This is a genomic window from Nonomuraea sp. NPDC049684 (assembly GCF_044465345.1).
Classification (GTDB): domain Bacteria; phylum Actinomycetota; class Actinomycetes; order Streptosporangiales; family Streptosporangiaceae; genus Nonomuraea.
In genome coordinates this window covers 167,676-279,026 of sequence record NZ_JBITLO010000015.1, presented here as the reverse complement: position 1 = coordinate 279,026, position 111,351 = coordinate 167,676, and the positions used below count along the sequence as shown (strand labels likewise).

General features: G+C 71.9%; 111 protein-coding genes and 3 pseudogenes (2 of these 114 running past the window's edge). 67 read left to right on the top strand and 47 right to left on the bottom strand.

Annotated features, from left to right (window positions below; genetic code table 11):
• The 4 genes from ACIBST_RS38215 to ACIBST_RS38200 all read left to right on the top strand — a co-directional run.
• Positions 1–9, top strand: the end of a protein-coding gene (locus ACIBST_RS38215; protein WP_397178445.1) for a hypothetical protein. It extends 120 nt beyond the left edge of the window; 9 of the gene's 129 nt are visible here — the last part of the coding sequence; its start codon lies off the left edge, out of view; its stop codon occupies positions 7–9.
• A gap of 56 nt (positions 10–65) precedes the next feature.
• Positions 66–1,061, top strand: a complete 996-nt coding sequence (locus ACIBST_RS38210) for a polysaccharide deacetylase family protein (protein WP_397178444.1) — start codon at positions 66–68, stop codon at positions 1,059–1,061.
• Between the two features lie 171 nt (positions 1,062–1,232).
• Entirely contained in the window at positions 1,233–2,000 is a 768-nt protein-coding gene (locus tag ACIBST_RS38205; protein ID WP_397178443.1) for a hypothetical protein, read from the top strand.
• Positions 2,001–2,144: 144 nt separating this feature from the next.
• A complete protein-coding gene (locus ACIBST_RS38200; RefSeq protein ID WP_397178442.1) occupies positions 2,145–2,306 on the top strand; it encodes a hypothetical protein in 162 nt (53 codons plus the stop codon).
• A gap of 156 nt (positions 2,307–2,462) precedes the next feature.
• Here the strand turns inward: ACIBST_RS38200 and ACIBST_RS38195 are convergent, their stop codons facing one another.
• Both ACIBST_RS38195 and ACIBST_RS38190 read right to left on the bottom strand, forming a co-directional pair.
• On the bottom strand, positions 2,463–3,122 hold the full coding sequence (locus tag ACIBST_RS38195; RefSeq protein WP_397178441.1) for a maleylpyruvate isomerase family mycothiol-dependent enzyme: 660 nt from the start codon (positions 3,120–3,122) through the stop codon (positions 2,463–2,465).
• A 2-nt stretch (positions 3,123–3,124) separates the two neighbouring features.
• On the bottom strand, positions 3,125–3,484 hold the full coding sequence (locus ACIBST_RS38190) for a VOC family protein (RefSeq protein WP_397178440.1): 360 nt from the start codon (positions 3,482–3,484) through the stop codon (positions 3,125–3,127).
• 79 nt (positions 3,485–3,563) lie between these two features.
• On the opposite strand from ACIBST_RS38190, the gene ACIBST_RS38185 reads away from it, so the two are divergent.
• Positions 3,564–4,616 carry a sigma-70 family RNA polymerase sigma factor gene (locus tag ACIBST_RS38185; protein ID WP_397178439.1) on the top strand — a complete coding sequence of 351 codons (1,053 nt, stop codon included), beginning with the start codon at positions 3,564–3,566 and terminating at the stop codon, positions 4,614–4,616.
• 263 nt (positions 4,617–4,879) lie between these two features.
• Entirely contained in the window at positions 4,880–5,029 is a 150-nt protein-coding gene (locus ACIBST_RS38180; RefSeq protein ID WP_397178438.1) for a hypothetical protein, read from the top strand.
• Here the strand turns inward: ACIBST_RS38180 and ACIBST_RS38175 are convergent.
• Entirely contained in the window at positions 4,992–5,618 is a 627-nt protein-coding gene (locus ACIBST_RS38175) for a hypothetical protein (protein ID WP_397178437.1), read from the bottom strand. The genes ACIBST_RS38180 and ACIBST_RS38175 overlap by 38 nt on opposite strands.
• Positions 5,608–6,177 carry a TetR/AcrR family transcriptional regulator gene (locus ACIBST_RS38170; RefSeq protein ID WP_397178436.1) on the bottom strand — a complete coding sequence of 190 codons (570 nt, stop codon included), beginning with the start codon at positions 6,175–6,177 and terminating at the stop codon, positions 5,608–5,610. The genes ACIBST_RS38175 and ACIBST_RS38170 overlap by 11 nt, the downstream gene beginning before the upstream one ends.
• Before the next feature lie 143 nt (positions 6,178–6,320).
• On the opposite strand from ACIBST_RS38170, the gene ACIBST_RS38165 reads away from it, so the two are divergent.
• Positions 6,321–6,848: a hypothetical protein gene (locus tag ACIBST_RS38165; RefSeq protein ID WP_397178435.1), complete on the top strand. Its 528-nt coding sequence runs from the start codon at positions 6,321–6,323 to the stop codon at positions 6,846–6,848.
• Between the two features lie 5 nt (positions 6,849–6,853).
• Here the strand turns inward: ACIBST_RS38165 and ACIBST_RS38160 are convergent, their stop codons facing one another.
• Positions 6,854–7,444 (bottom strand): TetR/AcrR family transcriptional regulator, encoded by a 591-nt coding sequence (locus ACIBST_RS38160; protein WP_397178434.1) that lies wholly within the window; start codon positions 7,442–7,444, stop codon positions 6,854–6,856.
• A gap of 139 nt (positions 7,445–7,583) precedes the next feature.
• Between ACIBST_RS38160 and ACIBST_RS38155 the strand changes: the two genes are divergently transcribed.
• The 5 genes and pseudogenes from ACIBST_RS38155 (at position 7,584) to ACIBST_RS38135 (ending at position 16,568) form a co-directional block, all read left to right on the top strand.
• The gene (locus tag ACIBST_RS38155) at positions 7,584–8,126 is read left to right on the top strand and encodes a dihydrofolate reductase family protein (protein WP_397178433.1); all 543 of its coding nucleotides are present in this window, start codon (positions 7,584–7,586) and stop codon (positions 8,124–8,126) included.
• Between the two features lie 145 nt (positions 8,127–8,271).
• Positions 8,272–9,132 (top strand): annotated as a pseudogene (locus ACIBST_RS38150) (IS5 family transposase).
• A 229-nt stretch (positions 9,133–9,361) separates the two neighbouring features.
• Positions 9,362–12,265, top strand: coding sequence for an AAA family ATPase (locus ACIBST_RS38145; protein ID WP_397178432.1), 2,904 nt, complete (start codon positions 9,362–9,364; stop codon positions 12,263–12,265).
• A 59-nt stretch (positions 12,266–12,324) separates the two neighbouring features.
• Positions 12,325–12,447, top strand: a complete 123-nt coding sequence (locus ACIBST_RS38140; RefSeq protein WP_364337215.1) for a hypothetical protein — start codon at positions 12,325–12,327, stop codon at positions 12,445–12,447.
• 101 nt (positions 12,448–12,548) lie between these two features.
• The gene (locus tag ACIBST_RS38135) at positions 12,549–16,568 is read left to right on the top strand and encodes a S8 family serine peptidase (protein WP_397178431.1); all 4,020 of its coding nucleotides are present in this window, start codon (positions 12,549–12,551) and stop codon (positions 16,566–16,568) included.
• A gap of 51 nt (positions 16,569–16,619) precedes the next feature.
• On the opposite strand, the gene ACIBST_RS38130 is transcribed toward ACIBST_RS38135, so the two are convergent.
• Positions 16,620–16,958, bottom strand: coding sequence for an ATP-binding cassette domain-containing protein (locus ACIBST_RS38130; protein WP_397178471.1), 339 nt, complete (start codon positions 16,956–16,958; stop codon positions 16,620–16,622).
• A 292-nt stretch (positions 16,959–17,250) separates the two neighbouring features.
• On the opposite strand from ACIBST_RS38130, the gene ACIBST_RS38125 reads away from it, so the two are divergent.
• Positions 17,251–17,529: a Tn3 family transposase gene (locus tag ACIBST_RS38125; RefSeq protein WP_397178430.1), complete on the top strand. Its 279-nt coding sequence runs from the start codon at positions 17,251–17,253 to the stop codon at positions 17,527–17,529.
• Positions 17,530–17,619: 90 nt separating this feature from the next.
• On the opposite strand, the gene ACIBST_RS38120 is transcribed toward ACIBST_RS38125, so the two are convergent.
• The gene (locus ACIBST_RS38120; protein WP_397178429.1) at positions 17,620–18,846 is read right to left on the bottom strand and encodes a TetR/AcrR family transcriptional regulator; all 1,227 of its coding nucleotides are present in this window, start codon (positions 18,844–18,846) and stop codon (positions 17,620–17,622) included.
• Positions 18,847–19,197: 351 nt separating this feature from the next.
• On the opposite strand from ACIBST_RS38120, the gene ACIBST_RS38115 reads away from it, so the two are divergent.
• From ACIBST_RS38115 to ACIBST_RS38090, 6 genes and pseudogenes are all read left to right on the top strand, one after another.
• Entirely contained in the window at positions 19,198–20,340 is a 1,143-nt protein-coding gene (locus tag ACIBST_RS38115; protein ID WP_397178428.1) for an FAD-dependent oxidoreductase, read from the top strand.
• 66 nt (positions 20,341–20,406) lie between these two features.
• Positions 20,407–20,970, top strand: a complete 564-nt coding sequence (locus ACIBST_RS38110) for an NADPH-dependent FMN reductase (protein ID WP_397178427.1) — start codon at positions 20,407–20,409, stop codon at positions 20,968–20,970.
• Positions 20,971–21,208: 238 nt separating this feature from the next.
• Positions 21,209–21,997, top strand: a complete 789-nt coding sequence (locus ACIBST_RS38105) for a hypothetical protein (protein WP_397178426.1) — start codon at positions 21,209–21,211, stop codon at positions 21,995–21,997.
• Positions 21,998–22,751: 754 nt separating this feature from the next.
• Complete coding sequence (locus ACIBST_RS38100; protein WP_397178425.1) at positions 22,752–23,246, top strand: hypothetical protein; 495 nt, start codon at positions 22,752–22,754, stop codon at positions 23,244–23,246.
• Between the two features lie 123 nt (positions 23,247–23,369).
• Positions 23,370–23,600 (top strand): annotated as a pseudogene (locus ACIBST_RS38095) (alpha/beta hydrolase); the annotation flags it as partial.
• A 204-nt stretch (positions 23,601–23,804) separates the two neighbouring features.
• Complete coding sequence (locus tag ACIBST_RS38090; protein ID WP_397178424.1) at positions 23,805–24,587, top strand: endonuclease/exonuclease/phosphatase family protein; 783 nt, start codon at positions 23,805–23,807, stop codon at positions 24,585–24,587.
• A 298-nt stretch (positions 24,588–24,885) separates the two neighbouring features.
• Here the strand turns inward: ACIBST_RS38090 and ACIBST_RS38085 are convergent, their stop codons facing one another.
• Positions 24,886–25,494, bottom strand: a complete 609-nt coding sequence (locus ACIBST_RS38085) for a CatB-related O-acetyltransferase (RefSeq protein ID WP_397178423.1) — start codon at positions 25,492–25,494, stop codon at positions 24,886–24,888.
• A 93-nt stretch (positions 25,495–25,587) separates the two neighbouring features.
• Between ACIBST_RS38085 and ACIBST_RS38080 the strand changes: the two genes are divergently transcribed.
• On the top strand, positions 25,588–26,169 hold the full coding sequence (locus tag ACIBST_RS38080; protein ID WP_397178422.1) for a TetR/AcrR family transcriptional regulator: 582 nt from the start codon (positions 25,588–25,590) through the stop codon (positions 26,167–26,169).
• Between the two features lie 590 nt (positions 26,170–26,759).
• Positions 26,760–27,557, top strand: coding sequence for an MBL fold metallo-hydrolase (locus ACIBST_RS38075; protein WP_397178470.1), 798 nt, complete (start codon positions 26,760–26,762; stop codon positions 27,555–27,557).
• Positions 27,558–27,773: 216 nt separating this feature from the next.
• Here the strand turns inward: ACIBST_RS38075 and ACIBST_RS38070 are convergent, their stop codons facing one another.
• Together ACIBST_RS38070 and ACIBST_RS38065 are read right to left on the bottom strand one after the other, a co-directional pair.
• Complete coding sequence (locus tag ACIBST_RS38070) at positions 27,774–28,817, bottom strand: alpha/beta hydrolase family esterase (RefSeq protein WP_397178421.1); 1,044 nt, start codon at positions 28,815–28,817, stop codon at positions 27,774–27,776.
• A gap of 29 nt (positions 28,818–28,846) precedes the next feature.
• On the bottom strand, positions 28,847–29,182 hold the full coding sequence (locus ACIBST_RS38065; RefSeq protein WP_397178420.1) for a hypothetical protein: 336 nt from the start codon (positions 29,180–29,182) through the stop codon (positions 28,847–28,849).
• A gap of 118 nt (positions 29,183–29,300) precedes the next feature.
• On the opposite strand from ACIBST_RS38065, the gene ACIBST_RS38060 reads away from it, so the two are divergent.
• On the top strand, positions 29,301–29,783 hold the full coding sequence (locus ACIBST_RS38060) for a GNAT family N-acetyltransferase (protein ID WP_397178419.1): 483 nt from the start codon (positions 29,301–29,303) through the stop codon (positions 29,781–29,783).
• A 114-nt stretch (positions 29,784–29,897) separates the two neighbouring features.
• On the opposite strand, the gene ACIBST_RS38055 is transcribed toward ACIBST_RS38060, so the two are convergent.
• The gene (locus tag ACIBST_RS38055; protein ID WP_397178418.1) at positions 29,898–30,317 is read right to left on the bottom strand and encodes a hypothetical protein; all 420 of its coding nucleotides are present in this window, start codon (positions 30,315–30,317) and stop codon (positions 29,898–29,900) included.
• Between the two features lie 714 nt (positions 30,318–31,031).
• Here ACIBST_RS38055 and ACIBST_RS38050 point away from each other — a divergent pair.
• Positions 31,032–31,892 (top strand): hypothetical protein, encoded by an 861-nt coding sequence (locus ACIBST_RS38050; protein ID WP_397178417.1) that lies wholly within the window; start codon positions 31,032–31,034, stop codon positions 31,890–31,892.
• A 339-nt stretch (positions 31,893–32,231) separates the two neighbouring features.
• Here the strand turns inward: ACIBST_RS38050 and ACIBST_RS38045 are convergent, their stop codons facing one another.
• Positions 32,232–33,188, bottom strand: a complete 957-nt coding sequence (locus ACIBST_RS38045; protein ID WP_397178416.1) for an Lrp/AsnC family transcriptional regulator — start codon at positions 33,186–33,188, stop codon at positions 32,232–32,234.
• 81 nt (positions 33,189–33,269) lie between these two features.
• Here ACIBST_RS38045 and ACIBST_RS38040 point away from each other — a divergent pair, with 81 nt between their 5' ends.
• From ACIBST_RS38040 to ACIBST_RS38025, 4 genes are all read left to right on the top strand, one after another.
• Positions 33,270–34,133, top strand: a complete 864-nt coding sequence (locus ACIBST_RS38040; protein ID WP_397178415.1) for an SDR family oxidoreductase — start codon at positions 33,270–33,272, stop codon at positions 34,131–34,133.
• On the top strand, positions 34,130–35,218 hold the full coding sequence (locus ACIBST_RS38035) for an FAD-dependent oxidoreductase (protein ID WP_397178414.1): 1,089 nt from the start codon (positions 34,130–34,132) through the stop codon (positions 35,216–35,218). The genes ACIBST_RS38040 and ACIBST_RS38035 overlap by 4 nt, the downstream gene beginning before the upstream one ends.
• A gap of 317 nt (positions 35,219–35,535) precedes the next feature.
• Entirely contained in the window at positions 35,536–35,688 is a 153-nt protein-coding gene (locus ACIBST_RS38030; protein ID WP_397178413.1) for a hypothetical protein, read from the top strand.
• Between the two features lie 14 nt (positions 35,689–35,702).
• On the top strand, positions 35,703–35,942 hold the full coding sequence (locus ACIBST_RS38025) for a hypothetical protein (protein WP_397178412.1): 240 nt from the start codon (positions 35,703–35,705) through the stop codon (positions 35,940–35,942).
• A gap of 72 nt (positions 35,943–36,014) precedes the next feature.
• On the opposite strand, the gene ACIBST_RS38020 is transcribed toward ACIBST_RS38025, so the two are convergent.
• The 5 genes from ACIBST_RS38020 to ACIBST_RS38000 form a co-directional block, all read right to left on the bottom strand.
• Positions 36,015–36,563: a hypothetical protein gene (locus tag ACIBST_RS38020; protein WP_397178411.1), complete on the bottom strand. Its 549-nt coding sequence runs from the start codon at positions 36,561–36,563 to the stop codon at positions 36,015–36,017.
• A gap of 153 nt (positions 36,564–36,716) precedes the next feature.
• The gene (locus ACIBST_RS38015) at positions 36,717–36,959 is read right to left on the bottom strand and encodes a hypothetical protein (protein ID WP_397178410.1); all 243 of its coding nucleotides are present in this window, start codon (positions 36,957–36,959) and stop codon (positions 36,717–36,719) included.
• Between the two features lie 394 nt (positions 36,960–37,353).
• Positions 37,354–38,487 carry a hypothetical protein gene (locus ACIBST_RS38010; protein WP_397178409.1) on the bottom strand — a complete coding sequence of 378 codons (1,134 nt, stop codon included), beginning with the start codon at positions 38,485–38,487 and terminating at the stop codon, positions 37,354–37,356.
• A 402-nt stretch (positions 38,488–38,889) separates the two neighbouring features.
• Positions 38,890–41,406, bottom strand: coding sequence for an ATP-binding protein (locus ACIBST_RS38005; RefSeq protein ID WP_397178408.1), 2,517 nt, complete (start codon positions 41,404–41,406; stop codon positions 38,890–38,892).
• Between the two features lie 636 nt (positions 41,407–42,042).
• Complete coding sequence (locus ACIBST_RS38000) at positions 42,043–42,423, bottom strand: hypothetical protein (RefSeq protein ID WP_397178407.1); 381 nt, start codon at positions 42,421–42,423, stop codon at positions 42,043–42,045.
• 371 nt (positions 42,424–42,794) lie between these two features.
• Between ACIBST_RS38000 and ACIBST_RS37995 the strand changes: the two genes are divergently transcribed.
• From ACIBST_RS37995 to ACIBST_RS37985, 3 genes are read left to right on the top strand one after another with little or no spacing between them, the layout of a single operon-like run.
• Positions 42,795–43,712 carry an ATP-binding cassette domain-containing protein gene (locus ACIBST_RS37995; RefSeq protein WP_397178406.1) on the top strand — a complete coding sequence of 306 codons (918 nt, stop codon included), beginning with the start codon at positions 42,795–42,797 and terminating at the stop codon, positions 43,710–43,712.
• Positions 43,709–45,286, top strand: coding sequence for a hypothetical protein (locus ACIBST_RS37990; protein ID WP_397178405.1), 1,578 nt, complete (start codon positions 43,709–43,711; stop codon positions 45,284–45,286). The genes ACIBST_RS37995 and ACIBST_RS37990 overlap by 4 nt, the downstream gene beginning before the upstream one ends.
• A complete protein-coding gene (locus ACIBST_RS37985; RefSeq protein WP_397178404.1) occupies positions 45,283–46,047 on the top strand; it encodes an ABC transporter permease in 765 nt (254 codons plus the stop codon). Before ACIBST_RS37990 ends, ACIBST_RS37985 begins: the two co-directional genes overlap by 4 nt.
• Before the next feature lie 139 nt (positions 46,048–46,186).
• Here ACIBST_RS37985 and ACIBST_RS37980 read toward each other — a convergent pair whose 3' ends face one another.
• Positions 46,187–47,464, bottom strand: coding sequence for a SigE family RNA polymerase sigma factor (locus ACIBST_RS37980; RefSeq protein WP_397178403.1), 1,278 nt, complete (start codon positions 47,462–47,464; stop codon positions 46,187–46,189).
• A 688-nt stretch (positions 47,465–48,152) separates the two neighbouring features.
• Here ACIBST_RS37980 and ACIBST_RS37975 point away from each other — a divergent pair.
• From ACIBST_RS37975 to ACIBST_RS37945, 7 genes are all read left to right on the top strand, one after another.
• Positions 48,153–48,995 (top strand): helix-turn-helix domain-containing protein, encoded by an 843-nt coding sequence (locus ACIBST_RS37975; RefSeq protein ID WP_397178402.1) that lies wholly within the window; start codon positions 48,153–48,155, stop codon positions 48,993–48,995.
• 653 nt (positions 48,996–49,648) lie between these two features.
• Positions 49,649–50,143 (top strand): TlpA family protein disulfide reductase, encoded by a 495-nt coding sequence (locus ACIBST_RS37970; RefSeq protein ID WP_397178401.1) that lies wholly within the window; start codon positions 49,649–49,651, stop codon positions 50,141–50,143.
• 4 nt (positions 50,144–50,147) lie between these two features.
• On the top strand, positions 50,148–51,962 hold the full coding sequence (locus ACIBST_RS37965) for an ABC transporter ATP-binding protein (RefSeq protein ID WP_397178400.1): 1,815 nt from the start codon (positions 50,148–50,150) through the stop codon (positions 51,960–51,962).
• Positions 51,959–52,405 carry a S26 family signal peptidase gene (locus ACIBST_RS37960; protein WP_397178399.1) on the top strand — a complete coding sequence of 149 codons (447 nt, stop codon included), beginning with the start codon at positions 51,959–51,961 and terminating at the stop codon, positions 52,403–52,405. Before ACIBST_RS37965 ends, ACIBST_RS37960 begins: the two co-directional genes overlap by 4 nt.
• A gap of 725 nt (positions 52,406–53,130) precedes the next feature.
• Positions 53,131–54,222 (top strand): hypothetical protein, encoded by a 1,092-nt coding sequence (locus tag ACIBST_RS37955; RefSeq protein ID WP_397178398.1) that lies wholly within the window; start codon positions 53,131–53,133, stop codon positions 54,220–54,222.
• Positions 54,223–54,268: 46 nt separating this feature from the next.
• The gene (locus tag ACIBST_RS37950) at positions 54,269–55,528 is read left to right on the top strand and encodes an MFS transporter (RefSeq protein ID WP_397178397.1); all 1,260 of its coding nucleotides are present in this window, start codon (positions 54,269–54,271) and stop codon (positions 55,526–55,528) included.
• A gap of 116 nt (positions 55,529–55,644) precedes the next feature.
• Complete coding sequence (locus ACIBST_RS37945; RefSeq protein ID WP_397178396.1) at positions 55,645–55,842, top strand: hypothetical protein; 198 nt, start codon at positions 55,645–55,647, stop codon at positions 55,840–55,842.
• 564 nt (positions 55,843–56,406) lie between these two features.
• Here ACIBST_RS37945 and ACIBST_RS37940 read toward each other — a convergent pair.
• The 8 genes and pseudogenes from ACIBST_RS37940 to ACIBST_RS37905 all read right to left on the bottom strand — a co-directional run bounded on the left by ACIBST_RS37940 (position 56,407) and on the right by ACIBST_RS37905 (position 61,449).
• The gene (locus ACIBST_RS37940) at positions 56,407–57,228 is read right to left on the bottom strand and encodes a hypothetical protein (RefSeq protein WP_397178395.1); all 822 of its coding nucleotides are present in this window, start codon (positions 57,226–57,228) and stop codon (positions 56,407–56,409) included.
• Positions 57,229–57,337: 109 nt separating this feature from the next.
• Complete coding sequence (locus ACIBST_RS37935) at positions 57,338–57,589, bottom strand: NUDIX domain-containing protein (protein WP_397178394.1); 252 nt, start codon at positions 57,587–57,589, stop codon at positions 57,338–57,340.
• A 218-nt stretch (positions 57,590–57,807) separates the two neighbouring features.
• Positions 57,808–59,655 carry an ABC transporter ATP-binding protein gene (locus tag ACIBST_RS37930; RefSeq protein WP_397178393.1) on the bottom strand — a complete coding sequence of 616 codons (1,848 nt, stop codon included), beginning with the start codon at positions 59,653–59,655 and terminating at the stop codon, positions 57,808–57,810.
• 339 nt (positions 59,656–59,994) lie between these two features.
• Positions 59,995–60,360 (bottom strand): hypothetical protein, encoded by a 366-nt coding sequence (locus ACIBST_RS37925; RefSeq protein ID WP_397178392.1) that lies wholly within the window; start codon positions 60,358–60,360, stop codon positions 59,995–59,997.
• 228 nt (positions 60,361–60,588) lie between these two features.
• Positions 60,589–60,849, bottom strand: coding sequence for a hypothetical protein (locus tag ACIBST_RS37920; protein WP_397178391.1), 261 nt, complete (start codon positions 60,847–60,849; stop codon positions 60,589–60,591).
• A 12-nt stretch (positions 60,850–60,861) separates the two neighbouring features.
• Positions 60,862–61,068 (bottom strand): TetR-like C-terminal domain-containing protein, encoded by a 207-nt coding sequence (locus ACIBST_RS37915; protein ID WP_397178390.1) that lies wholly within the window; start codon positions 61,066–61,068, stop codon positions 60,862–60,864.
• 37 nt (positions 61,069–61,105) lie between these two features.
• A pseudogene (locus ACIBST_RS37910) lies at positions 61,106–61,204 on the bottom strand (hypothetical protein); the annotation flags it as partial.
• 38 nt (positions 61,205–61,242) lie between these two features.
• Entirely contained in the window at positions 61,243–61,449 is a 207-nt protein-coding gene (locus tag ACIBST_RS37905; RefSeq protein WP_397178389.1) for a TetR family transcriptional regulator, read from the bottom strand.
• 518 nt (positions 61,450–61,967) lie between these two features.
• Between ACIBST_RS37905 and ACIBST_RS37900 the strand changes: the two genes are divergently transcribed.
• From ACIBST_RS37900 to ACIBST_RS37890, 3 genes are all read left to right on the top strand, one after another.
• Positions 61,968–62,411: an SRPBCC family protein gene (locus ACIBST_RS37900; RefSeq protein WP_397178388.1), complete on the top strand. Its 444-nt coding sequence runs from the start codon at positions 61,968–61,970 to the stop codon at positions 62,409–62,411.
• A gap of 258 nt (positions 62,412–62,669) precedes the next feature.
• Positions 62,670–63,794 carry a hypothetical protein gene (locus ACIBST_RS37895; RefSeq protein WP_397178387.1) on the top strand — a complete coding sequence of 375 codons (1,125 nt, stop codon included), beginning with the start codon at positions 62,670–62,672 and terminating at the stop codon, positions 63,792–63,794.
• Positions 63,795–63,889: 95 nt separating this feature from the next.
• A complete protein-coding gene (locus ACIBST_RS37890) occupies positions 63,890–64,222 on the top strand; it encodes a transposase (protein ID WP_397178386.1) in 333 nt (110 codons plus the stop codon).
• Positions 64,223–64,413: 191 nt separating this feature from the next.
• Here ACIBST_RS37890 and ACIBST_RS37885 read toward each other — a convergent pair whose 3' ends face one another.
• Complete coding sequence (locus tag ACIBST_RS37885) at positions 64,414–65,043, bottom strand: hypothetical protein (RefSeq protein ID WP_397178385.1); 630 nt, start codon at positions 65,041–65,043, stop codon at positions 64,414–64,416.
• 184 nt (positions 65,044–65,227) lie between these two features.
• Here ACIBST_RS37885 and ACIBST_RS37880 point away from each other — a divergent pair, with 184 nt between their 5' ends.
• Positions 65,228–65,701, top strand: a complete 474-nt coding sequence (locus ACIBST_RS37880; RefSeq protein WP_397178384.1) for a hypothetical protein — start codon at positions 65,228–65,230, stop codon at positions 65,699–65,701.
• A 75-nt stretch (positions 65,702–65,776) separates the two neighbouring features.
• Here the strand turns inward: ACIBST_RS37880 and ACIBST_RS37875 are convergent, their stop codons facing one another.
• From ACIBST_RS37875 to ACIBST_RS37865, 3 genes are all read right to left on the bottom strand, one after another.
• On the bottom strand, positions 65,777–67,003 hold the full coding sequence (locus tag ACIBST_RS37875) for a cytochrome P450 (RefSeq protein WP_364421274.1): 1,227 nt from the start codon (positions 67,001–67,003) through the stop codon (positions 65,777–65,779).
• A 229-nt stretch (positions 67,004–67,232) separates the two neighbouring features.
• Positions 67,233–67,958, bottom strand: coding sequence for a class I SAM-dependent methyltransferase (locus ACIBST_RS37870; RefSeq protein WP_397178383.1), 726 nt, complete (start codon positions 67,956–67,958; stop codon positions 67,233–67,235).
• A 65-nt stretch (positions 67,959–68,023) separates the two neighbouring features.
• Positions 68,024–68,602 carry a TetR/AcrR family transcriptional regulator gene (locus tag ACIBST_RS37865; RefSeq protein ID WP_364421278.1) on the bottom strand — a complete coding sequence of 193 codons (579 nt, stop codon included), beginning with the start codon at positions 68,600–68,602 and terminating at the stop codon, positions 68,024–68,026.
• A gap of 82 nt (positions 68,603–68,684) precedes the next feature.
• Here ACIBST_RS37865 and ACIBST_RS37860 point away from each other — a divergent pair, with 82 nt between their 5' ends.
• Positions 68,685–69,740, top strand: coding sequence for a DUF2867 domain-containing protein (locus tag ACIBST_RS37860; protein WP_397178382.1), 1,056 nt, complete (start codon positions 68,685–68,687; stop codon positions 69,738–69,740).
• 48 nt (positions 69,741–69,788) lie between these two features.
• Here ACIBST_RS37860 and ACIBST_RS37855 read toward each other — a convergent pair whose 3' ends face one another.
• Complete coding sequence (locus ACIBST_RS37855) at positions 69,789–70,214, bottom strand: nuclear transport factor 2 family protein (RefSeq protein ID WP_397178381.1); 426 nt, start codon at positions 70,212–70,214, stop codon at positions 69,789–69,791.
• Between the two features lie 131 nt (positions 70,215–70,345).
• On the opposite strand from ACIBST_RS37855, the gene ACIBST_RS37850 reads away from it, so the two are divergent.
• Positions 70,346–70,648 (top strand): hypothetical protein, encoded by a 303-nt coding sequence (locus tag ACIBST_RS37850; protein ID WP_397178380.1) that lies wholly within the window; start codon positions 70,346–70,348, stop codon positions 70,646–70,648.
• Between the two features lie 309 nt (positions 70,649–70,957).
• Here the strand turns inward: ACIBST_RS37850 and ACIBST_RS37845 are convergent, their stop codons facing one another.
• Positions 70,958–71,275 (bottom strand): hypothetical protein, encoded by a 318-nt coding sequence (locus ACIBST_RS37845; RefSeq protein ID WP_352330818.1) that lies wholly within the window; start codon positions 71,273–71,275, stop codon positions 70,958–70,960.
• Between the two features lie 199 nt (positions 71,276–71,474).
• On the opposite strand from ACIBST_RS37845, the gene ACIBST_RS37840 reads away from it, so the two are divergent.
• Both ACIBST_RS37840 and ACIBST_RS37835 read left to right on the top strand, forming a co-directional pair.
• A complete protein-coding gene (locus ACIBST_RS37840) occupies positions 71,475–72,284 on the top strand; it encodes an alpha/beta fold hydrolase (protein ID WP_397178379.1) in 810 nt (269 codons plus the stop codon).
• A gap of 22 nt (positions 72,285–72,306) precedes the next feature.
• A complete protein-coding gene (locus tag ACIBST_RS37835; RefSeq protein WP_397178378.1) occupies positions 72,307–73,206 on the top strand; it encodes a MerR family transcriptional regulator in 900 nt (299 codons plus the stop codon).
• Here ACIBST_RS37835 and ACIBST_RS37830 read toward each other — a convergent pair.
• A complete protein-coding gene (locus tag ACIBST_RS37830) occupies positions 73,090–74,124 on the bottom strand; it encodes an alpha/beta fold hydrolase (protein WP_397178377.1) in 1,035 nt (344 codons plus the stop codon). The two genes, ACIBST_RS37835 and ACIBST_RS37830, sit on opposite strands and share 117 nt — an antisense overlap.
• Positions 74,125–74,153: 29 nt before the next feature.
• A complete protein-coding gene (locus tag ACIBST_RS37825) occupies positions 74,154–74,633 on the bottom strand; it encodes a DinB family protein (RefSeq protein ID WP_397178376.1) in 480 nt (159 codons plus the stop codon).
• A gap of 80 nt (positions 74,634–74,713) precedes the next feature.
• Here ACIBST_RS37825 and ACIBST_RS37820 point away from each other — a divergent pair, with 80 nt between their 5' ends.
• The 5 genes from ACIBST_RS37820 to ACIBST_RS37800 all read left to right on the top strand — a co-directional run bounded on the left by ACIBST_RS37820 (position 74,714) and on the right by ACIBST_RS37800 (position 81,453).
• Entirely contained in the window at positions 74,714–75,313 is a 600-nt protein-coding gene (locus ACIBST_RS37820; RefSeq protein WP_397178375.1) for a helix-turn-helix domain-containing protein, read from the top strand.
• A gap of 103 nt (positions 75,314–75,416) precedes the next feature.
• Positions 75,417–76,583 (top strand): glutamate--cysteine ligase, encoded by a 1,167-nt coding sequence (locus ACIBST_RS37815; RefSeq protein ID WP_397178374.1) that lies wholly within the window; start codon positions 75,417–75,419, stop codon positions 76,581–76,583.
• A 31-nt stretch (positions 76,584–76,614) separates the two neighbouring features.
• Positions 76,615–78,402, top strand: a complete 1,788-nt coding sequence (locus ACIBST_RS37810) for an N-acetylglutaminylglutamine amidotransferase (RefSeq protein WP_397178373.1) — start codon at positions 76,615–76,617, stop codon at positions 78,400–78,402.
• Positions 78,402–80,213: a S9 family peptidase gene (locus ACIBST_RS37805; protein ID WP_397178372.1), complete on the top strand. Its 1,812-nt coding sequence runs from the start codon at positions 78,402–78,404 to the stop codon at positions 80,211–80,213. The genes ACIBST_RS37810 and ACIBST_RS37805 overlap by 1 nt, the downstream gene beginning before the upstream one ends.
• A gap of 58 nt (positions 80,214–80,271) precedes the next feature.
• Positions 80,272–81,453, top strand: coding sequence for an amidohydrolase (locus ACIBST_RS37800; RefSeq protein WP_397178371.1), 1,182 nt, complete (start codon positions 80,272–80,274; stop codon positions 81,451–81,453).
• A 34-nt stretch (positions 81,454–81,487) separates the two neighbouring features.
• Here the strand turns inward: ACIBST_RS37800 and ACIBST_RS37795 are convergent, their stop codons facing one another.
• The 5 genes from ACIBST_RS37795 to ACIBST_RS37775 form a co-directional block, all read right to left on the bottom strand.
• Positions 81,488–81,769, bottom strand: a complete 282-nt coding sequence (locus tag ACIBST_RS37795) for a hypothetical protein (RefSeq protein WP_397178370.1) — start codon at positions 81,767–81,769, stop codon at positions 81,488–81,490.
• A gap of 125 nt (positions 81,770–81,894) precedes the next feature.
• A complete protein-coding gene (locus tag ACIBST_RS37790) occupies positions 81,895–82,383 on the bottom strand; it encodes a hypothetical protein (RefSeq protein WP_397178369.1) in 489 nt (162 codons plus the stop codon).
• 36 nt (positions 82,384–82,419) lie between these two features.
• Positions 82,420–83,307, bottom strand: coding sequence for an alpha/beta hydrolase (locus ACIBST_RS37785; protein ID WP_397178368.1), 888 nt, complete (start codon positions 83,305–83,307; stop codon positions 82,420–82,422).
• 3 nt (positions 83,308–83,310) lie between these two features.
• Positions 83,311–86,046 (bottom strand): LuxR C-terminal-related transcriptional regulator, encoded by a 2,736-nt coding sequence (locus tag ACIBST_RS37780; protein ID WP_397178367.1) that lies wholly within the window; start codon positions 86,044–86,046, stop codon positions 83,311–83,313.
• Positions 86,047–86,100: 54 nt separating this feature from the next.
• Complete coding sequence (locus ACIBST_RS37775) at positions 86,101–86,538, bottom strand: hypothetical protein (RefSeq protein WP_397178366.1); 438 nt, start codon at positions 86,536–86,538, stop codon at positions 86,101–86,103.
• A 91-nt stretch (positions 86,539–86,629) separates the two neighbouring features.
• Between ACIBST_RS37775 and ACIBST_RS37770 the strand changes: the two genes are divergently transcribed.
• The 8 genes from ACIBST_RS37770 to ACIBST_RS37735 all read left to right on the top strand — a co-directional run bounded on the left by ACIBST_RS37770 (position 86,630) and on the right by ACIBST_RS37735 (position 94,783).
• Positions 86,630–87,463, top strand: a complete 834-nt coding sequence (locus ACIBST_RS37770) for a helix-turn-helix domain-containing protein (protein ID WP_397178365.1) — start codon at positions 86,630–86,632, stop codon at positions 87,461–87,463.
• Positions 87,464–87,537: 74 nt separating this feature from the next.
• Positions 87,538–88,149, top strand: coding sequence for a dihydrofolate reductase family protein (locus ACIBST_RS37765; protein ID WP_397178364.1), 612 nt, complete (start codon positions 87,538–87,540; stop codon positions 88,147–88,149).
• 88 nt (positions 88,150–88,237) lie between these two features.
• On the top strand, positions 88,238–90,253 hold the full coding sequence (locus ACIBST_RS37760; protein ID WP_397178363.1) for a sensor histidine kinase: 2,016 nt from the start codon (positions 88,238–88,240) through the stop codon (positions 90,251–90,253).
• Positions 90,250–90,903, top strand: coding sequence for a response regulator (locus ACIBST_RS37755; RefSeq protein WP_397178362.1), 654 nt, complete (start codon positions 90,250–90,252; stop codon positions 90,901–90,903). Before ACIBST_RS37760 ends, ACIBST_RS37755 begins: the two co-directional genes overlap by 4 nt.
• A 78-nt stretch (positions 90,904–90,981) precedes the next feature.
• Positions 90,982–92,241, top strand: coding sequence for an alpha/beta fold hydrolase (locus ACIBST_RS37750; RefSeq protein WP_397178361.1), 1,260 nt, complete (start codon positions 90,982–90,984; stop codon positions 92,239–92,241).
• 323 nt (positions 92,242–92,564) lie between these two features.
• Positions 92,565–93,296, top strand: coding sequence for a class I SAM-dependent methyltransferase (locus ACIBST_RS37745; protein ID WP_397178360.1), 732 nt, complete (start codon positions 92,565–92,567; stop codon positions 93,294–93,296).
• Between the two features lie 59 nt (positions 93,297–93,355).
• The gene (locus ACIBST_RS37740) at positions 93,356–94,240 is read left to right on the top strand and encodes a LysR family transcriptional regulator (protein ID WP_397178359.1); all 885 of its coding nucleotides are present in this window, start codon (positions 93,356–93,358) and stop codon (positions 94,238–94,240) included.
• Between the two features lie 57 nt (positions 94,241–94,297).
• Complete coding sequence (locus ACIBST_RS37735; RefSeq protein ID WP_397178358.1) at positions 94,298–94,783, top strand: nuclear transport factor 2 family protein; 486 nt, start codon at positions 94,298–94,300, stop codon at positions 94,781–94,783.
• A 72-nt stretch (positions 94,784–94,855) separates the two neighbouring features.
• Here the strand turns inward: ACIBST_RS37735 and ACIBST_RS37730 are convergent, their stop codons facing one another.
• The 3 genes from ACIBST_RS37730 to ACIBST_RS37720 are packed head-to-tail and all read right to left on the bottom strand — an operon-like array spanning position 94,856 to position 96,584.
• On the bottom strand, positions 94,856–95,530 hold the full coding sequence (locus ACIBST_RS37730; protein WP_397178357.1) for a DUF3618 domain-containing protein: 675 nt from the start codon (positions 95,528–95,530) through the stop codon (positions 94,856–94,858).
• A complete protein-coding gene (locus ACIBST_RS37725) occupies positions 95,506–95,898 on the bottom strand; it encodes a phage holin family protein (RefSeq protein WP_397178356.1) in 393 nt (130 codons plus the stop codon). Before ACIBST_RS37725 ends, ACIBST_RS37730 begins: the two co-directional genes overlap by 25 nt.
• On the bottom strand, positions 95,895–96,584 hold the full coding sequence (locus ACIBST_RS37720) for a hypothetical protein (RefSeq protein WP_397178355.1): 690 nt from the start codon (positions 96,582–96,584) through the stop codon (positions 95,895–95,897). The genes ACIBST_RS37725 and ACIBST_RS37720 overlap by 4 nt, the downstream gene beginning before the upstream one ends.
• 254 nt (positions 96,585–96,838) lie before the next feature.
• On the opposite strand from ACIBST_RS37720, the gene ACIBST_RS37715 reads away from it, so the two are divergent.
• From ACIBST_RS37715 to ACIBST_RS37695, 5 genes are all read left to right on the top strand, one after another.
• Positions 96,839–99,106, top strand: a complete 2,268-nt coding sequence (locus tag ACIBST_RS37715; RefSeq protein WP_397178354.1) for a catalase — start codon at positions 96,839–96,841, stop codon at positions 99,104–99,106.
• 135 nt (positions 99,107–99,241) lie between these two features.
• Positions 99,242–99,871 carry an RNA polymerase sigma factor gene (locus ACIBST_RS37710; RefSeq protein WP_397178353.1) on the top strand — a complete coding sequence of 210 codons (630 nt, stop codon included), beginning with the start codon at positions 99,242–99,244 and terminating at the stop codon, positions 99,869–99,871.
• On the top strand, positions 99,864–100,904 hold the full coding sequence (locus ACIBST_RS37705) for a hypothetical protein (RefSeq protein ID WP_397178352.1): 1,041 nt from the start codon (positions 99,864–99,866) through the stop codon (positions 100,902–100,904). Before ACIBST_RS37710 ends, ACIBST_RS37705 begins: the two co-directional genes overlap by 8 nt.
• Positions 100,901–101,809 (top strand): hypothetical protein, encoded by a 909-nt coding sequence (locus tag ACIBST_RS37700; protein WP_397178351.1) that lies wholly within the window; start codon positions 100,901–100,903, stop codon positions 101,807–101,809. Before ACIBST_RS37705 ends, ACIBST_RS37700 begins: the two co-directional genes overlap by 4 nt.
• A gap of 64 nt (positions 101,810–101,873) precedes the next feature.
• The gene (locus ACIBST_RS37695) at positions 101,874–102,743 is read left to right on the top strand and encodes a GNAT family N-acetyltransferase (protein WP_397178350.1); all 870 of its coding nucleotides are present in this window, start codon (positions 101,874–101,876) and stop codon (positions 102,741–102,743) included.
• A gap of 24 nt (positions 102,744–102,767) precedes the next feature.
• Here ACIBST_RS37695 and ACIBST_RS37690 read toward each other — a convergent pair whose 3' ends face one another.
• The gene (locus ACIBST_RS37690) at positions 102,768–103,880 is read right to left on the bottom strand and encodes an ABC transporter substrate-binding protein (RefSeq protein WP_397178349.1); all 1,113 of its coding nucleotides are present in this window, start codon (positions 103,878–103,880) and stop codon (positions 102,768–102,770) included.
• A 212-nt stretch (positions 103,881–104,092) separates the two neighbouring features.
• Here ACIBST_RS37690 and ACIBST_RS37685 point away from each other — a divergent pair, with 212 nt between their 5' ends.
• A complete protein-coding gene (locus ACIBST_RS37685; RefSeq protein ID WP_397178348.1) occupies positions 104,093–105,550 on the top strand; it encodes a multicopper oxidase family protein in 1,458 nt (485 codons plus the stop codon).
• Here the strand turns inward: ACIBST_RS37685 and ACIBST_RS37680 are convergent.
• On the bottom strand, positions 105,537–106,298 hold the full coding sequence (locus ACIBST_RS37680; protein WP_397178347.1) for a hypothetical protein: 762 nt from the start codon (positions 106,296–106,298) through the stop codon (positions 105,537–105,539). The two genes, ACIBST_RS37685 and ACIBST_RS37680, sit on opposite strands and share 14 nt — an antisense overlap.
• A gap of 87 nt (positions 106,299–106,385) precedes the next feature.
• Entirely contained in the window at positions 106,386–106,607 is a 222-nt protein-coding gene (locus tag ACIBST_RS37675; protein ID WP_397178346.1) for a DUF3072 domain-containing protein, read from the bottom strand.
• A gap of 177 nt (positions 106,608–106,784) precedes the next feature.
• Here ACIBST_RS37675 and ACIBST_RS37670 point away from each other — a divergent pair, with 177 nt between their 5' ends.
• Positions 106,785–107,738 carry a helix-turn-helix domain-containing protein gene (locus ACIBST_RS37670; protein ID WP_397178469.1) on the top strand — a complete coding sequence of 318 codons (954 nt, stop codon included), beginning with the start codon at positions 106,785–106,787 and terminating at the stop codon, positions 107,736–107,738.
• Positions 107,739–107,803: 65 nt separating this feature from the next.
• On the opposite strand, the gene ACIBST_RS37665 is transcribed toward ACIBST_RS37670, so the two are convergent.
• Positions 107,804–108,493, bottom strand: a complete 690-nt coding sequence (locus ACIBST_RS37665) for an NUDIX domain-containing protein (protein WP_397178345.1) — start codon at positions 108,491–108,493, stop codon at positions 107,804–107,806.
• Between the two features lie 234 nt (positions 108,494–108,727).
• Between ACIBST_RS37665 and ACIBST_RS37660 the strand changes: the two genes are divergently transcribed.
• Together ACIBST_RS37660 and ACIBST_RS37655 are read left to right on the top strand one after the other, a co-directional pair.
• Complete coding sequence (locus tag ACIBST_RS37660; protein ID WP_397178344.1) at positions 108,728–109,639, top strand: hypothetical protein; 912 nt, start codon at positions 108,728–108,730, stop codon at positions 109,637–109,639.
• Between the two features lie 82 nt (positions 109,640–109,721).
• The gene (locus ACIBST_RS37655) at positions 109,722–110,693 is read left to right on the top strand and encodes a helix-turn-helix domain-containing protein (protein ID WP_397178343.1); all 972 of its coding nucleotides are present in this window, start codon (positions 109,722–109,724) and stop codon (positions 110,691–110,693) included.
• Between the two features lie 4 nt (positions 110,694–110,697).
• Here ACIBST_RS37655 and ACIBST_RS37650 read toward each other — a convergent pair whose 3' ends face one another.
• On the bottom strand, positions 110,698–111,351 hold the end of the coding sequence (locus tag ACIBST_RS37650) for a S8 family peptidase (protein WP_397178342.1). The gene runs 2,832 nt beyond the window's last position; the window shows 654 of its 3,486 coding nt (coding positions 2,833–3,486); the start codon falls outside the window, past its right edge; its stop codon occupies positions 110,698–110,700.

Genomic DNA, 111,351 nt, shown 5'->3' with positions numbered 1-111,351 from the left:
GCCGCCTGAGACCACCGAGTCGAGGGTGAGGCACCCTTTTTATCTGAGATGTACGGGGCGCCGCGTTGCCGAAAGAGCAGGCACCGGCGTTGCCCTCGACCCTGGTGTTGACTGGCGGGCGTGAAATCCGCATGCGCGAGATGATCCCCAACAGCCACCCTGTCCGTATGCACGAACATGCCGCAGCATCGATTTCGCCCTCGATGCTCTCAACCGAACTGCTCGGCTTTCCGCCAGAGGCACGGGTGCTCATCGTCAACTGCGACGACCTGGGCATGCACCACGACATCAACATCGCCGTGATCGACTCCATCGCAGCGGGAATCGCCACGTCCTGCAGCCTGATGACGCCCTGCCCGGCCGCGCACCACGCCCTGCAACTGCTCCGCCAGCAGCCCGAGATCCCCTTCGGCATCCACCTCACCTTGGTCTGCGACACTCCTCACTACCGGTGGGGACCGCTGACCCCGAAAGAGAAGGTCGCCTCGCTGCTCGACGAGCAGGGACTGATGTTCGCCGCCACACCCGCTGGCCGTGCCGCCTTGCTCGCCGGCGCGCGCCTCGACGAGGTCGAACTCGAGTTCCGAGCACAAATCCACGCAGCCCTCGATGGCGGGCTCACCCCGACGCACCTGGACTTCCACTGTCTGGCCGACGGCGGCCGCGACGACATCCTTGACCTGACCCTGGCACTGGCCGCAGAACATGGCCTGGCCGTACGGGTCTGGCTGCAACCCAAGCGGCAGGAGATCCGCGCACAAGGCATGCCGGTCATCGACCACCCCTTCCTGGATAGCTTCTCCCTGCCCACCGACCACAAAGGGGCCCAATACTCCCGCCTGTTGCGCGATCTACCGGCAGGACTCAGCGAATGGGCAGTACATCCAAGCGTGGGCACCCGCCAAACCCGCACGATCGACAGCGGCTGGCTCGTACGGCAAACCGACTACGAATTTCTCACCTCGGCAGCCGCCCGCGACCTTCTCCGCCAAGAGAACATCACCGTGATCGACTACCGCGTCATTCAGCAGGCATGGCCTCAACCGAGCCGCTCCGCCTGAAAGGCGTCCTCCTCCCGAGTGTGGCCCCAGCCGCCAAGTAGCCCGTTGACCACTCAGAACCTCCGCCATGGCGGCGTGATCACCGCGACAATGTGATATCAGCACGTACAGAAGAGCCTCACAATCTGCACAGACCGCCCTTCAGCGCGTCACGAGATGCAGAATGTCAACGTGACCAGCTCTAAGGGGCCTCGATTCCGGCCTGGCGTCGCCAGAGGCGACAAGGCCTCACGACGGAAGACCGCACATTTCAGGCGTCGAATACAGGGCGATAGAGCCAACCCGAATACCTCAACCAGCGGGAAGTCGAGGATCGGCATTGCTGCCATCCTTGCTACTGCTGCGGCACTGATCAGCTCGGGTGCTGCGGTTGCCTCCGTGCTCTATGCCCAGGAGCAGGAACGCACGGCTCAGTTGCAGTTGGAGCACGAACGCAGAATCTGGCGAGAGGAACAATCGAGCGCAGCCGCCGCCGACCAGAAACAGCAGCGCGAATACGAGGACAAATTTGCGGCGCGAGTTGACTTCGTCGAGAAAGCCTCGTCGGAGTCCTCCAACTTGGGAGGCTCCTTCCGCTACCTTATCCGCAACAGGAACGTCTCGGCGCTTCAGTTCGTGATGCTGGAGACGGCCGAGCTGGATAGCGACACGTTCAAGTATGCGTATAGCGTGTCTATTGGCCCATGTCGCGAGGAGCTGCTTGAGTTCGCTTCGCCCATCGCGAAGGAGCTGTCGAAACGCGGTAGTCAGAACGGTGGCTATCATCTCGCCGAGCGGGTAGGCATGTACATCGGCGACGGGCAGCGCTTCTGGAAGTACGAGAGCTATATACAGCCCCGGAGAATTCAGGGGTCACCTCCTTGGGACAGCACATATCGGCAAATAACCGAAACTCCCATCCGTGAGGGTAAACGGATAAGGGATTGCGATACCACGTAAGTTCGTGTGGCTCAGTCGGCTTCCGCGCCCCCTGCTCCACCGGCCTCAACCGTTCGACCGTGACCACGTCGCCTCCCCTGTGTCACCGGACCCCGCACCACCTCAGCGACGACGACGCCATCACGCCCGCGGTCACGATGCAGGGTGATCGAGCCGGTGGCCATCCTCCTACAGGACCCGTCCGAGCAGGACCGGCAAGCCCGCGCCGACCTGATCAACCAGTTCGCGCAGCAGGAATCCGCCCCTGAGCGGCAGCTGGCGGCCTGGGAGGCGCCCGGAACCCTGGGCCTCCTGGTCCGACAGTGAGCCGCCGGGCGCGACCACGATCGCCTGCACGGCTTCCTTGTCGAGACAGATGACCGCCGCGTGCTGTCGGCGTACAGGCAAAGGCACACAGGCAAGTACAGGCAGACATGCAACCGAACTGCTCAGAGCCCGAACGGTGAAGGCCTGAGGTGGGGATCACGTGACCGTACCGCGGGCGCGGAGCACCGCAACACCGTCGCCTTCGAGCTCGTTCCAGTAGCCGGCGCGTCCGGTCATCGCCATCGTCAGCGCCACTGTCGGGCCGGCCACGAGAGCGCCGGAACCGGTCTCGAAGGGGCCGTCGTTCGCGACGAGACGCAGGCCGCGGATTCGGCCCTTGGCCAGGACCACCATGTCCGTGCGCCGGTAGTAGTGGGCTATCCGCGTGAGCAGGTCGATCGGGTAGTCGCGTCGGATGCCCAAAGGTCGCCGGATGTCCTCTCCGTGCACGATCGTCTCGCCCAGCATCGCCATGACCGGCAAGGGTGGCTTGGTCGTGCTGGTGATGATGCGGCGGAACCTGGCAAGCGTCTCGGCCGGGGTCGCGCCCAGTTGTTCGGCCAGCCGCATGGCCACCTGTTGGTCGAAGTCGAATCGGCAGCGGATGACGCCGGTCAGCCACCGTACCGGAGTGAGGCTCGCCCCAGAGGTCATGTGCGCCAGCACCTCGCGGACCGTCAGCCCGGCGCACAGGGACGGCGTGGCCCATCGCTCATCGGTCAGATCCGCGAGGTCGGCCGCCAGTGCCGCCCGTTCGGCGTGGACCAGCGACCAGAGGTGGACCTTGTCGATGGGTTCGGGTGTGAACTCGGTCATGGTCAGCGGCTCACCAGACCGACGCGATTGCCGTCGAGGTCGGCGAATACCGCGATGCGCCCCAGGGGCGTCTGAGTCGGCTCCAGGACCCGGCTGCCGCCCAGCCGTTGCGCACGAGCGAGCGCGGCCTCGACGTCGTCAACCGGGAAGTAGACCACGATCCCCGTATACGGGCTGTTCGGACCGGCCTGGCCGATCCCTCCCGCAGGACGGCCGCCGTCGTCGCCGATGAGTGCGTAGGTCTCGTCGATGGCGTTCACCTCCCAGCCGAACATTTCCTGATAGAAGCCTCGCGCTTGCCGAGCGTCGAGTGTGGAGATGTCGAACCATTCGGCTGCGGGGCGGGATCCGGTCGACGTCATGGCAGTCCTCTCTGGCGGGGCCGGGCCGGTGTGGCCCGTCACCTGGTAGGACTGCCGCTGTAGGGCACAATCGTCGCTCATGGGGGAAAAATCTTTCGGGCTCCCGGCGGACCCGGTGCGAAGCGGTCAGGAGGCTGACCTGGCCCGAGCTCGTACGGGGGACGATGCCGCCTTCGCGCGCCTGGTCGGGCCGCTGTACCAGGAATTGCATGCCCATTGCTATCGCATGCTGGGCTCGACTCACGACGCCGACGACGCCCTGCAGGATGCCCTGCTGCGCGCCTGGCGAGGGCTCGCGCGGTTCGAGGGCCGCGGCTCGTTGCGCTCGTGGCTCTACACCGTGGCCACCCGCACCTGCCTGGACCTGGTCGCCTCCCGCGCCAAGCGGGCGCTGCCCGCCGACCTTGGCTCATCCAGCGACCGGGCCGTGCTGGACGCTGCCCCCTTGACCGACGTCGCCTGGTTGGCGCCCTACCCCGATCAGGGCCTCGCCGACGGCCGCGCCGCCCCCGAAGCGCGTTACGAGCGGCGCGAGTCCGTCGAACTCGCTTTCGTCGCTGCCCTGCAGCACCTGTCGGGCAACCAGCGGGCCGCCCTGCTGCTGTTCGACGTTCTCGGGTTCTCCGCCGCCGAGATCGCCACCATGATAGGCACCTCGACCACGTCTGTGAACTCCGCCCTGGCGCGGGCCCGCAGGCTCATTGCCGAGAAGACCCCCTCGATGAGCCAGCAGCAGGCGCTGCGGACGATCGGCGACGCCAAGGTGCACAAACTCGTGGCGGCGTTCGCGACGGCGTTGGAACGCGGCGACATCGACGCCCTGGTGCCCCTGCTGACCGAGGACGTCACCTGGTCCATGCCGCCTCTGGCGCACTGGTACAAGGGGTTGGCGGCCGTCACCGACTTCGCCCTGCAAGTCCCCATCACCCGATGTCCAAGCTGGCGCACCCTCCCAACCAGCGCCAACGCCCAGCCCGCCGTGGCCTTCTACCTCGGCGGCGACGTCGCCGGGCCGCACACCGCCTGGTCGATCACCGTGTTCGCGCTCCGCGGCCCGCGCATCTGCGAGATCGTCTCGTTCCTCGGTCCCGACCACTTCCCACCCTTCGCGCTGCCCGCCTCGCTTCCCTGACCGCGAAACCGCAGGCGTTGGCTGAGGATCGCATCGGCCACTTCTCTGCCCGTAGAAGTGAAGGGTCGATGCGTCAGACGGTGGGGCGAGATACCTGCTCGGGGTGTGCTCGCCGGCTGCGGCCGGGGTGTTGGCCGGCAAGAGGGCCACCTCGCACTGGGGGCGGGTGCGGCACCTGGAGGCTCGGCAGCACGGCAGTCGAGGAGCGGGTCGTCTTCGATGGAAAGATCGTCACCGCGGCAGGGGTGTCGTCGGGGATCGACATGGCGTTGACGTTGCTGGCCAGGGAAGCCGGGGAGCGGATGGCGCAGACGGTTCAGCTCGCCATCGAGTACGACTTGGCTCCGCCGCATGACATGAAGACGCCGGGCGAGCTCAAGGAGGAGGCGCTGCGGGTGATCCCGATGCAGTGACCGGCGCGGATCGCATGGGCGCCTCCGGCACCAGATAACACACCAGGAGCTTGAGGAAGAAGAAGACGGTGAACCAGTCCAGGGTCTCCGGAACCGGCAGGGCCGTCAGGTTGACCAGCACCGCGGCCATATAGGCGGCCATGGCAGCGGGCCGCTTGGCCTCCAGTCGGACCATCTCGATGAGCAGAGCGCCCGCCAGCAGAAGGGCGGAATTGGTCAGAAACCACCCCCATGCGGCGTCCAGCACCACGAACGCCATGGCCGCCAGGTAGACGAGGTGTGCGGCGACGAACCGGAGCCGCGCGCGCGAGGGTTTGTGGTGGTACCACCTCTTGGCCGCGTTGGTCGCGTTGGTCATCACGCCGCCCACGAGATCGAGGCCGATGACCACCGTGACGAGCCATTGCGGCCAGCCCCCCTGGATCGGCGCCAGGAGCAGGTGCCAGCCGAGCAGCGCCATGCACGCGAGCGAGCCGGCGATCTCCATCCGCTGCTCCGCCCGGCTCTTGCCCGGCCCCATGAACCGCTCGAACGCACCCCTCCATCCCGGCGGCGTGGCGGGGATGGTCCAGTCGATCTCAGCTCTCATCGGGCTTGCTCCACATCCCTCGCACCAGGCTCCAGATCACATCCGGTACGGCGGAGCCCTGGCGTAGCCTTGCGGCAGCCCAGACGTCGGCGGCGCGCAGGACGGCGGCGGTGGCGACGAGCATGAGCTCGCGATCCACGTCGGACCTGATCACGCCGAGGGCTCGCCCGTTGTCGAGCACGGGGGCCAGCCAGGGGGCGGGGTCCTGGGCCGTGCTCGCGTCGAGCAGCGCCAGGTCATCGGGATGGGCCAGCCCGTGCGCGGTCAGCCGGCCGGAGGCCGCCTGCAACTGCTCCCAGAACTCTTCGGCCGAGCCGGCGTCCGGCCAGTCCCCGAGTGCCTGGGATATCCGCGCGTGCACGTCCTCGATCACCCCGGCGAACAGGTCTTCCTTGCCGTCGAAGTACTGGTAGGCCGACGTTTTGGAGATCCCGAGCGCTGCGATGATCTTGTTGTAGGAGGCGCGGTCGGCGCCGTCCCGGGCGAAGTGTTCCCTGGCGACCTGCAGGATCGACTCCCGCCGGTCGGCGGGCAGGCGGTAGAAGCGTGGCAACGGCATGTACCGATGGTACACCCCAGTGGTAACCCTGTGATCAACACAGCGCCACCGTGCTGACGGCGGCGACCGCGAGGACGTCGAAGGCGATCCGGAGGGGTACCGCTCGAACCGTGAAACCGGGTTCCTCGCCCTCTTCGCGGACGATGGAGCAGTTCCGCGATGTGGTGCTGGCCGGGGAGGTCGACCGGGTGAACTGCCGGGCCGCCGACTCCGGCGAACTGGTGTCCCTGCGGTGGTCGGAATCCCCGCTGGTCTGGCGCCAGGCGGAGGGCGGGATGGCCGACCTCGAAGGGCCGTACACGACCGCGCGCCTCATGGCCGACATGAGCCGCGTGCTTGTTCCGTCGTTCTTGGTGCGGGAGCAGGTGGAGTCCTCCCGGCGCGGCGTCTTTCCTGGCTGGCCCTTCGACATTCCCGGCGGCTGGTGGATCGCCGCCTCCTGGGCGCTCGTCTTCTTCGCCATGCTCTGTTCCACACCTCGACTTGCCAGCCGGTGGGCTTGGTTCTGGCTATTCACCGTCGGCCATCGAACATCCCCCGCACGCGAGTGGGCACGTGCGGCCGACCTGTGCACCGGTGATCTTGGCGCGCCCGCCCATCGTGTCCACCGCGGCGAACGCCAGATCCTTCGGCAGCAGCCTGAGGCTGGGCACTGCCCCGAACGCGGATGATCACGTCAGGGAGTTGCGAAGCGCGCGGCGATCGTCCGGGCTGCTTCGTCGACCGCTCGCAACTGCTCTTCCTTGGTGATCGACCACGTACCGTGCGTGAGGCGCGGCCAGAAGATCGCGGACGCGATCATGCCGAGGAACTGTGCGGATGCCAGATCCGGATCATCGATGTCGGCGCTTCCCGCGGAGTGTGCCTCCCGCAGATAGCGCCCCAGCGCCTGCAGCACGGGCAGCGTGCCGAAGTCGAAGGTCCGCTCGCGCAGTTCGGGGAAGTGGTGCGATTCGGCGATCACGGTTCGCATCAGGGCGACCATGCGAGGGCGAGTCAACAGTTCCGCATACGCGCGACCCAGCACCACCAAGCCCGCGTAGAGGTCCCCGGTTGGGATCTCGACCGGCTCCGGAGCCGGCGATCCGCCTGCCGCGAGCACCGTTGCCTCGAAGAGCTCGGCCTTGGTCGGGAACTGCTTGAAGAGCGTTGCCTTGGACACCCCTGCGCGCTCGGCGACACGTGCCAGTGGCGTGCGGTCGTACCCGAACTCCAGGAAGAGCTGCGCGGCGGCGCCGAGGATCGCCTCGCGATTGGTCGCGGCCACCGCACGGTGGTACGAGGAGCGTCCCTGTGTCATCCGTTCAGCATCTCATTGAGGCGAGTTCCTTGACTCACCATTACGAACACGATTAGGTTAATAGAGGTGAGTCGATCGACTCACCTCTCGGAGATAGGGGCGGCTTATGGCTACCGTGATCGTCCACGCGACCATCACTCTTGACGGGTTCCTGGCAAAGGAGGACGGCGGGGTCGACTGGATGTTCGGCCGGCCCTCCGCTCCCGAGGATGACGCCGTCGTCGAGACGGTGATGAGCCGGATCGGCGCGGTGGTCGGCGGCGCGAACAAGACCCAGACCATCGAGGACGGCGAGATCCCGTATGGCGGCATGCTGAAGGTCCCGGTCTACCTGATGACCCACAGCGCCCATGAGCCGATCGAGCGCGACGGCATCACGTACAACTTCGTCGTCGACGACATCAAGGAGGCCGTCAGGCTGGCCACGCAAGCGGCCGGGGACCGCTGGGTCAGCCTGCTCGGAGGAAGCATCGCACGACAGTGCCTGCGGCTGGGTCTCGTCGACGAGCTCCACCTGGACGTTGCGCCGGTCCTGCTCGGCGACGGCATCTCGCTGTTCGCCGGCCTCGGGCGGCACATCGAGCTTGAGCGCCTCGATACATCAGCCTTCGCGAGTGAGGCTCATCTTCGCTACCGAGTCCTCCGTTAGCCAGAGTTGCAGGTCCTGCGAGCTATCGGGAGCCGCGGTGCCAGGCGGCAACGGTCAGCAGCGCCACCGGCCCCATCGCATCAGTTCAGAGCGTTGCACGGCGTGGCAGCATGACGGCCGGCTCGTGGGCGGCCAAGGTGGCCGAATGCCCCCGCAGCGCTACCCCTCGGACCTGACCGACGCCCAATGGGACCTCATCGCGCCTCTGCTTCCCGAGCCCGACAGCGGCGGCCGCCCGGAGACGCGCCCGCGCCGGGAGATCGTCAACGCCGTCCTGTACGTGGTCCGTTCCGCCTGCCCGTGGCGGTACCTGCCCACTGACCTGCCTCCCTGGCAGACCGTGTACCGGTACTTCCGGCAGTGGGAGCAGGCCGGCGTGACCGAGGCCCCGCTGCGCGAGCTGCGCATCAAGGCCCGCCGCCAGGACGGCCGCGACGACGAGCCGTCCGCGGGCATCATCGACTCCCAGAGCGTCAAGGGCGCCGACACCGTCGGGCGTGACAGCCGCGGCTATGACGCCGGTAAGAAGGTCGACGGCCGCAAGCGGTTCATCATCACCGACACCACCGGCCTGCTGGTCACCGTCGCGGTGAGGGCGGCGAGCCGGCCAGGACCGTGACGGCGCCAAGACCGCCTTGCTGTCGGCGTATCTGACGACCCCGATCCGGCACGTCTTCGCCGACCAGGGGTTCGCCGGCCGGCTGGTGGACTGGGCCCGCGACACCCTGCGTACAACGTTGGAGATCGTCCGCAAGCCCGCTGATCAGTGGTGGAGAGGACGCTGGCTTGGCTGACCGCCTGTCGCCGTCTGGCCCGCGACTACGAACGAGACCCGAAGATCTCCGAGGCCGTCATCCGCTGGGCTGCCTGCCACCTGGCCGGCTCGCGCGCGCCGCGTCAAATGCCCGAGGTGCGAGCTCTGGTCCGCCGGGTGCTGGAAGTGACGACCACCGTGCCCGCGCTCGTCAGCGACCATCGCTTCGACCTCCCGGCTTCCAACCCTTGATCTGCAGCATGGCCTCGAAACCGGCCACCTGCGCGGCGAGCCGGCGAAGCCGCGGGTGCACATCGATCGGCTGCCGGCTGCGCAGGTGCGGGACAAGGTGGGAGAGAACCAGGACGCAGGGACGTTCGCCTGGGGCACATGAGCCTTCATGGGCGCTTGCTGTATGAATGATCGCAACTGCGGTGATTCATCACGCAAGGCACGGACCAGGTGAGCGGAGGCGGTCTCGATGGCGGACGGCGACACGGCCGCGGGACGGGTGATCTCCCCGATCCTCATCGGACGCGAGGAGGAGCTTCGCCGTCTGGTCGCCGCAGTGAGCCGGCCGCCCGCGGTGGTCGTGCTCGAAGGCGAGGCCGGTATCGGCAAGAGCAGGCTGTTGGCCGAGCTGGCGGCGCTGCCCGTGATGGCCGGCAGACTGCTGCTGCGCGGGGGTGCCCGGCGCATCCGGGAACCGTTCCCCCTGGGCCCCCTGATCGAGGCGCTGCGCGGCACCGGCGACGCGCTGGCGCGCGCCGAACTGTCGCCGGTCGCGGGCGCGCTGCGCGCTCTGCTGCCCGAACTGGAATCCGTGCTGCCGCCTGCGCTGAAGCCCCTGGACGACCGGGCCGCCGAACGTCACCAGCTGTTCCGCGGCCTGGCCGAGGTGCTGCGGGCGCTCGGCCCCGTCGTCCTGGTGGTGGAGGATCTGCACTGGGCCGACGAGCAGACGATCGAATTCCTCGCCTACGCGCTGGCGGTCCCGCTGCCGGAGATGTCGCTCGTGCTCGCCTACCGGGGGGAGGAGGCGGGCGGCTCGGTCCGGGAGGTGACCGGGCGTCCCGCGGACCCGGTCTTCCACGATCACATCCTGTTGAAGGCCCTGGACGCCGCGCAGACCGGCGCGATGGCCGCGGCGATACTGGGCGAGGCGGGCGTCACCGCGGACTTCGGCGCGCACCTGCATGAGCTTTCGTCGGGGTTACCGCTGGCCGTCCAGGAGTTGATGGCGCTGCTGCGGGCGCGCGGCGCGCTGATCAGGCTGCGCAGCGGGCGGTGGGCGCGCAAGGCGGTGGCCGAGCTCGACGTGCCGCCGGGCGTACGCGACTCGGTGCGTGAACGGGTGGCACGGCTGCCCGAGGTCGCGCGGGTCGTCGCGGAGGCGGCGGCGGTGCTGCATGTGCCGGTGCGGCTGGAGGAACTGGCCGCGGTAAGCAGGCTGACCAGGGCCGACACCGTGGCGGGGGCGGACGAGCTGCTGGTCTCCGGCCTGCTGGTCGAGCAGGCCGGAACGGTGGCGTTCCGGCACGTACTCACCGCCCAGGCGGTGTACGGGGCGATCCCGCTCGGCCGGCGACAGGAGCTGCACGCGCGGGCCGCCGCGGCCGTGCGGGCCCTGAAGCCGGTGCCGCTCGGTCAGGAGGCCCACCACCTGCGCCGGGCCGGACGGCTGGCCGACTGGGTGGAGGCCGCCGAACAGGCAGCGGAACAGGCCTCGCACCTCGGCGACGACGCCGAGGCAGTCCGCATTCTGGAGGACGTCCTGCGCCACGCGCCCCTCGCCCCGGAACGCCGAAGCCGCCTGGCGGTACGGCTGGGATGGGCCGCCCCCCAGGTGCTGCGCCCGCCGAAGGTCATCGACCTGCTGTCGCAGGCGCTGGAGTCGGAGCAACCGGGCCCGCTACGCGGACAGCTGCACTTTCTCATCGGATTGCTCCAGGAAAGACTCGGCGAGGACCCCGGCGCGCAGCGCCGCGCCTTCACCGCCGCCGTCGACGACCTCGCCGGCCAGCCCGAGCTCGCGGCATGGGTCATGGCGGCGCTCGGCCGGCCGATGGACGCGCGGGTGCCGCTGGCCGAGCACATCGTGTGGCTGGAGCGGGCGCTGGCGGTGGTGCCGACGATCGGCAACCCGGTCGAGGAGGTGTTCATCCTCGGCAAGATCGCGACCTCGCTGGGCGGGTACGGCGACCCCCGCTGGCTGGAACTGACCAGGGAGGTGCGCCGCAGGACCGGCGGCCGGCCACGGCACCGGCAGGAGGTGGGCGCCTACCGATCCATCGCGGAGAACGCCTGTCTCGCAGGGAACTACGAAGTCGCCGCCACCCTGCTGACCGCGGCGATGCGGGAGGCGGCCGGCGAGGAGTCCTCGCGCGAGCCGCTGGCGCGCTGCCGCCTGGTCGCGCTCTTGCTGGCCTGCTGCCAAGGCCGGTGGGACGGCCTGGAGGAGGAGACCGCGCTCCTGCTCGAGGAGTACGGCGGCCGCCCGTTCGACCGTCTCGGCGCCGAGACCGTCGCGGCCTGCCTGGCGCTGGCGCGCGGCGCGCTCGACACCGCCCGGCGTGAGCTCCCCGACGTCGCCGGCAACGCCCTGGTCATGGGCGCCTATGAGCTGCTTCCGCTGTCGGTGGCCGGGTTCCTGCGGCTGTCCACGGCGAACGGCGAGGCCGGGGCCGCGCTCGCGGCGACCGAGGCGGCGGTCGCCGTGTGGGAGATCAAGGGGCTCTGGCCGCTGGCGGTTCGCGCGCTGCCCGCGCTCGCCGAGGCGATGGCGGCCGCCGACCGGCAGGATGAGGCGCTCGCGCTGGTGGCCCGGCTGTCGGCACGGCTCGGCGACCTCGACGCGCCGATGGCCGCCCCGGCGCTGGCCCACGCACGCGCTCATCTCACGACCGGGGACGAGGCCGCGGCGGCGGACTTCCGCGCGGCGGCGGCCGGTTACGACCTGCTGGGCGCGCCGTACGAGGCGGCCCAGGCGCGCGAGCTGGCGGCCGGGCGCCTGTTCGCCGCCGGGTGCGCCGGAGGGGGAGAGCCGCTGCAGGAGGCGATGGCGACGTTCCGGGGCCTGTCGGCCCGATGGGATCTCGACCGTGCCGCGCAGCTCGCCCGCAGGCACGGGGTGACGGTCAAGGGCCGCTTTCCCGGCGGCCCGCAGGGTTACGGTGCGGACCTGTCTCCCCGGGAACGCGAAATAGCCGACATGGCCGCCGCGGGCCTGACCAACCGGGAGATCGGCCAGCAGCTGTTCGTCTCCCCCCGGACGGTGGAGAAGCACCTCGGCGCCGCGTTGCGCAAGCTCGGACTGCGCTCCCGCGCCGCCCTCGGCGCGCACCTCGGCCTGGAGCACCCCCGTAGTGACCCACCCCGTCCGTGAGCCGCGAATGGGGTGCCCTACCCATAGTCCTCACCGGCGGTGCGCACGAGGCTTATGGCATGTCCGAAACCGACTCCACCGACGGCGAACAGGGCGACGCCGTCCCAGCGCGGGAAGGACCGCCGGAGAAGCCGGTCATCGAACCCCTTGACGACGCCCCCGAAGGGTTCGAGCCCGTCTGATCTTCCCCCCTCTGCACCCGAAAGGGCAGTTCCGCATGTTCCCACGCAGATCACCGCATGATCCCCCCTCCCTCAGGCCGCGCCGCACGAGCGCACTGCTCGTGGTCTCGGCTCTGGCGCTCGGCGCCCTCACGGTGCCCGGCACCCCCGCCCTCGCCGAGGAACCCGCTCCCACGCCGGGTCACACGCCGGGTCAGGTCACCGGCCCGGTCGCGCTGACCGGGCTGGGCCCGGGCGACCATACGATCACCCTGATCACCGGCGACCGGGTACGGCTCGGCGACGCGGGCGGCGGCAAGTACACCGTGCGCCCAGAGGCGCACGCCCGCCCCGACGGCACCACCGCCCGGCTGTCCGCGCTCGCCACCCCCAAGGGCGTGTACGTCACCCCGGGCGACGCCGTGCCCGCCATCAACTCCGGCCGCCTGGACCGGGAGCTGTTCAACGTCACCTATCTGGCCGAGAACGGCTACGCCGACGACAAGTCCAAGCAGCTGCCCGTCATCGTGCAGTACCCAGAACGGCACACCGACCAGGCCGTCGCCACGGCGGCCGCGGCCATCCCGGCCGGCGAGCCCGTGCTCACGCTGGAAAGCGTGAACGCCTCGGCGATCCAGGTCACCAAGGCCGAGGCGGGCGCGTTCTGGAACGCGGTGCGAGCCGTGCCGGAGACCAAGGGCGCCAACGGGATCGTCGGCCTGGCCAACGTGCCGGACACTCTGCGCGGCGGCATCGCCAAGGTGTGGCTGGACGGCAAGGTCAAGGCCGACCTCGCCGAGAGCGTCCCGATGATCGGCGCTCCGCAGGCGTGGGCCGGCGGCCACGACGGCGCCGGTGTGAAGGTCGCCGTCCTCGACACCGGCGTCGATGCGGCACACCCCGACCTGGCCGGCCGGATCACCGACAGCAAGTCCTTCATCCCCGGCCAGCAGGTGCGGGACGGCCACGGCCACGGCACCCACGTCGCCTCCACCATTGCCGGCTCCGGTGCGGCGGACGGCGGCAAGCACAAGGGCGTCGCCCCCGGCGTCCGGCTGATCGTCGGCAAGGTGCTGACCGATGAGGGGACAGGCAGCGACTCCCAGATCATCGAGGGCATGGAGTGGGCCGCGGCCTCCGGCGCCAAGGTGATCAGCATGAGCCTCGGCGGCGGGGCCACCGACGGCACCGACCCGATGAGCCAGGCGGTCGACACGCTCAGCGCGTCCTCAGGCGCCCTGTTCGTGATCGCCGCGGGCAACACGGGCGCGGCGGGCGCCGAGACGGTCGCCACCCCCGGCACGGCCGACGCCGCGCTGACCGTGGCCGCCGTGGACAAGAGCGACGCGTGGGCGGCCTTCTCCAGCCAGGGACCGCGCGTCGGCGGCGGCCTCAAGCCGGACATCGCCGCCCCGGGCGTGGCCATCACCGCGGCGCGCGCCGCCGGCACCAGCATGGGGAACCCGATCGACGAGCACTACACGGCCGCGAACGGCACCTCCATGGCCACCCCGCACGTCGCCGGAGCCGCCGCGATCATGGCGCAGCTGCACCCGGACTGGACGGGCCCGCAGATCAAGGCCGCGCTCATGTCGACCGCGAAGGACGACGCGCTCAGCGTCTACAAGCAGGGCGCCGGCCGCATCGACGTGGCCAGGGCGTACGCCCAGCGGGTCTTCGCCACCACCGGAGGGATCGACTTCGGCGCGGTCGAGAGCGGCGCCGAGCCCATCACCAGGGAGCTGACCTACACCAACGGCGGCAGCGAGCCGATCACCCTGAAGCTCACCGCCGAACTGCGCAGGTCGGACGGCCGGGCGGTGGAGAGCGGGCTGAGCATCGCCGCGACAACCCTCACCCTCCCCGCCGGAGGCGCCGCCGCCACTGCCGCCACCATCGATCCCAAGGCCCTGCCCGACCTGGACAACTACACCGGCGTCGTCACCGCGACCGCCGAGGGCGTCCAGTTGCGCACCGCCGTGGGCGTCGTCCGCGAGGTGCCCAAGGCCACCCTGACGATCCACACCCTGGGCCGCGACGGCAAGCCGCGCAGCCCGTGGGCCCAGGACACCATCGACATCACCGGCGGCAAGGGCTTCATCGGCGGGGTCGGCTTGATCGCCGAGGGCACCACGGTCGTCCGCGTGCCGCAGAGCGTCATCAGCGTGACGCAGCTCATCGAGTGGGTCGGCGACGACGACCGGGGCAACCTGGCGGTGCTGTCCGTGCCGGAGTTCACCGTCACCGGGGACACCGAGATCACGCTCGACGCCAGGAAGCTGGCGGAGATCCGCTTCACCACCCCGCAGCCGGCCGAGCCGTTGAGCAACTTCCCCTACCTGGCCTACCAGCGGACAACGGTCAGCGGAACCCCGTTCATGGGGTTCGTGTGGCCCAAGGACTCATGGACCCGGGTGTGGGCGCTGCCCACGGAGAAGGTCACCAAGGGCTCCTTCCGCTTCCACACCCGCTTCACCCTCGGCAAGGCCGAGGTCGCCATGAGCGTGCGCGGGCGGGACCGGCTCCCCTTGAGCCCGGCCTCGGCGCTGCACGGCTACAACACCTTCGGGGTGCACGAGCAGAGCGACGGCTTCCCCGACTTCCGGCCCTTCACCGGCACCCATGACCTGGAGCTCGTGGACGTCGGGGAGGGCAGGTCCGAGGAGCTCGCCGGCCGCGACCTGCGCGGCAAGCTCGTCCTGCTGGAGGCGCCGATGTCGCAGAACACGTTCGGCGACGCGTGCGGAGTCCAGATCGAGCGGATCGGCCCGATCCGCGACGCCGGCGCTGCCGCCATCGCGCACTTCCCCAAGCCCGGGACGGGATGCGCGATCCCGCTGAGCTTCACGCAGACCCCGTTCACCGGACAGGCCAAGCCGATCGGCATCCCGACGGTGTCCCTGCCCTCCCGCGAGGCCCTCGGCCTGCGCGACCGGCTCGCGGGCGGCAGGCAGGTCACTGTCCGGGTGACCGGCACCGAGGAGACGCCCTACAGCTACACCTTCGCCCCCTACGAAGAGGGCCGGGTGTCCCGCTCCCTGCACTACACCTTCCGCGAGCGCGACCTGGCCAGGATCGACCTGGACACCCACGTCGTCGCCCCCAACCGCTACAACGACTGGCGTTACGCGCAGAAGGCCGACGACGTCATCCCGCTGTCGACCGGGCTCAGCGGGTGGGGCGGCCCCCGGCTCACCCTGCAGGAACGCCAGGACTGGGTCGGGCCGCTCGACTCCGGCCTCCTGTGGTCGCACGGCATGGAAGAGCAGCGCGGCGGGCCCACGGACGCCCGGATCCCGCAGTGGGCCCTGGAGGTGTTCGACGAACCGGTCCGCGTCCGGCAGTCGTGGATGACCACGCCGTTCACGCCAGGCGTCGCGACCGGCTCGGACAAGGTCTACGAGCTCGCCAAGCCGGGCGCCAACCTCGGCGCGCACCTGCGCTGCCTGATGTGCGTGCAGGGCGACAAGCTCTGGGCGGAGTTCGAGCCCAGCTACGGCTCGCCCGGCAGCAGGAAGCACAACGGCGACTACTGGCCGACGCCCGACCTGTCCAAGCCGGGCTTCGACGTCCGCCTCTACCGGGACGGCAAGGAGATCCCGCGCGCCTCGGTCAGCGGCTCCACCATCCTGCCGGTCTTCGCCCTGCCGAAGGACTCCGGCAGCTACCGCCTGACCGCCAAGAACGACCGGCACGACGTCGAGTGGGTCTTCAACACCCCGGTGACGGCTCAGCGCCTGCCCGGCTCCTTCTGCTCGCTCGATGTGCTGTACGGCACGGCGAAGCCTTGCAAGCCGGCCCCGGTCGTGTTCGTCAGCTACGACCTGGGCGACACCCTGGACGTCACCAACAGCGTGCGCGCCGGGCGGTCACACACCTTCACCGTCGCCCCCTACCACGCACCGTCCCCGTCGAAGATGCCGGACATCGCCGGCCTGAGATTGTGGGCCAGCACCGACGACGGCGCCACCTACACCCCCGTCCCCGTCAAGCGCGACGGGGACGGCACCTACACCGCCACGGCCCGCTACCCCGCCCTCGGTGCCACCAAGGGCGCAGTGACTCTCAAGGTCGAAGCCTGGGACAAGGCGGGCAACACCCTCAAGCAGACCACCATCCGCGCCTTCAACCTACGCAAGTGACCACCTGACCATCGCCCGGCCGGACTCCCACCGTCCGGCCGGGCTCTTGGATCAGGGGCGGGATCGCCGGCGCCGGGATCGCGCTGGTCGTGGCTGCCTTCCTCCACGATCCGGCCGCCGTCGAGGAAGACGATGCGGTCGGCGCGCCGGACGGTCCGCATCCGATGCGCCACCATCACCACCGTCCGCCCCGCCGTCAGGCGCTCGATTGCCCTCGTGGACGGCCGCCTCGTTGACCGGGTCCAGCGCCGAGGTCACCTCGTCCAGCAGCACGACGGGCGCGTCCTTCAGCAGGGCCCGCGCGATCGAGACACGCTGGCGCTCACCACCGGACAGCAGCGCGCCGCCCGCACCTCCGCGAGGCTTGCGCCGGGACGGCCCCAGGAGCACGTTCTCCTCGATCGTGCCGTCGAAGAGATAGACGTCCTGGAAGACGATGGCGATCCGCGCCAGCAGCTGGAGCCGCCGCTGACCTGCTGAAGGCGGTGGAGATCTTGCGGGAGCTGAACGCCACGGGCGCCCGCAAGGTCCCGCGGTCGCGCCGGTCACCTTCGTACCGGCCCGCTGGCGCGGCTACCTGGATACCGCGGCCAAGAGCGGCGATGCCAGCGCCTACCGGCACTACTGGGAGTTGTGCACGCTGCTGGTGCTACGGGACGTCCTGCGGGCGGGAGAAGGGTGGGTGCCCGGATCGCGTCGGTATGCCAACCCGGCCGCCTACCTGCTCACCCCGGCCAAATGGGCGAATCACTTCGGGCTGACCCGCATGGCCGATGCCGGCGGGATCTCCTGCGACATCCTGGCCTGGACCGCCGAATGGTACGTGCGGGAGGAGACGCTGCGCGCGGCGAACCTGGCGCGCTGGATCAGCCTTCACCTGGCCCGCCACGTAGTCCACGGCCAACTTCGGGACGTCCTCGAGAAGGAATCCCTGCCGATGCGCGTGACCACTACGTACTGAACCAGAGACATTACGCAGAGTTACTGTTGGGCTGGTGGTGCGAACCCGAGTGGGGAGCCTTGGACGGGTGTGGTGGATTCCGGCGATGGCCTACCGGCGCGGGCGTGCAGGCGTGAGGACGTCGGGCCATCCCCGTTCGAGCAGGCCGACGACGACGTCCAGCGTGTGGCGGGGTTCGGCGTCGATGGTGTTGGCCAGGTCGGGGATCTGCAGGACGTAGCGGGCCAGGAGCCGGGCGAGCAGGTCGTCGGCCGGCAGCGCGGCCTCGCGGGCGATGGCGGCGGTGAGCGCCTCCTGGGCCAGGGTCCAGGAGTGCAGCGCGTATTCACGCAGCTCCGGGGTGGCCCGGATGAGGTCGAGCGCGCGTCGCTGGTCGGGGGGAGGGGCGGGGTCGAACGGGCCGCGCCCGGCCATGTGGTCGTGCAGCGCCTCCAGCACGCTCTGGCCGGGCGTCCGCAGGTGCACGGCCTGGACCACGGCGGCGACGTGCTCGCTCCGGTTGCCGGGAAAGACCAGGCTGGCCTTGCCGTCGGGAAAGTAGGCGAACAGGGTGGCGATCGAGGTGCCGGCCACCTCGGCGATCTCGCGAACCCCGACGTCGTCGTAGCCGCGAGCGGTGAACAGCTCCAGAGCGGTCGCGGTGATGGCCTGCCGGGTGGCGGCCTTCTTGCGTTCGCGCAGCCCTGGCGGTGGGGACGGGGTCGCGGGCGCAGCCTGCGGGGGATGGTGCGGCGGCACGCGCCGCTCGGGTGCGGGCCAGCCGTGGGCGAGCAGGGTGAAGGCGGCGTCGATCTCGGCGCGCGGGTCGTCGCGGCGCCAGGGCTGAGTGCGGTCCAGGACGAACCGGGCCAGCGCGCGGGCGGCGACGGCGGCGCCGGGGGCCTCGGGCCCTGCCCGGCGGATGGCCTTGGCCAGCTCTTCTTCATGCCGTAGCCACATGCGGCGGGCGTAGTCGCTCAGAGCCGGTGTGCGGGCGACGAGGTCGAGGAACGCGACAGCATCGGGGGCGGCCCTCGCCCCGCAGGCGTGGCTCAGCAGCCAGTCACGCAGGGCCTCCAAGACCGAAACGCCCTCGGGACGGACGCGAACCGCGGCGACCAGGCTTGCCTGCACGTCGTCCTCTTCGTCGAAGACGAGGGATTCCTTGGTCGGGAAGTGCTTGAACAACCCGCTCATCGACACGTCCGCGGCCTCGGCCACGTCTTTGATCGCGACCTGCTCGTAGCCGCGGTCGAGGAACAGCTTCAGCGCGGCGTCGGCGATCGCCTGCCTGGTGCGGGCTTTCTTGCGCTCCCTGCGCCCCGTGGCCTCGGTCATGCAGCCAGTCTACGGCATTGACTGGAACAACTCCCTGAGTAGAGTCGTTATAGTTTCAGAGCGAATGCACAAATGTGTTCGTTCTTTGTTCTGCTCATCGAGGAGTGATGACCATGGCCGCACGGCCGTCCCGCACGCCCCGGCCGGGCGTTCGATGCGGATGGTCCTGTCCTGGCTGATCAAGGAAGTCCCGCTGCGCAGCGGGCCCGGCAAGCCGCCGGCCGCGCCGCGAGCGGCCGGCCCACCGTGACCACCTCGTGCCCGGCCGCCGGCCGGCCCTGCCGGCCCGGGAGACCGGCGCGGCACGTCCCCGCTCCCTCTTTCCGCCCTCTGCACCAAGGAAGTACCACCATGACCACCGCGCACCACCCCATCGCGATCATCGGCGCCGGACTCAGCGGCCTGACCCTGGCACGCGTCCTGCACACCCACGGCATCCCCGCCACCGTGTTCGACCTGGAGAGCGATCGGCACGTCCGCACCCAGGGCGGCATGTTCGACATCCATGAGGACTCCGGGCAGGTCGCGCTGCGCGCGGCAGGCCTGTACGAGCCGTTCCGAGCGATCGTCCACCCCGGCGGGCAAGCCATGCGCCTGCTCGACCGCGACGCCGCCGTCGCCCTTCAGGAGGAGGACGACGGCACCGGCGACCGTCCCGAGGCCGACCGCGGCCAGCTGCGCGACCTACTGCTCGACTCCCTGCCGGACGGCACGATCCGCTGGAGCGCCAAGGCCACCGGCGCCCGCGCGTTCGGCGACGGCCGCCACGAGGTGAGCTTCGCCGACGGCAGCACCATCACCACCGACCTGCTGGTCGGCGCCGACGGCGCCTGGTCCCGCATCCGGCCCCTGCTCTCACCCGCCCGGCCCGCCTACACCGGCATCTCCTTCGTCGAGCTCGACCTGCTGGAGGCCGACATCCGCCATCCCGGCAGCGCCGCACTGATCGGCGGCGGCTTCTTCATCGCCCTGGACGGCGAGCGCGGCTTCCTCGCCCACCAGGAGAGCGACGGCAGCCTGCACGTCTACAGTGCCCTGCGGACCGGGCACGACTGGCTGGACGGCATCGACTTCACCGACCCCGCCGCCGCCAAGGCCGCGCTGCTGGCGCACTTCACCGACTGGGACACCGCCTTCAAGACGCTGATCACCGAGGCCGACGGCCCGCTCGTACCGCGCCACATCCATGCTCTGCCCGTCGGCCACTCCTGGCCACGCGTACCCGGCGTCACCCTGCTCGGAGACGCCGCGCATCTGATGTCCCCGTTCGCCGGTGAAGGCGCCAACCTCGCCATGCTCGACGGCGCCGAGCTCGGCCAGGCCATCGCCGACCACCGCGGCAACATGGAGGCCGCGCTGGCCGCCTACGAAAAGGCGCTCTTCCCGCGCAGCGAAGCCTCCGCCGCCGAGTCGGCCGCCTCGCTGGAGCTGATGTTCGGCCCCGACCCCGTCACCCGGCTGGCGCGCATGTTCGCCGACCAGCCACAGACCTGACTCCTCCTCCCGCGGCCCCGACCCGGGCGCCCGTGTTCCCCCGCACCTGATCTGAAAGGACCCATCATGATCACCATCGCCGTCGTTCTGGCCAGCACCCGTCCCGGCCGACGCGGTGCGACTGTGGCCGAGTGGGTGATGAAGCACGCCGCCGAGCGCGCTGACGCCCGCTTCGAGCTGGTCGATCTCGCCGAGTTCCACCTGCCCGACCTGGACGAGCCGGCGCCGCCCGCCTCCGGCCGCTACACCCACGAGCACACCCGCTCCTGGGCCGAGACCGTCGCCCGTTACGACGGGTTCCTGTTCGTCACCCCCGAGTACAACCACTCCGCCCCTGGCAAGCTGAAGAACGCCCTCGACCGCGTACACGCCGAATGGCACAACAAAGCGGCCGCCTTCGTCTCCTACGGCATCGACGGCGGCGTCCGAGCCGTCGAGGCGCTGCGACCCGTGCTGGGCGCCCTGCAGGTCGCCGACGTCTCCGCCCAGGTCGCGCTCAGCATGCACCACGACTTCACCGGCTTCACCGACTTCACCCCGGGCGAGCACCAGACCGCCCAGCTGACCGCCACCCTCGACCAGCTCATCGCCTGGTCCACCGCCCTGGCCCCGCTCCGCACCCCCGCCTGACCCAGCCCTTCCCACCGCCCCGGGCATCGGCTCCCGCGGGCGGCGGGAACAACCGCCACATCGTGCCTCACACCACGGCGTGAAGCGCCTCGCATCACTGCCGAAAGGGAATGGCGCAGCCCGGGACGCCTGGCGCTGATTATGGTCGGCCGATACCTTCCGGACCTCGATGCTGGGCATTGCAGGGCGGCGAAACGAGGTTCATGTTAGGTGGGTCACCCCAGAGAAAGGACACGTCATGGGCTGGCTCGACGCCGCGCTGACTGTCGCGACCACCATCGGAAAGATCGCCGGATCTCTCGTCGGCGGTAAGGAACTCGTGCACTTCGGGCCGGTCGGCACGGGAACCAACGTCACGATCGGCCAGGTGGTCTTCTGGGTGAGCACGCGCGACAACCATATCTGGGTGCTCAACCAGTCGACCGACTCCGGCGCCCAGGTCTACTTCCCCGGTGGACGCGACCCCAGGGTCGAACCGTCCGCGATCCAGATACCAGAGGGGACCAAGTTCGACCTCACCAAGGCCTTCAACATCTACTCGCTGGGCGATGTCGACGATCTCGTCATCACGCCTTGGGACCAGAAACCGCCCAGATCGGGCGCGAACGGTGAGGACGAGGTCAACCTGCAGGCGCAGGGCAACAACGTCCAGCCCAATGTCGAGGTGTCGCTCGGCCCGTACTTCAAGATCAAGGTCAACGCCTCCGACCGCACCATCCTGATCACCGTGCTGGGCGGGCTGGCGCTGACGGGGATCGTCCTGCTCAACGTGCACGGCGCGGGCTCCACCTTCGCGCGGATCGCCAACGTCGTCCGCCCCAAGGACGTGCTGCCGGGCGACGACAGCATGGTGGTCGAGGTGCCCGCGGGCGTGGACGTGGCCGCCGGCCTGCAGTCGATCGAGATCATCGCCACGGTCACAGGCATCAAAATGATCATGGACAGGTTCACCCAGGACCACCCAGGGCTCCTGCAGCCGCTGTCGCCGGAGGACCTGGAACGGCTCGCGGCGTACCGGGAGGGGTGACGCGCCTCCCCGCTTGCTCCGGCGTCTCCGCCCGGCCCTGTTCCGGCGCTCCCGTCCGGCCCGACTCACCATGCCTTCAACGCCGTTTCGCCTGCCTTACGCGCCTGACAAGATCATCGCACTCTGGCCTGCAAGAACACGCTAGGAACCCAAGGTAATACCGTCCGCGGGTGTCGATGCCGGGCTCGAGCGGCGCTCGTGGGTTTGCGGCCGGTAGTCGACCCTATGACCGGCCCGTCCTGCGGGACCGGGAAGTGTAGGTGGCGCCGCCGGACGGGGTGCGGACCATGAGCGTGTCGGGCCGGGCCGCGCCGTGCTGCACGCGAAGTGCGCGTACCCGTCCTGGCGCACGTCCAAGGCGCGCTCCTGGTCATGCTGGCAGTGCGGCCTCACCAACTGCGGCTGCTCCTCCGGCATGGCCGGCGTGTACGGCTCGGATGTCACATACCGGCCGAGCATCGCGAGCGTGACGCTGACGTGCTCGCGGGCCCGCTTCGGCGTGGTGGGGATGCCGGCGGTCTTCTTGTCGGCCAGGACCGTGCGGACGAGTTCGTCGAGGGCGCGAAGGCACCCTCGACGGCCGGGCAGGGGCCTGGTTCACGGGCCCGGACTGTAGGGATGAACGCCTTGACGTCCTAAAGCTCCAGGGTGGCTGCTGCAGGATCTGGGCACGCTGCCCGGTCCCGAGCGGATCTCCGCCCAGATCGAGGCCGTCCGGATCGCGCCGGCGGCCGGCGCCGGCGTCGGCGCCGCGGTGACACTCCTGCTGGCCGTACGCCGCCACCGGCACCAGGAGTTGGCCACCGCGCACACCGCGCACACCGCGCACACCACGCACACCACGCACGACGCCGCCGAGCGTCGCGTGACGGAGCTCTACACCAAGGCCGCCGACCACCTCGGCAGCGACAAGGCACACCGGTCCGGCTCGCTGGCCTTTACGCCCTGGAGCGCCTGGCCCAGGACACCCCCGCTGCGCCAGACGATCGTGAACGTCATCTGCTCCTACCTGCGCATGCCCTGCACGCCGCCGCCGGAGGGGGCAGATCCGGCCGGGCCCGCCGTGCCGCGCGCCGCCGTCGGCGGCATCTCCGCTCCGGCGACGGGCCGCGATCCGCAGGAGGAACGGCAGGTCCGCCTGACCGCTCAGCGCATCCTGGCCGCTCACCTGCGTCACGACGGGTTCGCCGACTACCTGCGGCAGTCGTCGGGCAGCCCAAGGTGCCCTCGCTCGCCGGGCAGAACATGACGCGATGCCTGGACGGCGCGGGATACGGCAGCCACGCCGCCTACCGCGAGGCGCTCGGGAGGGCGGCGGTGCTGTCGCCGGACTTCGCCGGACAGCGGGCCTGGTGGCCGCTGGCCAGCGCCCGTCACCAACCCGCCGGCGCCGCTGCCCGCCCGCGGCCTGCCGCCGTTCCTGGGGGTCGGCAGCTGGACGGACCACGACGAGGTGGCGGAGGTCGTCCGGCCGGTGCCGGGCTCGTCCAGCGTTCGGTACGAGGGGCACGGCCACATGCTCTACCTCTACGGCGACACCGGCTGCGTCACCGCCCACGTCAACCGCTACCTGACGAGCCTGAGACTCCCGCCCCCCGGGTGACCACGGGCACCGGTCTGTCGGCCGGGGACGAGCACCACGGCGCCGCCCGCAGATCTGGCCTCCGGGTCGCGCCGCCAGGACAATGACGAATGCGGTTTTTCCAGCCGGATCGGACTGATCGGGCAGGCATCGGACTTCGGTTGACCGCTGTCCTGCCGGTTGAGCGGTCCTTGATGGCTCCGATCATGTGTGGAGGGATCTCGGATGATCAGGCAGCTCTTGATCGCCGCGCTGTTGTTCCCGTACCTGTCCGTACAGGCGCAGCCCCCTCTCGTTCACGTGATGACGTGGAACGTCTGCGCGGGCACCAATCCCGGGTGCGCGCTCTTCCGCCGCTCGAACGCCGAGCTGGCGTGGCACGTGGCGGTGCTGGCGACCGAGGCGGATGTGGTCTTCCTCCAGGAGTTCTGCACGGGCGCGGACGCCGACCTGGAACACGAGCTCGAACGCCGTACCGGCCGGGAGTGGAGCGTCGGGTCGGCGGGGCTGGTGTACCCGGACGGCTCCCCGTACCAGTGCCTTCCCGACACCAGCGGTAGGCCGCGCGGGGTGCTGAGCGTCACCCTGGCCGTGGCCGGAGCGGACACCCGCCTCGTCGCGCACGCGCTGACCTCGCCGCCGTGGGGAGCCCGCAGGTACGCCGTCTGCACGGCCGACCGGGCGTTCTGCACCGCGCACTTCTCGTCCGGATCGAGCTACGACGACAGGCAGAAGGGCAGGCCCTACCGGCACATCCAGTTGCGCGAGCTGTTCAGGCTCGGCCGGGGCGTGATCGGCGGCGATCTCAACCTGGTGCCGCGCGACGCCGCCGCGGCCTACAAGGGGCGCGACGAGTGCGACCCGCGCCGGCGCTGGACCTACGTGACCCGCAAGCGGAAGATCGATTACGTGTTCGCCGGCGAGGGTCGCGTACGGAGGTGCTTCGTCGATCACGCCAGGCGCACGTGGTCCGATCACGTCCCGCTGCACGCCTGGGTGACGCGGTAGCGGGAGCCCGGTCAGGCCCGCGCGGTGCCGGAGGGCATCCCGTCCTCAGCGCGAGCCTGACCAGCGCGTGCCCAGCGGGCCGCGAACCTGCCACGCGCCTACCTGGTGGCAGGTTCTCGATCATCGCCGGGGACGACCGTCCACTACCCCGGCTGTGCGCGTCACCGCCAAGGTGGGTGAGCGGGACGGCCTGGCCGCCCAGCCAGCCGGTGAACGGGTCGGGGTGGGACGAAGCGGAGATGCTGCTGGCTCGATTCCGGTGCTGGAAGATCAGGTGCTGGAAGGTGGACGGGCGGTCTCACGCCTGCGTGGCCGCCACCTTCTCCAAGTCGCCGACGCTGCCCGACATGATCGTGCGGACGTGTTCGGTGATGAGCGGGAGCGGCCAGTCCCACCAGGCCACGGCCAGCAGGCGGTCGACGTCGGCGTCGCTGTGGCGGCGGCGGATGAGCCGGGCGGGGTTGCCGCCGGCGATGCCGTAGTCGGGCACGTCGTCCACGGCGACGGAGCCGGAGGCGATGATCGCGCCGTGGCCGATGCGGACGCCGGGCATCACCATGGCCCGGTACCCGAGCCAGACGTCGTGGCCCACCACCGTGTCGCCCCGGCCGGGCAGGCCGGTGACGAGGGCGAAGTGCTCGGCCCAGGAGCCGCCCATGATCGGGAAGGGGAACGTCGAGGGGCCGTCCATGCGGGGGTTGGCGCCGTTCATGATGAACCGCACCCCCTCGCCGAGCGCGCAGAACTTGCCGATGACCAGCTTCTCGGGCCCGTAGTGGTAGAGCACGTTGCGGGTCTCGAAGGCGGTCGGGTCGTCCGGGTCGTCGTAGTAGGAGAAGTCGCCGATCTCGATCAGCGGTGAGGAGACCAGGGGTTTCAGCAGCACCACCCGCGGCTGGCCGGGCATCGGGCGCACCACTGTGGGGCCGACGGGAACAGGTAGCACAATCCGCTCTTTTCGTTATCAGTACGGAACGTTTCGTACCGATAAGGTGGCCTCATGACCCGCACCCCCCACCGCCGCGGCGCCGACCGGACCGAGGCCATCATGCGGACGACGCTGGAGCTCGGCCAGGAGATCGGCTACGCCAACCTCAGCATGGAGGCGGTCGCGGCGAGCGCCGGCGCGAGCAAGCAGACCCTCTACCGCCGATGGTCGTCCAAGGGCGCCCTGCTGCTCGACTCCCTGCTGTCGCTGAACGAGAGCGAACTGGACTACCCCGACACCGGTGACCTGGCCGCCGACTTGCGCGCGCAGATCTACGCGGCCGTGGACCTGCTGACCGGGCCGTCGTACGGCGCCCTGTTCCAGGCCCTGGTCGGCGAGGCGCAGCACGACCGCCGGGTCGCCGCCGCGCTCAACGAGCGCTTCATCGCCCCGCAGGCGGACAGGACCGTCGCCCGGCTGCGGGCGGCCCGCGACCAGGGGCAGCTGTCGCCCGGCTTCGATCTCGATCTGGCGATGGCGATCCTGTCCGGCCCGCTGTACTTCCGGCTTCTGATCACCCAGGAGCCGCTGACCCACGCCTACGTCGACCGGATCCTCGATGCGCTCTTCGCCGGGATGAGGCCCCGCCCGTGACGCGGGCGCGACCAGGCTGCGGCGAGTGCGGCGTGACCGGCCGGCGCGTGGTGCCCGCCGTTTGCGACCGAACTCCCCGACCTCCATCAACGGGTACGTGACCGGCGGCCGGAGCAGGGCCAGCCGCGGCTGCCCGAACCTGGGGCGCGCCACGTTCGGGTCGGCCGGGTCAGGCTGTGCTTCCCCTGAGCGGCGCATCGCCGCCGCCACCGGCACCGTCGCCGAGGACTACCGCCGGTTCGGGGTCGAGCTCCTGCAGCTCCTGGCCACGCGTCAGCAGGCGGGCCAGCGCTGCCCACCGCCGTTCAGACGGCCGGGCCGCCGCCTGTGGCCCCTCCAGGCCACGGAGGCGGACACGGACGTCATCAACGACCTGGTCGCCGCCGCAGGTGAACGTCGCGCCGTCCGTTGTGGAAGCAGGCCTGCGGCGGAAGGGCAGCAAAGCCCCCCGCGGTGTCCAGCGTCCTGGCTTCTACCTGCTACCGGCCTGTTCAGGGGGTGGTCCGGGGTGCTCCCGGCAGCGGGGAAGGGCGCTGCCGGAAGTCGCGCACGTGGGTGCGGATGCACGCGTGTAGACCGGGCCGGAAAGTCTGGGGGAGCGCCGTATCTGTGCTGATTTTCGGGGGTATGAGCGCCGGTTCGCGGGGTTCACGATCCTGACCGACCCTGCGTTTCTGCACAAGGGTGACCATATCCACCTCGGGCACGGCATCTATGCCCGGCGCGAGATGGAGCCGGACTGCCAGGTCGCCGATCTGCCCCCGCTGGACCTGATCGTCCTGTCGCACTATCACGCCGACCACTTCGACCATGTCGCGGCTCGGGATCTTGACAAGGACATCCCGGTCGTCAGCACCAAGCACGCCATCGAGGAACTGCACCCGCTGGGCTTCACCAACGGCCACGCGCTCGACACCTGGGAGAGTCAGACGGTTCAACGAGGTGACGCCCGGCTCGTGGTGACGGCCATGCCGGCCGAGCACACCAGCGACTTCGAGATGGCGGACATGCTCATGCCGGTCAACGGCCACCTGCTGGACTTCTACGACGGCGACCAGCGGCTGTTCCGGCTCTACATCAGCGGCGACACCATGCTGCACAACCGGCTGTACGACATCCCCCGCCACTACCCCGACATCGACCTGGGCATGTTCCACAGCGGTGGGACCACGCTGTTCCTGACCACGGTGACCATGACCGGGGCCCAGGCGGTCCACTGTGCGGAGATCGTCAGGCCGCAAACCGCGATCCCGATCCACTACAACGACTTCTCGGTGTTCCACTCCGGGCTCGACGACTTCAAGGAGGCCGCCGCCGCCTCCTCGACGTCCGTCAAGTTCCACTATCTGGCACACGGCGACCGCTACAAGTTCCAGGCGACGCGGTAGCCCCTCGGACCCGCGGGAAGCGGATGGCTCAGCCGGAGGATCCTCCGCCTGGAACCAGCCCGCCTCCCGCTCTGCTGTGCCTCGGCCGGCCGTCCGGGTCTGCGGGGGGCACGGCTGTGTGCGGGGCTCCGCTCCGGCAGGTCGTCGCCGACGCCATGCGGGCTGGGGTGCTCCGGTGGGCGGGGGCCAGGTGGGAGTGGCCAGGTCGATGATCGGTCAGCCGCTGTTCTTCATGAAGAAGTCCCAGATGACCGGGGGTGCGTCGAGGTCATGCGTGGTCGGGCCGAGTTGGCTTGGGGCTTCGAAGACCTGGTTCGGGACGACGTGGCCGCCGTTGTTGACGGTGTACTGGGTGACGGGGGGCCTGCCGGGCTGTGCGTAGCTTCTGACGGAGACCGAGGTGGATCCGGAACCGGCCTGGTGAGGGAGCTTGCTTTCCTGCGGTGTCGCGGTGTTGTCGTTGAGCTCGGCGAAGTGGGCCGCGGTGTCAGGGGAGGACAGCACCTTGCCGTAGGAGGTGCCGGCCACGACGGCGTCGCCACCGTTGTACGGGTCGAGCGGATCCTTGGTGCCAGTGATCATGAGCATGGGCATCGGGCTCTTGATCGCCGGGCAGACGTTGTTGTCCGGCGCGGGGAAGTTCGCCGCGACCGCTGAGATCGCCTTGATCTGGCCGGGCATCGCCGAGGCCAGGCGGTAGGTCATGTGGCCGCCGTTGGAGTAGCCCATGGCGAAGATCCGGTTCGGGTCGATGTCGTTGGACTCGCGGTACCTGTCGATGATCGCGCGGACGAATCCCACGTCGTCGACGTTCTCGGTGCGGGCGGGGTACTTGGCCTGCTTGCGGCAGTCGTTCCAGTGCCGTCCGTATCCGCTGGGGTAGACGACGACGAACTTGTTGGAGTCGGCGAGCTTGTCGAACTCGTATCCGGTGTAGGCCCGCATGAGCTCGCCGTTCATGCCTGTGCCGTGGAAGGCCAGCAGCAGCGGGGCGTTCTTCGGCAGATCCTTGGGGACGAAGGCGACGTAGGAGCGGGTCATGCCGCCGACCTTCACCGTGAGGTTCTGCACCGGCGCGCTCAACCGAGGAGCCCGGGGCGGGTTCGGGCCCAGCAGTTCCTTGTCGAGTCCGGCGTCGTCGGCGGAGGTGCCCGTGGGGCTGGGCTGAGCCGGGAACATCGCCGCCGGGGCACCGCTGGAGCAAGCCGCCGCACCGATCGCCAGCCCCACGACGGCGACTGTCAGCTTGGATGCGCTCATTTCCTCGCCTCTCCTGCCGGACATGTTGCTCATGGCGATCCCCGCCTTGCGGTCACCCCAAATCGGACGTTCCGCAAACGGTCCTCCAGGAGATGGCCGCAAACCCAGATCAACGATCGGGTGCGAGGACCGCGGTCGCCGCCCCGGCCGCGGCGAAGGGCCGCCTCCAGGCTGTTCTCGGTCTTGTGGACGATGTCGCGGCGCCGGTCCTCCGACAGCGCCAGGGACAGGTCGAGGATCAGCAAGCGCTCGGTGTGCTCGCCGGCCGCGATGCCCTCCAGCACCTTGACCGCGATGCCGCGCTGGAACAGGACGATGAGCCCTCCCAAGAGCCGAGCCGGTCGACCGGCCCTGACGGTCAGCATGTCCCCGTCGCGCAGATAGGCGTCCTGCTCCCGAAGCTGCCCTCAACCGTCAAGCAGCGCTGTTACGAAGGGCTTACGGCGGCAGCCGATCGTGGTGCCGGCTTGCGACACTCGAGACATGACAGAGCTGTACACCGGCGCCCGCGAAGCGCTACGTCCCCTGTTCGCGCTGGCCGAGGACTCCCCGGTGCAGCTGGACTCCTATCTTGACCTGGGCCGCGTGCTGGTGGCGCGGTCCGGGGAGGAGATCGTCGGGCACCTGCAGTTGATCGACACCGGACGGCCGTGTGAGGTGGAGATCAAGAACATGGCGATCCGCGAGGACCTTCAGGGCCAGGGGATCGGCACGCGCCTCGTCCGCGCCGCGACCGACCTCGTCGCGGGGGAGGGCGGCACGACGCTGGTGGTCGCCACTGCCGCGGCCGACATCGGAAATCTGCGGTTCTACCAGCGGCAGGGATTCCGCATGCGGGCGATCGAGCGGGACGCCTTCACCCCCGCCACCGGCTACCCCGCCGGGTTGGTCATCGACGGCATCGAACTGCGCGACCGGGTCTGGCTCGACAAGGCGGCACGGCGGCCACCCCTCGCCGATCGGTGAGGAGCTTCGTCGTCCGTGCTGACCGGGCGTCCTCCACCCGAGCGAGGCCCAGCCGCCAGGTAGTCCCGATCACTCAGAATTGGAGCACTGTACGGTTACCGGCGAGTAGGGCATTCAAGCATCGGGCGCCCGGTCCGGCAGGGTGTAGCGAGGGTGACCGGAGCCTGGGTCAGCCCGGTGCTCCGCCCACATGTCCACATCGCCCGGACCGTCTTCGTCGGGCTCCGGGTCGCCGGCCGCCTGCTGCGCCTGCACCGCTGCGGCGTGGAGCTCGCCGGCGAAGTCGCGCAGCGCGGCCACGCAGTTGTAGGGGTTGCGCGTCGCGGGGCTTCCCTCGCCGGGTTTGGTCGCCTTGACCGCGTCCCACATGGCGTCCGCGTACACCCACAGCGCCTCCCGGGCACGCACCTGGCGGGCCCGATCGACCGGATCCAGTTGCACCAGCATCGCCGCGTCCAGCTCGGCCAGATCGTCGGCCAGATCAATCAGGTTGTGCTGGTGGCTGGAGTCCCACGCATCACTGTCGGTCGTCACGTCGCCACGGTACGCCACCATTCAGGACATGGCCAGGAGCTCAGATCGACACCACGGCTGACGGCAGCTCGAATCTCATGGGACCCGCGTCGGCTGGTGCATGCCGGCGGGGACCTCTCTGGTACGACGGCCGTCGACACCAGGGGTGAGAGCCACGCCGGCGCCCTGGGAGGCGATGATGCTCCGGACCTCACCCGGTGTGGCCATCGGGCGGCGATCGGCCCCAGCCCACCACGGCGACCCACCAAAGCCTGCCGATCGGCCAACTTCGGCCGCCCGGCTCTTTCAACGACACCGCGGCCCCACGTACGTCATAGATGCAAAGGTGCATCATCGCCGCCCGTGGGTGCCGGCGTCAGGCGGCACCGTCAGCCTGACCTCCTGGTCCCCGTTCTCGCCGGCCCGTGACTGCGCATCACGGTCCAGGCCGTCACGGGCGCTCCCCATGGCGTGTGCCTACTCATACGGCCACGTCTACCGGTCGACGGCCCAACGTCGGGGCAGGCCGGGGCGCCCATCGGAGATGCCGCCTGCAGACAGCGGACGCCTTGGTAACCGTAGAGAGAGTATGCATTCACCTCGGGGCTGCGGCCGTGGATCGCGCTGGGGCCGCGTGGAGCAGGGAGGTATCGTCGGCGCATGTCGCGATCTTCCCGAGGGATCCGGGCACCTCACGCGCCGGCCAAGCGGGGCTGGCGCAAGGTGTGGGCGGCGATGGCCGCAGTGGTCCTGGCCGCGGTGACGGCCGCGCTGACTCAGTGGACCACGGGCATCTTCGGCGCCACCGGGGATCGATTGCTTGGGCTGGTCACCGGAGACGATCCGCTGACCGTGGCGGGCAGGCGAGTGGCGCCTCTTGCGCCGCTGGCTGGTGGCAAGCGCGCCGGCGGGCGACAGCGCGCGGGGGTCTGGACGTTCGACACTCCGAACTTCGTGATCGTGCCGAGCGGGCGCGCCATCGATGAAGGGTGCATCGTGACCACGATGGTTCCCCGGCCGCGTGCGGAGGTCCATCCGCCCCGGTGGAGCAGGGACTGGAAACGCAATGAGGGGGTGTTGGAGGCGTGGGCGCTGGCCAACCGGGCCGGGGATCCGAACACCACCAAGATTCGGCTGACCGTCAGCGGCAAGCCGGGCAAGACGGTTGTGCTGGAAGGTGCGCGCACGGTCTTCGTGTCACGAGCGCCGAAACCGCCGGCGGGCACCTTGGTGCAGTTCCAGATCGGTGAACGATGTGGCGCTCATGTGGATGTGCGCTCGTTCAGGACCGACCTTGATGACGCATCCGGCAGCTGGCGGCCCGCCAAGGGGGAGAAGACTTCTTTCCCTTATACCGTCAAAAGCGATGAGCCGGAGATTTTGGAACTGACCGCGCACACCAACTCGTGTGACTGCGCGTGGCAGGTGCAACTCGACTGGACCGACGGCAAGGACAAGGGCAAGACGATCGTCGACGCCGGCGACGGTCCCTTCCACACGCTGCCGGCCAAGGGGTATCCGACAGCCGTGTGGGCCTACCACGAAGACTCCGGCTGGCAGCCCGGCGTGCTCAACTCACGCGTCTTCCCTGGCTGATGGATCTGCACTTGATCGACTCACTCCAACGACATGTGGCCCGAGCTTTGGTGCAGTCAGATGGTGTCTGTGTCGTTGGCCTCCCGGAGCCGCCCGCCGCTGTACGGTGCGCGCATGGCCACCCCCTCCCGATCCCCGGAGTCCATGGCCCGCGACGTGTGCCCGGCTGCTCGCTCTCGCCGTCATCCCAGCACGTCCCAAGCAAGGGAACCGCCGGCGGCTAGCCGAACGTGCCCCACGGTGGCCATGGACGTGCAAGGGCGGAGGTGCTGTACGCGGCCGGTTCACCGTTCTGCTACCGGACAGTGGCCAGGCTGGGAGGGAGGCGCGGGACGGGGTTCAGGACAGGAAGGTGCCGACCCGCTTGACCGTGCGGATCACGGGCGCGGTCTCCAGCTCGCGCACGCCGTGGAGCGGCGCCACCCGCTCGGTGAGGTAGCGGTAGAGGTCGCGGGTGTCGCGGCAGGTCACGCCGGCCATGAGGTTGGTGGGGCCGGTGGTGGCCGCAACCACGTCGGCCTCGGGATGGGCGGCCATGGCTTCGCCGACCGAGGCCAGGGCGGACGGCTCGATCTTCATCCACAGCCAGGCCTCGGCGTGGTAGCCCAGGGCCTGGGAGGGGATCTCGACGTCGAACCTGAGCGTGTCGCCGGCCCGCAGTTCGCCGAGGCGGCGTCGCACGGTGGTGTGCGACCATCCGCTGGCCCCGGCCAGCTCGCCGTACCCGGCCCGCCCGTCCTTCGCCAGCACCCGCAGCATGGCGTGGTCCTGCGCGGTCAGCGAGACCTCTTTCTCGTGCTGCTGCACGTGCCGGATCCGCTCGGCCTGCTCGTCGGTGAGCACCGCGACCCGGCTGCGCCAGCCGGCGAACATGTGCAGGGTCGCGTGCGCGGACATGGCCACGATGCGCGGGGTACGCGGCAGCTTCTTCAGCAGCAGGGCGTCGCCGTCCTGGTCGCCGCCCGCCTGGACGCCGCAGGCGATCTCGGTGCCGCCGGACAGCAGGCGGACCCACACGGTGTCGTCACGGCGGGCGAGGGCCTCGGCCACCTGGGCCGCCGCATCCGGCGTGCACACCAGGCGCACCGACCAGGCGGTGCGGCCGAAGCGCTGGCCGTTGAGCCAGCCGACCACGCGCAGGACGCCCTGCGCGCGCAGCTTCCGGTAGCGGCGGGCGACCGTGTGCTCGGAGGCGCCGAGCACCTCGGCGATCGTGCGGAAGGAGGCACGGCCGTCGATCTGGAGCGCGTGCACGAGAGCGTAGTCCAGCGCGTCCAATGCGCTAGTTATCGCCATGATTCGACGCTACATGCCATTTGTCGCCGCGAGATGGCATTTGAAGTGCGTAGATCGCCGAGGTAGCCGGATTCTTGCTGCATGAGCACCTACATGGTTTTCGGCGCAACGGGCAACGTCGGCAGAAGGGTCGCCGAGCGGCTGGCCTGGAGCGGCGCAGCCGTACGAGCCACGAGCCGCAACCCTGCGGCCGCGAAGCTTCCCCGGAGCGTCGACGTGATCACCCCGGACCTGGCCGCGCCCGGCGCCCTGGACGACGTCGAAGCGGCCTTCCTCATGTGGCCCTTCCACTCGGCCGAACCCGCCCGCCCCATCGTCGACGCGCTCAAGCGCCGTGTCCGCCACGTCGTCTTCATGACCGGTGGGGGCGCACTGCCCGGAGTCGCCCCCGAGGAGCAGCCCAACCCGGTCGCCCGCTGGCACGCCACCGTCGAACAGCTGATCGAGCGGTCCGGCATGGAGTGGACGGTGCTCAGCCCCAGCACCTTCATGACCAACACCCTGTGGTGGAGCGACCAGATCAAGGCGGGCGACAGCGTCCGCGGGGCCTTCGGCTCGCTGGCGATGACGCCGATCCACGAGGACGACATCGCGGCGGTGGCCGTACACGCGCTGACCGAACCCGGGCACGACAGACGCCGCCACACCCTCACCGGGCCTGAGGTGTTGACCCGGGCCGAGCAGGTACGGCTGATCGGCGAAGCCATCGGCCGCCCGCTGCACTGGCAGGAGTCGACGCCGGCGCAGGAACGCGCCCGGCTGCTGGCCGACCCCGGCTTCCCTGACGACTTCATCGACGAGCTGCTCGACGGCTACACCAAGATGGCCGCCGCCCCGCCTCCGGAGGTCACCTCCACGGTGCGCGACATCACCGGGGCGCCCGCAACCACGCTGTCGGCGTGGGCCGCCGAGCACGCCGACGACCTCGGCGGCGACCAGCGATGAAGGTGATCGTCATCGGGGCCGGCCTCGGCGGGCTGGCCCTGGCCAGCGGACTGCTCAGGGCCGGCATCGACGTGGCCGTCCACGAGCGCGACCCATCGCCGCACGTCCGCCGCCAGGGCTACCGCCTGCACCTCAGCGACATGGGCATCGACGCGCTGACCAGCGTGATGGCCCCGGAACGGCGAGCGGCCTTCCTTGCCACCGCCCACACACCCTCGCCCCGGTTCGTCCGCTTCGATCACACGCTCGCAGGGGTGGAGGTCCTCGAACACAGCGGGCTCCACCTGTCGATCGACCGGCAGACGCTCCGCGAGTCCCTGCTGCCCGAGGTGGCGGAGACGATCACGTACGGCACGCGGCTGACCGGCTTCCAGGTCGTGGCCGACCGCGTGACGGCGCGCTTCGACGACGGCACCACCGTCACAGGCGACGTCCTGGTCGGCGCCGACGGCATCAACTCCGCCGTGCGCGGCCAGTACCTGCCGCATGCCCGCATCGTCGGCACCGGCCTCGTCCAGCTCTACGGCAAGATCCCAGTCGAGTTGGCCGAGGGCATGGACAACGTGTTCACTGCGATCACCGGTCCGGGCCATCGCGTGGTGGGCGTTGCGCCGACCCGTGACTACGCCACCTGCTCCTTCGGCGCCCGCGCCGAAGACCTCCCCGCCGGTCTGAACCTGATGACGCAGGATCAGCTCAGGTCCCTCGTCATGGACCTGACGCACGGCTGGCATCCCCTCGTCCGGCGGATGATCAGCCAGTGGTACGACGTCTTCCCGCTGGAGCTGCGCACCAGCGTCCCGATCCCGCCCTGGCAGACCACTCGCGTCACGCTGCTCGGCGACGCCGCCCACGCCATGAGCCCGGCGGCCGGGGCCGGGGCCAACCTCGCCCTGCGCGACGCGGCGGCGCTCACCCAGGCGCTCACCCAGGCGCTGGCCCCGGTGCTCGCCCGCGGCGGCCCGCTCATCCCCGCGCTGCGCTCCTACGAGCAGGAGATGATCGACTCCGGGTTCGCCGCGGTCCGCATGTCCGCCGCCAACGGCGCCCGCCTTCTCGGCCAAGACCCCCTGCCCTCCAGTTGACGGCGCGTCACCCTTCGGCGCCGAACGGGCCGCGTCCGCCCTTGGTGAGGCCGGCACCGGCGCGCCCCCAACTGGTGTCGGCACTTCGTGCGTTTCCGGGGATCGTCCAGGGCGTGTGCCCGCTCCACACCGGCTCCTGACGCGCCGGACGGCCGCGGCTGTCGTCCTTCTTGTGGCCGGAGGGACCGGCCTGGGGGAGGAGCAACGGCCGCCGCCGCCGACCGACAATCGCAGTGCGGCCCCGGAGATCATCGGGGCATCCGGTGGCCGTCACGGACGCACCTCGCGTACGTCGCGACCTCACCACAGGAGCTCATGTGACCCGTCTTCGTTCCGTATTCACCGTCGCGCTGCTGGCCGTGGCCACCGTGGGGGCGCTGTCCCTGCCGGCCCAGGCGACCGAAGGCCAGTCGTGCAACACCGGACCGAACGGACCCGCCTGCCACTCGCCGGGTTGGGGAACCAAGTGACAGGAAGGAACGCCATGCGTCACGCACGCCGCCTCGTCGTCGCCGCGCTCCTGGCCGCCGCCTGGGTGGTCCCCGCCACCGTTCCCGCCCAGGCCGACAGCCGGACCGACTGCTACCAGATCTATAACCACAACTACCAGGCCCTCGTCTCTCGGGGGTGGAGCCCCGAGAAGGCCGCCAACGAGGCGCTCCTCTACTACGACGAGTGCATGCGGCTCAAGGAGAACCCCGCTTCGGACCACCCGACCGACTGACCTCTCCGCGCAACCGTCCCGGGGGCTGCTTCCACGCGCGCAAGGACGTGCGCGGAAGCAGCCCCCGGCCGGTCAGAGGCCGATCGTGAGGGTTCCGGGCGCGGTGAGCCGCGCGACGCCACCGGCGGCGCAGGCGAGCGGGTCGGGCTGCAGCCCGAGGCCCTGCGAGATGGCGGGCAGGCCCTCGTACCTGCCGTCCTGGATCGAGCCGGTGGCGATGACCTGGATGTAGCCGGCGAGCCGGTTCACGACCCGGGTGTAGGCGAACGTGCTGTGCTCCCCGGAGCTCCAATGGTAGGTCCGGGTCCCGCCGGCCGAGGTGAGCAGGCTGGTGCAGGTGGCGCCCGTCGCCGTCCCGGACTCCTCGTACCAGCCGGTGGGGACGGAACCGTCCGTGCAGGCGGTGAGCCGGCCGTGAACGGCGTACGCCACTGTCTGGGGCGTGTTCGTCAGCGGCGGTTGGTAGACGATGTCCTCCTGGAGGGTGCAGACCTGGAGGGACGCCGCGTGCGCGACGGACGCGGGCAGCAGGCTCAACCCCACCGTGACCAGCATGGTCAGGGCCAGGAACACACTGGGCGCGGATCGTCCCGAGCCTCGGGCGGTACGTCGCGGCGACATGGGCGGGGCCCCTTCCGTGAAGGTGGACGGGCAGGCTGGGCCGGCTGGCGTACCTTGCCGGGAACCGGCTGCCATCGGGCGTTTACGTATAGTGAACCGCTCCGCGTCGCCCGCCCAGCGTCCGCGCGAACAGCATTTGCCATCGGCGGGTGCTCAAGGTGTCGCCGTCCGGCCAGGATTGCGGTCGCGGTCCTGCGGGAACCCGGGCGGGAAGGCGCTGGCCCGGTCGAGCCGCTCGACCACCTCCAGCGGCAACCGCAGGTCGCAGGCGGCGAGGTTGTCGGTGAGCTGGGCGAGCGTCCGCGCGCCGGAGATCGGGTGGATCCAGGTGCGATGCGGCCCGGTCCAGGCGAGGGCGGCCGGCTTGCTCAGCACCCGGCTGACGTGCGCCCTCACCGTGGTCTCCGTCAGCCACTGACGCAATGGAGTTCCGCACGGTTGTGGGACGGTTTCGCGGGGGAGAGGTGTCCACCGGACCCACTCTGCTGCCGTGGGAATGCCGCGGGGAGGCCGCGCACATCGTCACCAGGTCTCGGCCGGCTCGCCCGGAGGTCGCGACGGCGTCGTCCCGGAGGATGACGCTCGACCATCGGGCCGGCGACAGCGGGCCGCCCAAGCGGAAAGCCCCCTTAGGCTTCTCGCCTGGCGGGGTTCCGTAAGCAAGCAGTTCCTGCAGGCGGCCGACTGCGGCTCCCCGGGGGCCTTGGTGTCATGGTCGCCTGCGGCTCTCACCAGGCGCCGGTGGCGCGGCTGGAACTCCGCCTGGCCACGGAGCTCCTACGCGGCACGGTCAGCTTCGCATCCCCTCTACCGTGAGCACCCGGGCCGCCTCAGCTTCGGTCGCCGCGCGCACTTCGACGAGATCGTTCTCGTGGCGCAGGATGGTGACGATCCCGGTCAGCAGCGTGAGCCGGCGGATGCGGTCCCGGGCGACGACCTGCCGGTCGACGGAGAACACGGCGGCATGGGCGTTGTCGTCACTGCCCCAGGTCCAGGCGCGGCCGCTGACTCCCGGGCCTGGACGCAGCAGGACCGTGCGGACGTCGGAGGGCGCCAGCCGGTAGGTGGGCACGGCGTGCGGGTTCAGCTCCTTGCCGATGCGCATGCTCACGCGCAACTGCCTGGCGTACCGGTCGAGCTCCTTCTGCGACCAGGATCCGATGTTCGCGGGAAGGTTGCCGAGCATGTCGATGCGCAGGGTGCCCAGGGTCTCCTCGATCCGCCGCCCTGCTTCGATCGTCTCCTGTGGAACGAGGCCACGGAGGCGGCTCGGCTCGTCCGCGGTGGAGGGGGCGTACGGGAACAAGGGGCGGACCTGCGGTTCGGGCACGTCGGAGGGATGCAGCGCGGGCCATTGCGCCGGCCGGGCCACGGGGGAGCCGAGGTCGAGCGGGAGGATGTCACGCATCCTGTCGGTGTCCCAACCGATCGCCTCCGGCTCCGCCCGCAGAACCGGGCCGGCGGCGTCCGCCAGCGGCCAGAACCTCAGCAGCCACGCCTCCTCGACGGCCTCGGTCACGCTCGCGTCGTAGTCGGCCGGCTGGGTGCGGACGGGGCCGGTGTAGGCGCGCAGGGCGTAGGCGAAGAGCGGCGGGCCCAGCAGCAGGGCCTGCCCGGAAGGGGAGCGCATGAGACCGCACAGGTGCACCACGCCGCCCGGGCTGAGGTAGACGACCTGCCCGGCCTCGGCCCAGGGCGCACCGGGCGCCGGGGGCTCGGCGTCCCAGGCCTCCATACGGACGCGCGCCGCGAACGCCCATGCCTGGCTGCTGATCCCGAGCTGCCCGAGGGCGATCGCGCCCGGCTCGGCCAGCAACGATCCGGCCGCGACCTCCTCCTCCGGTTCCCGGCCGAGCCCGGAACCGTCAAAGAGGTCGAAGCGCCCGTACGAGATCGGCACCTCGTCCTCGACATGTCGAAGCAACGCGGCCAATGTCCGCCTCCGTCCAAAGTGATCATGTACTGATGGACCGAGACCCTAGCCGCCGCGGCTGACAATGCCTCGCCCTCGCGCTGAGCCGCCAGGCGGAATCCCTGCGGCACAGCATCGACGAGATCGGCCGACACCAGCAGATGTGGCGGCGCCTCGATCAGGCCCGCGCCGACAACGCGCAGGTCTCGCGGACCACGCCGTCCGGTCGTCCTCGCGAAGAACGGCAAGGTCTGGTGAGCGACGTTGTGGAGGCCGTAGGTCAGGTGGGCGAGACAGCGGCCGGAACGAGCGTCGGAATGGCCTCACATAGGCGACTCCGCTCCTGGCGGCCACCGTTCCGAAGTGGAGGTCAGCTCCTCATCGGACGTCTTCACGAACCCGAGCGGAGGCCCTTTACCAGCCTCGATACGAGAACCGCCGGATGGCGAGGGTTCTTTGCCTGACGGACAGTGCGGCGGCGGACGCTCGGTCGTGATCTCGTCGAAGATGGAGTGTTGCCGTCCCGGGCGATGCGCAGCAAGCGAGCGTCAAGTGGCGCAGGTCGTCATTCACTGCTGCGGCTCCTGCGCGATTGCCTGACCTTCGGTGCAGTTCCAGAGCCTTCACCAGAGCAGCCGCGGCGGTCTGCGGGTCTCCGGCCAATCGCCGGACGACGCCGAGAACCGTGAGCGCCTCGGCCTCCCCCGCCCGATTGCCCAGGGCTCGATAGAGTTCCAGCGCCTGTGCCAGGTGGGTGGCCGCCGCGAGCACATCTCCGGTCGCCTGCTGGGCGGCTCCCAGATCGTTGAGCGCGTGGGCTTGTCCGAGGGGATCGCCCAGGATCCGGTAGACCTCAAGAGCCCATACGAGATTGGCGATGCCTGCCCGGTGCTCTCCGGTGGCCTGCTGCACGCAGCCCAGGTTATGTGCGGCGCTGGCTTCGCGAAGCCGGTTCCCGATCGCATGGTGCAGGTCGCGTGCGTGCACGAGGCCGGCGACCGCGGCCTGGTGATCCCCGGTCAGATGACGGACGATGCCCAGGTTGTTGTAGGTGTTGGCCTGCCCGATCTGGTTGTCGGTGGCCTGATGCAGCTCAAGGGCCCAGGTGAGGCTGGACATCGCCATCTCCAGTTCGTCCGCGCGCCCGTAGAGGGAGCCGAGATGGGTGAGCGCGTTCGCCTCGCCGAGCAGATTGCCGGAGGCGCTGTACAGGGCGCGGGCCCGGGACAGGGGCTCGATGGCCTTCCGATGGTCACCGGCCCAGCTCTGCAGGACACCAAGGTCGTTGAGGACGTTCGCCTCGGCGAGGGGGTCCCTGACGTTGCGCGCGGTCTCCAGGGCGACCCGATGAAGGTGCAGGGCCTGATGCCAGTGGCCGTGGACGCGCAGGAAGCCGAGCATCGCGGCGGGAATGGCGACGGCATGTCCAAACCGGCCGCGCTCGGCAGCGTGCTCGACGGCGGCATGCAGGTTGAGCCGTTCCGTTTCCATCCACGCGACGGCGCGCTCCCAGGTCGACAGGTCCGGCAGCCCCACCGGCTGGACGGCGCTCACTTCCGGCACGCCGGCGGGAGTTCCTTGCGTCGTGTGGCGATCCGCCTCGCGGGCGGCGTGAAGGTAGTAGTCCAGCAGCCGTTTCCCGGCCTCGTCCTGCGCTTCGTCGTCCTCCTCGGCCAGGGCGCGAGTACGGGCATGCCAGCGGATCAGGTCATGAAAGCGGTAGCGGCCCCGGACCGGTTCGCTGACCAGATGGTAGGCAAACAGATCGTCCAGTTGCCGGCGGGCCGTTGCCAGGTCCACGCCGCCCAGGGCCGCCGCAGCGTGAGCATCGACGTCGGTGCCGGGGGGAAGACCGAGTCTGCGAAACAAGCGTCGCTGGTCTTCCGGCAGATTGCAGTACGACACGTGGAAAGCAGCAGCGACCGAGACGTTCTCGGCATGCAGGCAGCTCGGCAGATCCGCCGCCGAAGTGAGGTCGGCCACCAGGGCGGCGGTTGTCCACGCTGGATGATGCCTGAGCTGCCCGCCCGCCAGGCTGATGGCCAGTGGCAGGAACCCGCACAGTGCGACGACCTGGGCGACCTCCGGATCACCGGGGAACAGGCCGGGACGGCTGGCCACCCGGACGAACAGACGCGCGCCTTCCTCCGGCCGCAGCACGTCCAAGGTGATGGTCTTCGCACTGGGCAAGGCAGTGAGCCGCCGACGGCTGGTGATCAGAACCAGCGCCTCGGAGCTGCCGGGCAGCAAGGGTGTGATCTGCTCAGTGCCGCTCGCGTCGTCCAGCACGACCAGCGCCTTCTTGCCGGACATGCGATCTCGCCACAGCCCCGCCCGGGCTTGTGTGTCCGCAGGGATGTGATGCGGTGCTACGCCGGCCCACAACAGCAATGTGGACAGGGCCTCAGCGGGGTCGACAGGACATTGACCGGGAGTATGGCCGTGAAGGCGCACGAACAGTTGCCCGTCGGGGAAGCGGGCGGCGAGCCGGTGGGCGGCGTGCACGGCCAAAGCGGTCTTGCCGACCCCGGCCATCCCACCGATCGCGCTGATGGTCACCACGCCGGCACGTGTGTGGCTCGGCAACGCGGCGAGCAGCTGGTCGATCTCGGCCTGGCGCCCGACGAACGAGGCGACATCGCATGGCAATGTGTGCAGCGCGGTGGGCAAGGCAGCGACGCCTGTATGGCCGTGAACTTCCTGTAGGTGGACTTCGCCCTGGACAAGCCCCTGTCCGTCGTCCTCCGGGTGAGGAAACAGGGCTGCCACCGAGACCACCAGCCCTGCCGTACCGATGAACATGCTGATCACACTGGCCCGCTGATCCAGCACCGACAGCAACGACGGAGGCAGATGCAAGGGGTCGGCCAGCACCCCAACCAGGGCCGCCGCCAGCACTCCGGCGAGCAGGACAATGGATACGATGAGCATCGCCCGGCCCCGCCGCCGGGAACAACCCCGCGGTGACTCCGACCTCGACCTCGACATGCTTCAACCCTGCCGTTCGCGGCCCTTGCACGACACCTGAAGTGATGGAGGCCTATCGGCTGAGGCTGGCCAGGTGCTGGTGGCGGCTCTTGGCCTGCAACTCCAGGGCGATCCGTCCGGACTGCGCGAGATGCCTGCAACGCACTGTGCCGGGGTTGGCGCAACGTCCATCCCTCCCGGTGCGGGTCCAGGTCAGCAGAGGGCGGTCTTGAACAGGTGCTCGGCGCGGGGGTAGGGCTGCGACGGGGCAGCAGTAGGGAGGTGGCGGGGGCCCAGTGCACGTACTCGACGACGCCGCCCTTGGAGACGACCCGAGCGCGGCGAAACTCCAGGTCGAGGTCTTCGACGTCGAGGCTGAGGGTTTCCTCGGCGCGGGCGGCCGTGTCATGCAGGAACCTCCACCGCCCCTCTCCCCGTAGGGCGTGCGCAGGTTGGTGGCCAGCAGGTCCTGGTGCTGGGCCCAGATGGTGATGACCAGGGCGACAGGTGCCGGTTCCAGGTGGCGGCGGCAGCGCCCGTCCAGCGGTCCATCACCTCGGCGTACTGCTTGGGAGTCAGCACTGCGACCGGATAGTCCGGTCAGGCTGGTGAGGGTCTTGGCATGGCCGGTGCGGGCGGGGGATCCGGTCTGCCAGTACGGGTACGGTGGTCTGCGGAGGCACGGGCTCCGGCTTGACCAGGGCCACGTCCGGGGACGCGCGCATTGTGACCGGAGGTGTGCGGAGTTCGTGGGAGGCGCCGACGACGAACCGGCATTGCGGCGAACGAGCTCTCCAGCCGTTGCAGCAGCTCGTCGATGGTGTCGGCGAGATCTTTGGCCTCGTCGGCCGGGCCCTGGGCGGCCAGCCGCTCGTGCAGGTTGTCGGCGGAAACGCGGCGGATGGCCGCGATGATCATCCGTTGCCGGCGCAGCACCAGGCCGGCAATGAGGGGGCCCAGGACGAGCGGCACCACGCCCATGACCGCGAGTGCCGGCGCCGAGCCGATCAGGAGCTGGTGCCTGAGCCGCGCGGGTATCCGGCCACTGAGCCTGGAGCCATGCGATGCGCTCAATGGCAGCGGCGAGGGCGGCCGACTCGACTGGCGGGCCCCAGGGGCTGCGGATCGGGGCTGACCCGCGTCCCTCCAGGGCCCACGAGGGTGGTGATGGCCAGCGGTCCGACGGCGGACAGCATGAGCATGGCGCCGTACAAGACGGTGAAGCGCAGACGTACGGCGCGCGCCGATCCTCGCCGCTTTCGTACGGGTTCCAGGAGGTCGGGCCGGACCTAACAGCGAGGTGACGGCCTCTGTTCGACCCGTGTTAGGGCCAGGTCCGTACAACCGATCGCATGCAAGCAACCATCGACGTCAGCGGGCTGCGCAAAAGGTTCGGCCCGACCCTGGCGCTGGACGGCATGTCGTTCACCGTGCTGCCCGGCCGGGTCACCGGGTTCGTCGGCCCCAACGGCGCGGGCAAATCCACCACGATGCGGGTGATCCTCGGCCTGGACGCGGCCGAGGAGGGCCACGCGCTGATCGGCGGACGACCGTACACCAGCCTGCGCAACCCCCTCACCCACGTCGGCGCGCTGCTGGACGCCGGCGCGCTGCAGCCGGGCCGCACCGCGCGCAACCACCTGCTGTGGCTCGCCCACTCCCAGGGTCTGAACGGCAGGCGGGTCGATGAGGTGCTCCATCAGGTGGGGATGCAGTCCGCCGCCCGGCGCAAGGCGGGCGGCTTCTCGCTGGGCATGCGCCAGCGGCTCGGCATCGCGGCCGCGCTGCTCGGGGACCCGCCGGTGCTCATGCTGGACGAGCCGGTCAACGGTCTTGATCCCGAGGGCATCGTGTGGATGCGCGGCTTCCTGCGGTCGCTGGCCGGCGAGGGGCGGGCCGTGCTGGTGTCCAGCCATCTGATGAGCGAACTGGAGGACACCGCCGACCATCTCGTGGTGGTGGGCAAGGGCCGCGTCATCGCCGACACCAGCGTGGCCGATCTCATCACGACCGCCTCCCGCGGCCGGGTCACCCTGCGGACGGCGGCGCGCGCGGAGGCGATGTCGGTGCTGGGTCACGCCGGCGCCACGATGGCCGTGACCGATCGCGACACGATCGTCGTCTCGGGGCTGCCGTCGGAGCGCATCGTGGCGGTACTCAACGCCGGCGGAGTGCCGTTCTCCGAGGTGGCGACGCACCGGGTGACGCTGGAGCAGGCCTACATGGACCTCACCGCCGATGCGGTCGAATACCGGGGAGCGGCACGATGAGCGCCCCTTCACACCGCTCCTCACGCCGCTCCGAACCGCAGGCCGGGCGGGGAGAGTTCGGGCGGTTGCTGCGCGCCGAGTGGACCAAGTTCAGGACGGTGCGCGGCTGGGTGATCGCCCTGACGGCAGCGGCGCTGGTCACCGTGCTGCTCGGGTTGCTGTCGGCGTCCAGCAACCACGCCTCGTGCGGCGCCGGTACGGTCGAGGTCGCCTGTCCACCGCCTCTGACCGGGCCGGATGGCGAAGCGGTGGACGACAAGTTCTATTTCGTGCATCGGACGCTGGCCGGGGACGGCAGCATCACCGCCCGCCTCACCTCCATGACCGGCAAGATCCGTAAGCCCGACGTCACCCCAGGGGTGCGGAACGAGGTCGCCGGGCTCGTGCCGTGGGCGAAAGCCGGAGTCATGATCAAGGAAAGCACCAAGCAGGGCTCTGCCTACGCGGCGGTGATGATGACCGGCGCGCACGGGGTCCGGATGCAGCACGACTTCACCCACGACGTGGCCGGCAGGCCGGGCGGCGTCTCCCCGCAATCGCCGCGCTGGCTGCGGCTGACCCGCGCCGGCGACACTCTCACCGGGTACGAGTCCGCCGACGGCACCAACTGGACCCAGATCGGCACCGCGGCCCTGGCCGGGCTACCGGCGACCGTCCAGGTCGGGCTGTTCGCGACCTCCCCAGGCGATGTGACGGTCACGCAGGGGGATCTCGGCGGGTCCGTCGCGGCGGCCCGCTTCGCGGAGGCCACCGGCGAGTTCGACCAGGTCAGGCTGCAGGGCAGCGCGCCTGGCGCGTGGCGCGACGACGACATAGGCGTCAGCGTCGCGCCCGACGGGACCGAGCACCACCCGGGCCGCGCCGGCCGGGCCGGCGGCACCTTCTCCGTCACCGGCGTCGGCGACATCGCGCCGGCCATCGAGGGCCAGACCCCCGAACGTCCCCTCAGCAGCGCGCTGACCGGCCTGATCCTGGTGATCGTGGTGGCGGTCATGTTCATCACCGCCGAGTACCGCCACGGCCTGATCCGCATCACCCTGCTGGCCGGCCCGCGCCGCGGCCGGACGCTGGCGGCCAAGGCGCTGGCGCTCGGCCTGGTCACCTTCGCCGCCGCGCTGCCCGCCACCGCGATCACGTTCACGGCCGGCCGGCGGATCCTGCTCGACAACGGCAACGCCGTCCTCCCGGTCTCCGGGCTCACCGAGGTGCGCATCGTGGTCGGCATGGCGGCGCTGTTCGCACTGGCCGCCGTGCTCGCCCTCGCCCTCGGCGCGCTGCTGCGGCGCAGCGTCGCCGCGGTCATCACCGCCATCGCGGTGATCGTGGTCCCGCACGTTCTCGCCACCACCTCGGTCCTGCCCGACGGCGCCGCGCAATGGCTGCTGCGTCTCACCCCGGCGGCCGGCTTCGCCATCCAGCAGAGCATCCCGCAATACGCGCACGTGCTCGGCCACTACGCGCCCATCGCCGGGTTCTACCCGCTGCCGCCGTGGGCCGGCCTGGCCGTCCTGGCCGGCCATGCCGCGCTCGCCCTCGGCTTGGCCGTCCTCCGACTCCGCCGGAGGGACGCATGAAAGAGCATCTGCATGCGGAGTGGACGAAACTGCGCACCCTGCCCGGCACCGGCCGGCTGCTGCTCACGATCGTGGTGCTGACCGTCGCCGCCAGTGTCGCGGCCTCCGCCGTGGTGTCCTGCGCCTCGCAGAGCTGTGGCTACGACCCCGCCAAGATCGGCCTCTTCGGGGTTCAGGCGAGCCAGGCGGTCGTCGCCGTCTTGGCCGTCCTGGCGATCACCGGCGAGTACGGCACCGGCATGATCCGCCTGACCCTGACCGCCATGCCGGGCCGGACAGGCGTCCTGGCCGCGAAGGCGATCATTCTGGTCGGCTTGACCCTGATCGTCGGGAGCGTCGCCGTGCTCGCCTCCGCGCTGGCCGCGCGGCGCGTCCTGCTCGACAACGGCTTTCCCGCCGACGTGCTCCTTCTCACCAGCGGTCCCATGCTGCGCGCCGCCGTCGGCTCGGTCCTCTACCTGGCGCTGATCGCGCTGTTCAGCCTGGGGGTCGGCGCCGCCGTACGAGACTCCGCCACCGCCATCGGGGTTGTGCTCGGCCTGCTCTATCTCTTCCCCGCCCTCATCCTGGTGATCGCTGACGATGGCTGGCAGCGGCTGCTCTGGCAGATCTCCCCGATGAACGCCGGGCTCGCCGTCCAGGCCACCACCCACCTGTCCACCCTCCCCCTCAGCCCATGGGCCGGGCTGTGTGTACTCACCGCATGGGCCACCGCGGCGCTCCTGGGCGGCGGGCTGCTCCTACGGATGCGAGACGCATAGGGGCAGATGGCCGACGCCTCGGGTGGCCAGGTACGCCACCCAGCCGGCACCAGGGCTGACGGGAGTGGCGCCGCTGGGGTCAGAGCTCCAGCCAGCGGCGCGCCCACGTCGGCGACAGTGATCTCTTTGTACGGATGCGCTACGGCTGAGCAACGGCGGCCAGGTTCACCACGCGGACGCCCGCGCCCTGCGTCCAGAAGATGACACCGCTACCTGCCGACCACTGCCTGCCACCCGACGGCAGCTCGGCGCCCTTGAAGATCACGGTCGTCTCCGTGCGGGCGTCGTAGATGTCGCCGAAGCCGGTGAAGAACCGATCCCGAAACGGGTAGCCACGCAGCCCTTGACGGACGCCGCTCCAACTGCCGTCGCGGCGCTGGACGACGGTGTCGTCTCCGCGGGTGCCCGTACACCAGGTCGGCCCGCAGCGCAGGCCCTCAACACCTGATGCGGGGCGAACCTTGAGAGTGACTCCCGTCTGCACGTTGACGACCTTGGTCGGATTCGTGCGCACGTCCAGAGGCTCGTCCGTCACCCACGGCCACTCCACCAGCTGCAGGCCCCTGGATCCAGGCACCCGTTCGGGGACTCCACCGTCGATCCTCATCCGCCACAGGCCCTCGAGCGGTGCCGACCAGATGACCTCCTGACCGGCGAGCGCCATGCGGTCGATGTTCTTCCCCGGAATCGGCCCGACCTTCCTCGCCCGCCCGCCGGCGCGCAAGGAAGCGACCCAGACCTGCCCGTCCGCGCGCCAGACCACCCGCTCACGGTCAACGGCCAGTTGCTGCGGCGCCTGCCGGAGAACGGCGACGGTACGCGAACGTCTCAAGGCGGCGTCGTAGACCTCGAGCGTCCCTCGCTCATCCCAGGCCAGCACCGCGGTGGCGCTGATCGCCGCCAGCGGCCTGGCGCTCCCGGGCATGGTGAACACGGCCTGCGGCCACACCCGTGCGTCCACGCGGACGCGGAGTGTGGCCAGCGCGCGTGATGCCTGGCTGCGGACGGTCGCCTGCGAGATGCCGAGCCTCGCCGCGATCTCCTCATCAGCGAGGTCCTCGTAGTAGCGCATGACCAGCACCGCGCGCTGTTTGGCGGGTAAGGCCCGCAGGCGTTGCCAGATCTCGCCGAGTTCGTGTTCGTCCTCGTGGACCGGGGAGGGAACCTCCGCTGTGAGGTGCTCCAGCCGTCGTCTGCGCCACCAGCTCACATGCTGCCGGGCCATGATCGTCCGAACGTACCCCTCGGGGTCGTCTTTGCTGCGTACGCGCCGCCATGAGGAGTTCAGCCTGAGCAGTGCCTCCTGAACCAGGTCGGCCGCGTCGTCAGCGCTGCCAGTCAGAACCAGGCCGTAGCGCAGCAGCGCATGGCTTCTGGCGCGGACGAACTCCTCGAACTCCACGTTCCAGGGACGCACGGGCCGACGTCCTCGTTGCAAAAACTTTCCCGCCCAACCAGCCCGACACCCCTGCCGCTCAGTCGCACGACGGCAAGAAGCGACGGGACGCAATCCCCGAGCGTCACGTCAACTGGCTGACGCGGCTGCACGCCGCACATGGAGGGCGTCACGCGCCACCGCCGCATCCGTGCCCGATCTCGTCGCCCGTGGTGCGAGCTGCGGCGAGCAGCGCCGGCCTGCTGCGCCTCGAACGCGACGACCGGCTCCTTGCGCGTGTCCGCCTGTTTTTGAGCAGTATCTCGACTAGCTGGTCGCGGTTGGGGTGGCGGTCCGACTCGGTGGGGTAGCTGGGGATCTCGTCGCTCCGGCATGGAATCGGGTCCGTGGCCGCGGCCGGGTGGGGGCGTCGTGCTTCGGACGGTAAACGGAGGTAGCCGATCACGCAGCGCCACGCCTTTTCGCGCACATATTTGTTTGACTGGCGCCCGCTGGGTCCAGCAGCTTCTACGTGTGCGATTTCGTGAATGCCATGACCGATTAACCGGAAGGGAACGGCGTGCACATTGATGATTTCGGCGCGGAAAGGTCCGCAGAAAACCGCCCCGCGAATGCCGCGCAGGCGCGCTGGCAGCAGCAAGGGGTCCTGGACCTCGCGCCTTCACTCATCCACAGCGACGAACCCGGTGAACCCGTTCTACCCGGACGGGTGCTGGAACTGCAGGGCGTGCAGGTGGCCATGCTGAACCACGGCCCCATCGAAGTACGCCGGCCGACGTCGCTGATCAGGCAGTTCGATCCGGAGGCGTACAACATCAACCTCTTCCTCGCCGGTGACGGGGGGTTGTCCCAGGGGGGACGGCAGGCCCGCCTGACCGCCGGGCAGTTCGTGGTGCTCGACACCTCACGCCCCTACGAGGGCTGGCGCAGGTGCGATCGGGCGAGCGCACCGCACTCGACGCTCACGCTCCAGATCCCCCGCCTCATGATGCCCCTCCCGTCGAACGTGACCGACCGGCTGACCGCGGTCCCCTTCGACACGCGGCACGGGATGGGCGCGGTCTTCGCCCGCTGGGTGACCGGACTCGTACGGGATCCCGGCTACTTCACCCGCGACGACGTCTCCACCTTGTCCTCGGTCACCGCCACACTGCTGGCCGCCGCACTGGCCCCGCACCTGAACAGCGCTGTGCATGACAGTTCCGAGGTCCGCCGACGGCGGCTCAGGTTCCAGATCGACGACTTCATCCAGCGGAATCTCGCCGATCCGGCGCTCGGCGCCGAGGCCGTCGCCGCCGCCGCGCAGATCTCGGTACGGCAGTTGTACGAGCTGTTCGCCGAGTACGACCGCACCCCGGCGGCCTGGATCCGGCACCTTCGCCTGGAACGCTGCCGCCGGGACCTGGCCGACCCGAGGCTGCGCGGCTATCCCGTCCATGCCATCGCCGCACGCTGGGGCTTCACCGATCCGACCACCTTCAGCCGCGCCTTCCGTGCCGCCTACGGCGTGCCGCCCGGCTACTTTCGACGGCTGTCGCACAGGGAGAACTGATCCCGCCCGACCTGGGAAAGTCGAGGCTGCCGCAGGATTTGCCAAGGATGTCTGCAGGCGCGGCCAATGACCCGCACTTCGTGCGTGCGGCATGGTGATAAGCGTCAAGCCACTCCATAGGGCCGCTTCCGCAGCGCATATCCGCTCGGACTCAAAACGATCGCCGACATCTGGCAGAAGCCTCAGCCGTATGGGCTGATGAATTGCCATGCGGCGAGGTGAACAGACCAGGCGATCGCCGGCCGGTCATATGTGCCGGACAAAAGTCCGGCGCATGAGTCGCATCTCGATCTGGGAGGAATGTCATGACCAAAGCCATACAGAAGCTGAGCGACAAGCTGCTTGTGCTGTTCGTTCCTGGGACCACTGTCCAGGCGGGATGTCCGCGGATCTGCGAGCAGGTCCCCATCTGCGGCGAAGGCAACAACTGCGGGTACCGGACCTGCTGCATGATCAGCGTGGGCGGTCGCCAGTGCGGCTGGGACTGCTGAGGATCCGATAGCCGCCGGCACGATCGGTGAGCTCCGTCGGCTCTGCCGGAACATCCGTCAGGGCCAACGGGGCCGCCTTTCCCGGCGGATCCGACCTCAGGCCCGGATTGCGCAGGCCGCCGCGGCGGCCGTACTTCACAGGAGAGCTGGAACTTGCTTTATATGACCGTGGCCATTGGCCTCCTGAGTGCTCTTTGTCTCTTCAACCTCCTTCTTGTCTTCGGGGTGATTCGGCGCCTGCGGCAGCTTTCCGAGTCCGCGCAGCAGCCGGCGCGTCTCGCGGTGGGCGACACGATCGACGACTTCTCCGCGGTGACCACCCGGAACAAGGTGGTGACCGCCGGCTCCCTCCAGGACGGCACAATGGTCGCCTTCATGTCGCCGACCTGTGAACCCTGTAAAGAAATTCTGCCGGCCTATATGGAGTTCGCGAGTTCCGCGGCGACCCCGACGCTGACCGTCATGCTGACGACGGACGCCGGCGCCGTCGAGAATTTGGGCCGGTTCGAGTCCGTCGGCGACGTGGCCGTCGAGCCCGTTCAAGGGGCGATCTCCACCGCTTTCGGGGTCACCAGCACGCCCACTTTCATCACTGTGGTCAAGGGGAAGATCGCCGACTTCGGCCTCCCCCAAGTCGCGGAAGGCGCTCTGGGTTAGGCATATGTGGAAGAAGATGAGCAGCGGAACGCCCGTACGGAACGCCCTGCCCGCCATTTCCCTCGCCTGGCGGGCGGGAGCGCCCTGGGCGACCTCGATCACCGTTCTCGCCCTACTCTCAGCCCTCATCCCCATTTCGATGGCCTGGCTGACCAAGCTGCTGCTCGACCGGCTGACCAACGGGGCTCAGTTGTCGACGGTGCTCCTTCTCGCCGGGTTCCTCGCGTTCCTCGGTCTGCTGATATCCGGATCCGCGGCGCTGCGCCGGTACTGCGACGCTGAGCACGACAGAAGGGTCAACCTGTACGCGCAGGACACCATCTATCGTGCGGTGAACAACATCTCCGGGCTCGCCAAGTTCGAGGACCCCAAGTTCCTCGATCAGCTCCGGCTCGCGGCGCAGGCCGGCGGGAACACGCCGAGCCAGGTGTTCCAGGCGGCGCTCGGACTGTTCGCCGGATCGCTCGCCATCGGCGGGTTCGCCGTGTCCCTGCTGCTGATCAGCCCGATGATGGCCGCGGCGACGATCGTCGGAGCCGTGCCCATGTTGCTGGCGGAGATCTCGCTGGCCAAGCGGCATGCCGTCCGGATCTGGCGGATGAGCCCCACAGAGAGGCGGGAGATCGCGTACAGCCAGTTGATCTCCACCACCGCGGCGGCGAAGGAGGTCCGCCTGTTCGGCCTGGGTGACTTCTTCCACACGAGGATGCTCGACGAGCGGCGGGCGATCGACGAAGAGAAAAGGCTGATGGACAGGGCGACCCTTCGAGTCCAGTTCGGGCTCGGAGTCCTGGGGGCGGTGATCGCCGGCGCGGGGCTGGTGTGGACGGCCGCGCAAGCACTGAACGGACGGCTCACCCTCGGCGACATCACCATGTACGTCGCCTCCATCGCCGCCGTGCAGGCCGGCCTTTCCGCCCTGGTGTCGCTGATCGCCTCCGCGTACCAGCAGTTGACCCTCTTCGGGCACTACCAGGAGATCGTCTCCCTTCCGGCGGAATCCCGGGCGGAAATCAGGAACTTGCCGGCCGCCTTCGACTGCATCGAATTCAAGGACGTGTGGTTCCGGTACGGCCCCGACCATCCATGGGTGCTTCGCGGCATGAACCTGACCATTCCCTTCGGCAGCAGCCTCGGGCTGGTGGGCGAGAACGGCTCAGGAAAGAGCACCTTGGTCAAGCTGCTGTGCAGGTTCTACGAGCCCACCGAAGGCGCGATTCTGTGGAACGGCGTCGACACCCGCGAGATCGACGTGAAGATCCTGCGTTCCAGAATCTCGGCCGTCTTCCAGGACTTCATGGAATATGACCTCTCGGCTGCCGAGAACATCGGCGTCGGGGACATCGAGAAGATCGACGACCGTGCGCTGATCGAGGAGTCGGCCAGGCGAGCGGGCGTCCACCAGACGCTGGCCGCCCTGCCGAAGGGTTACGACAACCTGCTCACCCGGTTCTTCCTCGCCTCCGACGACTCGGAGGGCGTACGTCTCTCCGGTGGCCAGGCGCAACGGGTGGCGGTCGCCCGGTCGCTGGTGCGAGAGGGCCGGGACCTGCTCATTCTCGACGAACCCAGCTCGGGCCTCGACGCGGCGGCGGAACACGACATCCACGCCGGCCTCCGGGAGTACCGCAAGGGATCCACCAGCATCCTGATCTCGCATCGCCTGAGCACGGTTCGCGACGCGGACATGCTCGCGGTGCTGGCCGATGGCGGCATCGCCGAGTGCGGGACGCACAGCGAGCTGATCAGCCTGGACGGCATCTACGCCCGCCTGTTCAACCTGCAGGCCTCGGGTTACCAAGAGACGGCACCCGGATGATCGTCCTCGCTGTGGCGGTCCCGGCGGGGCTGGCCCTCGTTCTCGGCTACGTGCTGTTACGGCGGCATCGAATGATCGCGGTCGTGTCCGGGGTCAGCATGTTGCCGAGCTACCGGCCGGGAGACCGGCTGCTCGCACGTCGCCGGCGTCCGCAGGACGCACTCCAGGCGGGCCAGGTCGTCGTCCTGCGGCATCCGCGCCCGAAGGGGGACACGGGATGGCTGGTCAAGCGCGTCGTCGCCGTGGCGGGTGACGTCGTGCCCGACGGAATCCGCTGTGACGTCATACCGAAGAACCAGGTCATTCTGCCGGGCGAGATCGTGCCTGAAGGGCACACGCTCATATTGGGCGACAATCCCGCGCACAGCATGGATTCGCGGCAGCTCGGCTTCATACCACTGGAAAGCATAAGGGCGACGGTGATCAGGCGGTTGAACCGCTGACAGCGTCCCCTTATCCGATGACCGAACAACCCCAACCGACTGAAGAGAGAGGTTTCACATGATGTCCAGCCGTACGGTCCAGATCCAGGATGCTCTTCTGCGGCTCGAAGAGCCGGAGAGCTCTGAGCACGCTGTTTTCTCGGGTGGCGCCGGCTTCCCGGTCGCCACGTACAACATCGCCATTCCGCCGCGTAACCAGTGAGTGAGGCGGGAGTTTCCGCTCTCTCGTCGAGTAGCTCTCTTGGGTCGGTCCATCGACCGGCCCGAGAGGTGCCCTGCCTGCTCGGCCGACCGTCAACAAGTGCAATTCATTAATTATGGAGGTGGCCTCGGTGGCTGCGGTAGTCACTGCGGGGGCGCGGGCCGGCGTGCCGGCGCTTCCGGACTCCTCTCCATGGAAGAGAAAGATTTCACATGATGACCAGCCGTACAGTCCAGATCCAGGATGCTCTTCTGCGGCTCGAAGAGCCGGAGAGCTCTGAGCACGCTGTTTTCTCGGGTGGCGCCGGCTTCCCCGTCGCCACGTACAACATCGCCATTCCGCCGCGTAACCAGTGAGTGAGGCGGGAGTTTCCGCTCTCTCGTCGAGGTAGCTCTCTCGGGCCGGTCCATCGACCGGCCCGAGAGGTGCCCTGCCTGCTCGGCCGACCGTCAACAAGTGCAATTCATTAATTACGGAGGTGGCATTTGTGGCTGCGGTAGTCACTACGGAGGCATGGGCCGGCGTGTCGGCCCTGCTGGATTCCTATCTGCGAATCTCGGCTGCCGATCAGCTGGTGATTCTCTACACGGCCGAATGCCGACCGCCCGCGGCCTGGATCCTGGTCGCGGCGGAGGAACGGGGGCTGTCGCCTGTCGCGCTCGCCATGCGGCCCATGGAGGACACCTCTCTGGCCACCCGCCTGCGCGAGGCGCTGCTTCCCTCGATGCGCCGGTCCAACCGGGTGGTGATTCTCACGCTGGAGAAGAACAGCGTGTCCCACTTCGCCGTTCTGCAGGAAGCCCAGAACCTGCTCGGCGATGACCGTTGCGATGTCGTACGCGTCACCAACGCCGGTCCCGAGCTCTTCTCCCACGCCTTCAACACCACGCCCGCGGAGCTGAGCGCGTACAACGCCTCGCTGTACGGGCGGCTGCGGAAGTCGAGAAAGGTCACCATCCGGACCTCGCGTGGCACGCACCTGGAAATCGAACTCGATCAGGAGCGTTTCACCTGGACCAGTAATCGGGGCACCCTCAGGAAGGGCGCCTTTCTGGTGCTGCCCGCCGGCGAGCTCGCGACCTATCCGGCCCGCATCAATGGACGTCTGGTCGCCGACGCCGCCTTCAACGCCAACATTTACACGACGCTGGATGCCCGCCTCGGTGCCCGTCCCGTGACCGTCGACATCGTGGAAGGGCAGGCCGTGGACTTTTCGTGCGACGATGCCCAGGTCGCCGAACTGATCGAGATGTGCTGGGCCGTTCCGCACGCGCGTCGCGTGGGGGAGCTGGGCTTCGGCACCAACGCCGGCATCGACCGGCTCGTTCCGCTCAACTCCCACATCAACGAACGTTTTCCTGGCGTTCATGTCGGCTTCGGAGAACACAATCAGCCGTTCCAGATCGTCGACTACCGCTGCGACGTTCATTTCGATCTCATCGCGACGGGCGGCATCATCACTCTGGACGACGGAAGTGAGATCGATCTGTCGAGACCGGCGGATGACGGGACACCGCATCCCGACGGTGTCAACGACGAGGACATCGACGGTGACTGCTGCGTGCTGAGCTTCGATCAATGCAGAGTTCTCAGCCTGCCGGTCCGGAGCCGGTAATCCGCCTGGCCGTGACCACGAGCCGTGAAAGAGAATCGAAGCCGGCATGACCCTCCCCGATGACACAGCTCAAGGCGAAAGGTCCCAAGGCTCCGCACCGCTTACCAGGAACCTGCCATTCCTCGGTTATCTCGCCGCCCGGGCGCAATCGCAGATCGGTTCGTCCATCACGGCGACGGCCACCCCGCTCATCGCCGCGACGTGGCTGGGTGCGAGCGCCGCGCAGATGGGGCTGCTGGTCGCCGTCCCGTTCGTCTCGCGGGTCGCGGGACGGCTCGTGGCGGCCGTCCTGGTCGAGCGCTCACGCTCGCGTGTCACTGCCCTGGCGGCCATTGAGGTGACGTCCGGCCTGTGCGTCGTCGCCGTCACTCTCCTGGCCGTCTCCCACGACCTGTCGATTCCGGGGCTCATCGCCCTGGTCTCGATCATCGCCGGGCTGACCGGGGCGTTCGGATCCTTCTCCGCGCCTGTTGTCCTGGATCTCGTCGATCCGGGCCGGCTGACCAAGGCCAACGGGGCGATGGCCGGGGCCGCGCACCTCTCCACCATCGCCGGGCCCGGGATCTTCGGGCTGCTCCTCCAGTTCCTGGCGATGCCCATGGTGCTGGTCGTGGACGCGATCAGCTATTTCGCGTCGGCCCTTCTGATCCTGCCGCTCCGCCGTCGGGCCCTGTCACGCGCACAGGCGAGAGTGCCGGACCGGGGCCTTCGCGGCTTCCGGCACGTCTTCCGTGGGGACATCCGGATCTACATGGCGGGTGCCGCGCTCATCTGCCTGATCAACGGTGCTGTCATCGCCCTGCTCCCCTTGTACGCGACACATGATCTCGGCCTGTCGGCCGACGCGTACGCGGTCATCCTGGCCACCGGCGCGGCGGGCGGCCTCATCGGATCCGCCACCGCCTCCTTCTGGGAGACCAGGCTCGGCAGGAACCGGGCGGCGTTCGTGGCGGGCGCTGTGGCCACCGGGGCGACGGGATTCCTCGTGTTCGTGGACAAGGGCCTGTCAGGGGCGCTGGGCTGCGGCGCCTACGAACTGGTCGGCAGCGCCGGCGGCAGCGTCTTCGTCGTCCTCATGATGTCGTCGATACCCGCATCCGTCCCGTCGGACGCGGTCGCGCGATCCATGGCCGTCGGCGCTCTCGTTCTTGAGCTCGGCACGGCGATCGGAGCGGCAGCCGGTGGAGTCATGGGAACGGCCGCCGGCATCCGTCCGACCGTGGAGCTCTGCCTGTCCGTCGCCGCCACCGCGCTCCTGACCGTGGCCCTGCGAGGTGGCCTGTCGGCCATGAGGTCCCGTTCCTGAGGACGCCAGGGCACTGGGGTCGTCCCGGCCGAGATCTGCTCGCGCCACGAGGGTGACCCCTGGCCGGGACGTCTCCTCGGCGTGGCAGGGCTGTGCCTTGGAGGCCAGTCCCGGCCATGGTGACCGAGGACGAGCTGCTCCAGGCCGGCGCCGAACGCGACGCCGAACAGGTGCGGGAGCTCCCCAGCCTGGACGCGATCACAACTGCCCGCCTCAACAGGCCGCCACCCTCTGGATTCGTGTTCAGTGTCGAGCCAGCCGGCGTTGCGGTTCAGGAACGTGGTGGCTGTGGGCAGTTGCGCGTCCGTGGCTGAGGCGGGGCGCCGGCGAAGCGGTGCGTGTTCGGTGAGGTACTGTGCGGCGATCGGCTCGCAAGCGGGAAGAGCGACCGCTCTGATCTCCTACCTGACCGGTCGGCTGGCTGTGCTGTGCAGCAGCGGAACGAGGATCGCCGGGAAGTTGCACGTGGCACAAGGTGAACACAACCGAAAGACGTGGTCCTACAAAGGCCTGGCTCTTTTCGGAACGGCCTGCATCGTGGCGCGAATTCTGCTCGCGATGATCTCCCCGGCAATGTCGATAAGCGTCGGAGAGTACGTCTTCTTCGCCGCGGCCGAGACAACCGTTGCAGCCTTGGCGGTACGCGACTGGCGCCGCGTTGTTCGTCGCTGTGAGGTTGAAGGCCCGACTGATGGGTGGCAGGCATGCGAGCGCGGTGACGCACCGGCGAGCAAGGGGGAGCGTTGCAGCACGTTGGTCGGGCTTGCGGGGAGGGACTGTCGTGCTGAGAAGGAGATCATCGGCTGATGAAGCGCACGCTGCTCTTCTTGGCGAATCGAAGGGTGTCCGGATTGATGCCTCGGTTGTGACCTGCCGCATCAGTCGACGGGCCGCAAGAGGGCCTCGGCCGCGACCGTCTGCTCGCCGTAGCGCTCGTCGAGCCGGGCACGCAGGTCATCACCGGCCACCCAGACGCCGGCGGTGACGCGGTTTGCGCTCTCGTCCACCGCCACCGAGACGAACCCTGCCTCGCGCTCTAGTTCTCCCTGAATCGATCGCAGTTGGTCGTAGGTGTGCCGGGCACGGCCCACGCACAGCGCGTCGCCCCACACCTCGCGCAGCCATCTCTCGCGCCTTGCCGGATCGCCGGTGAAGGTGACATCGAGGATCAGCCGCCGTGGATCGTCGCCCCGCGCCTCGAAGTCGGCGACTGTGGTCGGCGGCGGGCCGCTGTAGTTCTGGTCGATCCATGCCCCGGCGAAATCCTCCGCCTCACGCGCCCGTCGCAGCGCGCTCTCCAAGGCCTGACGTGTCGCCTTGGCCGGCTCCACCGGGCTCCATCCGCCTGCGGGGGCGGAGCATGGTGTGGACGGCGGGACTCGATCCGGCCGGCTCGCCTGCTCGGGTGCGCCGGGCGGGGAGGTGAGGGTGAGCCGGCTGCCGTCCCAGGTGCCGACCACCCGGTAGCGGCCCCAGCGCACGCCGTTCGCTGACTCGTGCGTTACCCGGGACCAGTCCCAGCCGATCACGTCCGGGCCTCCGCACTGTGGCGGCATCGACTCGGCCACCATGGAGCACAGCTGCGGGCCGTGACCGCCGCCTTCCAGCACGGTAAGGCTCGCGGCGTAGCGGGTGGCCGGGCTCGCCTGTTCAGCGCCACAGGAGACGATCGCCAGAGCAGTTCCGAGCGCCAAGGCCATCGTTCGCCGGTTCATACCCGTATGGACGTGACCGCCGCCCCACCGGTTCACCCCTTGTGCCCGCGACACGACATCTCCCGTCACGGCGCTGAACGGAACGTGACCATGCCTACTCGACCGTGGCGAGCTCGGCGTACAGCTGTGGCACCGGCGCATCGCCGGGGTCGAGTCGCGGTTCCTCGGCGAGTTCCCGGCTCAATGCCTTCACCAGGTCCTCTCCGGGATGCACGTTGCCGCCCGGTGGGGGGTACAGCGCCCCGGACGGCCGGTCACGGCGGATCAGCGCGATCTCGCGCCCGCAGAACACCAGGCCACCGACTCGGATCTTGACGTGGGAGAAGGGCAGGTCCGGGTACGTCACGGGGCCAGTGTGACCTGCCGTTGCCCGCAACCCCTGACGAACCCCGGCGGGCCCTCAACCCTTCCATCCGGGCTCCGGACCGAGCAGCCGCCAGCGGCCGCCCGGCGCCATGCAGAGCGGCAGGTCGTCGGCCACGGTCGACATGATCATCGTGCCGCCCGGCGGGCGTCGGCAGAGGACAGGGCGCGCCGTGCGTGCTTCACGCGGGTGATCATTGTTCACGGGGTGGCGCCCATGCCGTACTGAGCCGCCTGCAACGACCACAGCTCCGCGTACTCGCCGCCGAGAGCCAGCAGTTCCTGGTGGCTTCCGCTCTCGGTGATCCGGCCGTCCTGCAGGACGAAGATGCGGTCGGCGTGCTGGACGGAGTGCAGGCGATGGGTGATGAGGATGACCGTGCGTCCGCCGGCAAGTGAACGTACCCCGGCGAACGTCTCGGCTTCGGCGCGGGGGTCGAGGGCGGCGGTCGGCTCGTCCAGGACCAGCACGGGTGCGTCCCGGAAGTACGCGCGGGTGACCGCGATGCGCTGCCACTGCCCGCCCGACAGGTCGACCCCGCCTTGGTACTCGGGGGCGAGCAGTGTGTTCCAGCCGTCCCGCAGGGAGGCGATGAGATCGGTGGCGCCGGAGGCCGCGGCAGCACAGGCGAGCGCTTCAGGGGTGGGGGCAGTGGTGTGACGGCCGATGGCGACATTGGCGGAGACGGTGAAGGGCCATCGTTCGTAGCCCTGGGACAGCAGGGCCACCTGGTCGAAGAGCCGGGCTCGGTCCAGGTCGGCGGTGGGTGTGCCATCCCAGGCGACCGATCCGGATTCGGGGAGGTAGAGGCCGGTGAGCAGCTTCGCGAGGGTCGTCTTCCCGGATCCGTTGTGCCCGACCAGGGCCACGATCTGGCCGCGTCCGATGGTCAGGTCGACGCCGTCGATGGCGGGCTCGTCGGCGTTGGGGTAGCTGAAGCGCAGGTCGCGTGCCTCGATCAGGTCGGGACCGTCGGCCCGTCGCAGGGCGGTGCCGTCGCGGGGGATGGCCAGGTGCTCGGCCTGGCGGCAGGCGGCGGCCCAGTCCTCGGTGTAGAGGCCGTGTTCGAACACGTTGTTGATCGAGTAGATCAGGTTGCTCAGTTGGCTGGTGCCGGTCTGGATGGCCAGGACGGCGGTGCCGGCGGCGGCCAGCTGCATGCGCCCGGTGATCAGGAGCCAGCCGAGCAGCACGTAGGTGGCGCCCGTCGTCAGGCCGCTCAGCGCCCCGGCCAGTAGTTCGCCCCCGGCGTCGGCGCGGGCCAGGCGGGCCTGCTCCCGCGCCGAGCGCAGGGCCATCCGGTCGTGGTGGCGCAGCAGGAAGTCCCCGGCGGCGTGTGCGCGGATCTCCTCGGCGGGGTCGGCTCCGATCAGGAGTTGGGCGAGGCTGCGCTGCTGCCGTAGGGGAGTCAGCCATCGCAGGCGGGAGGCTTTGCGGCGCAGGGTGGAGCGCACCAGAGCCCAGGCGCGCGGCAGGATGATGAGCGGCAGCAGCGGAAGCAGCAGGGGGTGCAAGACCCCCAGGACGCCGGCGGCGGCGGTCATGCCCATCAGCGCCTTCAGCATGCGGATGACCTGGTCGATGACGATGTCGATCCACCCGGCTCCGTACTGCGCGGCCTCCAGAAGATCATGGAACTGGGCGCCCTGGAAGTGCAGCAGTTCGACGTTCGCGGCGCGGCTGAGAAGCTCGTCGTAGGCGAGGTGCTCGACCTTCGGCTGGAGCCGGCCGGAGGCGGCGCCGGACCAGGCGGTCAACACGGCGACGCTGATGCCGGCGGCCGCCACCAGGGCCAGGGCCGGCACGGCGGCCTCGACGCGGTCGGGGGTGGGGCCCGCCGTGAGGATCTGCTGCAGGACCCGGTTGGTGGCCAGCAGGCCGAACGCGGTCGCGGCGCCGACGATGAGCTGACACACCACGACGATCAGGAGCGCGGCGGGGTCGGCCCGCCAGGACAGCCGCAGGCAGATGCCGATCAGCGAGGGCAGCCTGCGCATGATCACGCCGAAGCCGACCGCCATGTCGGTCTCGTGCCGCGCCCATCCCATGCTGTATTGGAAGCCTGCTCCGAAGATCGGATCCGTGATGGGCTCTTGCGCGGCGGCCTGCCCTGGGGGGTCGGCAGGTGGTGGGTCAGGTTCGGTCCTTACCGTCACGGATAGGGCTCCGTTCTCTCTGGGGGTGCTTCTTCCGCTTGCCGTCGGCGTCCTCTCTCGCCCGGGTGGCGACGTGGTGACGTGATCGTGAGCAGGACCTTTGACGCGGGCAACCGTGGTTCTGGACCCGGCTGCTGGAGGATCTCGCAGAGAGACGCGTTCGCTGGCTCGTGGCCGAGGGCCGGCGGGCAGATGCGCATTCGGGCGGGCCCGGAACAGCCCCCAAGAGCGTCATGGCCGTACGTCAGGCCGCGCCGCTTTCGTTGAGCCCAGGTCCCCGAAGCTGAAAGAGACGGCGGCAACGGGGAGGTAGGGCCAGCCGCACACCACGACCATGGCGGCGAGGAATCCCCGCTCGACCCAGACGAACTTCGGCGAGCCGGTCGGCTGACCACGCGCGAACAGGTGGACGCGGGTGCCGAGCACGGCCAGGACGAGCAGTGATACCGCGAGTCCGGTCAGCCGGCCGGTGATCCACTCGCGGGTCCGCGGTGCGGCCCCGTCTGTCGCGATGCGCTGCATGTCGATGCTGGTCCAGGCCAGGGCCAGCGTCAGCACGATCATTCCTGCGACGGCTGTCCGGTGGATGGTGGTCATGCGATCACCTCAGCACGCACGCGCCACAGGCGGAAGGCGATGGTGACGGAACCTCGCGGGCACACTTTTCGCGCGAGAGCGGCGCCGGCGGCTGGGCGGCGGAGCGGAGGACCGCGCCTCAGGCGCGATGCCGCGCTGCGGGCTGACGGAACTCGCCTGCCCGGCGGTCCCTGTCTGCGACGGCAACCCGTCGTATGGAGCGCTTGGCAGGGCACAGCATGGGGGCGCTCATTGCGATGTCTCCTCGCGTCCGAAGGCGCCCGGGTCCGCGTGGAACAGACCGATGAGCAGGACGCCTACACCGATGGAGGCAAAGGACAGCGCGGGGTATCGCACCACGAGCCCGGCCCATCCTGCGACGAGGTTGGGAAACGGCCCATTACCCAGGCCAGACGGGTAGCGCCTTCTGGTGATGCCGCGGATGAAATGGGGCAGTCCATTGCCGGCGACGAGGCTGCCGGAGAAGCTGAGAAGAATCGTCTGCCACATTGCAAGAGGTCCTTATCGTCGTCCGAGTTGATGGCTGAGCATGGGGAGCAGCACCGCGTCTACGAGCGTGTGCAGGAACAGGTCGTCGAGGGGCTCGCCGGTGACCAGGAGACGAGACAGCAGCGCGGCCGAGCTGATCTCGGCGAGGAGCGCGTGGTCCGTCGTCGCGGGGATCTCGCCTCGTTCGATGGCCCCGGGCCATGACGACTGCGAACACATCGCGTTTGTGGTCGAGGACGTGTCGGCGTACGGTCTGCGCGAGATCGGGGTCGCGGCGCATCGCGACGAGCAGCCCAAGAATGATCGCGCTGTCTTGACCGGTGAGGCTGGCACGCAGGCTCAGCAGGACTGCCACCAGGTCGTCACGCAGGCTCTCCGTGTCGGGGGGAGCGGTCACCGGTGTTCCCGCGTACCTCCGTATGGCCGTCGCCACCAGGTCGGCCTTGCCCGGCCATCGCCGATAGATCGCGGCCTTGCTGGCGCGGGCCTTTCTGCGATGGCCTCTATGGTCAGCTGGTCATAGCCGACTTCGCTCAGCAGGCTCATGGCTGCGAGCAGGATGGCTTCTTCTCTGATCTCACCCCGTCGGCGCGCCGGCATGGCTGATCCTCATCGAAACGGTACCGTTCACATTCGCGAAGTGAACGCAAGCGTTTCGTTCTGTGGAAGGGCCCCTGCGCGAACCAGTCGCAAGATCGGCGAGCAGAGCGAGAGGCCGACGTGGCAGTTCGTCAGCCCCCAACAGCCTCCTGGGCGGGCCCGAGGTCGTCCTTACGCGGTGGACGTGGGCGGCGTGCCCCACCACCGGCGGGCGGAGTTGCACGCGCGACGCGAGAACCCTGACCAGCCGGGACGGCCTGACGACCGGCACGCGCCGTAGGCGGCCCGCCTGGACGACCGTCGCGACGTCCACGAGTGTCCCACGATGTCCGAGCCCGGATCGTCACACGCGGGTCCGTTCCGGCCGTACTCCGGTGCACTCTCACCAGGCGAAACGCGAATGCGTGTACGTGATGACACACGTCTTGCCGACATCCCGGATCGCGCCACCCGCCCACTCCGCCGACCTGCTGGAACGCCGCGAACCGTGACAGAACCGCCGGCAGTATCGTGGCGGGATGATCGAGCTTCGAGAGGGCGGTGTGATCGACTGCTCCGCCGCGCGGGTGTGGGCGGTGGTCGCCGACTACGGGCAGGACCCGCGGTGGCGGAAGGGCGTCGAGACGATGGCGCCGTCGTCCGAGGGACTCGTGCGGGTGGGGACGACCACCGCCGAGATCATGCGGTTCGCGGGCAGGACCTATCGCAACGGCGGTGAGGTCGTGGCCGTGGAGCCGGGCCGGTCGTTCGCCTGGCGGACCACCTCGGGAATCGTCGCCGAGGGCGGCAGGTTCGTCGAACCGCTCGGCGAGGAACGGTGCCGCTTCACCTTCCACGTGCGCGTCACGCCGCGCACCGGCTCCGAGCGGGCCCTGGAGCCGGTGCTCAGGTGGTTGCTGCGGCGCTCGATCCGTGCGGACGTCCGCCGGCTGGCCGTGGGGTTAAGCCGCCGGGCCGCTTGAGGACGCCGTCCAGGGCGTCGGCGTAGAAGGACTACACGGGGTTCCTCGTCGGTAGCCAACAGTGCGGCGAGCCGATGCTGGTTGGCCTTGGACGTGCTCTTCGGCGAGGCGCATCGCAAGGCCCGCGTGCGCGGGGCTGCCCTTCTTGATCTCACGGCATGACGTCCCCGCCCCCTGGGGAGCGGCTCCTGAACATTCTCTCGTCGCGTGGGCCTATGCTGGGCGCATGATCAAGAGAATCGAGTCCTCCGTCCGCCTGTGAGCGAGACGCCCGAGCCTGGACCGCTCGGCAACCAGACGAGCCTGTACGACCACGCTCTACGGCTCCACCGCCTGCATCCCGATGCCGCGCTCCCGAATGACGGTAGGCCGTACCCGGTCAGCGATGCCCCTCGCAGGCGGATCCGTGAGTCACAAGACGACAGACGACGCCAGGGCGCCGGAGCGGCCGCGATCCTGGATGCGTTCTTCACCCGCCCCGGCGCCGCCCCACGGGACTTGACCTGGGCCTTTCACGACGTCGACGTGCCCATCCATTTCAACGAGCACATCACCGCAGCCGCGCTGCGCGCCGACCTCGAACGAGTCCAGGAGACCGGTCGCCGGCTGGTCCGCAACAGCCCTGACGAGTGCGCGACGATCATCGGCCTCGCCCTGCTCGCGTCCGACTGGGACGAGCAGGACATCGACCTGATCAAGCACATCGGCCTGCTGTCGGGGACTTTCGGCCTCCTGGCGGCACACGCCCTGAAACGGCGGATGGGCGGCGCCGGAGCGCTCCTGTGGCTCGCCCGGCGCACCGCGAGGTGGGGCCGGGTCTACATCGTCGAGGCTCTGTGCGAGGTCGGCGGACTCGCCGCCCGGCCCTGGCTGTTGCGCGAGGCCATCGACGGCGACATCCTCAACGGCTACTACGTTGGCGCCGTCGCCAAAGCCGCCGACGTCCATGAGGCCATCACCGCACCAGACCCGGACGATGACCTCATCGACCACACCGGCCGCCTGCTCAGCCTCATGGCGGACAACAACGGTATGGGCCAGACCTGGAAGGGCGATCACGCGATCCGCCGGGTCCTGGACGCCCACGTCACCCACCTGGCCCACCAGCAGCCGACCGCCCGCCGCTACTACACCGCGGCCTACATCGCCGACCGCCTCCTCAAAGCCGACCCCGCCCTCCCGAACCTGCCACCCGACCACCAAGCACACCTGCTCGACCAGTACCTGACCATCCTGCGACGCTTGGTCGGCCGCAGCACGCGCAGACCTCGACCCAACCGACGAACGTTCAGCCTGGTTTCTGGAGACCGTGGCAGCACGCCTTCACCTGCCCGGGTGACGTCCAAGCAACTACCCGATTTACGGCGGCGTCGGCTTGGATGATGTGGATAGTGGTGTGGTCCGCCCGAACGGCCGGCGGGGAGGCTGCGTGGTCGGTTGCGCCTGCCGGCCGGCCGGGCGGAGTTGCCGGCGGCGGGGTGCACGACTCCCAGACGGCCCGGGCGGCCGAGCCCGTTGGCGCGGCGGCCTGCGGGAACGACGCGGGCAAGAAGCTCAAGGCGCAGAAGCGGCACTTCGTGGTGGACACCCTCGGGCTGCCGCTGCGCGCGATCGTCAACGCCGCGTCGGTGCGGGACCGCGATGGCGCGCACCCGCTCCTGGCGCTGCTGCGCGAGAAGCTCTCCACCATCGGCCTGGTCCGGGCCGACCACGGCTACGCCGGACGGCTGGCCACCTGGGCGGATCCGCTGTCCCCGCCTGGTGCGCACCTACCCGAACATCATGAAGCTGACCGGGGCCGCTTCCTGTAATGACGACGTGCCGGTAAAGGCATGAACGAGCGCATAGGGCTCGTCGAAGGCGTGGCGTATGCGGTCATGGTAGGCGTCGTGTCCGGCTCGCCAGGGGCGGTGTCCCAGTTGCAGCATTCCGAATCAGCTTCTCAACGTCCTGTCCGCTCGGCGGAGCTCGCATCGCGACCCGAGCCGCGGTCTCGTAGGCGTCAGCGAAGTCTCGCGGACGCCAGTGGCACCAGCGTCTCTTGACCTGGCCAGGTACCGCGTAGCACCACGTCCGCGAGCTCGACGCCGGCGTCGAGTCGGCGGGCGACGACCAGCTCGATCGTGTCTGTCACGATCACCGTCGGGTCGTCCTCGGTGACGCGCTCGATGCCTCCCACCGCTGGCAGCACCACTGCCTCATCTCCACCGCCGACGACGCTCATATCAGGCTCGCGACGCACCAAACGGCCATTGACCTGCACCAGCTTCTCGGCCTGGCCCGTGCCGCCGATGATCGCAGCCGCCAGTGCCGCGGCGTAGACAGGATCGCCGACCGCGTCATAAACCCAGCGCATACCCAGCACCGAGTGCTCGGCAGTGCCCAGCAGCCACGCTTCGCCACCGGGCAATGGCGCCTCGCGGTAGGTGAGCGGCATCTGATGAACCGGGCCGTCGCCGACCCGGACCAGTATCGTCTCCATCCCGACCGCGCCGGCCGGGTCGTCGAACCGGAAGGAGGCCATCTGCCGCATCTCGCCGACCGGCCCGGTGTACCAGGGGCGTCCCGGCAACCAGTCGCTCAGCAGCTCAAGCTTCGTAGGCGAAAGCGTTGCCTGGTAGAGCAATGCCATGGGGTCATCGTAGCGTGATCGAAGAATTCGCAATCGGGAGAATGCCCGCCGCGACCAGCCCGTTGCCGGGGCAGTGTGCGGTTGGGGGGTGTCTGGCCGGGGCCCCACCCCCGGATACTCACCCAGTGCACGGACGCGGGGCGGCGCCAGGTCGGCGGCTCCGCCGGTGGCGTGCCGCTCGGCCATGTTCTCCAGCCAGGCCCGCGCCACTTCAAGGGCATCGGCCGGGGCGTCAGGAACGGCCATCAGGGCACCCTGCTTCGTCGGCCTGGCGCTCGTGGGCGTCGGCGGCGTGGTCGGTGGGCGGCGCGTCCAAGGGGGCTTCATCCCGGTGGTAGCCGCACGTCGTGCAGTGCTGGCCTCGCTCCTGAGCGAGCCGAGCCGGAACGTTCTCCGGGCCGCGGTCGCCGAATCCGGCCCTTTCCCGCAGGGCGCGTGGCTGACGCAACGGCTGGCCCGGCTTCCCGAAGCCGACCGGCCCGCCGCCGGACTCGCGCTGCTGGCCGCCCGCAGCCCACACGACATCACCGAAACGGACGTCACCGCATGGCACACCACGACCTCCGCCACCGATCTGGTGCACCTGCTCGGCTTCGGCGCCATCACCGCGGTGGAGCGGATCGAGGAGGCCGTCACCAGCCGAACACCGACTCGATGAGGACCAGCCGAACTGATCGCGACCTTCGCCCTCATCGGCCCTCCGGCGGCCGCGGGCGTGCAGCGGCCGGTGCGGTCACCAGGTCACGGGGAGTTCGTACACCCCGTACACCTGGCCGTCGTGCTTGAAGGGGATCTTCTCGAACTCGGTGGCCAGGGCCAGGGTGGGGACGCGCCTGTAGAGGGTGCCGTAGGCGACCTGCAGCTCCAGCCGGGCCAGGGGCTGGCCCAGGCACTGGTGGACGCCGAAGCCGAAGGCCACGTGCCGGCGGGCGTCGCGGCGCACGTCCAGTTCGTCCGGGGCGGGGAAGATCTCGGGGTCGCGGTTGCCGATGTCGTTGGCCACGATGATGCCCTCGCCCGCGCGGATGACCTGGCCGCCGATCTCGATGTCCTCCTTGGCCACCCGGCGGCGTCCGCCGTGGGTGATGTTCAGGTAGCGCAGCAGCTCCTCCACCGCGCCCGCGATCAGCGCGGGGTCGTCGCTCTCGCGCAGCAGGGCGAGCTGGCCGGGATGGCGCAGCAGCGCGAGGGTGCCGAGGGCGATCATGTTGGCGGTGGTCTCGTGACCGGCCACGAGCAGCAGCACGCCCATCTGGGCGGCCTCCTGCCTGGTCAGCTCGCCCGCCGTGACGCGGGCGGCCACCTGGGACAGCAGGTCGTCGCCGGGGTGGACGAGCTTGTCGCCGACGAGCTCGTCCAGGTACTGCCGCAGACGCCCGCCCGCGGCCGTCCGGTCCTCGACCGACACGTCCCGCTTGACGATGATCTGGCTGTTCTCCTGGAAGAAGCCGTGGTCGGCGTACGGGACGCCGAGCAGCTCGCAGATCACCAGCGACGGCACCGGCAGCGCGAACGCCTCCACCAGGTCCACCGGCCTCGGCCCGGCCAGCAGGTCGTCGATGAGGCGGTCGACGATGCGCTGGACGGCCGGGCGCATGGTCTCGACCCGCTTGACGGTGAACGCCCCTTGCACCATGCGGCGCAGCCGGTGGTGCTCGGGGTCGTCCATGAGGATGAAGCTGATCGCGCTGTCGGGCCGGTTGGGCGCCAGGATCGGCAGCGGGTAGCCGGGCCGGGTGACGTCGGAGCTGACCTGCGGATGGCTCAGCACCGCCTTCTGCTCGGCGTAGCCGGTGACCAGCCATACGGTGCCGCCGTCGCGCAGCCGTGCCCGGGTGAGCGGCGCGTCCTGCCGGAGCGCCTGCAGGGCCGGCGGCGGGTCGAACGGGCACGCCGCCGCTCTGACGCCGGGAAACTCGGGCAACGTGCCGGACATGTCCTGATCTGGGATCGCCGTCATGACGGTCTTCCTTCCGCTCGTCGGCCCCGGACGGCGCTCATCGACTCCCCGCCTGACGCACCAGCACGCTCCTTTGTCATGTCCAGTAACCGCCGCGCGCCCCATTAAGTCAAGCGCCTGCTTTGACGGCCCCGAGGGGCCGCAGGACCTGCGCCGCCGACTCGGTCGTGGAGCCGGCGCGCGCCACCCACCTGGTCGCCGTCCGCGTGACGTCCCGACGTCCGGCGCTTCAGCCGGCCTCCAGGACGAAGAACAGGAGGCCCAGGAACCTCGGCCCGGAGATCTCGCGGAGCTCCTCGGGGAACAGCTCGCGGGCCTCCGGCGCGTACGGCGGTTCGCTAATGACGCCGATGCGGAAGCCCGTCGTGGTGAAGGCTTCGGTCATCGCGTGCAGCGGCCGGTCCCAGAAACTGAGCCGGCTGGTCTGCCCGCCCATGGTCCACTCCTCGACCCGGTTGCGCGTCCCGAAGTAGGCGGGCCTCTCCCCGGCCTTGTGCTGCATGAGGGTGATGGCCAAGGGGTGCTCGACCGAGACGAGCAGCCGGCCGCCGGGCCGCAGCACGCGTCGCAGCTCGGCCAGCGCCGGCCCCCAGTCCTCCAGGTAGTGCAGCACCAGCGACGCGACGACGTCGTCGAACGCCTCATCGGGAAAGGGCAGCGGCTCGGTCAGGTCGGCGACCCGCAGGTCCGCGTCGTCGCCCAGCCGCCGCCGGGCCTGTTCCAGCATCCCGGCGCTCGCGTCGACCCCGGTCACGACGGCGCCCCGAGCGCGCAGCTCGGCGAACAGCGGGCCCGATCCGCAGCCGGCGTCGAGGACGCGCCGGCCGGTCACGTCACCGGCGAGCTCCAGCATCGCGGGCCGCTCGTAGTACGCGTTCATGAGGCTGGTCTCGTTCTCGGCCGCGTAACCTTCGGCGATCGCGTCGTAGGCGTTGCTCCCGGGCATCGTCGTCATAGGGGTCATTCTGGCCCCCGCGTCACGAGGTGCGCCGAGAGGCGGCCGGGCGCGCCCAGGCCCGGTCAGTCCTCCGCCTTGTCGAGGTCGAGCAGCAGGGCGGCCGCCCGGGTGAGCACCTGCGCCCGGGTGCGGCCGCCGTGGTCGGCGGCCAGGAAGTGTTCGCCGATCGCCACGCAGAAGGCGAGGAGGCTGCGGGCCTCGACCTCCTCGGGGTCGGCGCAGAAGCTGCCGATCATCTCGCGCAGCAGCGCCATGCGCCGGTTGTCCACCCGCCGCAGTCGTTCGGCGACCGCCTCGTCGCGCCTGGCCCAGTCGCGGACGGCGAGGTCGATGGGCAGCAGGCGGTCACCGGAGAAGGTGAGCACGCCGGCGCGCCTGATCTTGGTCCGCGGGTCGCCGCCCTCGCGCTCGACGCGCTCGATCACCTCGTCGGTGCTCTCCCGCTCCCAGGTGTCCAGCATCGCCTCCAGCAGCGCCTCCCGGTCGGCGAAGTAGCCGTAGAAGCCGCCCTTGGTGACGCCGAGCCGCTTGGCCAGCGCTTCCACGCGCACCGCGTCCGGGCCGCCGGCGGCCAGCGCCCGCAACCCCTCCTCGATCCACCCCTCCCGGGTCGTACGGACCGCGCCCACAGTGTGTGCCACCTCACTCCGACGATATGTATACGCCACCGTATAACCGTGGTTAACCTCAGTATATACGGCAGCGTATAGATAGGGAGGGATCATGAGGCTGGCGAACGCCGCCCATACCGGCCGCCCCTGGCGCATCCATGACATCGCCGAAGGTTTCGAGCTGGAGGACGTCTGGGCGATCCGCACCCCCGGCGCCGGACCGCACGACTTCCCCGCCGCGCTCGCCGCGATGCGCGATTCCAGCGGCGGCCCCCTGCCGCTGCGGCTGCTGCTCGCGGCGCGCTGGAAGCTGGGCGCCCTGTTCGGCTGGGACAGGGCGTCGGCGGGCGTCGGAAGGCGCGTCCCGTCGTTGTGCGAGCGCCTGCCCGCCGACCTGCGCCGCGCCCCGCGCGGCTCCGACGCCGGCCTGGCGCCGTTCTCCCCGGTCTACGCGCTGGACGACGAATGCGCGCTGGAACTGGCGAACCGCACCGTCCACGCGGTGATGCACCTGGCGTGGGCGCCGGCCGCCGGCGGCGGGCACGAGCTCCGCATGGCCGTCCTCGTACGCCCCGACGGCCTGCTGGGACGTTGCTACATGGCCGCCATCACGCCGTTCCGCCGGACCCTCGTCCTGCCGGGCTTCGTCCGGCGGCTGGAGCGCGCCTGGCTGGAGCGCGAGGCGGGCGCCCTGGAGTCGGCCGTCGGGACGGACGGCATCCCGCCGTCCGTCCGCGCGCTGAGCTCCTTGCCCGTCGTCGACTACGCCGACCACTTCGCCCTCACCACGAACGACCGCGACGGGGGGACGGCGGAGGAGTGGGCGCGGGCGATGTTCGGCGACGTGCCCAGCGCGGCGGAACGCCTGATCTGGCGGGGTCTCCTGGGGCTCCGACTGGCCCGCGGCCGATCGCCCGCCACCGTGGCCGGATGGCGGATCACCGCACGTGGCGACGGCTGGATCCGGCTGGAGACCGCGTCCTGGTTCCTGACCGCCAACCTCGTCGTACGTGTGGCGGACGGGCGGGTGTCGCTGACCACCCTCCTGCGCTATGACCGAGGGCTCGGGCGCGTCGTGTGGCCGCCGCTGTCGGCGATCCATCGCCGGCTGGCTCCCGGGCTGCTCCGGGACGCCGCCGCGAGGATGGCCCGCGGCGGCGCCCGGTAGCGCCAGGGCAGGGCTGCCGGCGCTGCGCCCTGACCTGCGACGCCGGGGTCAGCCGCGCCTGGCGGCCGGCCAGCCGTGCCCCCAGCCGCCCTGGACCATGGTCTGGAACGCCCACCCGTCCTCGGTGCGCACCAGCAGGTCGGCGTAGTGCATGCGGTGCTCCTCGCCCTCGATCGTCATCGTCGCCTCGGTCTCCACGACCACCAGGTTCGGGCTGACGAAGCGCGGGGTGCGCGTCGAGCGCAGGTCGAGCCCGGCGGTGCCGCCGCCCATGGACTGCTTCATGGCCTCGACGTACTCGGCCCGCGTCCACTGGCGCACGCTCGCGTGGCCGCCGGGCACGTCGGTGGCCACGTTCATCGGGAAGACCGCCAGGTCGGCGAGCTGCTCGATCGCGCCCTCCTCGGCCAGGGCGTCGTAGGCGGCGAACCAATCATCGATGTTCTTCAGTTCCTCGGCGCTCGGCTGGTACATGCTGCTCCTCCTCAAGGCGTACAACGTACCGTACAGCATACGGGAGGCGTCGCGCGCCACGGGACGCCGGGCTGGGCGACGGCGGGTTCGGGCAGGGCGGGCGCGCTCACGAGCAGCTGCTGGACGTCGATGTGGCGAGCAAGGAACTGCGGCTGCCGGTCGGTCTGCCGCAGGCCGAGCAGGATCGGCGGCTGGAGCGCGGCGCACGCGAGGCGCGCAACGCCGTCCGGCTGCGGGCGCATGAGAACGTCGTCGCGGTCCACGACGTCGTCCCCGGCGGCCTGCCTTGGATCGTGATGGCGCTGGCCGGCGGCCGGTTCCTGAAGGAGCGCCTCGATACGCGGGGGGCGGCGGCTCACCCGAGTACATGGCCGCCGAACGGCTGCGCGGAACCCTCGGGCTCCCGGCCAGTGACCTGTTCTCCCTCGGCGTGACCCTCTATGAGGCTGTCGAGGGCCTCTCGCCGTTCCGCCGCGGCGCCCACCCGGCGACGCTGACCGCCGTCCTGCCGGCGGAGCCACCTTGCCGCGCGGTAGGGGCGCCCGGTTCCTGACGCCGATCACCGGTACGACCGTCGCGGTCGCCGGGAGCGCTGCCGGGTTCCTCTCCGGGATCGGCGTCGTGGTGCTCGCCTTCGACGGCGTGGCCGTTCTGCGCTGCCAGGGCCGACGTCGAGCGGGGCGACCGGACTTGGTGATCCCGTTGATCGTGATCACTTCCGTCGAGCGGCCCCCGCCGGCCGGTCAGCGGGGGCGGCTGAGGGCGGCCTCGGCCAGATCCGTCCACTGCCCGGCCGAGGAGTGCGGGACGACCACCCAGTCCTTGACCACCCTGCCCTCGCCCGAGGGATCGAACAGGCGCGCCCCGGCCAGCTCCAGCGCGGCCGCGTGCTCAGGGGTGTCCCTGACCAGCCGGAACACCATCGCGCCGTCACGCTGCAGGCTGGCGAACACCTTGCCCGCCTGATCCTTCAGCGCCGGACGGCCCATCATCCTGGAGATCCGCACCCCCAGGTCGGCCAGCTCGGCGCCGACCTGCAGGAAATCCTCTTCCGCGCTCATCGTCACTCGGCCCCAGACGTCGTGGCGGCGCGGGCCGAGCGGCTCGGGGCCGCCGGGGCACACGATCGTCTCGGCTCCCGCCCTCCGGCAGAAACGGCGATCAGGCTAGCAGGATCATGCCGAACCGGGAGAACGCACGCCCCCGGGCCGCGTCCGGCGCTCTTCCCCTGACGCAGGGTCAATGCCGAAGCATGGTGGCATGACCGCTACGACCAGTACGAACCCCCCGCCGTCCGGCGACCTGACGGCCCACCACGACGGCCTCGCCATCCCGCTGTCCCGCGGCGGACGGGGCCGCCCGCTGGTGCTGTGCCCCGGGCTGAACGCGACCCAGGCCGACCTCGGCGAGCTGATCGAGCTGCTGCGGCGCGACCACGACGTGGTGACCTTCGACCTGCGCGGCCACGGCCGCACCCCGGCCGCCGACCGGTACTCGTTCGAGGCGTTCCGCGGCGACCTGGACGCCGTGATGGACCGGGTGGGCCGCCTCGGTCTCGGCGAGGCCCCCGTGCTCGTCGGCTACTCGCTGGGGGCCGACCTGGCCGTGCACCACGCCGCCCGGCATCCCGGCAGCGTCGCCGGGCTCGTCCTGATCGACGGGGCGAACCCGGTGCCCGAGCCGTTCCTCACCGAGGACGTCCTGCCGCAGTTCCGCGCGATGTGGGAGGAGCTGGCCGCGCAGCAGCGGAGCCGGCGCGGCACCCCGCGCCAGGTGCTGCTCACCGCCCGGCAGATCCTCGACCTGAACGTCGAGATCGACGTGGTCCGCTCCGGGATCCTGTCCCGGTACCCGCTGATCGACCGGCCGATCAGCATGATCATGTCGACCTCGATGGCGGGAGCGGGCGGCGGGCCCGCCGAGCGGTTCAACCGGAACTGGCGGGCCGGGATCGACCGGCTCGTCCGGCGACAGCCGCGCATCGCCACGACCTGGCTCGACGCCGACCACGGGCTGGTCTTCACGCACGCCGCCGAGATCGCCCGGATCATCCGGAAGGCGGCTTCTTGACGACCTCTGGAAGGCTGGTCCCATGCTGACCATCGGCGAACTGGCCTCGTATGCGGGGGTGACCGTGCGGGCGGTGCGGCACTACCACGCCAAGGGCCTGCTGCCCGAGCCCGAGCGCGACCGCCACGGCTACCGCAGGTACGACGCCGCCGCCGCGGTCGAGCTGATCAGGATCCGGACCCTCGCCGAGGCCGGGGTGCCGCTCGCGCGGGTGCGGGAGCTGCTGCGGGCCGGCGGGGAGGAGTTCGCCGCCGCGCTCGCCGACGTCGACCGGCGGCTGCGCGAGGAGATCCGGCGGCGGCAGCGCCACCGGGAGCGGATCGCCCGGCTGGCCGCCGGGGACGGCCTGGCGCTGCCGCCGGAGGTGGTCGGCTACCTCGACCGGCTGCGGGCACTCGGCGTGGACGAGCGGATCGTCCAGGCCGAACGCGACGGCTGGATCCTGCTGGCCGCCCACTCGCCCGGACGCGTGCCGGAGTGGATGGCCCGCAAGCGGGCGCAGCTCGACGACCCGGACTTCGTCGGTTTCTTCCGCATCCTGGGCCAGGCCCTCACGCGGTCCGCCGACGACCCCCGGCTGGCGGAGCTGGCCGGTGAGCTGGCCGCCTGCCTGACCCGGCTGACCGGTGAGCGGGCCGCGGGCTACGTCGACGACCTCGACGTGGAGCCGCAGTTCGTCCGGTTGATGGACGCCCTGGCCTTCGACGCCGTCCCGCCCGCCCGCCGCCTGATCGAGCTGCTGCGCCGGCGGGGCTGGAGCGGCTGGAGCAAGCTGGAGCGCGTGGACCCGCCGTCCTGGGCCGGGTCAGCCGTCGAGGAACCGCTCCAGCTCCGCGGTGACGAACCCGGGGTTCTCCTCGACGAGCCAGTGCCCGGCGCGCGGGACGTCCACCGCGCGCACGATCCTGGTCAGGCGCGGTGACACCGTGGCCCGGATCGCGTCGAGCTGCCCCTGGGCGGTCATGAGCAGCGCCGGGACGCGGACCGGCGCCGCCGCCGTCGTGTCGCGCACGTCCTGGTCCAGGGCGCGGTAGAGCTCGAAGCCGCCCGACAGGGCCTGCGGACGGCGGTAGGTCCGGGCGTACTCGGTGATCTCGGCGTCGGTGAACGGGGACCGCTCCGAGGTGCCGCCGAACGCCGGCCCGCCGTAGGAGACCTGGGGGTAGAACAGCGCCAGGTACTCGCGGACGTCGTCGCCCACCACCGCCTCGGGCACCCGGCGCTGGGAGTGGAAGGCGATGTGCCAGCTCAGCGACCGGTACGTGGCCGCGTCGACCGCCGGGCCGGGCAGCGGCAGGTCCAGGTAGCCCAGGCGGGCGGTGTCGGCGGGGAACCGGCTCGCGTACTGGAACGCCACCGCGGCGCCGAAGTCGTGCCCGACGACGGCGGCGTCCCGGACGCCGAGCCGTCCGGCGATCAGCTTGTGCACGTACCCCGCCAGCGTGGCCTTGTCGTAGCCGGTGGGCGAGCCTTCGCTGTCGCCCAGCCCCGGCAGGTCCACGGCGTAGACGGTGTGGTGCCGGGCCAGGTCCGGCATGATCGGCCACCAGCCGTACCAGGTCTGGGGCCAGCCGTGGATCAGCACCACCGGCGTGCCGGTCCCGCCCTTCACGTAGTGCATGCGCACGCCGTCCACGTCGGCGAACTCGTGCCGGAACGTCCTGCCGAAGCGCGGGTCGTCCCGGGTGGCGGTGGTGTGGGAGGCGGGCGGGGGAGCGGCGGCCGGCGTCGAACAGGCCGTGACGCCGAGCGCGAGCAGGAGGGCGAGCGCGACGGACGCCGCCGTGCGCGCGGATCGGGCCAGGCGGCGGCCGGACGACGGCCGTGGAGCGGTGGTCATGTGGTCCTGTCCTGAGAAGAGTGACGGGGTCAACGGCCGGTGCTGCCGTCGATCAGTTCGCGGAGGATGTCGGCGTGGCCCGCGTGCCGGCCGGTCTCCTCGATCATGTGGGTGAGCGCCCAGCGCACGCTGGGGGCGGGCCGTCCCGGCCGCCGGCGGGGGAGCGGCGCGCCGGGGTCGGAGCAGGTGTCGAGCACGGCGTTCGCCTGCTCGACGGCGTCCCGGTAGCGGGCGACGACCTCGGCCACGCCGTCCGCCGGGTCCGCGTGGAAGGTCGCGGGCCAGGCGGCGACCTGCGCGCCGAGGAAGGTCGCGCGCTCGACGTGGGTGACGTGGTTCAGCAGGCCCAGCAGGTTCGTGCCCGAGGGCACGGCGGCGGTCCGCACCTGCGGTTCGGGGGCGTCCTCGACCTTCGCGGCGATCGAGGAGCGCAGGTAGTCGAGGAAGCCGCGCAGGGTCTCGATCTCGCTGCCTCCGGTGCGGGGCGGCGGGGTGTCGCGGCGGCGCACGGGCGTCTCCTTCCGTGGGTGTGGGATCAATCCGACCAGCAGCTCGCCGATCTGGCACGAAAACTTGCGGTTATGGCAAGATGGCCCTCGTGCAGGACGACATCGACGAGGTGCTGGGCGCGGTCGGGCCGCGTCTTCGAGCCCTGCGTCGTCACCGCGGCCTCACCCTCGCCGAGCTCGCCACCACGACCGGCGTCTCGGAGAGCACGCTGTCGCGGCTGGAGAGCGGGCAGCGCCGGGCCACGCTGGAACTGCTGCTGCCGCTGGCCCGCGTCTACGACGTCCCGCTCGACGACCTGGTCGGCGCCCCGCGCACCGGCGACCCCCGGATCCACCTCAAGCCGATCAACCGGTTCGGGATGACGTTCGTGCCGCTGTCCCGGCGGCCGGGCGGGGTCCACGCGTTCAAGATGATCATTCCCGCGCGGCCGGAACCGCTCGAACCGGCCCCGCAGACCCACGACGGCTTCGAATGGCTCTACGTCCTCACCGGGCGCCTGCGGCTCGTCCTCGGCGACCGCGACCTGACCCTGCCGGTCGGCGAGGCGGCCGAGTTCGACACGTCCATGCCCCACTGGCTGGGCAGCGCCGACGGCGGCACGGTCGAGCTGCTCATCCTGTTCGACCCCCAGGGCATGCGCACCCACATCCACGCCGACCCCCACCGGCACTCTCACTGAGCATCCGACGGGCCGTTTTTGCGGCCTGACCTTCATTTGTGGAGGTCAAGAGGTGCTGAAGCCCGTTTTCGGGGGAGAAGGGGGTGGCTTCGAGTGCCTAGTGATGGGAGTGGTGACCGTGGAGGGGTCCGGGGGAGCGATCCGGGTCGGTGTGGAGGAGGAGTACCACATCCTCGACGCGACCACACGCCGGGTGACCGCGCGGGCGGGGGCGCTGCTGAGCGCGCTGCCCGAGGAGAGCTTCACGCACGAGCTGCAGCGGTCGATGGTCGAGGCCAACAGCGCGCCGTTCCTGGCCCTGGACGACCTGGCCCGCGACGTGTGCCGCCTGCGGCGCAAGCTGATCGCCGCCGCCGACGAGCTGGGCCTGGGGATCGCGGCGGTCGGCACGCCGCAGCTGGCCGACCTCGACGAGGTGAAGGTCTTCCCCGACCAGCGATACGAGAAGATGCTCAGCGACTTCCAGGTGCTGACCCGCGAGCAGCTCATCTGCGGCACGCACGTGCACGCGGAGGTGCCCGACCCCGACCTCGCGGTCGCGGTGGCGCACCGGCTGACGCCCTGGCTGGCGCCGCTGCTGGCACTCAGCGCCAGCTCGCCGTTCTGGGACGGCGCCGACACCGGCTACGCCAGCTATCGCACGCTGGTGTGGCAGCGGTGGCCGACCACGGGCCCGATCGGCAAGTTCGGCTCGGCGGCCGAGTACCAGGAGATGGTGCAGGGATTGATCAGGTCCGGGGTGATCAGCGACGCGGGGATGCTTTATTTCGACGTCCGGCCCTCGCAACATGTGCCGACGGTGGAGCTGCGCATCTGCGACGCCTGCCCCCGGGTGGAGGACGTCGTGCTGATCGCCGGGCTGTTCCGGGCGCTGGTGGCCAGGGAGGTGGCGGCGGCGCGCCGCGGCCCGGGGCCGGACGTGCAGGTGGAGGCCGCGCGCGCGGCGACCTGGCAGGCGGCCCGGTGGGGGCTGGAGGGCGACCTGGTCGATCCGGTGGAGGGCGTGCCGCGCCCGGCCAAGGAGGTGGTCGAGGACCTGGTGGCGGGCCTGCGCCCGCAACTTGAGGCGGCCGGCGACTGGGAGCTGGTGACCAGGCTGACCCGGCAGGTCCTGCAGACGGGCACGTCGGCGGCCCGCCAGCGGGCGGCGTACGCCGAGCGCGGCAGCCTGGCGGACGTGGCCGACCTGGTGCTCAGCGAGACCCGCACGTGCGAGTGGGACCGGCCGACGGGGGACCACGACCTCCCTTCGTACCGGCCGGCGGCCTGATGGCCGGCGGTTGCGCGACGGGGGTGGCGGCATGTGCGGGCTGAGCGGCGAGTTCAGGTTCGACGGCGCGGAGGCCGACATCGGCGCGGTGGGCCGGATGACCGACGCGATGCACGACCGCGGGCCGGACGGCTCCGGCCTGTGGGCGCAGGGGCCCGTCGCGATGGGCCACCGGCGGCTCAAGATCATCGACCTGTCGGAGAAGGCGGCCCAGCCGATGGTGGACGCCGGGCTCGGCCTGGCGGTGGTGTTCAACGGCTGCCTGTACAACTACCGCGAGCTGCGCGAGGAGCTGCGCGGCGCGGGATACCGGTTCTACTCCACCAGCGACACCGAGGTGCTGCTCAAGGCGTACCATCGGTGGGGCGCCGGCTGCGTCGGCCACTTCAAGGGCATGTTCGCCTTCGCGATCCACGAGCGGGACAGCGGCCGGCTGGTGCTCGGCCGCGACCGGCTCGGCGTCAAACCGATGTACGTCAGCCACGACGCCCGCCGCCTGCGCTTCGCCTCGACGCTGCCCGCGCTGGCCGCGGGCGGCGGCCTGGACACCGGCATCGACCGGGTGGCGCTGCACCACTACATGACCTTCCACTCGCTCGTGCCCGGCGAGCGCACGATCCTCGCGGGCGTGCGCAAGCTCCCGGCGGCCACCGTCCGGGTCGTCGAGGCGGACGGCACGAGCACCGACCACCGCTACTGGGACCCGCCCTACACCCGCTCCGCCCTGCCCGAGCACGCCGGGCTGAGCGAGGAGGAGTGGCGCCGGGCCACCCTGGACGCCCTGCGCACGGCGGTGCGCCGCCGGATGGTCGCCGACGTGCCGGTCGGCGTGCTGCTGTCCGGCGGCCTGGACTCCAGCCTCATCGTGGCGCTGCTGGCCGAGGAGGGGCAGAGCGGCCTGACCACGTTCAGCATCGGCTTCGAGCCGGCCGGCGGCGAGCAGGGGGACGAGTTCGCCTACTCCGACCTGGTCGCCGGCCGGTTCGGCACCGACCACCACCGCATCCGCATCCCCGACGAGCGCCTGCTCGACGGGCTGGAACGGGCGGTGGGCGCCATGAGCGAGCCGATGGCCAGCCACGACTGCGTCGCCTTCTACCTGCTGTCGCAGGAGGTCGCCCGGCACGTGAAGGTCGTGCAGTCGGGCCAGGGCGCCGACGAGGTGTTCGCCGGTTACAGCTGGTTCCCGCCGCTGGCGGGCGTGCCGCGCGAGCGGGCGGCCGAGGTCTACCGCAGGGAGTTCGCCGACCGCCCGCACCAGGAGCTGGCAGGCGTCCTGTCGCCCGGCTACCTGCTGGAGCGGGACGTCAGCGGCGACTTCGTCCGGGAGCACGTGGCGCGGCCGGGCGCCGACACCGCGCTCGACGCCGTGCTGCGCCTGGAGACCACGGCCATGCTGATCGACGACCCGGTCAAGCGCGTCGACAACATGACCATGGCCCACGGGCTGGAGGCCCGCACGCCGTTCCTCGACCACGACCTGGTCGAGCTGGTCGCCGCCTGCCCCGACGGGCTCAAGCTGGCCTACGGCGGCAAGGGCGTGCTCAAGGACGCCGCCCGCCGGCTGCTGCCCGCGCAGATCGTCGACCGGCCGAAGGGCTACTTCCCGGTGCCCGCCGTCCGGCACGTCGAAGGGGCCCTGCTCGACCTCGTCCGGGACGCCCTCACCAGCGGGGCCGCCCGCGCGCGCGGCCTGTTCCGGCCGGAGTTCGTGCGGCGGCTGCTGGCCGACCCCGAGTCCGACAGGGCGACGACCGGCGTCAACACGCTCTGGCAGATCGGCCTGCTCGAACTGTGGCTCCAGGCCCACCAGATGTGATGCCGGACATCCTCGGCGACCTGTCGCACCTGCCGTCGGCGGCCGCCCTGCGCGCCTGGAGCTGCCGCCGGCCCGCGCTGGCGCCCGACAACAGCGCCGTGGCGTTCGTCAGCGACCAGGACGGCGTGCCCCGGGTGTGGGTCCAGCCGCTCGGCGAGGATCTGGACGCGTGGCCGGTCGACACCGGCCACCACCCGGTCGTGGACGTGAGCTGGGGCCCCACGGGGGAGCATCTGGCGGTCCTGGTGGCGCCGGGCGGCGGCGAGCACACGCAGGTGTGGACCGTGGGCCCGCACGGCGGCGAGCTGCGGCCGCTCGCCGTCCCGCCGCACGGGTCGGCCGCGCTCGTCCGCTGGACCGGCCGGGGCGAGTCGGTCCTGGTGGCCGAGACCTCCGCCGCCGGCCTGACCCGGGCCGAGCTGGCCGACGCCGTCACCGGCGCGCGCCAGGTCATCGCCGTGGGGGAGCTGCTGTGGCCGGCCGCGGTCAGCCGCGACCACGCGCGCATGCTGCTCCGCCGCGGGCCGCGCGGCCTGCGCCGGATGTACGCGGCCGACGCCGTCCCCGGCCATCCGCCGGGCGGCGAGCGCGACCTGCTGCCCGGCCTGCCCGGCTCGACCGACCAAGGGGCACTGTCGCCCGACGGCGAGATCGCCTACCTGGTGTCGGACGCGGGCCGCGACCGGGCCGCGCTGCTGGCGGTGCGGCGCAACGCCTATCCCGTCGTGCTGGCCGAGCGGCCGGACGCCGAGCTGGACCGGTTCGCGCTCAGCGCCGACGGCCGCCGCGGCGTCCTGCTGTGGAACGAGCACGGCCGCTCGGCCCTGGACGTCGTGGAGCTGCCCGCCGCGCACGTCCGGACGCTTCCGCCGCCACCGGCCGACGTGGTCACCTCGGTCCGCGTCGCCTGGGACGGCGGCACGGCGGTGCTCGCCGCCGAGAGCCCCGAGGAGCCTTCGCACGTGCTGCTGTGCGACCTGACCTCCGGGACGTACCGGTACGCCGCCGGGGCCGGGCGGCTCCCCGTCGCGACCGGCGCCGAGCTGCTGCGCTTCCCGGCCCGCGACGGGCTGGAGCTGGCCGCCTGGCTCTACCGTCCCGCGCACGTCCACGGGCCCGCGCCGTTCGTGGTGTCGCTGCACGGCGGGCCGGAGGACCAGGAACGCCCCACCTTCAACCCGCTCTACCAGAACCTCCTGGCCGCCGGGATCGGGGTGCTGGCGCCCAACGTGCGCGGTTCGGGCGGGTACGGGCGGGCCTTCCGCCAGGCCGACGACCTGGCGCTGCGCTTCCGCGCGGTCGAGGACGTCGCCGACTGCGCCGCCGCGCTGGTGCGGACCGGCGCGGCGGACCCGTCCAGGCTCGCCTGCATGGGCTGGTCGTACGGCGGCTACCTGACCCTGGCCGCCCTCGTCACCCATCCGCACCTGTTCCGCGCGGGGGTGAACATGAGCGGCATCGCCGATTTCGCCACCTTCTACGCCCGTACCGAACCCTGGATCGCCGCCGCGGCGGTCTCCGAGTACGGGCACCCGGAGACGGACCGCGACCTGCTGCACGCCCTGTCCCCGCTGCGCTCCTTCGACCGGCTGGCCGCCCCGCTCCTGGTCGTGCACGGGACGCAGGACACCAACGTGCCGGTGCACGAGGCCCGGCAGGCGTTCGGGGCGGCCCGCGCCCGCGGGGTGCCCTGCGACCTGCTGCTCTTCGAGGACGAAGGCCACGAGATCCGCAACCGCGCCAACCGCATCAGCCTCGTCTCCAAGGTCCTGAACTGGCTCGACGAGCACCTGCGGGGCTCTCCCCATTGATCCGGCGGCCGGACGCGTCCATCATGGTGCCTCCCACCGGCACGGAAGGGACCCGCTCGTGACCGACCTCGACTCCCGGCTGCGCGCCTGGCGGCACGACCTGCACCGGCGGCCCGAGCCGGCCTTCGCCGAGCACGCGACGAGCGCCTACCTGGCCGAGGCGCTGGAGGGGGCGGGCCTCGACGTCGTGACCGGCGTCGGCGGCACCGGCGTCGTCGCCTCCCTGACCAGGGGCGGCAGCGGCCGGGCCGTCGGGCTGCGGGCCGACATGGACTGCCTGCCGCTCGACGAGCCGGGCACGCACGCCCACGTCTCCCGCAACCCCGGCTTCATGCACGCCTGCGGCCACGACGGGCACATGGCGATGCTGCTCGGGGCCGCCGCCGTCCTGGCCGCCGAGGGCGGCTTCGACGGGACCGTCCGGTTCGTCTTCCAGCCCGCCGAGGAGCCCGGCCGCGGCGCGCGGGCCATGCTCGACGACGGCCTGCTCGCCCGCTTCCCCGTCCAGGCCATGTACGGCCTGCACAACTGGCCCGGCGCCCCCGCCGGCCACTTCCTGACCCGGGCCGGGAGCATCATGGCCGGCGAGGACAACTTCGAGATCCGCGTCCGGGGCCGCGGCGGGCACGCCGCCCGCCCGCACATGGTCGTCGACCCCGTCGTGGTGGCCGCGGAGATCGTCCTGGCCCTGCAGACGGTCGTCGCCCGCAACGTCGACCCCGCGCAGCCCGCCGTGGTGTCCTGCACCGACATCAGCACCGACGGCGCGCGCAACGCCATCCCCGGCGAGGTCGTCATCAGAGGCGACACCCGCAGCTTCGACCCCGCCGTCGCCGCGCTCCTGGAGGACCGCGTCCGGCGGCTCTGCGAGGGCATCGCCGCCGCCCACGGCGCGACGTGCGCCGTCACCTACACCCACGAGTTCGCGCCCACCGTCAACGACCCCGCCTGCGTCGCAGCGGCGGTCGAGGCGGCCGTCGCGGTCGCCGGCGAGGACCGCGTCGACCCCGGCTGCGCGCCCGTCATGCCGAGCGAGGACTTCGGCGTCCTGGCCGGGGCCGTGCCGGCCTGCTTCGCCTTCCTCGGCAACGGCACCGAACCCGGCCGGGGCGGCGACCCGCTGCACAGCAGGGAGTACGACTTCAACGACGCCGTCCTGCGGACGGGGACGGACTTCTACGTCACGCTGGCGCGCCGGGTCCTGGCCGCCGGCGCTCCCGCGGCGGCGCCCGCCCGGTGAGGCCCGATCCGCGGACGGGCCGTGCGGCGGGACGTCACGCGGCCGCGGCCAGCTCCTCCAGCGCGCTCAGGGAAGGCAGCTCGAACGGCTGCCGCACCGGAACCTGCCCGGCGCGGGCGTCCTCGGCCTCGCCCGCCCAGTGCCGCAGCGCCCGCAGCGGGGTGACGCCGTTGGCCTTGGCCCAGCGCAGCCGCCCGGTCCAGGCCACGGCGCCGTCCTTGAGCACCGGGACGTAGCGGACCGCGGACGCCGTCGTGCGGGGGTAGGCGTCCGGGGCGTAGACGGTCCGGAACTCGGGCTGGTCCTTCAGCGACACCTGTTCGTCCTTCCCATCAGCCGTCGGCCTCCGGCGGCAGCACGCAGCCGTAGACGTGCCGCCCATCGAGGAGCTGCCGGGTACCGTGCAACGCGACCCCGCCTTCCTCTCGACGAGCCTCGGCGTCAGCCGGTCTCGCGCGGGCCCGTCCACACCTCGGTGACGGGGCCGTCCGGCAGCTCGACGTCCAGCCGCCGGCACCACGGACCCGGCGGCGTCCACTCCCAGGCGGGTTGGAAACCGATCCTCAGCCGGCGGGCCGAGCCCGGGACCACCCCGCCGAGCATGCGGCTCCCGTGCGCGGCCCTGCCGCCCTTCCCGTCGAAGCCGCCGTTGTTCTCGTTGGAGTAGTCGGTGCCGAGGTCGTCCTCGGCGGACAGCATCCAGTACCAGAAGAACGACCCCTTGCTGTCCGTCTCCTCGTCCCGGACCCCCGGGACGAACTCGTAGTGCAGCACCCCGCCGGTCTCCGACAGCTCCAGCCCGCGGGCCACCACGTGGTGGCCCTCCAGCAGCTCCCCGAGGTCGATGTCGAAGACGATGTCGAGACGCCTCGACCCGTTCCTCTCGGCGAAGTAGGCGTCGGTGGCCGTACGCGGCGGGATGCTGATCATCGACCCAGCATCGGGCATGATCGGCGAGCCGGCCAATCAGCGATCGCGGGGAGCCGTGTGCGCGAGGACGGCGGCGGCCAGCTCGTCGTGCACCTCCGGCGGCAGCGTGTGCCCGAGGCCCTCCACCATCATCAACCGCGCCCCCGGCACCTGCTCGGCGATGAGCGCGCCATGACCCGGCTTGGCCGGCTCGTGCGTGCCCTCGATGACCAGCGTCGGCGCCTTGACCTGGTGCAGCACGCCCACCGGCTCGAAATCGGGGTTGGCGCCGGCCGCCAGCCGATGGTTGACCGTCGCCGACAGGTCGCGCGCCCGGTCGTAGATGCGCTCCTGCAACCGGCGCGCCGCGTCCTCGTCGAACGGCAGCCCGGTCCCGTGCAGCAGCCGCTGCTCGGCGATCATGCCCTCGATCGCCGCCCGCCGGTCCTGCGGCGGCGGCGCCGCGATCACGGCCTGGTAGAAGGACACGAACTCCGGCAGCGGCACCGGCAGGCAGCCCTCCTGCTGCGGCTGCCCCAGCAGCGCCCGCATGATGACCTTCCCCTCGCCGCCGCCCAGCGGCGAGGAGCCGATGACCGTCAGCGACCGCACCCGCTCCGGCCGCTCCACCGCGACGTACTGCCCCAGCAGCCCGCCCGCCGAGTGGCAGACCAGGTGCGCGCTGTCCAGGCCGTGCGCGTCCATCACCCGGTAGACGTCGTCCTTGATGTCGTCCCACGTGTACGGGTGCGCCGCGAAGTCGACCGTGTCCGACATGCCGGTGTCACGGTGGTCGTAGCGGATCACCCGGCGGCCGCCCGCGGTCAGCAGCCCGACGAACTCGTCCGGCCACAGGACGCCCTGCGACATCGAACCCATGATCAGCAGGATCGGCTCGTCGGTGGCGGCGCCGAACTCTTCACTCCAGATGTTCACGTTTTGCATGCCTCACAGCCTGCCCGGCCCCGCTACGGGCGCCTTCTGTAGAACTACTAGCCGCGCCAGATCAGTACGGGAGCCGATGCCCAGCTTCGGATAGATCTTGTACAGGTGGTACTCGACCGTCCGCGGGCTCAGGAAGAGCCGGGCGGCGATCTGCTTGCTCGACAACCCGTCGGCGACCAGGCCCGCGATGCGCAATTCCTGCGGGGTCAGCGCGTCGAGCACGGCCGCGGCCGGCGCCTGCCCGCTCTCGCCCGCCGCCCGCAGCTCCTCCTGCGCCCGCCGCGCCCACGGCCGAGCGCCCGCCCGCTCGAACGTCTCCCACGCCATCCGCAGATGCGCCCGCGCCTCGCCCGGACGTTGCCCGCGGCGCAACCGCTCGCCCAGCAGCAGGGCCGTCCTGGCCGCCTCGAAGGGGTTGGTGTGCAGCCGCAGCGCCTCGTCGAAGGCGTCCTCGCGCGATTCGGCCAGGCCCCGGCAGCGCGCCAGCAGCGCGCGGGACTCCGGCGTCGCCGCGTGCCGCGCCCCCCGCTCGTACGCCTCCAGCGCCGCCCGCGCGCCCTCCTCGTCGCCCGCCCCGACGGCGGCCTCGACGCGGTCGGGAATCGTCCGCCAGACGACCGCCGGATGCCCGGTGCCCGGACCCGCCGCGGCGATGGCCGCGAACCGGTCGCGCGCCGCCGCGTGCCGGCCCAGGCACAGGTCGAGCATCGCCCGCGCGTACGCCGCCACCCCGGCCCGCAGCCCCACCCGATGGGGGACGGCGATGGCCAGCGCCGCGCGGGCCAGCCGCTCGCAGTCCTCCTCCTCGCCGCGCAGCGCCGCCACCACCGCCAGGTTGGCCAGGTGCGCGGCCACCGTGTTCTCGTAACCGGCCTCGCGGGCCAGCTCCAGGCCCTCCTCCGAGAGGGCCTGGCTGCGCGCCAGCCGCCCGGCCAGCCGTTCGGCGGTCGCCGCGAACTCCAGCACGACCGGCAACTGCCCCGCCATGCCCGACACCCTGGCCACCTGCCCGGCCCGGTCGCTCAGCTCGGCGGCCAGGTCCGTCTCGCCGAGCTGGCTGGCCGCGGCCGCCGCCCACAGGTGACCCGCCGGGTCCTCCAGCTCGCCGGCCCGCGCCAGCGCCCGGCGCAGCAGGCCGGGCCCGGCGGGGTCGCCGCCCATGGTCAGGCCGATGCCGGCCACCGTGTCGCGCAGGAAACCCTCCGGGTGCGCGGCGGCCCGGCGGCCGAGCTCGACGATCATCGCGGTGTCGCCGACGTACGCGGCCGCCTCCGAGGCGTCGGCCAGCATGTCCAGGCTGTCGCCCGCCGCCAGGATCCGCACGGCCTCTGCGGCGTTGCCGGAGTTCAGCTCGAACCGGCCCCGGAGCTGGGCGATCTCCATGGTCACGGCGACGTCGCCGCCGGCCCGTTCGCGCGCCTCGGCCAGCAGCGACTCCGCCTGGCCCGGACGGCCGCCGAGCCAGGCCGCGACGGCGGCGTCCTTCAGCCGGACGGCCCGCTCGCGCGGCTCGGGGGTCAGCTCGGCGGCCCTGGCCAGGGCGGTGGCGGCGGCGCCGTACCCGCCGCGGTCGCGGGCCCGGCCGGCGGCGGCCACCAGCGCGACGGCCACCTCCTCGTCCTGGCCCAGGGCGGCTCCGGCCAGGTGCCAGGCGCGGCGGTCGCCTTCGGTCAGCTCCGCCAGGACGGCGTGCACCCGGCGCACCTCGGCCGCGGAGGCCGCCTCGTGCACCGCCGAACGGATCAGCGGATGGCGGAACCGCACGCCGGTGCCCGACACCTCCACCAACCCGCCCTCCTCCAGCTCGACCAGCGCCCCCCGCCCGGCCTCCGCCTCCATGGGGGCCGGCGTCGAGGGGGCGTTTCGCGTGCCGGGCCGGTCCGCGTGGTCGGTGAGGAGCCGGCCGGTGGCGCGCAGGACCGCTCCGAGGTCGCCCTCCACGGCGGCGACCAGGGCGGCCAGCCGGGCGGCGGCGGACAGCGCGGCCACCCGGTCGCCGAACAGCCGGGCGCCGCCGGGCAGCGGGTCGGGCAGCGGCTCGCGTCCGGCGAGCTGGGCGGGCGTCAGCCGGGCGGCGATCTCGCGCAGGGCGAGCGGGTTCGCCCCGGTCAGCGTGACGAGCTCGCGCCGCACCTGAACGGGCAGCGCCCCGTGACGGGAGGCCAGCAGCTCGTCCGCGGCGGTCTCGGCCAGGCCGCGCACCTCCACCGTCAGCGGCACGCCCTTGACCGCGGCGTCCCCGCGCACCGCGAGCAGCATCGCGATGCGTTCGGTCGCCAGCCGCCTGGCGGCGAACAGCAGCGCGTCGGCCGAGGACCGGTCGATCCACTGGAAGTCGTCCACCACGCAGACCAGCCCGTCCGGCGCGGCGGCCTCCACCAGCAGCGAGAGCACGCCGGCCGCCAGCAGGAACCGGTCACCGGCGCCCCCCGCCGCCAGCCCCAGGGCCGCGCGGACGGCGAGACGCTGCGGCTCGGGCAGCGCGTCGAGCGCGCCGGGCGAACCGGCCACCGGCCACAGAAGCTGATGCAGCGCCGCGAACGCCAGGTCGGACTCCGACTCGACGCCGGTGAGCCGCAACACCCGCATCGCGCCGCCGCGCGCGGCCGCCGCGTCGAGCAGGGCCGTCTTGCCCGCCCCCGCCTCGCCGCGCAGCACCACCGCGCCGCCGGCGCCGCCGCGGGCGCGCGCGATCACCTCGTCGAGAACGCTGATTTCCGCAGATCTGCCGTAGAGCACAAGCCCCTACTGTAGGCGCGCGCCCCGGCCCGCCGAGCCCCGGGGAGACCGCCCCTACGAGGGCAGCCACGCAGGCCACCAGGGCAGGACGCAGTCGCCGGGGGTGCCCTGGGTGGCCAGGTCGTACAGGGTCAGCGCGACCGGCCCGGCGAGGGTGACGGCGAGGGCGAGCACCATCAGGAAAAGCTGCGGCCACAGCCGCCCGGCCGCCCACGGCAGCCGGGCGAGCAACTGGACCGGCAGGGAGAGCAGCGCCGACCCGGCCGACACGACCGGGAAGAGGACGAACCTGCTCAACGCCCAGACGGCCCCGGCGAAGCCCTCACCCGCGCTCAGGTCGCCCGCGCAGTGGACGTGCGCGTGCGCCACCAAGGTGATCTCGTACCAGGTGCCCGCGGTCGCGCATCCCGTCGCGGCGACGGCCGGGAACGCGCAGCCGAAGGCCCAGCGAACGTCCCCGGCCCCGGCCGCGGGTCTGCTCCGATCGATCACGCCGACATCGAAGCAGACCGGTTTGCGGCCGATGCGCACCCGAAGTGAAGATTCGGTGCAGGGACGCGATCATCTCGGCCACACTGGTCCCATGGAATACGTCGGACGGGCGCCCGCGCCGCCGCTCGACCGGTTCATCGACGACATCTACTGCCTGACCGGGGCGCCGCGGCACCGGCTGATGACCGTCCCGCCGATGCCGTCGGGACACCTGTTCGTCAACCTGGGCGACCCCGCCCGCCTGTGGGACTCCGACCCTTCCGTGCCGCCGGCGGTGTTCGCCGACGGCTGGTTCATGGGGATGTGGACCAGACGGTTCCGCTACGAGTACCCCGCGCGGGTGCGGCTGGTCGGGGTGCACTTCAAGCCGTGGGGGATGTCGCCGTTCGTCGGCGTTCCGGCGGGCGAGCTGCGCGACCGGTGGGTGCCGGCCGACGCCCTCTGGCAGCGGTCCCTGGACCGGATCCGCGACCGGGCCGGCGACCTCGCCTCGGCCGCCGCCGTCCTGCGGGTGGTGGAGGAGGAGCTGCTGGCGCGGTTCGCGGGGACGGCGTCGCGCAGCCTCGACCTGGTCCGGCACGCGGGCGGCCGCCTGGCGGCCACGTACGGCGCGGTCCCGGTCGGCGCGCTGGCCGACGACGCCGGGGTGAGCGGCAACCACCTGGCCGCGCAGTTCAAGTCCCATGTCGGCGTCACCCCGAAGCGGGTGGCCCGGATCTACCGCTTCGCCCGGCTGATCCTGTCCGTGGACCCGTCGCGCCCGGTCGACTGGCCGGCGCTCGCCCACACGGCCGGATATTTCGACCAGGCCCACTTCAGCAGGGAGTTCAAGGACTTCACCGGCCACACCCCGACCGGGTACCTGGCCCTGCGACGCCGGTTCCCCGCCGAGCCGAACTTCGACGGCCCGATGCCCGCCGATTGATTTTCTACAAGCCCGGCGCCCCTCCGGGACGGCAGGATCGCAGGCGAACTTCTGACGAGGACCGAGGAGACCCCGTGGGCGCAGTGATCATGAACAGCTCGATGTCGGTGGACGGCTTCATCGCCGACGGCAACGACGACGTCGGCCCCCTGCACGACTGGTACCGGAACGGCGACACCCCGCTCACGCCGGGCGACGAGCAGGACTACGACCACTCCGGCGCCGGCGGCGGCTTCAAGCTGTCCAAGGCGTCGGCGGAGTACGTCCGGCCGATCTGGGAGTCGGTCGGCGTGATCATCATGGGCCGTACCTTGTTCGACCTGGTGAACGGGTGGGAAGGGCGGCCGCCCGCGGGGGAGCACGTGGTCGTGGTGTCCCACCGGCCCAAGCCCGAGGGCTGGCACCCCGAGGCGTCCTACCATTTCGCCGCCGACGTGCCGTCCGCCGTCGCCCGGGCCCAGGAGCTGGCCGGGGACCGGGTCGTCAGCGTGAACGCCGGCGACGTCGGCGGCCAGGCGCTCGCGGCCGGCCTGGTGGACGAGGTGGCGATGGACGTCGTGCCGGTGGTGTTCGGCGCGGGCAAGCCCTTCTTCGGCCGCGTCGCCGCGCAGCACCTCCTGGCGGGCCCCCACGTGGTCGTCCAGGGCGAGGGGGTGCTGCACCTGCGGTACGAGGTGCGCCGCTAGTCGCGGCCGATGATCCGCGCGAGGACCCGACGGTGGCCGACGAAGGAGGGCATGGGCGCGGCCGATCCGCGGGAGCTAGCCTGACGCCGTGAGCTCCGTTCTGCCGTGGTGCGCGCTCGCCGGCGTCGTCCTCCTGTACGGCGCGGCCGTCCGCGGCACGGCCGGGACCACGATCGCGGTCGCCGCGGCCCTGGCGGCGGCGACGACGGCCGTCGCGGCGGCCCGTGGCTGGCCGCCGCAGGCGCTGGCGGGCGTGGCGCTGGTGGCGGGCGGCGTGGGCGCGGTCGTCTGGGCGTTCGGGCGGGCGCACCGGCGGCGCCGGACGCGGCGGGCGGCCCTGGCTGCGCACCGGGCGGCGCGATCGAGGGCGGCCGCGGCCGTGGCGGACGCCGTGCGCCTGCGGATGGCCGCCGAGCTGCACGACACGGCCGCCCACCGGCTCACCGGCATCGCGGTGGCCGCGGCGTCCGCGTTGCACGTGGCCGACCCGGCGATGCGGGAGTCCGCCCTGCGCCACGCCGGGGACGCCGCCCGGCTGGCCCGCGCCGAACTCGCAGGCGTCCGGGACGCCGCGCGTGACCTGCCGACGACAGACGCCCTGGCCGCCGGCCACGACCTGCCGAAAATAGACGCCCTGGCCGCCGGCCGTGACCTGCCGACGACAGACGCCCTGGCCGTCGGCCGTGACCTGCGGGCGATCGACGCCCTGGTCGCCGGCTGGCCCGCGCCCGGCGCGGACCCCGGCCTGATCGGTTACCGCAGGACGGCCGCCGCCGCCCCGCCCGAGGTCGCGGCGGCCGCCTACCGGGTGGTCAGGGAGGGCCTCACCAACGCCGCGCGGTACGCGGGCGGAGCCCGGCTGGACGTCGCCGTCCTCGGCGAGCCCGGCCGGCTGACCGTCGAGGTGCGCGACACCGGAGGCGCGCGCGAGCACGACGACCTGGGCACCGGCCACGGCCTGTCCGGGCTGGCCACGACCGTGGCGGCCTGCGGCGGCACGTTCACGGCGGGCCCGGACGCCGGCGGCTGGACGGTCCGGGCCGCCTTCCCCGCCCCCGCCGGGCCGCCCCCGTTCCGGCGGGCGTGGTGGCGCGGGCGGCGGGCGTGGGACGCGGCGCTGGCCGGGCTCGCCATCGCGTGGACGATGGGGGCGAGCCTGCTGCCCGGAGGCGCTCCGGCGCCGCGCGAGTTCCTCGTGCTCGGCCCCCTCTTCGTCCTGCACGCCCTGCCTCTGTGGTGGCGGGCGCGGCGGCCCGCGTGGAGCCTCGCCGCGATGTTGTCGATCCATCCGGTGGCGATGGCGGGCCTGACCCCGACCCCCGCGGGCGACCTGTTCCTCTGGGGCTGGTGGGTGGAGCTGGCCCAGCTCTACGCCTTCGGCGCCCACCACCCCAGGCGCCGGGGCGTGCCGGCGATCCTCGCCGTCGGCCTGGCGGGCGGCCTCGCGCTGGCCCTCGGACCGGGCATCAGCGGCGACCGGACGGCCGCCTGGGCGGTGCTCGCCACGGCCGTGGCGCTGCTGTCGGCCCCGGCGTGGGCGGCGGGCGTCCTGGTCGCCCGGGCGCGGGCACGGCGGCGGGCGGCCGCGACGGCCGAACGCGACCTGCTGGCCGGCCGGCTGGCGGACGTCGCGCGCGGCGAACGCGAGCGGATCGTCGAGGGCCTGCGCGGCACGGCGGCCCGGCACGCGGACGAGGTCGTCGCGGCGGCCGGGCAGGGCGACCTGGCGGCGGTGCGCGACGCCGCCCGCGCCGCGATCGACACGCTCCGGCGGCTGCTGGACGAGCTGCGCCGCCCCGCCGGAGCCGACGGCCCGCCGCCGACGCTCGCCGGGCTGGAGCTGCTGGCCGCGCGGCGGCAGGCGGGCGTGCGTCACGTCGGCGACCCGGACGGCCTGCCCCCCGAGCTGGAGGTGGGCCTGTTCAGGGCCGTCGAGGAGCTGGCCGGAGACCGGATCACCGTGTCCTACCTGCCTGACGGCGTGCTCGTCGAGGGCGCGGCGGCCCGGCGCGCCCGCCGCCGGCTGCACGCCCTGGCCGACGGGTACGGCGGGACGCTCGGCACCGGCGGCCCGGACGACGTGCGGGTATGGTTGCCCGGATGATCAGGGTGATCGTCGTCGATGACCAGGCGGTGGTCCGGGCCGGGATCGCCGCGGTGCTGGCCGCCGAACCCGACCTCGAGGTGGTCGGGCAGGCCGCCGACGGGGAGTCCGCCGTGGCGCTGGCCGCCGGGCTGCGCCCGGACGTGGCGCTCATGGACGTCAGGATGCCCGGCCTGGACGGGCTCGCCGCCACCGCCCGGATCACCGCCGGCACGCCGGGCACGCGGATCGTCGTGCTGACCACGTTCGGCCTGGAGGAGTACGTGTTCGGCGCGCTGCGCGCGGGCGCGTCCGGGTTCCTGCTCAAGGACGCCGAGCCGGCGCGGGTCGTGGACGCGGTACGGGTGATCGCGCGCGGCGACGCGCTGCTCGACCCGGTGATCACCCGGCGGCTGCTCGAACGCTTCGCCGCCGCCGCCGACCCCGGCCCGCCCACCCGGCCCGACGGGCTCACCGCCCGCGAGCGCCAGGTGCTCGGGCACGTCGCCCGCGGGCTGTCCAACGCCGAGATCGCCGCCGTCCTGGCGCTCAGCCCCGCCACGGTCAAGGATCACGTGGCGGCGATCCTGGCCAAGCTGGGCGTGCGCGACCGGCTGCACGCGACCATCCACGCCTACGAGTCCGGCCTGATCCGTCCCGGGGCCGGCTGACCCCCGCCGCGTGGCGGGGTCCCGGTTCGGTCGCCGGCAGGAGGAGACGCGGCGCGCGCGTTCCTAACGTTGTGGCACATGAAACGTGTGTCAGGCGCGCTGCTGCTGGCGGGCGCCGAGATCGCCGCGGTCGCCGCCGGGGCTGTGGTCTTCCTGCTCGTGGCGGCCGTGACGGCCGCCGTGCCGCTGTTCGCGGGGGCGGGGGTGCTCGCCGTGGCGGCCGTCACCTGGCTGCTCGGGCGTCCCGCGCTGCGGCTGCTGGGGCTGCCCCGGCTGGTGCCGCCCTACGTGGTGGTGAACACCGTGGCGGTCGCCGCCCTCGCCGGGCTGGCGGCCTTCCGGCCCTTCCCCGTCCCGCCGCCGGCCGCCACGCCCGCCGGGGTCGCGTACTGGCAGCTCCCGACGGGCTCCCGGCTGGCCTACGTCAAGCTCGCCGGATCCGGCACGGCCGGCCGTCCACCCGTGATCTTCCTGCACGGCGGGCCGGGCACGCCGGGGGAGGGGCTGCCGGAGGGCAGCCAGGAGCTGGCCGCCGCCGGGTTCGACGTCTACGCCTACGACCAGGTCGGCGCAGGCCGCTCGACCCGGCTGGCCGACCCGGCCGGGTACACGGTGGCCCGGCATGTCGCCGACCTGGAGGCCGTCCGCCGGGCCATCGGCGCCCCGAAGATCGTCCTGGTGGGCCGGTCGTGGGGCGGCACCCTGTCGGCGGCCTACCTCGCCGCCCACCCCGACCGGGTGGCCAAGGCCGTGCTCACCTCGCCGGGCGCGATCTGGGAGCCCGCCTTCCCCGGCGGCGTCGGCAGCCCGTGGGACGGCCTGCCCGCCCCCCTCCAGGCCAGGGCCGACGCGCTGACGAGCTCCCCGCGCATGCTGGTCCAGTCGTTGCTCCTGGGCGTGAACCCGGCCGCGGCGCGGGCGCTGGTGCCCGACGCCGAGGCCGACGCCCGGATGCGCGCGCTGCTGCTGGTGGCCAAGGACGCCACGGGCTGCGCGGACGCGAAACCCGCCCCCGTGCACGGGAACCTGCCCGGCTTCTACAGCAACCAGGTCACCGCCGAGGACGCCGCCGCCGTCCCCGACCCGCGGCCCAGGTTGCGCGGGGTACGGGTGCCGGTGCTCATCATGCGCGGCCAGTGCGACTACCTGAAGTGGGAGGTCACCTACGACTACCGGCGCACCCTGCCGGACTCGACCCTGGTGTACGTCCCGGGCGCCGGCCACTCGATCGCCAACGGCCGTCCCGACCTCTACCGCGACCTGATCCGCGCCTTCCTCCTCGACCGTCCGCTGCCCGTCCCCGCCTACACCGGCAGCACCGATCCCGCCCGGTCCTAGACGCCGCCGCGCGTCCCGGGACCGGTGATCTTAGGATGCGGGTGACCCGGGCTCCGCCGGGCGGCCGGGGCGGGAGGGGAGATCGCGTGGAGCGGGACGAACGGCTGCGTCACAGCTCGTCATTCGGAGCCGCGGCGGCGACTCACTCGCCGAGACGCTCGCGACAGGGCGGGCATGCCGGTCATGCCCGGCGGCTGTGAGGGCACGGTCGAGCCGGGGCCGTGAAGGGATTTCACCTGGCGATCGATCCGAAAACAACGATCAAGCGGCCTCCCGTCGGACGGTGACGGCCGGGAAGGCGGTGCCGAATGTCCGGAGCGCCGTTGTACGACACCATCGGAGCGGCCTACACCACGACGCGGCGCACCGATCCGCGCCTCGCCGCGCGCATCTGGGCCGCGCTCGGCGACGCCGGGACCGTGCTGAATGTCGGCGCGGGCACCGGGTCCTACGAGCCGCCCGGCCGCTACGTCCTGGCGGTGGAGCCGTCGGCGCTCATGCGCTCGCAGCGCCCGGCGGGGGCGGCGCCGTGCCTGGCGGGGTCCGCCGAGCGGCTGCCGTTCGACGACGGGTCCTTCGACGCCGCGATGGCCGTCTCGTCCGTCCACCACTGGCCGGACGTGCTCGGCGGCCTGCGCGAGCTGCGGCGGGTCGCCCGGCGCGTGGTGGTGTTCACCCATGACACCGGCGCGGCCGGCTGGCGCGACCGGTTCTGGCTGTCTCGCGACTACCTGCCCGAGGTCGCCGGGCTCGTGGCCGGCCGGCCCTCGGTGACCGAGCTGGCGGAGGCGATCGGGGCCCGGCTGGAACCCGTGCCCATCCCGTGGGACTGCGCCGACGGCCTCTTCGAGGCCTTCTGGCGGCGGCCGGAGGCGTATCTGGAGGAGGACGTCCGCCGCGGGATGTCGGTCTGGGCCAGGCTCGGGCCGGACGTCGAGCGGCGCGCGGTGCGCGACCTGCGTGACGACCTCGCCTCCGGCCGGTGGGCCGCGCGCAACCGGGACCTGCTCGACCTGGACGAGGCCGAGCTCGGCCTCCGCCTGCTGATCGCGTAGCCCGGGGCGGCGGCAGGCCGGCGCGGAATGCATGAGAGGTCTTCATGCGTTGTCGCCGCGTGGACGATCTCACCCCCGCGGAACTCCGCGTCCTGGTCGCCGTCGACGGCGAGGGCAGCGTCACGGCGGCCGGCGTACGGCTGGGGCTGACCCAGTCGGCCGTCTCCCACGCCCTGCGCGCGGCCGAGCGGAAGACGGGAGCCGTGCTGTTCCAGCGGGGCCGCGCCGGCGCGCGGGCCACCGCGGCGGGGCGGGCCGCGGTCGGGCACGCCCGGCACATCCTGCGGCTCATGGAGGTCATGCGGGCCGACACGCGCGCCGCCGCCCGCGGCGAGGCCACCGGGACCATCCGGCTGGCCGCCTTCCGCAGCGCCGCCTTCCACCTGCTGCCGCGCGTGCTGGTCCGGTTCGGCCGGCGCCACCCCAAGGTCACCGTGGACGTGCGCATCGTGCCGGACCTGGGCAGGGGCATCGCCGGCGAGGTGGCCGACGGCCGGGCCGACGTGGGCGTCCTGACCCTGCCGATGCACGTGGACGGCCTGGTCTGCGAGGAGCTGTACGAGGAGCCGTACGTGCTGGCCCATCCGCTGGGGCATCCGGAGCCGCGGTCGCTCCCCATGATCGACTGGCACGAGAACTGCTCGGGCGAGACCCGGCGCTGGCTGGCCGCGCAGGAGTGGATCCCGCCCGGCGACATCACGGTCGAGGACGACGGCGTCGTCATGTCGATGGTCGGGCACGGGCTCGGAGCGGCGATCGTGCCCCGCCTGTCCACGGTGGACGCCCCGGCCAAGGTCGCCACGGCCGAACTCGGCGAGGGCGCCCCCCGCCGCCGGGTCGGCTACGTCACCACCCGTGAACTGGCCGGCTCCGCGCTGATCCGCGACCTGCTCGGCGAGCTGCGCACCCTCCGCGCGCCCACGGCGGGCGCTGCCCATCCATGAGCCGCTGCTGACGACCGTTTGGCGGTGCCCTGCCCTGCTCCGGGTACGGTCCCCGGCATGGAACAGGTGCCGCCGCCCACGAACGACATCGTGCGCCGGCTGCTCGGCGCGGCCAACGCGCACGACGTCGAGGCGATGTTGCGGTGCTACGCGCCGGACGCCGTCGTGGTGAGCCCCGAGATGGAGGCGGGCGGTCCCGGGGAGATCGCCTCCTATTTCACCCAGATCTGGGACGGTTTTCCTGACCTGCACTTCACGCTGTGGGAGACCGTCATGCTGGGGGGCACGCTCGCCACCGAGCTGACGGCGACCGGGACGCACTCCGGCCCCTACCTGACGGTCGGGGGCGAGGTGCTGGCCGCGACCGGCCGCCAGATCACCGTGCGGGCCTGCTGGTTCTGGGACCTGCGCGACGGGCTCGTCGCCAGCCAGCGCCTCTACTACGACCAGCTGGAGATCTACGCGCAGATCGGCCTGTGCCTGCCCCTGTCCTTCGAGCCCCCGGACCCCGGGCACACGGGGGCCGCCGGGGTCGCCGGGTGACTCGCCGGACGACGTGCGCGGGCCCGCACGGCCCGATGCGGCCGTGCGGGCCTGCGCACGTGCGGGCGGGCGTCAGCCGGAGCGGTGACCGCCCACCTGGCGGGCCTGCTCGCGGGCCTGGTCGGCGGTGGCGGCGGCCGCCTCCGACGCGCTGTCCTTGACCTGCTGGACGGCCTGCCCCGCCAGCTCCCTGGCGTCCTGGCCGAGCTGCTGCACCGACTCGCGGCCGGCTTCCACGACCGGCTCCAGCACGTCGCCGACCTGCTCGCGGAGCTGTCCGACGGCCTGCTCCTCCGCCTCGGTGGCGGGGATGAGCGTGGCGGCCAGCAGACCGGCGCCGAAGGCGATCAGACCGGCCGCCAGCGGGTTGCCCTGGGTGCCCCGCCTGGCCTGCTCCGGCGCGGCCCGTACGGTCTCGGCCGCCACATGGGCGCCGTGCCGCACGCTGTCGGCCGCCTGGTGGGCGCCCTCCCGCACGGCCTGGCCGGCCTGGTGCGCCCCCTCGCCCACCGAGCCGGCGGTGGCGGCGACGCCGTGCCGCGCCCGGCCGGCGGCATGGGGGACGCCATGGGAGGGGGTTCCCATCACCCGCTCCCGCAACGACCGCGCCGCCTCCCGTACCCGTTCGGTACGGCGGCGCGCGATCCGCGCCGGGCTCGTCCGGTCGGCCAGCCGGTCCACGTCGGCCGCGAGTTCGGCCCTCGTGACGGCGATCTCGTGTCTCACTTCCTCAGGTCGCGTGCCCATTGCGCGTCCTCCTTGAGCGTCTCGATGGTCTGCTCGGGTCTGGGGTTGATCTCGCGCAGCCGGTTGCGGCCGTTGACGTACAGCACTCCGCCGATGACCGCCCAGACGACCGCGAGGACGAGCGCGGCCCAGCCGAGGCCCATCACCTCGCCCAGGCCGAACATGACGGCCAGCGTCACCAGCAGCGCGATCATGTAGCCGGCGAAGCCGGCGCCGCCGAGCATCCCGGCCGCCTTGCCCGCCTTGACGGCCTCCTGGCGGAGCTCGATCTTGGCCAGCTCCACCTCCTGGCGGAACAGTTTGGAGATGTCCTCGCCGATCTCGCCGACCAGCTGGCCGAGCGTCGGTTCCTCGGGCTGCGCGGTCACGGCAGGTCACTCCCGGCGCCGAAGCCGGGCGCCGCGGGAGCGGCGGGGGCGGCCGGCGGCGTGGTGAGCGGCGGCACCGGGCGGGTGTCGTCCTGCCCGAGGGGGTCGCCGAGCGGCCGGTGGAGCGGCTGCGGCGGCGCCGTGCCGGGCCGGGCGGCGCTGGGCAGGGTGGGGTCGGCGGGCGGCGGCGATGTCGCGGGCTGGGACGCCGTCCCGGAGCTGTCGCCGGAGGCCTTGATGACGCGGCCCACCAGGAAGCCCGCGGCCAGGGCGCCGGCCAGGAACGCGGCCGGGCGGCGGCGGGCGAAGCTCTGCACCTCGCCGACCACCCCGGCCAGGCCGTGCCTGTCGAGGTAGTCGGCCGCGCGCCGGCCCTGGTCGGCGGCCTGGCGTACGACGTTGGTCACCGGCGAGTCGGGCTTGGCCTGCTCGTGCATGGCCGACAGGTCCTCCGACCACTCGCGCAGGCTCTGCGCGGCCCGCCGGCTCTGCTGCTCGGACTGGGCGCGCACCCGGTCGCGCAGCTCGTCGACGGCGTTCCTGGCCTGGGCCCTGGCCTCGCCGGCCACCTGGACGCCGGCCTCCTTGGCGGTCCCGGCGACCTGCTGCGCGGCGGCCTTGCCCTGATGGAGCGTTCCCTCCTGGCCGGGGGCCGGCTGTCCGGTCCCGGTCGGGTATTCACTCATGGGTGCCCTCCTCGTGGGATTGATGCCGCCTGTGGCTACCCGGACGGCCCCCGCCAAACCAAAAACACCCCAACGCAGGGCAAAGAACGCGAAAAGGGGTTCGGTTTCACGCGCTGCTCCGGAAGCGCTCCGAGCGTGGTCGTGCGAGGTCGCCAACCGCCCTGAAGTGCGACTATTCGCGTTATACGGCTGAGCATGGGTAGGGAGGCGCCAGACCTGGTCAAACCGTTGTGGCCCTTCCTAAGGAAACAAGCATGAACGAGTCGCACCCGCTCAAGTCCGCCGTGGACAAGGTCGTCGGCGCCGTCACCGATCACGACGCGGTGAAACCGGCCGAGATCCCCGGCGTGCCCAACAGCCTGCCGCCCGAGCTTGAGGAGCCGACCGAGCCGCGGGAACCGCTGCCGCCCAAGCCGGACCAGACCGGGCCCGACACCGTCTCGCCCACCGGGCAGCCCACCGGCGCCTCGCAGGACCAGATGGCGCAGGGCGGCGAGTACCTGACCACCGCCCAGGGGGTGCGGCTGCGCGACACCGACCACTCGCTGAAGGCCGGCCCGCGCGGCCCGGTGCTGCTGCAGGACCACCACCTGCGCGAGAAGGTCATGCACTTCGACCACGAGCGCATCCCCGAGCGGGTGGTGCACGCCCGCGGCGCCGCCGCCCACGGCGTGTTCCAGGCGTACGGCACCGCCTCGAACATCACCAAGGCGGCCTTCCTCGCCGAGGGCGCCGAGACCCCGGTCTTCGTCCGCTTCTCCACCGTGCTGGGCTCGCGCGGCTCGGCCGACACCGTCCGCGACACCCGCGGCTTCGCCACCAAGTTCTACACCGCCGAGGGCGTGTTCGACCTGGTCGGCAACAACATCCCGGTCTTCTTCATCCAGGACGGCATCAAGTTCCCCGACGTCATCCACGCCGGCAAGCCGCATCCCGACCGGGAGATCCCGCAGGCCCAGAGCGCGCACGACACGTTCTGGGACTTCGTCTCCCTGCACACCGAGGCCACCTTCCACACGATGTGGAACATGTCCGACCGCGGCATCCCGCGCTCGTTCCGCATGATGGAGGGCTTCGGCGTGCACACCTTCCGCCTGGTCAACGCGGCGGGCGAGACGACGCTGGTCAAGTGGCACTGGAAGCCCAAGCTCGGCGTGCACTCCCTGACCTGGGAGGAGGCCCAGATCGCCGGCGGCGTCGACCCCGACTTCCACCGGCGCGACCTCGCCGACGCCATCGAGGCCGGCGCGCACCCGCAGTGGGAGCTGGGCATCCAGGTCTTCCCGGACACGCCCGAGCAGATGTTCGAGGGCATCGACCTGCTGGACCCGACGAAGATCGTGCCCGAGGAGCTGGCCCCCGTCCACCCGGTCGGCCTGATGACGCTCAACGCCAACCCGTCGAACTTCTTCGCCGAGACCGAGCAGGTCGCCTTCCACGTCGGGCACCTCGTGCCGGGCATCGACATCACCGACGACCCGCTGCTGGCGGCGCGGCTGTTCTCCTACCTCGACACGCAGATCACCCGCCTGGGCGGCCCCAACTTCGCGCAGATCCCCATCAACCGGCCGCACGCGCCGGTCAACGACATGCTGCGCGACGGCTTCCACCAGACGGCCGTCCACCGCGGGGTGGCCCCGTACCGGCCGAACTCCCTGGACGGCGGCTGCCCCTTCCAGGCCGGCGCCGAGCAGGGCGCCTACGTCGAGGTGCCGCTGGAGGTCGCCGGGCGCAAGGTGCGCGAGGCGCCCGCGACCTTCTCCGACCACTACAGCCAGCCGCGGCTGTTCTGGCTGAGCCTGTCGCCGGTCGAGCGCGAGCACCTCATCAGCGCCTACACCTTCGAGCTGGGCAAGTGCTACGAGCAGGCGGTAAAGGAACGCCAGCTCCGGGTGCTGGCCAACATCGACCCGATCCTGTGCAGGGAGGTCGCCGACGGCCTCGGGCTGCCCGTCCCCGGGCCCACCGTGGCGCTCGCCGACCCGGCGCCGAGCCCGGCGCTGTCGCAGGTCGGCCGGGAGTGGCCGCTGGACGGCCGGATCATCGGCATCGTCGCGGACGAGACCAGCGACCTCGGCGTCGTGGGCGCCGTCCGCCGGGCCGTGCTCGACGGCGGGATGACGCCGCTCGTCGTCGCGCCCAAGGGCGGCATGCTGGGCGGCACGCTGGCCGTCCAGCGCACCTTCGCCACGGCCCGCTCCGTCGAGTTCGACGCGGTGCTGCTGGCCGGGGCGCCGGCCCCGGGCGACGACGCGTACGGCGCCCGCGACGCCAAGGCCGGCGACGGCGGCACCCCGGTCGATCCGCGCGTGCTGCTCCTGGTCGGCGAGGCGTACCGGCATGCCAAGGCGGTGGGCGGCTGGGGCACGGCCGCGCAGGCGCTGCAGGCCGCCGGGATCCCCGCGCAGGCGCCCGGCGTCGTCACCGGCCAGGACGGCGAGGGGGTGCTGCGCGACGTGCTCGCCCTGCTGCCCCTGCACCGGGTCTGGGACCGCTTCCGCGTCCACCCCGACGTGGCCTGAGCCGAAGAGCACGCCCTTCCTCCGCGCGCCGCGACGCCCTGTCGCGGCGCGCGACGCGTGTCCCGGCCCTCTCCGGGCGCGGCTGCCCCCACCCCGGCCGTGAAAGGAGATCACCCCACCGGTGGAGTAAGGGGTGTGACTGCCCATTCGACGGCCCGGCCGACGGTCCGGAACCGCACCGGCCCGCCGGCGGCGATCAGCGACGAGGCCCTGCTGGAGCTCTCGCGCCGCCGCCCCGAGCGGTTCGGCGAGCTCTACGACCGGTACGCCGGCGAGATCCACGCCTACCTGGGCCGCCGGCTCGACCAGCAGGCCGCCGACGACCTGACCGCCGAGGTCTTCCTGGCCGCCTTCAGCAAACGCGCGACCTTCGACCCCCGGCGCGGCACGGTCCGCCCCTGGCTGTACGGCTTCGCCGGCAACCTGATCGCCCTGCACCGGCGCAGCGAGGCCCGGCGGCTGGCCGCGTTGCAACGCAGCGCCGGCGCGCACGAGCAGCCCGAGCACGGCCACGAGGAGCGCGTCGTCATCCGCGTGGACGCCCAGAGCGAGCAGGGGCGGCTCGCCGCCGAGCTGCGCGCGCTGCCCGACGGCGACCGGGACGTGCTGCTGCTCAGCGCGCTGGCCGAGCTGAGCCATGAGGAGGTCGCCCAGGCCCTCGACATCCCGTACGGAACCGTCGGCTCGCGCCTGTCGCGGGTCCGCAAGAGACTTCGGGCCGCCCTCGGCGGCGTCAACCCCTTGCACGGAGGCTCGGATGGATGACTACAAGGCGGTCCGGGACCTGCTGCCCGCACCGCCGCTGCGACCCGAGATCGAGCGGGCCGGCCGCGCCCGGCTGGAGGCCGCCGTCGCCCGGGAACGCCGCCGGCCGGCCGGCCGGACCGCGAGGCGGCGCGCGTGGGCGGTGCTCCTGGCCGCGGCCGCCGCCGCCGCGATCGCCGTCCCTCGGCTCATGCCCCCGCCGGACGGGGCCGCCCGCCCGGCAGCGCTCGCCCAGGCGGACGCCAAACGGTTCCTGCTGGTCGCGGCGGACTCGGTGGCCGCGCTGCCGGACGCGGGCGCCTGGTGGGGCGGCACGGAGGTGCGCGGCCGGCAGTTCCGCGAGCCCGGCGGCCGGTACGTCCTGCGGGAGAGCGAGTCGGTCGAGACCTGGATCCCGGCCGACCCCGAGGGCCTGACCTGGCACCGGACGGTCCCGCAGGGGATCGTGCCGGCGACATCGCAGGACCGGGCCGCCTGGGCCGCCGACGGCTCGCCCACGTCCTGGACCTTCGACCAGCCGGCGGCCGACGGCCGGACCGGGGTCGTGCGGGCCCGGCCCGGCCCGCCGCGCACCTGGTCCACCGAGGACTGGGACTTCCGTGTGCTGACCGCGGGCAAGCCGCTGACCAAGGCCGGCGAGGTGCCCGACACTCCGGAGGGGCTGAGGGCGTACCTCGGCTCCGGCGACCGCGCGACCGTCGACGCGGCGGCGCGGCTGCTGATGTTCGCGCCGGTGACGAGCCGGACCAGGGCCGCGGCGTACCGGCTGCTGGCCTCCCTGCCCGGCGTCGCCGCCGTCGGGCCGGTGACCGACGTGCTGGGCCGCGCCGGTCAGGCGGTCGAGTACGACGCCGGCGAGTTCGCCCCGAACGCCCTCCCGGGCGCGGCCAGGACCCGGCTGGTGATCGACCCGGTCTCCGGCAGCCCGCTTTCCGTCGAAACCCGTTCCGCCGCCGACGGCCTGCTCCTGACGTACGTCGCGATCAAGGACAGCCGCTGGGCGGACGTCAACCCCTTGGAGGAGAACCGATGAGATCCACCCATGCCCTCGCCGCCGCCGCTCTGGCGCTGGCCGCCGGCGTCGCCGTCGCCGCCGTCCCCGCCTCGGCGGACGCGCCCGAGGGGGCGTACTGGCGGGTCGAGGCGATCCGCACCGGCGTCCATCCGCGCCCGGTCGGCAGCGGCTATCACGTGACCCAGCGCAACGTCACCACCCAGTGGACGTCGCCCGAGGGCAAGAGCTGGAACGGCTCCCGCGACCTGGGGGCCAGGCCCGCCACCGCGAAGGACGAGGCGGCCTGGCGCGCCGACGGCTCGCCGTCGAGCTGGGCGTACCGGACGGAGGGCATGAAGATCCGCCTGTCCACCCGCCCCGGCAAGGGCACGCTGAGGGCCGAGAAGCGTCCGCCCGGCTTCCGGCTGGGTGACGAGAAGTACCTGACCCCCCAGCAGCTCCGGTCCCTGCCCGCGGACGCCGAAGGGCTGCGGACGTACCTCACCGCCGACGTCGACGCCTGGATCGACAAGGCGTCGCAGGAGGCCGAGACCACCGACCCCAAGGCGCGCAAGCAGGACTGGCTGGACCACCGCGACCGGTACGTCGCCGCCGAGGCCGTCACCCTGCTGTACGCGGTCCCCGCGCCGGACAAGGTCAGGGCCGCCGCCTACCAGGTGCTCAGGACCACCAAGGGGGTGAACGACCTCGGCGACGCCAAGGACCCGCTCGGCCGCCCCGGCCGGAAGCTGGCGCTGCCGGTCTTCGCGCGCAAGGGCGCGGTGCTGCGGCAGCAGTACGTCGTGGACACCACGGCCATGACGGTCCTGGCCGAGTACACCGACCTGGAGGACGGCGGCAAGCCCGCGCTCGGCAGGTCCGGCGTCACGACGATCACGGCCGCCTGGACCGACGACCGGCTCGCGCCCCCGCGGGTGCCCTGACCGCCCTCCCGGCCCGCGGGAAATCCAGGTGCGGGCGGCGGGCGGGGTGGTGTGTGATCGGGGGATGACGATCGAGACGGGCAGGCCGGGGATCGACGGGCTCGGCGACGTGGTGCGGCTGCTGGGGGAGTGGCAGCGCGACGGGGAGCCCGTGCAACTGCATCCGGGCGACGTGGGATGGTTCTGGCGGTTCGGCGCGCGGCGCACCGCGGCGGCCACCCTGACCTGGAGCCGGTCCGGGGAGATCGTCGCGGCCGGGCTGCTCGACGGCGCCGACCTGCTGCGGCTGGCGTTCGCGCCGGGGGCGTCGCAGGACGAGGAGCTGGCCGGCCGGATGGCCCGCGACGTGTCGGCGCCCGCACGCGGCGTGCTGCCCGAGGGCCAGGCGCACGTCGAGGCCCCGCCGGGCGCGCTGGTCCGGGAGCTGCTGCTCAAGGACGGCTGGGCGACCGGCGAGCCGTGGACGGTGCTCGCGCGCGACCTCGGCGCGCCCGTCCCCGATCCCGGCGTGCCCGTCGAGACGGTCGGGCCGGAGCAGGCGCACGAGTGGGCCGCCGTCGTCCGGGCGTCGTTCGACGGCTCGACCTTCACCGAGGAGCGCTGGCACGCGATGGCGGCGGGCGTCCCGTACACCGGCGCGCGGTGCCTGCTGGCCCGCGACGACCGGGGCACGGCGGTGGCGGCCGTGGCGGTGTGGTCGGCCGGCGCGGGCAGGCCGGGGCTGATCGAGCCGATGGGGGTGCACCGGGCCCACCGGGGGCGCGGGCACGGCCGGGCGATCACGGTCGCCGCGGCCCGCGCGCTGCGGGAGGCCGGCTCGTCCAGCGTGCTCGTGTGCTGCCCGAGCGCCAACACCGGCGGCGTGGCCACCTACCGGTCGGCCGGCCTCGAACGGCTGACGGAAAGACACGACGTGTCCCGCCATCCCGCCTGAGGCGTCCCGCGCGCCGGACGGCGGTCAGCCGGTGCGCAGGGTGCGGAAGCGCTCCGGGTCCGCCGGGTCGCGGTCGGCGACCTGGATCGGGGGCCAGGCCCACTGCCAGACACCGATGCCCGGCGCGCGGGAGAACCGGATCGGCCCCCGGGTGCCCTCGACCGCGACGTGCGGCCAGGCCCCGGCGACGGCCGCCCGGTCCACGCCGTGCGAACGCAGCGCCTCGGCCACCACGGTGACCGTGTCGTAGCCCTCGAAGGCGACGAACGACGGCGTCGCGGCCAGCCGCTCGCGAAGGGCCGTCGCCACCCGGACGCCGAGCGGGCTCAGGCTCTCGGGCAGGTAGCGCAGGAACGGGATCGCGGCGCCGTCGTCGCCCAGAGCCTCGGCCCAGCCGGGCAGCTCCGGCTGGCCGGCCGGCGCGCCGATCAGGGTTCCGGCCAGGCGCCGGTCGCGGCGCACGGCCCGCACGATCGGCACCGCCGGCTCCGGCTGGCCGACCAGGAGCAGCAGCGCCGTCGCGCCGCCGCGGGCGAGTTCGTCGCACACGGCCGCGGGGGTGAGCGCGGTCATGTCGAGCTCGGTGACCGTGCCGCCGCGGGCGGCGAGGTGGCCGCGCAGGACGCCGAGCCCCGACGCCCAGTAGAGGCTCGGCTGCGTGGCCACCGCGACGCGGTCGTGGCCCGCGCCGAGGAGGAAGTCCGCGAAGATCCGCCAGCCGCGCGACTGTGCAGGGGCCAGGCGCGCGACCCACTTCGCGGGCTCGTCGGTGAGCGCGTCGAGGACCGCCGAGGAGCACAGGAACGGCAGGCCGGCGGCCTCGGCGCGGGCGGCGGCGGCGCGGGCGACCACGCTGTGGTACTCGCCGGCCAGCGCGGTCACCCCGAGCCCGGCCAGCTCGTCCACGGCCGCCTCGGCCTGGCGCGGGTCGGCCGCGGTGTCGCGGACCACCAGCTCCAGCGGCCGCCCGCCGATGCCGCCGGCGTCGTTGACGTCCCGCACGGCCAGCTCCAGCCCGGCGAGCAGGTGGCGGCCCGCCTCGACCCAGCCGGGCGGGGTGAGCGGGACGAGCGCGCCGATCCGGACGGACGGCCCGCCGCCCCGCTCGGCCCCCGGCTGCGACGACGGCGTGCTCATGCGCATGATCTCCCTCAGACGATGATCCGGTGGCCCAGTATGCCGGGATCGCGGCGTCGCGACGGCGCCGGGGCCGGGGCGCGGGCCGTCCCCCGCCGGAGTACGGCGATCTTGAACCGCCCGACGCGCGTGGCGTCGTCGTCCCGCGGTTACTCTCCGTTATTTTGCGAGATGGATGAGGGGGATCCGTAGTGACTGATTCGCGTGGGACCGTGTCCCGCAGGTTGTTCGTCAGCGGCATGTTCGCCGCCCTGGGCGCCGTTCCGTCGGCAGCCGCCGGAGCGTCCGCCGGGCCGTTCGCCGGGCCGTTCGCCGGAGCGTCGGCGGGGAGGGCCGCCGAGACGGCCGGCAGGAGGGTGCTGCGGGCCGCGCCCGCCACCGTGTCCCTCGGCGGGCGGACCGTGTCCACCTGGGCCTACGACGGCCTGCTGCCCGGCCCGACCATCCGGGCCACCGCCGGCGGCACGGTACGGGCCAGACTCGTCAACGACCTGCCCGCGCCGACCACCGTGCACTGGCACGGCATCAGGATCGCCGCCGACATGGACGGCGCGCCCGGCCTCTCGCAGCGGCCGACCAGGCCCGGCGGGACGTTCGACTACGTGTTCACCGTCCCCGACCCGGGCACCTACTTCTACCACTCCCACGTGGGCATGCAGAGCGACCGCGGCCTGTACGGCCCGCTGATCGTGGAGGACCCGTACGAGCCGCTCGGGTACGACCAGGAGTTCACGGTCGTCCTCGACGACTGGCAGGACGGCGTCAACGGCACGCCCGACGACACGCTGCGCGCCCTGAGCACCACCCCGCACGACGACACCCTGAGCAGCCACGTCCTCGGCGGCACGTCCGGGCACGCGCGCTACCCGTACTACCTGGTCAACGGCCGCACCGCCGACGAGCCCACCATCTTCATGAGCCGTCCCCGCGTGCGCGCCAGGTTCCGGGTGATCAACGCGGCCGCCGACACCGCCTTCCGGATGGCGCTCGGCGGCCACCGCCTGACCATCACCCACACCGACGGTTTCCCGTGCAAGCCGGTCACCGTGGACACGGTCGTGATCGGCATGGGGGAGCGCTACGACTTCGTCGTCACGCTCGACGCGGGGGCGTTCCCGCTGATCGCGATGGCGGAGGGCAAGGCCGGGCGGGCGTTCGCGGTGGTGCGCACCACGCCCGGCGCCCGCACGCCGTCACCGGACGGCGCGGTGCCGGAGCTCCAGCGGCGGCAGCTCGCCTACCAGGACCTCCAGGCGCGCCGCCGCGACCAGTTGCGCCCGCCGTCCAGGACCGTCACCGTCACGCTCGGCTGGCGCCAGGGCACCTCAGGCAGCGAGTGGCCGCTCAACGGGCACCTCGCCGACGACCCGCTGCGCCTGCGGGTCGACCGGGGCGAGACGATCAGGATCGTCATGCACAACGACACGCACATGTGGCACCCGATGCACCTGCACGGCCACACCTTCCAGGTCCGGACGACCGAGCGCGGCGGGCCGAGGAAGGACACCGTGAACGTCATGCCGTACAAGCGGATCAGCATCGACGTGCACGCCGACAACCCCGGCGAGTGGATGTTCCACTGCCACAACCTCTACCACCAGGAGCAGGGCATGATGGGCCTGCTCGGCTACGGCAAGCCCCCGAAGCGCCGGCACGTCATGACCCACTGACCTGCGCCCGCGCGGTCGTGTCCAGGTAACCGGCGGCGGCGGCCAGCAGCGACGTCCCCCAGAGCAGGAAGACCGGGTAGGTCCCGGCGAAGCCCCAGCTCCCGTCCAGGACGCCGGCGCCGCCGCCGGGCGCGCACCTGCGGGTGACGCCGAACGCGAGGCAGCTCGTCATCATCGCGCCGTACTGGCCGACCAGCATGCCCACGGCCGCCGCCGGGACCGCCGCGAGCGCGCGCGGCACCCGCCGTCCCCCCGCCAGGGGCACCCACCGCGGGACGACCTGTCCCCATCGGGCGATCAGCCCCAGGGTGAGCAGGCCCCCGCCCACCGGCCCGGCGACGAGCAGCACCCAGAACACCGCCGAGCCGCCCAGCTCGGCCAGGCCCGCGCGGGAGCCCTCCGCCACGCCCAGCGGCAGGCCCAGCCCCCACAGCAGGTGCGGCGCCGAGAAGCCCAGCACCGGCAGGACGGCCGCCGTCCAGGTCGCCGCCCTGGCCCAGCGGGCGGGCCGGACCGTCCCGTCGGCCCGCCGCCGGTGCGGCCGCGCGGCGGTACGCGTCCCGAAGCGGACGGCCGCCAGCGCCAGCAGCACCCCGAGCGCGGCGAGCAGCGACTGCCGGGCCAGGGCGGGGTCGTCGAGCTTGCCGAACGCCAGCCGCATGACCAGGTTGCCCGGCGCCACCAGCACGAGGACGGCCGCCGCCGCCCAGCCTGCGGCCAGCAGCGCGGGCCGGGTGAGTGATCTCATGGCCGCCCACGGTAGGCCGGGCGGCCCGCCCGCGAGGTCCCTCCCGAGGGGGAGACGCCTCCCCCTCGCGGGGCGGCGCCCGGCGGATCAGCCGGTGCCCTCCGGCGGGGGGCCGGAGGCGCGCAGGCGCTCGCTGTCCTCCTGGAGCTCGTCGATCAACCGGGACGCCTCGGCCTTGCTCAGCCCGCCGGGCACCTCCCTGCCCGCCTCCCTGGCCAGGGTGTGCAGGTAGGACTCCTGCGGACCGGTCATGGGCTCGTCGCCGGTCGTCCACTCCTCGGGGTCCTTCTCCACCGGTCCGTGACTCATGCTGACTCTCCTCGAACTCACGTTCTCCTGGGTCAGCACGCCATGCCCGGACAGGCGCGCCGCAAACGCCGGTCAGCGGTTTCCCGCCGCCGCCCCCGCGGGTCGATGCCTGGAGGATGTACCGGCTGCGGCGGGAACGCCCCGGTACGGGAAGTTCCTGCCATACTGGCGGGCGTGATGCGCAGGGTCGCGGCCGTGGTCGGGGACCTGGTCGCCGCGTTCGAGCTCGGGATCGTCTGCCAGGTGTTCGGGCTGGACCGCACCGACGACGGGCTGCCCGTCCACGACTTCGCGGTCTGCGCGGCCGAGCCCGGCGCCATCCCCACGACCTCGGGGTTCGCCGTCCACGTCGAGCACGGGCTCGACCGGCTCGCCGAGGCGGATCTGGTGGCCGTCCCGGCCTGGCCGCGGCTCGACGCGCCCGTCCCCGCCGCGCTGCTGGCGGCGCTGCGGGACGCGGTCGGGCGCGGCGCCCGGGTGCTGACCGTCTGCACCGGCGCGTTCCTGCCGGCCGCCGCCGGGCTGCTCGACGGCCGGCGCGCCACCACCCACTGGCAGTTCGCCGGCCTGCTGGCCCGCCGTCATCCCAGGATCACCGTCGAGCCCGGCGTCCTGTACGTCGAGGACGGCCCCGTGCTCAGCAGCGCCGGGGCCGCGGCCGGGATCGACGCCTGCCTGCACCTCATCCGGCTGGAGTACGGGGCCGCCACGGCCAACGCCCTGGCCCGGCGGCTGGTCGTACCGGCCCACCGCGCCGGCGGGCAGGCCCAGTACGTCGAGGCGCCCATGCCGCCGCAGCGCACCCCGTACGAGCTGGCGGAGCTGCTCGACTGGATCCAGCAGCACCTCGACCGGCCGCTGACGGTGGCGGCGCTCGCGGCGCGCGCGGCCATGTCGCCGCGCACGTTCGCCCGCCGGTTCAAGGACCTGACGGGCACCACCCCGCACCGCTGGCTGCTCGAACGCCGCCTTCAGCTCGCCGAGGAGCTGCTGGAGACCACCGAGCTGAGCGTGGACGCCGTGGCCGTCCGGGCCGGGTTCGGCGGCGCCGACACCCTGCGCCACCACTTCGCCGCCCGGCGCGGCGTCGCCCCGGCCGCCTACCGCCGCGCCTTCCGCCGCCTTCCGTGACGGCCGGGCCGCGAGCCTTCCGCCGTCTTCCGTGACGGCCGGGCCGCGCGCCTCGGCGACGGCCCCTACGGCCGCGTCGCGGGCCGGTCCGGCGTGCGGGCGGGGGAGAAGGGGCCGCTCAACGCCGCCCACTGGAGCAGCATGATCGTTTTGGCGTCGGCGATCTCACCCTGCTCGATCAGGTCGAGTGCGTGGTCGAAGCCGAGCTCCACGACCTCGATGTCCTCGCCCTCCTCCGCGACGCCGCCGCCCGCCGAGGTGCGGGTCGCGGCGCTGTACGGCGCGGCGTAGAAGTGCAGGCGTTCGGTCACCGACCCCGGGCTCATGTAGACGGAGAAGACCCGCTCGACCTCGCCGACGGTGTGGCCGGTCTCCTCGGCGGCCTCGCGCCGGATCGCCTCCTCCGGCGCGTCGTCGTCCAGCAGCCCGGCCGCGGTCTCCAGGAGCATCCCGTCGGGGTGCCCGTTGACGTAGGCGGGGTAGCGGAACTGCCGGGTCAGCAGGACGGTGCGGCGGGCGGGGTCGTACAGCAGCACGGTGGCGCCGTTGCCGCGGTCGTAGGTCTCCCGCTGCTGGGTGCTCCAGCGGCCGTCGGCGTGCTGGTAGTCGAAGGTGGTGGTGCGCAGGACGTACCAGTTGCAGGCCAGCAGCCGCACGTCGCGCACGCGCACCCGCGGGTTGCCGGTCAGGTCGCGTCCCGCCTGGTCCAGGCCGGTACGGCCGCGCCGGTCGGGCACGTCGAGGCCCGCGGTCACCACGACCGTCCACGCCCGGCGGACGCGCCCGCCGCAGGGATGGGGCGGCCGGGCGGGACCGGCCTCTCCGCCGCTGCGCCCGCGCGGGCGGGGGCGGGCTGTCGCGCCGATCGTGCCGTCATGTCGCCCTTTCGTCGTGGGGCCGGAGCCCGGTCATCGAGTATGGCAGGAAATTCCCGTATATGAGCAGTTCTGCCACTGCCTCGCGGTCCCGCTCCCGCGCAGACTCGGGCCATGACCGCAAGCGCGTACCCCCGTTCCCCGCTCGTCCCCTCCTTCCCGCTGCCCGACCCGGGGAAGGAGCGTCACGCCGTCGCCGTCGCGGCGCCCGGCCGCGGGCCGCAGCAGTGGGCCGGCGCGCCGAGCGCCGCGCTCGACGCCGACGGCACGTACGTCCTGGCCTACCGCGTACGCGCCGGCGGCGAGGACCACAACGCGGTGGCCCGCTCCACGGACGGCGAGCGGTTCATCACGGTCGCCGTCCTGCCGCGCGGCGGCGCCGCGATGGTGGAGCGCCCCGCCCTGGTACGCCTGCCCTCCGGACGGTGGCGGTTGTACGTCAGCTGCGCCACGCCGGGGACCAGGCACTGGTGGATTGGCGTCGCGGAGGCCGCGTCCCCCGAAGGGCTGGCCGAGGCGGAGGTCCGGCCGGTGCTCACCGGCGACGCCCGGACCGGCGTCAAGGACCCGGTCATCCGCCACGACGAGGCCGGATGGCGGGCCTGGATCTGCTGCCACCCGCTGGAGACGCCCGGCGCGGAGGACCGGATGAGCACCGCGTACGCCACCAGCCGCGACGGACTGAGCTGGCGGTGGCACGGCACCGTCCTCACCGGCCGCCCCGGCTCGTGGGACGCCCGCGGCGCCCGGCTGACCAGCGTCCTGCCCGACGGCCGGGCCAGCTACGACGGCCGGGCCTCGGCGGCGGAGAACTGGCGTGAACGCACCGGCCTCGCCACGCCGGCCGGCGAGACCGGCGCGACCGGGTCCGGCGGCGCGCCGCTGCTGGCGCCGGTGGACGGGCCGCCGGTGGCCGACGTCCGCTACCTCGACGTGCTCCCGCTCCCCGACGGCACCCACCGGATCTTCTACGAGGCCCGGCTCCCCGACGACAGCCACGAACTGCGCACGGAACTGGTGACGTGACAGGCCCAGGCATCGTTCCTGGCCCGGCCGTCGCCCCGGCGGCCGCTCTCTACAATGGCCGGGTGAATCTGGATCGGGCCGTGTGCGGCACGTGCTGAGCGCGGCGGGGCTGGGCGCGGAGGAGGAGGCCGCCTACCGGCTGCTGGTCAGGACCACCGAGGTGGAGCCCGGCGCGCTGGCCGAGGAGCTGGGCGTGCCGGCCGAGGTGGCGCGGCAGGCGCTCGGCTCGCTGCTGGCCAAGGGCCTGGCGCGAGCCGTCCCGGGCGAGCCCGGCCGGTTCACGGCGGTCGCCCCCGACGTCGCGCTCGCGGCCCGGCTGCACCGGCGGCAGGCCGAGGTCGACCGGGCGCGGCATGCCATGGAGCAGCTCACGGGGGAGTACCTGGCGCACGCCAGGCGGCGCGAGGCCGCGCAGCTCATCGAGGTGATCACCAGCCGGGCGGCGCTGCGCGAGCAGCTCCGGCTGCTCCAGGACGGCGCCCGGCACGAGGTGCTCAGCCTGTGCCGGGCCGGGCACGTGGCGATGAGCTCGCAGGAGAACAGCGAGGAGCTCGCGGCGCTGCGGCGCGGCGTCGGCTACCGCGTCATCTACGAAGGGGCGTTGCTGGAGGAACCCGGCATGCTGGTCAACCTCGCCGACGGCATCACGCTGGGGGAGCAGGCCCGCGCGCTGCCCGTCCTGCCGGTACGGATGATCATCGCGGACGGCGAGCTCGGGGTGCTCCCGCTCATCCAGCACACCGACGGCCTGACCCAGCTCACCGCCGCGCTGATCCGCCCCAGCAGCCTGCTCGACGCCCTCAAGGCCCTGTTCGAGAGCCTGTGGGAGCGGGCCACCCCGGTCAGCCTCACCAACCCGGGCAGCCCGCTCGACGCCGACCACCTCTACCTGCTGTCGCTGCTGGTCGCCGGCGTCCCGGACAAGTCGATCGCCACCCAGCTCAGGATCTCCCAGCGGACGGTGCAGCGCAGGATCGCCTACCTGATGGAGCGGGCGGGTGCGCAGACCCGGATGCAGCTGGCCTGGCACGCCGCCCGCGAGAACTGGCTCTGACCGGTCAGTAGGCCCTGATCACCGTCTGCTGGACGGCGTTGCCGGCCGAGTCGGTGGCGGTGACCCGCAGCGACGGGTGCGGGCGCAGGACGATCGCGTCGTAGCGGCCGCCGCCGAGCGGGATCACCGGCTGCCGCCGCCACGTCGCGCCGTCGTCGTAGGACAGCTCCAGCTTCAGGTCCTTCGCGCGGGCCCCGGTCACGCCCTCCTGATGCCGTACGGCGAAGCCCAACAGACCGGGACGCTCCGGGCGTACGTCATAGTCGACCTGCAACAGCGGCAGCACCCGGTCGCCCGGCTTGGAGCGGAACGTCCAGGCCGTCTCGGTCGCGGTGGCCGTGGTCCACTCCTCCGAGGTGCGCCTGGTGGACAGCTCCAGCCGGTAGGCGGCCTCCTGCGGCGCCGCGGGGAACGCGCCCCAGGCGGCGTCGCGCTCGGCCACCAGCGTGCCGTCGCGGAAGAACCGGGCCGAAACGGCGTCGTTGTCGACGCCCGCGCGGGAGACGTGCCCGGAGGAGTCCACGAACTCCGGGACGCGGATCTCCATCGTGTCGCCCTCCCGGGTGGACGGCTTGAGCCAGCCGGGGATCGCCGGACGGACCACCGGGGCGTGCCAGCTCTCGCTGATCCGCGTGCCGGGCTGGTAGGTGCGCGGCAG

What these genes read in the sequence shown, in the direction of transcription:
- ACIBST_RS37965 (WP_397178400.1), top strand. Translation starts at nt 50,148, where the DNA reads ATGTGGAAGAAGATGAGCAGCGGAACGCCCGTACGGAACGCCCTGCCC.
- ACIBST_RS37880 (WP_397178384.1), top strand. Translation starts at nt 65,228, where the DNA reads ATGTTCTCCAGCCAGGCCCGCGCCACTTCAAGGGCATCGGCCGGGGCG.
- ACIBST_RS38085 (WP_397178423.1), bottom strand. Translation starts at nt 25,494, where the DNA reads ATGCCCGGCCAGCCGCGGGTGGTGCTGCTGAAACCCCTGGTCTCCTCA.
- ACIBST_RS38120 (WP_397178429.1), bottom strand. Translation starts at nt 18,846, where the DNA reads ATGACCGAGGCCACGGGGCGCAGGGAGCGCAAGAAAGCCCGCACCAGG.
- ACIBST_RS38060 (WP_397178419.1), top strand. Translation starts at nt 29,301, where the DNA reads ATGACAGAGCTGTACACCGGCGCCCGCGAAGCGCTACGTCCCCTGTTC.
- ACIBST_RS38035 (WP_397178414.1), top strand. Translation starts at nt 34,130, where the DNA reads ATGAAGGTGATCGTCATCGGGGCCGGCCTCGGCGGGCTGGCCCTGGCC.
- ACIBST_RS37670 (WP_397178469.1), top strand. Translation starts at nt 106,785, where the DNA reads ATGCGCAGGGTCGCGGCCGTGGTCGGGGACCTGGTCGCCGCGTTCGAG.
- ACIBST_RS38080 (WP_397178422.1), top strand. Translation starts at nt 25,588, where the DNA reads ATGACCCGCACCCCCCACCGCCGCGGCGCCGACCGGACCGAGGCCATC.
- ACIBST_RS37720 (WP_397178355.1), bottom strand. Translation starts at nt 96,584, where the DNA reads ATGAGTGAATACCCGACCGGGACCGGACAGCCGGCCCCCGGCCAGGAG.
- ACIBST_RS37855 (WP_397178381.1), bottom strand. Translation starts at nt 70,214, where the DNA reads ATGTACCAGCCGAGCGCCGAGGAACTGAAGAACATCGATGATTGGTTC.
- ACIBST_RS37695 (WP_397178350.1), top strand. Translation starts at nt 101,874, where the DNA reads ATGACGATCGAGACGGGCAGGCCGGGGATCGACGGGCTCGGCGACGTG.
- ACIBST_RS38045 (WP_397178416.1), bottom strand. Translation starts at nt 33,188, where the DNA reads ATGGCGATAACTAGCGCATTGGACGCGCTGGACTACGCTCTCGTGCAC.
- ACIBST_RS37920 (WP_397178391.1), bottom strand. Translation starts at nt 60,849, where the DNA reads ATGTGGCAGACGATTCTTCTCAGCTTCTCCGGCAGCCTCGTCGCCGGC.
- ACIBST_RS38020 (WP_397178411.1), bottom strand. Translation starts at nt 36,563, where the DNA reads ATGTCGCCGCGACGTACCGCCCGAGGCTCGGGACGATCCGCGCCCAGT.
- ACIBST_RS37995 (WP_397178406.1), top strand. Translation starts at nt 42,795, where the DNA reads ATGCAAGCAACCATCGACGTCAGCGGGCTGCGCAAAAGGTTCGGCCCG.
- ACIBST_RS37960 (WP_397178399.1), top strand. Translation starts at nt 51,959, where the DNA reads ATGATCGTCCTCGCTGTGGCGGTCCCGGCGGGGCTGGCCCTCGTTCTC.
- ACIBST_RS37925 (WP_397178392.1), bottom strand. Translation starts at nt 60,360, where the DNA reads ATGACCACCATCCACCGGACAGCCGTCGCAGGAATGATCGTGCTGACG.
- ACIBST_RS37820 (WP_397178375.1), top strand. Translation starts at nt 74,714, where the DNA reads ATGGCCCTCGTGCAGGACGACATCGACGAGGTGCTGGGCGCGGTCGGG.
- ACIBST_RS38155 (WP_397178433.1), top strand. Translation starts at nt 7,584, where the DNA reads ATGGCTACCGTGATCGTCCACGCGACCATCACTCTTGACGGGTTCCTG.
- ACIBST_RS38110 (WP_397178427.1), top strand. Translation starts at nt 20,407, where the DNA reads ATGATCACCATCGCCGTCGTTCTGGCCAGCACCCGTCCCGGCCGACGC.
- ACIBST_RS37700 (WP_397178351.1), top strand. Translation starts at nt 100,901, where the DNA reads ATGAGATCCACCCATGCCCTCGCCGCCGCCGCTCTGGCGCTGGCCGCC.
- ACIBST_RS37915 (WP_397178390.1), bottom strand. Translation starts at nt 61,068, where the DNA reads ATGTGTTCGCAGTCGTCATGGCCCGGGGCCATCGAACGAGGCGAGATC.
- ACIBST_RS37715 (WP_397178354.1), top strand. Translation starts at nt 96,839, where the DNA reads ATGAACGAGTCGCACCCGCTCAAGTCCGCCGTGGACAAGGTCGTCGGC.
- ACIBST_RS37785 (WP_397178368.1), bottom strand. Translation starts at nt 83,307, where the DNA reads ATGCAAAACGTGAACATCTGGAGTGAAGAGTTCGGCGCCGCCACCGAC.
- ACIBST_RS37770 (WP_397178365.1), top strand. Translation starts at nt 86,630, where the DNA reads ATGGAATACGTCGGACGGGCGCCCGCGCCGCCGCTCGACCGGTTCATC.
- ACIBST_RS38140 (WP_364337215.1), top strand. Translation starts at nt 12,325, where the DNA reads ATGTCCGAAACCGACTCCACCGACGGCGAACAGGGCGACGCCGTCCCA.
- ACIBST_RS38090 (WP_397178424.1), top strand. Translation starts at nt 23,805, where the DNA reads ATGATCAGGCAGCTCTTGATCGCCGCGCTGTTGTTCCCGTACCTGTCC.
- ACIBST_RS37905 (WP_397178389.1), bottom strand. Translation starts at nt 61,449, where the DNA reads ATGCCGGCGCGCCGACGGGGTGAGATCAGAGAAGAAGCCATCCTGCTC.
- ACIBST_RS38025 (WP_397178412.1), top strand. Translation starts at nt 35,703, where the DNA reads ATGCGTCACGCACGCCGCCTCGTCGTCGCCGCGCTCCTGGCCGCCGCC.
- ACIBST_RS38185 (WP_397178439.1), top strand. Translation starts at nt 3,564, where the DNA reads ATGGGGGAAAAATCTTTCGGGCTCCCGGCGGACCCGGTGCGAAGCGGT.
- ACIBST_RS37675 (WP_397178346.1), bottom strand. Translation starts at nt 106,607, where the DNA reads ATGAGTCACGGACCGGTGGAGAAGGACCCCGAGGAGTGGACGACCGGC.
- ACIBST_RS37660 (WP_397178344.1), top strand. Translation starts at nt 108,728, where the DNA reads ATGACCGCAAGCGCGTACCCCCGTTCCCCGCTCGTCCCCTCCTTCCCG.
- ACIBST_RS38005 (WP_397178408.1), bottom strand. Translation starts at nt 41,406, where the DNA reads ATGCTCATCGTATCCATTGTCCTGCTCGCCGGAGTGCTGGCGGCGGCC.
- ACIBST_RS37835 (WP_397178378.1), top strand. Translation starts at nt 72,307, where the DNA reads ATGCTGACCATCGGCGAACTGGCCTCGTATGCGGGGGTGACCGTGCGG.
- ACIBST_RS37930 (WP_397178393.1), bottom strand. Translation starts at nt 59,655, where the DNA reads ATGGGATGGGCGCGGCACGAGACCGACATGGCGGTCGGCTTCGGCGTG.
- ACIBST_RS38180 (WP_397178438.1), top strand. Translation starts at nt 4,880, where the DNA reads ATGGCGTTGACGTTGCTGGCCAGGGAAGCCGGGGAGCGGATGGCGCAG.
- ACIBST_RS38050 (WP_397178417.1), top strand. Translation starts at nt 31,032, where the DNA reads ATGGCCGCAGTGGTCCTGGCCGCGGTGACGGCCGCGCTGACTCAGTGG.
- ACIBST_RS37860 (WP_397178382.1), top strand. Translation starts at nt 68,685, where the DNA reads ATGAGGCTGGCGAACGCCGCCCATACCGGCCGCCCCTGGCGCATCCAT.
- ACIBST_RS38070 (WP_397178421.1), bottom strand. Translation starts at nt 28,817, where the DNA reads ATGAGCGCATCCAAGCTGACAGTCGCCGTCGTGGGGCTGGCGATCGGT.
- ACIBST_RS38040 (WP_397178415.1), top strand. Translation starts at nt 33,270, where the DNA reads ATGAGCACCTACATGGTTTTCGGCGCAACGGGCAACGTCGGCAGAAGG.
- ACIBST_RS37690 (WP_397178349.1), bottom strand. Translation starts at nt 103,880, where the DNA reads ATGAGCACGCCGTCGTCGCAGCCGGGGGCCGAGCGGGGCGGCGGGCCG.
- ACIBST_RS37945 (WP_397178396.1), top strand. Translation starts at nt 55,645, where the DNA reads ATGGTGACCGAGGACGAGCTGCTCCAGGCCGGCGCCGAACGCGACGCC.
- ACIBST_RS37790 (WP_397178369.1), bottom strand. Translation starts at nt 82,383, where the DNA reads ATGATCAGCATCCCGCCGCGTACGGCCACCGACGCCTACTTCGCCGAG.
- ACIBST_RS37815 (WP_397178374.1), top strand. Translation starts at nt 75,417, where the DNA reads ATGGGAGTGGTGACCGTGGAGGGGTCCGGGGGAGCGATCCGGGTCGGT.
- ACIBST_RS37985 (WP_397178404.1), top strand. Translation starts at nt 45,283, where the DNA reads ATGAAAGAGCATCTGCATGCGGAGTGGACGAAACTGCGCACCCTGCCC.
- ACIBST_RS37940 (WP_397178395.1), bottom strand. Translation starts at nt 57,228, where the DNA reads ATGGCCTTGGCGCTCGGAACTGCTCTGGCGATCGTCTCCTGTGGCGCT.
- ACIBST_RS37805 (WP_397178372.1), top strand. Translation starts at nt 78,402, where the DNA reads ATGCCGGACATCCTCGGCGACCTGTCGCACCTGCCGTCGGCGGCCGCC.
- ACIBST_RS38000 (WP_397178407.1), bottom strand. Translation starts at nt 42,423, where the DNA reads ATGGGCGTGGTGCCGCTCGTCCTGGGCCCCCTCATTGCCGGCCTGGTG.
- ACIBST_RS38105 (WP_397178426.1), top strand. Translation starts at nt 21,209, where the DNA reads ATGGGCTGGCTCGACGCCGCGCTGACTGTCGCGACCACCATCGGAAAG.
- ACIBST_RS38165 (WP_397178435.1), top strand. Translation starts at nt 6,321, where the DNA reads ATGGAGCAGTTCCGCGATGTGGTGCTGGCCGGGGAGGTCGACCGGGTG.
- ACIBST_RS37830 (WP_397178377.1), bottom strand. Translation starts at nt 74,124, where the DNA reads ATGACCACCGCTCCACGGCCGTCGTCCGGCCGCCGCCTGGCCCGATCC.
- ACIBST_RS37755 (WP_397178362.1), top strand. Translation starts at nt 90,250, where the DNA reads ATGATCAGGGTGATCGTCGTCGATGACCAGGCGGTGGTCCGGGCCGGG.
- ACIBST_RS37900 (WP_397178388.1), top strand. Translation starts at nt 61,968, where the DNA reads ATGATCGAGCTTCGAGAGGGCGGTGTGATCGACTGCTCCGCCGCGCGG.
- ACIBST_RS37885 (WP_397178385.1), bottom strand. Translation starts at nt 65,043, where the DNA reads ATGGCATTGCTCTACCAGGCAACGCTTTCGCCTACGAAGCTTGAGCTG.
- ACIBST_RS37735 (WP_397178358.1), top strand. Translation starts at nt 94,298, where the DNA reads ATGGAACAGGTGCCGCCGCCCACGAACGACATCGTGCGCCGGCTGCTC.
- ACIBST_RS37705 (WP_397178352.1), top strand. Translation starts at nt 99,864, where the DNA reads ATGGATGACTACAAGGCGGTCCGGGACCTGCTGCCCGCACCGCCGCTG.
- ACIBST_RS38190 (WP_397178440.1), bottom strand. Translation starts at nt 3,484, where the DNA reads ATGACGTCGACCGGATCCCGCCCCGCAGCCGAATGGTTCGACATCTCC.
- ACIBST_RS37990 (WP_397178405.1), top strand. Translation starts at nt 43,709, where the DNA reads ATGAGCGCCCCTTCACACCGCTCCTCACGCCGCTCCGAACCGCAGGCC.
- ACIBST_RS38115 (WP_397178428.1), top strand. Translation starts at nt 19,198, where the DNA reads ATGACCACCGCGCACCACCCCATCGCGATCATCGGCGCCGGACTCAGC.
- ACIBST_RS37680 (WP_397178347.1), bottom strand. Translation starts at nt 106,298, where the DNA reads ATGAGATCACTCACCCGGCCCGCGCTGCTGGCCGCAGGCTGGGCGGCG.
- ACIBST_RS37875 (WP_364421274.1), bottom strand. Translation starts at nt 67,003, where the DNA reads ATGACGGCGATCCCAGATCAGGACATGTCCGGCACGTTGCCCGAGTTT.
- ACIBST_RS37750 (WP_397178361.1), top strand. Translation starts at nt 90,982, where the DNA reads ATGAAACGTGTGTCAGGCGCGCTGCTGCTGGCGGGCGCCGAGATCGCC.
- ACIBST_RS38145 (WP_397178432.1), top strand. Translation starts at nt 9,362, where the DNA reads ATGGCGGACGGCGACACGGCCGCGGGACGGGTGATCTCCCCGATCCTC.
- ACIBST_RS37730 (WP_397178357.1), bottom strand. Translation starts at nt 95,530, where the DNA reads ATGGGCACGCGACCTGAGGAAGTGAGACACGAGATCGCCGTCACGAGG.
- ACIBST_RS38195 (WP_397178441.1), bottom strand. Translation starts at nt 3,122, where the DNA reads ATGACCGAGTTCACACCCGAACCCATCGACAAGGTCCACCTCTGGTCG.
- ACIBST_RS37970 (WP_397178401.1), top strand. Translation starts at nt 49,649, where the DNA reads ATGACCGTGGCCATTGGCCTCCTGAGTGCTCTTTGTCTCTTCAACCTC.
- ACIBST_RS37845 (WP_352330818.1), bottom strand. Translation starts at nt 71,275, where the DNA reads ATGAGCGCGGAAGAGGATTTCCTGCAGGTCGGCGCCGAGCTGGCCGAC.
- ACIBST_RS38175 (WP_397178437.1), bottom strand. Translation starts at nt 5,618, where the DNA reads ATGAGAGCTGAGATCGACTGGACCATCCCCGCCACGCCGCCGGGATGG.
- ACIBST_RS38170 (WP_397178436.1), bottom strand. Translation starts at nt 6,177, where the DNA reads ATGCCGTTGCCACGCTTCTACCGCCTGCCCGCCGACCGGCGGGAGTCG.
- ACIBST_RS37840 (WP_397178379.1), top strand. Translation starts at nt 71,475, where the DNA reads ATGACCGCTACGACCAGTACGAACCCCCCGCCGTCCGGCGACCTGACG.
- ACIBST_RS38065 (WP_397178420.1), bottom strand. Translation starts at nt 29,182, where the DNA reads ATGCTGACCGTCAGGGCCGGTCGACCGGCTCGGCTCTTGGGAGGGCTC.
- ACIBST_RS37950 (WP_397178397.1), top strand. Translation starts at nt 54,269, where the DNA reads ATGACCCTCCCCGATGACACAGCTCAAGGCGAAAGGTCCCAAGGCTCC.
- ACIBST_RS37870 (WP_397178383.1), bottom strand. Translation starts at nt 67,958, where the DNA reads ATGACGACGATGCCCGGGAGCAACGCCTACGACGCGATCGCCGAAGGT.
- ACIBST_RS37810 (WP_397178373.1), top strand. Translation starts at nt 76,615, where the DNA reads ATGTGCGGGCTGAGCGGCGAGTTCAGGTTCGACGGCGCGGAGGCCGAC.